Below are 115343 nucleotides of genomic sequence, written 5' to 3' on the forward strand. Positions count from 1 at the left end.
TGAACGGCTGGTCGAGGTGGTATTGCGCTTCGAGCTGCGCAATGGCCTCGGGGGTGACGGATCGGCCCTGCGTGAGGAACGACAGCGGCGAGCCGGGTGCCAGGTAGAGCGCACCGAAGACCACGAAGCTGGCGAGCAGCATGGTGCCGAGCAGGCCTCCAATGCGGCGGGCGAGGAAGACGAGGGCGGGCCCCCAGGGGGCCCGGCGGGCGGCGCGGGCTGTGTCGTTCGGCGCGGCACCGGTCGTGCGGCGCGTGGCGATGGCGCGCGTCGATGAGGTGTCTGTCATGTCTCTCCGTTGAGTGGTGTGCTCGGAATCTGGTGAATCGAGGGGCGGATCAGCCCGGGGGCTCAGCTCGCGGGGTCTTCGCTGTGCGTGCTGTCGGATCGCGTCTCGGCCTCTGCGGTGTGACCGCCGAGAGCGCCGGGGGCGAGGCCGAGCTCGCGCTCGGTGGTGGCGTAGACGACGGGCGCAACGAGCGGGGTTGCGTCGCTGCGCTCCTCGTTGGCGTAGGCGGTGAGGGAGTCGACGAGGATGAGGATGAGGATCACGCTGCGTTCGATGTCGTCGCAGCGGAACTCACCAGCTTCGACGCCTTCGGAGACGAGCGCCATGAGGCGGCGGCGGTTCGCCGTCTCTTGTGCGGTGAGCGCCTGGCGCAGCGCACCGTTGTAGCGACTGAGGTTTCGGGCGTTCAACCAGAGACGGCTGAGTTCGGCGCTTTCGGGCGAGAAGGCGCGGGCGAGGAAACCCGCCAGTCGCTCGACGGGTGCTCGTGTTTCGTCGTGCACGAAGAGCGCATCGCTCTCGTCGTCGGTTGCGTGCACGAAGGCTGTGGCGACGAGACCTTCTGCCTCGGGGTAGTAGTGGCTGATGAGGCCGGGGCGCACGCCCACGGACTCGGCAACGCGGCGCAGGGTGATTCGTTCGAGGCCTTCCTCGATGCCGATGCGCGCGGCGGCATCCGCGATCTCGGCGCGGCGCTCGGCCGCCGAAAGATAGCTGCGGGTCGTCTTTGACTGGGTCATGCGGATGATCGTAACCACATTTTGGTCATTTGACCAAAAATGGGTCAGTATTGTCACCAAGCCGTAACGGAGAGGCGGAGACCCGCCTCGCATCGCGCATCGTCAACGCGACGAGAAAGTGGGGAACTGTGACATACGCCGACACGATTCTGAGCGGAGGCGTCGTCGTGAATCCCGGCGAGCTGCCCTCGCAGACTCCCCGCACCCACGTCGCGATCACCGACGGGCGCATCAGCGCCATCGGCGGCGCAGAACTGCTCGATACCTGGGGCGGCCCCAACACCGAGGTGCACGACCACGGCCCCCGAGCCGCAATCCTCCCCGGCCTCGTCGACACTCACACCCACCCCGTCTGGGGCTCCGAAAGCCAGGGGGGCAGCCTCGGCTTCGGAGGTGCCACCTCACTCGACGATGTTCGCGCCCAGCTCGCGCCCGCCGTCGCAGCAGCCGAGCACGGTGCCTGGATCACCGGCTACGACCTCGACGTCAACGCCTTCCCCGGCGAACCAGAAGGCCGCATCTTCGAAGAGTGGTTCCCCGGTGTCAAGATCTCGATCATGACCCGCGACGCCCACGCGCTCGTGGTCAGCCCAGCCGTGGTCGCCGCAATCGGGCTCACCGGCGACGAGACCTTCGCCGACGCCTCGACCATCGTCGTCGACGCCGAAGGCCCCACTGGCTGGGTTATCGAGCTGCAAGCAATGGACCTCGTCATCCGCAATTACCCCCAAGAACCCGCCGAAGTGCTCGCCGGCTACCTGCTCGACTCCCTGCGCGCATTCGCCTCCCAGGGGCTCACCGCCGTGCACGCCCTCGACTTCCACGATCCCTCCGCAGAGCTCTTCCCCCTGCTCGAAGCCGAGCACGAACTGCCCGTGCGTGTGCGCTGCTCACCGCTGGTGTCCGCAGACTCAGAGCCCGTCGAATGGGAGCGCATCGCCGCACTCATCGGCACCGGCGGCAAGCGCTGGCGCGTCGAGGGAGTGAAGTTCATGCTCGACGGCACCGCCGACAACGGCACCGCCTGGTTCGAGCAGCCCGACACCCACGGCGAGAACCACGACGCCCTCTGGACCAGCACCGACGCCTACCGCGAAGCCGTGCGCTTCTTCACCTCGCGCGATATCCCCACCATCACGCACGCCATCGGCGACCAGGCCGTGCGCTTCGTGCTCGACACCGTCGCCGAGGTCGGCCACGCCCCCAGCGCGCCCCACCGCATCGAACACATCGAATCGATCCCCGACTCACTGCTCGACCGCTTCGCTGAACTCGGCGTTGTCGCCGGCCTGCAGCCCACCCACGCCACCCGACTCACCAGCCCCGACCAGAGCGACGGCTGGTCGCAGCGCATCGGGCCGGAGCGCGTGGCCGCCGGCTGGCGCATCCGCGATCTCATCAGCCACGACGCCGTGGTCACCCTGAGCTCGGACTGGCCCATCGGCGTCGGCGATCCGCGCATCTCACTCGCCGACGCGCAGCTGCGCCGCCCCGTTGACATGCCCGAGCACGCCGGCAACCAGCCGCAGCAGCGCATCACCCCCGCCGAGGCCTACCGCGCGATGACCCTCGCCCCGGCCATCGCCGAAGGCACCCAGGATCACTTCGGGCGCATCGCTCAGGGCCTCACCGCCGACCTCACCGTGTTCGCCGAGAACCCCCTGGCACTCGACCCCGAGCAGCAGGCCGATAACGCCGTGCTCGCCACCTACATCGACGGGCGCCGCGTAGCAGCAGCCCCCGCCCTCTCGACACAGGAGACCCCGTGACCGAACCCCTCATCCCCCGCCCCGAGCAGCGCCCGCACATCACCGTCGACGCCGCCACCCCGCGTGAGCGCGGCGAGCAGCGCGGGCGCGCCCTCGCCGACTCCGTACGGGGCGGCATCGAGCGCTACGACAAGCTCTTCACAGCCGGCGGCCTCGACGAGGCCACCGTGCGCCGCGACGCCGAGACCGCGCTCGACGCCATCGGCGAGCACCTGCCGGCCATGCTCGAAGAAATCGAGGGCATCGCCGCGGGCAGCGGCACCCCGCTGTGGCGCATCGGTGCCCTCAACGCCCGCACCGAGATCCTCGCGCGCAGCACCACAGCGCCGCCCGGCGAGTGCTCCACGATTCTGCGCGTGCCCGCCGCCGACCCCAGCAGCGACGCCGCCCCGCGCCACGTCACGGGCATCCAGACCTGGGACTGGCACGTCGAGCTCAGCTCCTACTGGCACACCCTCGAAGCCCGCGGCGGCACGTACGACGTGGTCGGGGTCACCGAACACGGCATCCTCGGCAAGATCGGCGTCAACTCGGCCGGCCTCGCACTGCACTACAACGTGCTCGGGCACATCGCCGACAAGGCCGGCGGCATCCCCATGCACGTGCTCGCCTTCGCGGTGCTCAGCGAAACAGCGAGCGTCGCGGAGGCGCTGCAGCTGATCCGCAGCGTTCCCATCGAATCGTCCGGCTCGTTCTCCCTCTTCGATGCCACCGGCGACGCTGTCATCCTCGATCTCAGCCCCGTCGGCGTCTTCGAGCACCGCACCGACAGCGGGTACCTACTGCGCACCAACCACTTCCTCGCCCCCGAGCTCACTCCCGACGAGAAGACGTGGAACTATCAGCCCGGCTCAGGGGCACGCTTCGCCCTGCTCACCGGGCGCCTCAGCAGTCTCATGACAGCCGGCGAAATGCCAGAGGTCTCCGCAGGGCTGCTGCCCTGCATGGCAACCGCCCCAGGCGAGGCGCCTGTCACCCGCCTGCCCGACCCTGCCGAACCCTTCGGCAAGCGGTGGGCCAGCCTGGCACTCGTGATCCTCGACCCCGCCACTCGCGAGGCCCGCGTGCTCGACGGCACCCCCGTCGACGCGCAGACGGCCACCCCGGAGCAGTGGCGGCAGCTGCGAGCCTGACCACGCGCGTCTCGCCATCCGCTCACGCCTACACTGGAGGGGTGGTGCAGAGATGGCGAGACGTGGCCCGGGCGAGCGGCCTCGCCTCCCCCGACGGCTCGGCCAGACCCACCATCTTCGCCGAGATGACCGCGCTCGCGCAGCGCACCGGTGCCGCCAACCTCGGTCAGGGCTTCCCCGACAGCGACGGGCCCGCCTGGGTGCGCGACATCGCCGCCGCCGCGATCCGCAACGGCGTCAATCAGTATCCGCCCGGGCGCGGCACCCCTGAGCTGCGCCACGCCATCGCAGCCCACCAGCTGCGTCACTACGGCATCGAACTCGACCCCGAGCGCGAAGTGCTCGTCACCGCCGGAGCCACCGAGGCCATCGCCGCCGCGGTGCTCGCCCTCGCCGGCCCCGGCGACGAAGTCGTCACACTCGAACCCTTCTACGACTCCCACGCCGCGGCCATCGCCATGGCAGGCGCCACCCACGTCACCGTGCCGCTCACCCCCGACCCCGACGGCTTCCGCCTCGACACCGCGGCCCTCGACACCGCAGTCTCCCCGCGCACCAGCATCATCATCGTCAACACACCCCACAACCCCACGGGCACCGTGCTGTCACCGCGCGAACTGCAGCTCATCGCGGCGGCCGCGCAGCGAGCCAACGCGCTCATCATCACCGACGAGGTCTACGAACACCTCACTTTCGACGGCGTCGCCCACACCCCGATAGCCACGCTTCCCGGCATGGCTGCACGCACGCTCACGGTATCGTCGGCGGGCAAAACCTTCTCGCTGACAGGTTGGAAGATCGGCTGGATCACCGGGCCCGCCGAACTCATCGAGGCCGTCACCGCGATCAAGCAGTTTCTCACCTACAGCGGCGGCGCACCCTTCCAACCCGCCATCGCACGCGCGCTCATCGACGGCGACGCCGATATCGCCGCGCTACGAGACTCGCTCTCCGCCCGCCGCGACCTCCTCGCAGCAGGCCTCCGCAACGCAGGCTTCGACCTCATCATGCCGGCAGGCACCTACTTCGTCTGCGCAGATGCGAGGCCGTTCCTCAGCGACGGCGACGACGGTGCCGCCTTCGCCCGCGCACTCCCCGAGCGCGTCGGCGTGGCCGCCGTGCCCGTCAGCGCATTCTGCCGCGAAGCAAGCACCGCATCGCAGGCGCTCGCGCCCTGGGTGCGTTTCACCTTCGTCAAAGACGAACGAACCCTCCGCACCGCCGTCGAACGGCTGCGCGGGCTAGAACGAACGAGAGGAGCAGTGCAGCGATGAGTCGTGTCGTCGCCGTTGTTGGAGGAGTGCTCGCGCTCTGGATGGCAGCAGGCCGCTGGATGTTCGGGATCGGCGGATCACTGACGTGGTGGTACCTGCCCACCATCGGGCTCCTGTTCATCGCCCTGAACCTCTGGCTCTCGCGCCGTCTCAGCATCACGCGTCACCGCGGCCGCCGCACCAGCCGCAGCACCATCGTGTCGCTCGCGCTCTCCTGGGCCTGCGCCATCGGTTTCGGCCTGACAGTGCCAGACCTTTCCGGCGGCGACCTCGTCTCAGTGCTCAGCCTCGCCGCAGGGTCGTCGTTCTCCAGCGAAATGTCGATCGCGCTCTGCAACCCGCTCGGCATCCTCGCCTTCGCCCTCCTCGTCGCCTCTGTCGCATTCGCCTACGGCGACGCCCGCGACCCGAAACCCGAAGAAGACGAGGAGCCAGGCGAGGGCGGCATGGTGCCGCACCCGCTGGGCTGATCCGCACACCAAGTTCGCGTTTCGACCGCGTCGCCCCAAACATCCCCGAAAGATGCCACCATGGGAACATGGGGTTCCTCACATACGGCGGCACGCAGGAGTTCGAATTCGACGACCGCACGCTCGCGCACCTCAAAGTCGCGATCACCATCAAACTGCGCCGGCAAGAGAGCTTCCTGATGAGCTGGACTGTGCCCGTGGAGCGCGGCGGCGGGCGCGTATCGATCTGGCTCACACCGTCGATACCGCTCGCGTTCCGCTTCGCAGGCAGCCGCGCACCACAACTCGACAAGCACTGGCTGGCAGTGCTGAACGACCTGTCAAACACGCCGAGGGGGCTCGTCGTCGTCTCCCAACAAGAGGCGCAACAGCACCTGGCAGAACAGAACTAGGAGCACACATGGGCCACCTGAACTACGGCAACGGCGCAAAATTCGCTTTCAACGACCGCCTGCTCACACACCTGCGCACCGTCATCCTCGCGAAGCTCAACCTGCAGGAGAGCCTCGTCTTCACCTGGAGCGACGACCAGCAGCAGCACAGCATCTGGCTCCACCCCTCTGTGCCCGTGCACTTCGAGTTCGATGAACGCTCAACCGACGAACTCAACCCGGCATGGATCGAACAGCTGCTCGCCTTCGCCAACTCCCAAGGCGGGCTCCGAATCGTCGAAGAACCTCCTCAGCCGGCCTGATCTGGAAGCGGTGTGCACGGAGGCGGATCCGCCGCTCTGCAGCCCCCTCTTTTCGGTGCGACACAACGATTGCCGTTTACCTCAATATGAATGTGCTGCGCAAGCCCCTGCGAGCATCTTTGCGGCAGGAGTAACGTCGAAGGCACGGGCGGTCCTGCTCTCAGGCGGGCCCGCATCATGGAAAGGAGCAGGACATGGGTTTCATTGCTTTTCTCGTGCTCGGCCTGATCGCCGGAGCGATTGCCAAGGCGATTCTGCCGGGTCGGCAGGGCGGCGGCTGGTTCGTGACGCTGCTTCTCGGCGTCGTCGGCGCAATGCTGGGCGGCTGGTTGGGTTCGGTGATCTTCGGAGCAAGCCTGCAGGACTTCTGGTCGCTGCAGACGTGGCTGCTCGCCATCGGCGGCTCCGTTGTCGTGCTGCTGATCTGGGGCCTCATCGTCGGTCGCAGAGGCGCCGCGGACTAACCCCGCAACGACCGCACGAGGCCCCGCACCGGCACGAGCCGGTGCGGGGCCTCGTGGTGTGTGTGGCACTAGGCATGGTACAGGCCCAGGAGGCGTGTCGCTCTGCAATTGCGGCCACTCGGACGAATACAGAAAGCCCGGCCAGAATCACATTCTGACCGGGCTTTCACCGCGGAGGGTAGGGGATTTGAACCCCTGATGCAGGGTTACTGCATGCTTGTTTTCAAGACAAGTTCCTTCGGCCGCTCGGACAACCCTCCGCGCACGAGCTTAGCAAAACTGCGGGGCCGGGTTGGGCCACTACCCCAGCAGCTCGGGAAAACGGTCTCGCAGCGCCGCGAGCAATCCGCCCTCTTCGACGGTGCCCGTCACTCGCACCGCCGCCGCGCGCACCTCGGGCACGGCCTGACCCATCGCCACGGAGTCGCCCGATCGCCCCGCCCATCGCAGCATGTCGATGTCGTTGCGTCCGTCGCCCGCGGCGAACACCCGCGAACGGTCGATGCCGAGTCGCGCCGCCACCACTTCGAGCGCGCTCGCCTTCGTCACCCCGTCGGGGGCGATGTCGAGCCACGAAGTGCTGCCCACCGCATACGAAACGTGCGTGAGCCCCAGCGTCTCGACAGCATCGAGGAACTCTTCCAGCCTGTGATCGGGCGACACCACGACCACGCGCGAAGCCTGCACGCCGAGCAACTGCTCGAACGGCACCATGCGCTGTTCGGAGGGCAGGGTGCCCGTGGGGATCGGCGCGGTGTACAGGAAGCCACCGTCGGCGAGTTCGACTGCGAAGCTCGCCGTAACAAGCGCGGTGCGGATCTTCTTCAGGGCGTCGCTCGGGTCGAACGCTTCGACATACTCGCGCCGGTAGGCGCGGGGGGCGAGCGGATCGCGGTGCAGCGTCACCGCGCCATTGGCCGCAATCACCCAGTCGGGGCGGATCCGCAACCGCTCCACAATCGGAAGCGTCGCATCAACCGAACGCCCCGTCGCAATGATGACCTCGTGCCCGGCCTCGTGGAGCGTGCGAATCGCCTCGGCGAGGTCGTCGTCGATGCGACCGCCGCTGGGGTCGTCGCCGGCGCCGTGGAAGTCGTGATTGAGCACGGTGCCATCGAGGTCGAGTGCAACAATGTGCCGTTCATCGGCGGAGACAACGCCCCGGGTCGATGCGGCGGATCCCGCGCCCATCTCAGGCACCGGCCACCGGGGTGAGCACCTCGAGCCCACCCAGGTACGGGCGCAGAGCCTCAGGCACGATCACACTGCCATCGGCCTGCTGATGCGTTTCGAGAATCGCAACGAGCCAGCGCGTCGTCGCAAGGGTGCCGTTGAGCGTCGCAACGGGTGAAGTCTTGCCGTTCTCGCCACGGAAACGAGTGGCGAGCCTGCGCGACTGGTAGGTGGTGCAGTTCGAGGTCGAGGTGAGCTCGCGGTACGCGCCCTGCGTGGGCACCCAAGCCTCGATATCGAATTTGCGCGCCGCACTCGAGCCGAGATCGCCGGCCGCGACATCGATGACGCGGTAGTGCAGACCGAGCGCCTGCAGCATGTCTTCCTGCCAGCCCACCAGGCGATCGTGCTCCGCCTCAGCCTCGGCCGGGTCGGCGTACACGAACATCTCAAGCTTGTTGAACTGGTGCACCCGCAGAATGCCGCGGGTGTCCTTACCGTGCGAGCCGGCCTCGCTGCGGTAGCAGGTCGACCAGCCGGCGTAGCGCAGCGGCCCCTGCGACAGATCGACGATCTCGTCGGCGTGGTAACCCGCAAGCGCCACCTCACTCGTGCCCGTGAGGAACAGATCCTGCTCAGGCAGGTGGTACACCTCGCTGGCGTGCTCCCCCAGGAAGCCCGTGCCACCCATGATCTCGGGCTTCACCAGCGTGGGCGTGATGAGCGGCGTGAACCCGTGCGACAGCGCCTTGTCGAGCGCCATATTCATCAGTGCCAGCTCGAGCCGCGCACCCACCCCCCGCAGGAAGTAGAAACGCGCGCCCGAAACCTTCGCGCCACGCTCCATGTCGATCGCGCCGAGCATCTCGCCCAGCTCAAGATGGTCGCGGGGCTCGAAATCGAACTCGGCGCGCTCACCGACCTCGCGCAGGGTGACGAAGTTGCTCTCGCCACCCTCGGGCACACCCTCGATGACCACATTCTCGATGCTCATCGCAAGCGCCTCGAACTGCGCCTCGGCTTCCTTTGCGCGTGCCTCCGCTGCCTTCACGCCGGCCGCGAGCTGCTGAGCCTCCGCTATGAGCGCGGGCTTGTCTTCCTTCGACGCGGTCTTCACCCGCCCGCCGAACTCCTTCTGCTGAGCGCGCAGACTCTCGAACTCGGTGAGCGCAGCCCGGCGAGCCGCGTCGGCGGCGAGCGCCTGATCCACCACCGCCTCATCATTTCCTCGCGCGCGCTGCGAGCGCTTAACGGCCTCAGGATCGGTGCGGAGCAAGACTGGATCGATCACGCACCCAGCTTACCCGTGTCGCAAGCGGTGGCGGCAGCCGCGGCGGCCACTCCCCCACTACGCTGTATCCATGCCAGAGACCCACCGTCTGCCCGTCGCCGCAGTGGTCTACCAGCCGTTCAAAACAGACCTCGCCGCGCTACGCAGAGCGGTGTCGCTGCACGAGCAGCAGTCAGGCTGGGCGACGACGCGCTGGTACGAAACCGAAGCCGAAGACGCCGGTGTGGCTGTCGCCCGACGCGCCGTCGCCGAGGGGGCAAACCTCGTGCTCGCCAGCGGCGGCGACGGCACCGTGCGGGCAGTGGCCGAAGCCTTGCGCGGCACCGGAGTTCCGCTCGCGGTGGTGCCGCAGGGCACCGGCAACCTGCTCGCCCGCAACCTGGGCATGCCGCTCGGCAAGCCAGAAGAAGCCGTGCGCGCGGCGTTCTACGGCCGCAACCGCCCCATCGACCTCGGCGTGCTGAGCATTGTGCGTGAAGACGACAGCGAAGACGAGCACGTCTTCCTCGTGCTCGCCGGCATGGGGCTCGACGCCCGCGCGATCTCAGCCACCCGCGCCACCCTGAAGAAGCGCCTCGGCTGGCTCGCCTACGTCGACGCCGGCGTGCGCACCATGCTCAAGGACCGGCCGCTGCAGATCCACTACTCCGTCGACCGCTCCCCCCTGAAGTCACTGTCGGTCTACACCGTGATGATCGGCAACTGCGGGCTGATGCCAGGCGGCGTGCTGCTGATCCCCGACGCAAAACTCGACGACGGCAAGCTCGACGTGGTCGCACTGCGGCCCCTCGGCCCGTTCTCGTGGCTGCGCATCTGGAACAAGATCGGCTGGGAGAACGGCGTGCTGCGCAAAACGCAGGCGGGCAGACGCATCATCGACCTCGTCAACGACACCAAGAGCGTCAACTACCTGCGAGCCACCCGCTACGCACTGTCGGTGCCGCGACCCGAACCGGTGCAGCTCGACGGCGACGATTTCGGCCTCGCGCTCGCGGTGAGCGGAACGGTGGATCCCGGCGCGCTGACGGTGCGAGTGCTGCCGGAATGGAACGCGCAGAGCTGACCCTGCGCGGAACGGGCCGGCACCGGCGGCAGGGCAATGCCGGGCTCTGGCACGGGGCCTGACCTGTGCCAGCCAGGGCTGGGCGTCAGGCGGCGCCTGGCGCGCCCTCGATCACCTCGCGCAACCAGTCGCGGGCGTCGCGGAAGGCGTCATCATCGTAGGAGTCGCGGATGCTCGCGGCAACGCGATCCGCCCTCGGATACGACCCCAGGAACACCACGTTCGGGCTGAACCGCTTCACGCCCAGCAGCGCGTCGGCCACACGCTCGTCCTTGATATGCCCCTCTGCGTCGATCACGAAACGGTAGCGGCCCATGCGGTCGCCCACGGGGCGGGAGGCGAGCAGCGTGAGGTTCACGCCGCGGGTGGCGAACTGCTCCAGCAGTTCGAGGAGCGCACCGGCGCGGTCCTCGGGCAGTTCGGCGATGAGGGAGGTCTTGTCGGCACCGGTGGGCTCTCCGACGGCGGCGGTGCGGCTGACGAGCACGAAGCGGGTCACGGCGTCAGGGTTTTCGGCGATGCCCTCAGCGAGCACCTCAAGGTCGTAGTGCTCCTCGATGCCTGGCGGCGCGATGGCGGCGTTGATGCCCTTTTCGGCGTCAAAGAGATCGCGGGCGGCCTGCACATTCGAGGTCGCTGGGAGGTGCCGGTGGCGGGGCACCTGATCGTCGAGCCAGGCCCTGCACTGGCCGTAGGCCACCGGGTGCCCCGAAACTACCGCAATGTCTTCGAGCCGGGTACCCGGACGGGCCACGAGCACGAAACTCACCGGCACGAGGTATTCACCGACGATGCGCAGGCCGGGGATCGTGGCGAGGGCGTCCTGCGCGACGGTCACGCCGCCGTCGATCGAGTTCTCGATCGCGATCATGGCGGCGTCGCTGAAACCCGTCACCACATCGTTCAGTGCCTCGCCGAGATTCGCGACGGGGTTCCACTCCTGCCCCACGGCCTCAGGCACCTGCTTCAGAGCCGCCTCGGTAAACGTGCCCGCCGGCCCCAGGTAGGAGTAGCGGCGGGTCGTCTCAGCAGGCTCTGGCATGCGAACCAGCGTACCGCGTTCGTGGGCGGGCCCAGCGGATCCGCGGCCGGGTACGGGTGCGCCAGGGAAGCGGCGCAGACCCGAGCCCCGCAAGCCTCAGCCGAGCACGCGGCCGACGAGCGCCTGCGCAGCCTGCTGCACAAGCGCGAGGTGCTCGGGCCCCCGGAACGACTCGGCGTAGATCTTCATGACGTCTTCGGTGCCCGAGGGGCGCGCGGCGAACCAAGCATGCTCGGTCTGCACTTTGAGCCCGCCGATGGGGGCGCCGTTGCCGGGCGCGCGGGTGAGGATCGCCGTGATCGGGTCACCTGCAAGCTCGGTGTCGGTGACGTCGTCGGGCGAGAGCGCCCCGAGGCGCTGCTTCTGCTCGGGTGTGGCCGCGGCGTCGATGCGGGCGTAGGCGGGCTCACCGAAGCGCTCGGTGAGCTGCCGGTAGCGTTCCGAGGGCGACTGGCCGGTGACGGCCTGAATCTCAGCGGCGAGCAGCGCCAGCAGAATGCCGTCTTTGTCAGTGCTCCACGCACTGCCGTCGAAGCGCTGGAACGATGCGCCCGCGCTCTCCTCGCCACCGAAGACGAGCTCGCCCGTCGAGAGGCCTGGCACGAACCATTTGAAGCCCACAGGCACTTCGAGCAGTTCGCGGCCGTGCGCGGCGACGACCCTGTCGATGAGCGCCGACGAGACGAGCGTCTTGCCGACCTTCGCGGTCGTGGGCCAGTCAGGCCGGTGCGTTAGCAGGTAGTCGATGGCCACTGCGAGGTAGTGGTTCGGGTTCATGAGCCCGCCATCGCGGGTGACGATGCCGTGGCGGTCGGCGTCTGCGTCGTTGCCGGTCACGATGTCGTAGAGCGGCTGGGAGTCGGCAACCGTCGACATGACGTGCCGCGAGGAAGGATCCATGCGGATCTTGCCATCCCAGTCGAGGTGCATGAAGCCCCACTGCGGGTCGACGCCGGGGCCGAGCACGGTGAGGTCAAGGTTGTAGCGGTCGCGGATCGCCGCCCAGTAGGCGACGCTCGCCCCACCGAGGGGGTGGGCCGCCAGGCGCACCCCGGCCTCGCGGATCGCGGCGACGTCGATGACGTCACCGAGCGCCTCGACATACTCGCCGAGGAAATCGTAGCGACCCACCGGCACACCGCCGATCCCGTCCTCGCTGGACCGGCGCACGCTGTCGATGCCGCGCTCCAGGATCTCGTTGGCACGGGCGGCGATCGCGTTCGTCGCGTCGGTATCTGCGGGCCCACCGTGCGGCGGGTTGTACTTGAAGCCGCCGTCTGCCGGCGGATTGTGGCTGGGGGTGACGACGATGCCGTCGGCGCGGGCCGGGTCGTCGACGGCGCGGTCGCGGTTGTGGGTGAGGATCGCGTGGCTCACGGCCGGGGTGGGCACGAACACCTCGTCACCGCTGCCCGCCTTCGCGAGCACGTGCACGCCAGCGGCAGACAGCACCTCGCGCGCCGTGTGCTCGGCCGGCGCCGACAGCGGGTGGGTGTCGGATCCGATGAAGAGCGGCCCGGTGATGCCCTGAGCGGCGCGGTATTCGGCGATGGCGGCGCTGATCGCGACGATGTGGGCTTCGTTGAAGGAGCCCTTCAGTGAGGATCCGCGGTGGCCCGAGGTGCCGAACACGACCCGCTGGGTGGGGTCGGCGGGATCGGGGACGACCTCGGAATAGGCGGCGATCAGCGCCGCGACGTCGACGAGATCCTGCGGCTGCGCCGGCTGTCCTGCTCTCTCATGCATGCTTCCAGTGTGCCAGCCCACCCGTTCGCACGCCCGCGAAACTCTGTCTCTTCATCGTTTCGCGCCCCTCCTCAGGCACCGATTCACGTTCGAGCATCCCGATCGGCGGGGTTCGGGGTGCGCGAACGTGGATCGGTGCAGCAGGCTGCAGCAGCCAGCGCGCTCGGATCCGCCACAAAACCCGCGATACCGCCCGTTCACCGTACGCGGTTACTCTGGAGACATGGATGACACCGTGATCCCCTCCCGTCGCGACGAAATCGAGTGCTGGCTCACCGACATGGATGGCGTGCTCGTGCACGAGGAGCGCGCGATCCCCGGTGCCGCCGAGCTGATCCGGCACTGGCGCGAGAACGAGATCCCCTACCTCGTACTCACCAACAACTCGATCTTCACCGCCCGCGACCTCAGCGCCCGCCTCGCGGCCTCAGGCATCGAAGTGCCTGAGGATCGAATCTGGACGAGCGCGCTCGCCACCGCCGCGTTCCTCAAGCAGCAGAAGCCCGGCGGTTCGGCGTTCGTGATCGGCGAGGCCGGCATTCTCACCGCGCTGCACGACGCGGGCTATGTGATGACCGAGTCGAACCCCGACTTCGTGGTGGTGGGCGAAACCCGCAACTACTCCTTCGAGGCGATCACGAAGGCGGTGCGGCTCATCATGGGCGGGGCGCGGTTCATCTCGACGAACCCAGACGCGACCGGCCCGAGCGCTGACGGCCCACTGCCCGCGACGGGCGCCATCAACGCACTCATCACGAAGGTGACGGGCAAGGTGCCTTACATTGTGGGCAAGCCGAATCCGATGATGTTCCGTTCGGCGCTCAACCAGATCGGCGCGCACTCCCACAACACGGGCATGATCGGCGACCGCATGGACACCGACGTGGTTGCGGGCATGGAGGCCGGGTTGCACACGGTGCTCGTGATGACGGGCATCTCGGATCGCCGCGAGATCGAGAAGTTCCCGTTCCGGCCTGACGAAATTCTCTCTTCGGTGGCGGATCTGCTCTAGCCCGCCGCGCCGCTACACGCCCGCAAGGTAATCGTCGACCGAGCTCACGGCCGCGAAGCCGTCAGCAAGTGCCGCGATGAAAGCCGTGTGCACCGCGGCACCGGGGACGCGCTGCCCGCCGAACTCAAGATCGGGAGCGGCGCAGGCGTCGTGCAGCACCCGCACGGCGAAGCCGCGCTCGGCGGCGGCGCGCACCGTCGAATCGACGCACATGCTCGTCATCATGCCTGCGACGACCAGCTCGTCGGGTGTGAGCTGCGCGAGGCGCTCAGCGAGATCAGTGCCAAGGAACGCGTTGGGCTCGGCCTTCTGCAGCACCGGCTCCCCGTCGAGCGGCCGCACCGCCTCGTGAATCTCGACCCCCTCCGTGCCTGGCCGCATGAACACGGCGTCGGGGGCATCCCAGACGTGCTGCACGTGCAGCACCGCATCGCCGGCCTCGCGGAATGCCGCGATCGCTCGCGCGGCCGCCTCTGCGGCGGCGTCCGATCCGACGAGCGGGTAGGCCCCTCCCGCGAAGTAGTCGTTCTGGATGTCGATGATCAGCAGCACACGTGCCACGGGTACTCCTTCGGACGGCAAGCGGGGCACCAGCCTACTCGCTCACCGGCTCCGCCCAACAGCCTTCATTCGCGCCCGGTAGCCTCCCTGCAGACCTATTTCTTCTTGCCCTGGCGCAGCGTCTTGACGAGCATCTGCCCGAGGATGAAGGCCAGCAGCAGCGAGAACGCCACATTCGACCAGAGCGGCGGGATATGCGTGGCGATCACCGAGCCGAGCGGCGATAGCAGGCTCGCAGCAATGCCCAGCACAGCCGCAGACCTGATGTCGACGTTGCGCCGGCGCGCGTTGCCGAGGGTGCCCGAGATCGAGCCCGGGATGAGCATGATGAGCGAGGTGCCCTTCGCGATCAGGTCGCTCGCCCCGAAGAAGAACATGAGCACGGGCACCACAACAACGCCGCCGCCGACACCCAGCAGGCCGGAGAGCACACCGGTCACAAGGCCGGTCACCACGAGCAGCGCCCCCGTCAGCACGGTGATGTCGATCACGGCGTCGCGCTGCGGCACAACGAACCACAGGCTGATCACCACACCCAGCAGGAACGCCATGAACATCCAGCGCAGGAACCCCGTGGGGATCCGCGACAGCAGGTAGCTGCCGATCTGCGCCCCGACAACCACACCCGCCGCGAGCAGCACAGCAGCAAGCCAGTCGACATTGCCCTGCAGCGCGTAGCCGATACCGCCGACAATCGCCGCGGGCAGGATTGCAGCAACCGAGGTGCCCGCCGCAAGCCGCTGCTGGAAGCCCAGGATCATCACCAGCATCGGAACGAGCACCACGCCGCCCCCGATGCCGAAGAGGCCGGAGAGAAGGCCGGTGAGCGCCCCTAAGAGAGCGAGAACGATGATGCTGGGGCGAGGAGACTGAGTCATAGAGGTCGTTTCTGAGAGAGGTTGTCGAGCTGCGGATCAGGATTGCGGATCGCTTCAGCCAGAGGCAGGCACCACAATCGCAGAGCCATCGGAGCGCGGATCGCTCGCAGCGTCGTACCCCTCAGCGCTGACACGGATCAGATTCGAGTGTCCCAGATCTTCCGAGTACCTTGGCACCACCTTGAGCGGGAAGCCCGCCTCGGCGATCGCATCCCGAGCCTCCGCCGGCACGTCCTCCTCGATCGTCACCCGCACCACGCCGTCAGCGCCGGGCTCGTCGACAATCCACCGTGGGGCGTGCGTCGCCTCGTGCGGTGACGCCCCGGCGAGAGAGCGCAGCAGCAGTTGAGTGTGGATCTGCGGCTGCGCCGATCCGCCCATCGTCGCCGGCACCCACGCGAGCTCATCACCGCGAAGAATCAGCACAGGCATGAGCGTGTGCCGTGGGCGACGACCCGGGGCGAACGCATTGGGCGAGGCCGGATCGAGCGAGAACGACGTGCCCCGGTTCTGGAACAGAATGCCCGTCTCGGGGTCGAGCACCGCGGCACCGAACCCGAAATACACCGAGTTGATGAGCGAAATCGCCCAACCGTCTGCGCTCACGGCGCTCAGGCCGACGGTGTCACCGCTCGGCTTCGCCTCGCGCGGGGGCGCGTGCTCGGGGCGCGGCATCGCGATGAGTTCAGGGCCGGTGGGGCCGCCGGATGCCGGATCGGCGAGGTAAGCCGCACGCACCGCGTTGCCGCCCCGGAACGCGTTTGCGAGGGCACCGGCACCCGCACCGAGCGGGTCGTCGATGCCGGCCACGATGGCTTCGAGGGCACGCAGCAGGATGAAGCCCGACGTGTTCGGCGGGCCCGTGATGACGCGGTGACCCCCGTAGGAACCTTCAAGTGGTTCATCCCAGAACGCGGTGTAGGCGGCGGCGTCCTCGGGCGCGATCTTCGATCCCAGCGCCCGCAAGCCGGAGACCCAGCGCTGCGCGAGCTCCCCCGTGTAGAACTCATCGGGCCCGCCCGCGGCAAGGCGACGCAGCGAATCGGCGAGCGCGGGCTGCACGAACGGCTGCCCCTGCACGAGCGGCAGCCCGTCTGGGATGAACGCGTGGCGGCAACCTGGATCGAGTTCGAGCACCTCGCGCTCGTCGACGATCGCCGCCGCAACCGACTTCGCCGTCGGCACACCATCGGCGGCGTAGCGGATCGCGGCCTCCAGGTGCTGCTCCCAGCTGCGGGTCGCCCCGAAGTTGTGCAGCTCACCCCAGCCGCGCACCCCGCCAGGCACGGTCACCGTGTCGATGCCGCGCAGCGGCAGCAGTTCGCCGTACGTCTCGCGGAGGGCGTCGAGCGACTGCGCGGCAGGGGCCGTGCCCGTCGCGTTGAGAAAGCGCACCTCACCCTGCGGCGAGCGCACCAGGGCGACCAAGTCGCCGCCCAGCGCCACATTGTTCGGGTACACCACGCAGAGGGCGGCGGCGGCGGCGAGCGCCGCATCGATCGCATTGCCGCCCGCTTCGAGTGCGGCAGCACCCGCCTCCGTGGCGAGGTGGTGCGAAGTCGAAATGGCTCCGCGGGGGTGTGCGTCAGAGTGCGTCATCCCTGTGCTCCTTCGTCGTTCGCGCCCGTCGCGGCGAGGGCGATCTGCTTGCTGATGTCGAGCACATGGGCTCGGGCCTCTGCCTCGGCCGCCGTCGGGTCTCCGGCGGCGATCGCTTCGAAGATCCGGCGGTGCGCCGCACTCGACGCCTCGCGGCGCTCTTTGGTTTGATAGCGGCTGGAGCGGCTCGGGGCGATCTGTTGGGCGATCTGCTCGTTGATGAGTTCGAGCAGCGGATTGTGGGCGTACTGCGCGATGGCCTGGTGGAAGGCGCGATCCAGCTCCGCGTAGCGCTCCTTGGTGACGCCGGCCTCCATCGCCTCCACCAGCTCGCGCAGCTGAGCGATATCGCGGGGGGTGGCGCGCGTCGCCGTGATCCCCGCGATCGGCGGCTCGACAATGGCGCGCAACTCCATGATGTCGCGGATCTCGGGGTGCACCGCCGACACCGCACTCGAGATGCGGTCGGCGATCCCCGACCGCTCGCCCGGGCTCAGCACGATCGTGCCGCGCCCAGGCTTGCGGTCGATGAGGCCGCGGTTCTCAAGCTCCCGCAGCGCCTCCCTGATCGAGACTCGGGAAACGCCGAGGTGCTGGGCCAGCTCGCGCTCAGCCGGAAGCTTCTCGCCCGGGGCGAGGTCGCCCTCGAGAATCAGCCGTTCAAGATCGACCGAAAGCCTGTCGGGCACCGAGAGGGTCGTCCCTCTGTTGATCGAGTCCCAATCCATTGCGCACTTCCATTTCTCACTTCGATAGCCTCACCGCGGGGACGCCAGTTCGCACTCGTCCGCTCCGGGCGCCGTCACGTATCCGCGCTCTTGCCGAAGTAGGCCTCGTGCAACCGCTCGTCCTCGAGCATCGCCGCCGCCTCGCCACCTCCCGAGATCTTCCCCGTCTCCATGAGGTACCCCCTATCCGCGATCGACAGCGCCATCCTGGCGTTCTGCTCGATCAGCAGCACGCTGGTGCCCGAACGGTTGATCTCTTCGATCACCTCGAACATCTGCGCGACCACTTTTGGGGCGAGACCCATAGATGGCTCATCCAGCATAAGCAATTTCGGGCGCCTGATGAGCGCACGAGAGAGCGCAAGCATCTGCTGCTCGCCTCCCGAGAGGGTCGCAGCGGTCTGCTGCCGACGCTCTTGGAGCCGTGGGAAGAGCGAGAACACGGTCGCGATCTCCTCCGAGAAATCTGTGGAGGCACCCCAGTGGGCGATCTGCAGATTCTCGAACACCGACATCCGTCCGAAAATGTGCCTCCCCTCAGGCACGAGCGACAATCCGGCCCGCACCCGCTGCTCGGCGCGGCGAGACGATATCTCCTTCTCGAGAAACGCGATCCGCCCCCTGCTCTTATTGAGTCCGGCAACCGAACGCAACAGGCTGCTCTTACCCGCCCCGTTCGCACCGACCACGACAACAAGCTCACCCTCATCGACGTGCATATCGACATCGGTGACCGCCCTGACCACGCCGTACCGCACGTTCAGGCCTTCGACTTCGAGCACTCTCACTTCGCATCACTCCCCAGGTAGGCCTCGAGCACTTCAGGATTGACGCGGATCTCGGCAGGAGTGCCATCCGCGATGATCACGCCGTGATCGAGCACGATGATCCTGTCGGAAACTCCCATGAGCAGATCCATGTCGTGTTCGATGAGAATCACATCGATGCCGCGCTCCCTGATCCGCTTGATCAGTCGGGCGAGATCCCGGGTCTCGCTCTCATTCAGGCCCGCAGCCGGTTCGTCGAGCAACAGCACATTGGGGCGGGTCATGAGGGCTCGCGCGATCTCGACCCGGCGCTGTTGGTAGGCATCGAGCGAGGAGGCCCGCTTGTCGCGGCTGTCCCACACGTCCATGAAGGCCAGCACCTCCTCGGCCTCTTCGACGGTGGCCCGCTCGGGGGCGCGCACGAATGGGAAAGGTGACAGAAATTTCGGCGCGAAGCCGGCGAGGCGCGAATGGCCGCCAACGAGCAGATTCTCGAGCACCGTCATATCCCAGAAGAGGCGCACTGTCTGGAAGGTTCTCGCAATGCCGCGCATCGACACGGCGCTCGATTCGAGATTCTGCGTTTGCTCGCCGTGCAGTTCGATCGTGCCCGAGGTCGCCCGGGTGACCCCGGAGATGGCGTTGAGCAGCGTCGATTTGCCGGCACCGTTCGGCCCCATGAGACCGAGCACCTCGCCGTGCCTGAGTTCGAAGGTTACCGCTTCGAGCGCGACCAGCCCGCCGAACACCTGCTTCACGTTCTCGGCCTTCAGCACGGGCTCCCCCGCAGCCACGGGGGTGTCGCGCTCGTTCGCGATGAGTGCACCCTCCGGTGCCTCCTTCCCGCCGCGTGCGCGGGTGAGCTCAAGCCGTTTCGAGATGATGCCACCGGGACGCAGGATCATGAGCACCACGACGATAAGCGCGAGGAACCCGGTGCGGAACTCGGGGTGGGCCTGAATGAGCGGGATATCTTTCGCGATCGCCTGGAAGAAGATCCACAGCACCGCACCGGTGATGGGGCCCCAGAGGGTGCCGGCACCGCCAAGAATCACCAGACTCAACACGATGAAGTTGTCTTCGAGCGTGAAACTGTCGGGGTTCACGAACTGGTTCATGTGGGCGAAGAACACGCCGATCACACCCGCAGTCGAAGCTCCGACCACGTAGGCCAGCAGCTTGTACCGTCGGGTGCGGATCCCCATCGATGAGGCGACGAGTTCGTCTTCACGGATGGCAACCCAGGCGCGCCCCACCGGTGAGGCGATGAGCGAGGCGAGCGCCACCACGAGAATGACCACGACGAGAAAGACGATGTAGTAGGTGGTCAACGGTGGCACGATCTCACCGGTGAAGGTGAGCGCGGGAATGTTGCGGATACCCACCGCACCGCCCGTGAAGTCGGTCCAGTTGATGGAGACGATGCGCACGATCTCGCCGAACGCGAGCGTCATGATGGCCAGGTAGTCGCCGCGGGCACGCAGCGTCGGATACCCGATGATCGACCCCGCTATGCCCGCGAGCACGATTGCCGCCACGATACTGAGTGGCAGCACCCACCCGAGTGCGGCCGGATTCTCCGCCAGGTTGATGCCGAAGGTTCTCGTGCAGAATATGGCCGTCGTGTAGGCGCCGACGATGAAGAAGGCGATGAATCCGAGGTCGAGCAGGCCGGTGATCCCGACGAGAATATTCAGACCGGAAGCGAGCGCCACGTAGATGAGCGCGAGGGCTGCAACGCGAATCCACTTGTCACCGGGCAGCACCAGGGGTGCGAGCAGGCCGATGATCAGGAAGATCGAGGGCCAGATCCAGCGCTTGAGGCCGTGATCCTGCCTGAGGATGACGATGGGGGCGGTGTACGTGTTGGACATCGTTAGACCTTCTGTACCTCTCGGCGGCCGAGCAGCCCCTGCGGGCGGAGCCACAGGATGATGACCAGGATCCCGAACGCGATAACGTCGCGGTACGCGGATCCCTGCGGAACGTAGGACGCGGCGAGCTCCTCGCTTACGCCCAGCACGAGGCCTCCGACGAAGGCGCCGGGGATGCTGCCGATACCGCCGAGCACGGCGGCGACCAGCGCTTTCAGTCCGGGAAGGAACCCCATGGTGGCGGCAGCAAAGCCGTAGCGCTGCGAGTACAGCAGACCTGCGACCGCTGCGAGGGCCGAACCGAGCACGAATGTCGTCGAGATGACTCTGTCAACGCCGATACCCATGAGCCTCGCGGCATCTTTGTTTTCGGCAGTTGCGCGGATCGCGCGGCCGATGGGCGTGAAGCGGATCACCGCCCAGAAGGCAAGGGTCACCGCCACAGCCACCGCGAGCACGATGACATCGATGCGCTGCACTCGGGCACCGAAAATGTTGAGGGCCTCACCCAGTTCAGGGCGGGGCACCGGCAGCTGCGCGGCACCGAAGAGGAACGTCGCCACGGCGCGCAGCAGCATCGATACCGCGATGGCAGTGATGAGCATGGAGAGGATCGGGGCGTTGCGCAGCGGCCGGTACGCGATCCTCTCGATGAGCCAGCCGATGAGCGAACCGACAATGAGCCCGAACATGATTGCGGCCCACGCCGGCAGAGCCGGGCCGTCGATGCTCGCGTCCGCGATGAGGATGTTGGTCTGGCCGGCGACGAGGGCGCCGACTGCGCCGAACATGAAGATCTCTCCGAAGGCGAAGTTCACCATGCCGAGGACGCCGTAAACGACGCTGAATGCGACGGCGAGCAGCCCATAGATGCCGCCGACGGCGAGACCGTTGATGATTTCCTGCATTACCTAATCTCCGTAGCCTGCTGGGGGAACCGGATGAGGATCCCGGTGGGCGCCGAGGTCGGCGCCCACCGGGCGGTTGCTACTCCTTGATGACCACGAAGGCGCCGTCTTCGATGCGTTGGAAGGTGAGGTTGCCCACACGGTTCCCCTGATCATCGAAGCTGATCTCGCCGGAGACGCCGGGGAACCCCTTCGTCGCCGCGATTGCCTTGGTCACAGCGGCACGATCGGTCGATCCCGCCGTCTCCATCGCCTGCGCTGCGATGTACGTGGCGTCGTAGGCGAGCGCCGCCCAGGAGCTCGGCTCCTTGTCGTACTTCTTCGTGAAGGCTTCCACGAATGCGGCGGCCTCTGGGCTGTCGTCACTTGCGGAGAAGGCCGAGTACACCTCGACGCCCTCGGCGTTGGCACCGGCCAGCTCGATGAAGAGCGGGCTCGCAGCCCCGTCCGAGGCGAAGATCGGCACATCGGATCCCGCATCGCGCACCTGGTTCACGATCTTGCCGGCCTCGGTGTAGAAGCCACCGATGAAGACCGCGTCCGGGTCGTCCTTGAGCGCCGTATCGACGGTGCTCGCGAAGTTCACCGTGCCCAACTGGTAGGCCTGCGAGCTGGTGACGGTGCCGCCTGCCTTCTCGATGCCCTCGCTGAAGGCGTCAGCGACGCCCTTGCCGTAGTCGTCCTGCTGGTACAGCACGGCGACCTTCTTCACGCCCCGGTTCTCGGAGATGAACTTCGCCGCTTCGGCGCCCTGGTAGGCGTCGGTGAACACGGTACGGAAGAAGATGTCGCTCGCGCCGCTCAGCTCGGGTGAGGTCACTGCCGATGCGATGATCGGCAAACCGCACTGCGTGTAGATGGGCAGGCCCGACAGTGCGACGCTCGAGAAGCTGAACCCGAGAACAACAGGAATCTCGGCGTTGTCGCAGAACTCCTGCGCGATCACGGGGCCGTTGGCGGGCTTGCCTTCGTCGTCGACTCCTTCAAGGGTCAGGTCACGGTCCAGCACGCCGCCGTCGGCGTTGATCTCCTCGATGGCGAGGTCGATGCCCTCGCGCATTTCGAGACCGTAGCTCGCGAAGTCGCCCGAGAGGGTGGCCGTGTATCCGAGCGGGATCGCGCCTTCGGCGCCTCCCCCGTCGCCGTTGCCCCCCGATCCGCCCGAAGAGCACGCGCTCAACGCGAGGAGGGCCACGCCCGTCACGACCGCCAGCTTGGCTGTTCTCTTGCTCAACATTCTCATCACACCCGTCGGTTCGGAGGTCAGTCGACCGTCTCGATCGTCATCCAGTTTTCGAAGCAGTGGTTCGCAGCGAGCGACGTGACGCCGATCGTTGCCCGGCCGCCGAGGCCGTTCTCCTCGCCGAACACATCGCGGAAGAGATCCGTGGCGCCGCACGACACCAGGTTCACGTCGACGAAGTCAGGTGCCGCGACGACGAAGTTCAGCGAGTTGACGAGGCACTTCACGCGATCGAGCGAGCCGAGCGCGAGACGCATCGTGCCGAGGCAGTTCAGCGCGGTCTGGCGGGCTTCGGCGTAGCCCTGCTCGACGGTGACCTCGGCACCGAGCTTGCCTGCGTGGGTCGGCTGGCCATTGTGGCCCACGATGTCGGCGACGTGACCCGAGAGGAACAGCAGGTTCCCGGTCTTGTGGAACGCCTTCATCGTGCCGTAGTAGGTGCCGTGGTATCCGCCGTTGCTGTAGTCGGGGATCTCCAGGCCGAGCTCCGCCACGCGCGCTTCGTATGAGACAGACACTATATTTCTCCTTCTTCTCGTCATTGAGGCGTCGGGTCAATCAGGACTATTGGTCTGACCGAATGACCGACTGTCCATGACGTTATCTGAGACGCGCAGAAAGGGGAAGACCCACGGCAAGATTTTTCTCGACCGTGATCAAGTCGTCACACACCACCTCGCCAGAATGATCCCGAGCTTGGTGCCCTGAAGACCCGCCGAGTGGCGGATTTTGCGGGTGGCGGGGGCAAAAATGCCGAAAAATTCGCCTCCCGGCGAGGGTCGAACGGGGGCAAGGGTCAGGGGGCAGGCGCGCAAGCACCACCCGCCCCCGCACGCAGAAGAGGGGCTCCGCGATGGCATCGCGGAGCCCCTCTGAGGCGGTCAAACGGTCGACTACTGCGGCAACAGCCCCAGATCATCGAGGCCGATCGCGTAGCGGTACTCGTAACCGGCCGCCTCGATACGCTCCTTGGCAGGCGCCTGACGATCCACCACCACTGCCACCGCAGCGATCTCGGCACCCACCTTCTGCAGCGCCTCGATGGCTTTCAGCGGCGAGCCACCCGTGGTGGAGGTATCTTCAACCACCACGACCCGCTTGCCCGCGAGGTCAGGCCCCTCGACCTGGCGGCCACGACCGTGATCCTTCGGCTCCTTGCGCACCACGAAGGAGTCGTACACCTTGCCGCGCGCAACGCCCTGGTGCATGATCGCGGAGGCGATCGGGTCGGCACCCATCGTGAGGCCGCCCACCGCCACCACGCCGTCGATGTCGTCGATGAGGTCGAGCATCACCTGGCCGATGAGCGGAGCCGCACGATGGTCGAGGCTCAGCTTGCGCAGATCAATGTAATAGGTGGCCTTCTTGCCGCTCGTGAGCGTGAAGTCGCCGTGAAACACGGCCTCGTTCGTAATGAGGTCGATGAGCTGTTCGCGCGCAGTCGTCATAGCCTCGATTCTACGCGCCCCCCGCCCCGTTTCTGGCGACGGGAGACGCGCTGCGGCGCGTAGGATCGTCTCGCATCACCCCGCAGATCACCACCCCGTCGCCGACGACCGGGCCGGGCCAGCACCCCGGCGCCGCACCTGCCGCGCCGAGTGGGAGTTCTCCACCCCGACACGAAAGCCGGCGAGCCATGCACGACTCCCCCGCAGCACTGCCAACCCCAGCAGCACTGCCAGCCTCCTCAGCCGAGCGCCGAGCGCACGGCAAGCAGCAGCGCCGCAGCCTCCCGCGGCGCTCGCTCGCAACGCTCGGCAGTGCACCGCGCGATCCGCTCGCGATTATCGACGCGCAGAATGCCACCCGACTCCCCGAACTCATCCCCCTGCGCACCGAACGCATGAGCGCAAGCCCGTTCGCGTTCTACCGCGGCACCGCGGCGATCATGGCCGCCGACCTCGCAGACGAACCGCACACCGGCATCCTCGTGCCGTCGTGCGGCGACGCCCACGTGGCGAACTTCGGTTTCTACGCGTCTCCGCAGCGCACGCTCGTCTTCGATCTCAACGACTTCGACGAGGCCGCGTGGGCGCCGTGGGAGTGGGATCTCAAGCGGCTCATCGCGAGCATCGTCATCGCCGGTGCGAGCAGCGGTCGCGCGGCGGAGGTCGTGAGAGACGCCGCGGTCACCGCAACTCGTTCGTATGCGCTGGCGATGCGCACCGCCGCGAAGGCCTCGCCTCTGCGGCGCTACTACGCGCACTTCGAAGCCTCGGCAGGCACCGGTGAGATGCATCCAGAGTCCCGGCGGGTGCTCGACCGCGCCATCGCGCAGGCGAAGAAGCGCACGGGCGAGCGCGCCTCACGCAAGCTCACCAAAGCCGACGAGCACGGCAGGCTGCGTTTCATCGAGCAGCCGCCAACGATGCGCGCTCTCGAACCCACACGCCAGGCGCTCCAGGCGGAATACCTCGAACGCTACCTTCGCAGCGCCAGCGCAGACATCCGACTGCAGCTTCGCCACTACACCGCGGTCGATGCGATCCGGCGTGTTGTCGGTGTGGGCAGCGTGGGCACGCGCTGCGCGCTCTCGCTCTTCCAAGACGGCGACGGCAACACCCTCATTCTGCAGTCGAAGCAGGCCGGGCAGAGCGTGCTCGCAGAGTACGGCGGCATTGCGCAGCCCGCCGAACTCGCCGAACTCACCGCGGAGCAGGGCGAGGGCGGGCGGGTCGTTGCGATGCAGCGGATTCTGCAGGCCTTGAGCGATCCGTTCCTCGGCTCGCTGCGCCACGCGAGCGAGGAGTTCGGTGAGGTGGATCTCTACGTTCGTCAGTTCCACGACATGAAGGGCGGTATCGAGATCGAGGAGATCGAAGATGAGCCCTTCGTCACCTACTCGCGTGCCTGCGCTGTGACCCTCGCGAGAGCGCACGCGCAGTCACCGCGCGCGGCGGAAGTGAGCGGGTATCTCGGTGACGGTTCCAAGGTCGGTGAAGCGCTGCACCAGTGGGGTCTCGCCTACGCCGATCGCTCCCTGGCTGACTACACAGCCTTCATCGCACGCGCTGAGGAGTAAGCCGCGGGCGAGCCGCAGACCCAGCCTGATGCCCTAGGTTCGGAGAGGAGGGGGAATGATGACATCACCGCAGGCCGATGCGTCGCAGAACATCGCGGCGCTGACCGCACTGTTCGAACCCGGCCCCGTGGCCGTGCTCACTGGCGCGGGCATCAGCACGGATTCGGGCATTCCCGACTACCGCGGTGCCGGTACGCCGCCGCGCACGCCGATGAGCATTGCGCAGTTCATGAACGATGAGGCCTACCGGCGGCGGTTCTGGGCGGGCGCGCGAATCGGCTCCCTGCGGTCGCGCGGTGTCGCGCCCAATGCCGGCCACTTCGCCCTCGCGAGATTGGAGGCGGCGGGCCGCATCGGCGGGGTCATCACGCAGAACGTCGACGGTCTGCACCGCCGCGCCGGCTCTCGCACCGTTGTCGAGCTGCACGGCAACGGCAGTGTGATTCGCTGCCTGCAGTGCGGCAGCCGGTGGAGTCGCGAAGAGGTGCTGGGCTGGTTCGACGAACTCAACCCCGGTTTCGTCGACAGCCAAAGGTCTGCTGAGCTGGCCCCGGACGGTGACGCGCGGGTCTCGGGCGCTGATGGGGTGGTCGTTCCGTCGTGCCCGGGGCGCGGGGCACCCTGCGGCGGGCTGCTGCGCCCCGACGTGGTCTACTTCGGCGAGACCGTGCCGCCTGCGGTGTTCGCCTCAGCCGAGGCGCTGCTGGCCGAAGCCGAAGCCCTGATGCTCGTGGGCACGTCGCTCGCCGTGAACACGGGCCTGCGGCTGGTGCATCGCGCCGAACGCCGCGGCATCCCCGTTGCGGTGATCAATCGCGGCCCCACCTCGGTTGATGATCGAGATGCTGTGCGGGTGCGGATCGAGGGAGGCACGAGCGAAACTCTCACCGCCCTCGCCGCGGCACTCGGCGCGGCGGATCCGCACCCCGCAGCCGGTCTACCAAGCTCACCGAGCAGCGACGGCCGCTGACCCGCGCGGCCTCACACCGCGCGGGTCATCCGCGACTACTGCACGCTCTCCAGGAAGTTGCGCGTGCGCTGACGCTGCGGATTGTCAAGCACCTCCTGCGGCGGGCCCGCCTCGACGACGACACCTCCGTCCATGAAGACAACCTGATCCGCCACGCCACGAGCGAAGCCGATCTCGTGCGTGACCACGATCATCGTCATGCCCTCCCGCGCCAACTCACGCATCACATCGAGCACATCACCGACGAGTTCGGGGTCGAGTGCCGAGGTGGGCTCGTCGAAGAGCATCAGCTTCGGTTCCATGGCGAGCGCACGAGCAATCGCGATCCGCTGCTGCTGACCACCGGAAAGCTGCGCGGGATAGTGACCCGCGAAATCTGCGAGGCCGACCCGATCGAGCAGTTCCAGCGCGCGGCTCTTCGCCATCGCACGCGGGCGACCGGCGACGCCGACAGGCGCCTCCATGATGTTCTCCAGCGCGGTCATGTGCGGGAACAGGTTGAAGCGCTGGAACACCATCCCGATGCCTTGCCGCTGCTTCGCGATCTGCCGCGGGCTCATCTCGTGGGTCTTGTGGCCCGCCTGCCGGTAGCCGATGAGCTCGCCGTCGACGATGATCCGCCCACCGTCGATGGTTTCGAGGTGGTTCACGCAGCGCAGCAGCGTCGACTTGCCCGAACCCGACGGGCCGAGGAGCACCGTCACCGTGCCGGCCGGCACGGAGAGGGAGATGTCTCGCAGCACCTCGTGCGCTCCGAAGCTCTTGCGTACCCGGCGAATCTGAACGAGGGCCTCGGAGTGCCGCGCCTCGGGCTCGGCAACGGTCTGGGTCATGCTCATGTTCATGTTCATGCTCCGATCACCTCGACGGCGTTCGTGGGAGGTGCGGGCGCGGGGCCCGGCTTGCGGCTCTGCAACGCCTTGCGCAGACGCTGGATGGGGGTGGGCGGCAAGTTGCGGGTGCTGCCGCGCCCGAAGCGACGCTCGAGGTAGTACTGCGGCACGGAGAGCACGCTCGTCATGAACAGGTACCAAATGCTCACCACGATGAGCAGCTCGACCTGCTTGAGGTTGGTCGAGGAGATCACGGAGGCCTGAGTGTAGAGCTCCATCACCGCGATCACCGAGAGCAGCGAGGTGTTCTTGAGCATTGAGATGAGCTCGTTGCCCATCGGCGGAATGATGACCCGCATCGCCTGCGGCAGCAGTACCCGGCGGAAGGTGTACAGCGGCGACATGCCGAGCGAGTACGCGGCCTCCCGTTGCCCCTCGTCAACCGACATCATGCCGGCGCGCACGATCTCCGATGAGTACGCGGCCTGGTTGAGCGTGAGCGCGAGCAGGCCGGCCACGAAGGGGGTGACGAGGGCGTTCGTGTCCATCGACCAGAAGACGACATCGGTGAGCGGGATGCCCAGGCGGATCTGGTCGAAGAGCAGACCGAGGTAGCCCCAGAGCACGATCTGCACCAGCACCGGCGTGCCGCGGAAGGCCCACACGTAGAACCAGGCGACGCTGAGCAGCACCGGGTTCGAGGAGAGGCGCATGGCCGCGATGACGATGGCGAGGATCGTCGACACCGCCATCGAGATGACGGTGATGAGGATCGTCAGCCAGACTCCCTCGAGGATGCGGGGGTCGAAGAGGAAGAGGCCGACGGTCGCGAAATCGAGGTTGGGGTTCGTTGCGATGACGCTCACGAACCAGGCGAGGAGGGCGAGCACGACGACCGCGCTGATCCAGCGCCAGGGGCGTCGCAGCGGGATCGCTTCGACGTCGTCGTCGGTGGCGAAGCCGGGGTCGGTCTCGGCTGCACCGCGGGGCAGGGTGGCTGAGGTCATGATGCTGCCTTGCCCTGGTTGACCTCGGCCGTCTCGACGGCGTAGGCACCGATGTTGTTGCGGTCGAGCACCTGCTGGTAGGTGCCCTCCTCGATGAGCGCCTGCAACGCTGCGCGCACGGCCTCGATGAGCTCGGTGTCGCCCTTGAGGATGCCGATGCCGCTGTAGACCGGGTTGAAGCCGGCGGGGTTCTCGGGGTCGCGCACGATCTCGAAGGCGTTCCCGTCGTCGGTGGTTGCGACGACGTACTCGGCAACGACGGCGTCGGCGGTGTACGCCTGGCTCTTGCCCGCGCGGAGCGCGGTCTGCGCGTCAAGGTCGGAGGGAAGTTCCATCACGTTGATGCCGCAGTCCATGGCGCGCAGCAGATCGCCTTGCACCGTGGCCTTCTGCACCGACACGGTAAGACCGCAGAGGTCGCGCTGAGTGGTGATCCCCTCGGGGTTGCCCTTCTTCACGGCGATGGCGAAGCCGCCGTGGGTGTAGTCGACGAAGCTCAGGGTCTCCTGGCGCTCGGGGGTGTCGTTCATGCCCGACATGATGATGTCGTTCTTGCCCGCCTGCAGCGACGGGATCACCGAGTCGAAGGCCTGCTTGTTCAGCGACACGTCGATGCCGAGCTTCTGGCCGATGAGGCGGCCGAGCTCGGGGTCGAATCCGATGGCGCGGTTCGAATCGTCGTACATCGCCATCGGGGGGAAGGGGATGTCGACGGCGACATCGATGCGCCCCTTCTTGACGATGTCATCGGGCAGCAGCTCGGTGAGCGCGGCGTCGGTTGTGGTGGTGATCTCGTCGCCGGCGGGCAGGCTGTCGCTGCTGCCCGATGCTTCGGCGCCTGAGGTGGCGGCATTCGAGCAGCCGGTGACGGCCAGGGTGAGTGCGGCGGCAGCCGCGAGCAGGGTGAGAGATGTCTTCTTCATGGGGTTCCTTCGTCGTTGGAGGAGGTTCAGGGTTGGTGAGGCGGATCGCCCGGCCCCGGCCTTAGCCGAGTTCGCTGAGCAGCGGCTCGTGCAGGCGCAGCAGGTCGTCGTAGGTTTCACGGCGGGTGACGAGGCGGGCCTCGCCGTCGCGCACGAACACAATGGCCGGCTTGAGCGCTCCGTTGTAGTTGTTGGCAAGGGTGTAGTTGTAGGCGCCGGTGCCCGGCATGACGACGAGGTCGCCGGGGCGGGCGGGCGGCATCGGGGCGCCGTCGATGAACAGGTCGCCGGATTCGCACTGGCGACCGACGAGCTGCACGGTTTCGGTCCACGGTTCGTCGATGCGGTCGGCGAGCAGGGCCTCGTAGCGCTGCTCGGTGAGCGCGATGTCGAGGTTGTCTGCGAGGCCGCCGTCGATTGCCACGAAGATTTCGCCGGTGTGCTTTACGGTGACCACCCGGTACAGGGTGACGCCGGCACGGGCGACGACGGAGCGGCCCGGCTCGATCATGATGCGGGCGTCGGCCGGCAGGTTCTCGCGGGCGGCTGCCACGATCGCGTCGAGGTATTCGTCAACGCTGGGGGGCGTTTCGTCGTAGGTGTACTGCACGCCGAGGCCGCCGCCGACGTCGTAGGTGCCGAAGGTGCCGACTGTCGAGATGTTCGCGACCGCTTCGGCGAACTGCCTGGTGTTGAGAATCTGCGAGCCGATGTGCAGGTGCACGCCTTCGAAGTGCATGAGGGGGTGCGCCTGCATGCGGGCGATGGCGCGCTTGGCCTGGTCCATGGGCAGGCCGAACTTCGACTTCGCACCGCCCGTGGCCTGGGAGGCGTGGGTTTCGGCTTCGACGCCGGGGATCACGCGGAGCAGCAGCGCCTGCGGCCGTTCGAGCAGCCGTTCGAGGCGATCAATTTCGTCGTCGTTGTCAACGATGATCGCGCCAACGCCGGCGTCGAGGGCCATGCGCAGTTCGGCGTCGGTTTTCGCGTTACCGTGAAAGTGCAGCTTCTCGGGTCGCACGCCGGCCGCGAGCGCGAGCTGCAGTTCGCCGCCGCCGGCGACGTCGACGGAGAGGCCTTCTTCGTGGGCGATCCGGTACATGCCGGGCACCGGCAGCGACTTCGAGGCAAAGAGCACTTCCGAGTTGGGCCAGCGCTCGGCGAGGCCGTCGATGAAGCGGCGGATCTGGCGGCGCAGACCGGTCTCGTCCATGATGTGCAGCGGGGTGCCGTAGGTTTCGGCGAGTTCAGTGACGCCGACACCGCCGATGGCGAGTTCTCCGCCGCGGGGGCCTTCGATGCGCGCGGATTCCTCGGGGAGGATGTTCCAGAGTTCGCCGAGCCTGGTGCCCTCGGGGGCGGTGCGGGCAAGGTGCTGTGCGTGGGTCACTGGATCTCCGTTCACGTCGTTGTCTCCCCCACTTTAGGCACCGAAACGCGCCAAATTTTTGTACTTTTCTTATATATTTGGGCAATGACCCCACCGATTTCCACAGACATGTCCGTCGGGGCGCTGCGCCTCGACGCGCTCGTCGCTGAACTCGGCCCGCAGACGGCAACGCTGCTCGGTGCCGCGCCAGGGGCCCGAACCGTGCGCACCACCGAGTTTCACGACGTGCTCGAAGACCTTCCCGATGAGCCTGACACGCTGCTGCTCGTGCCCTCCGCCGCGCCTGCAGCCGGCCCCGAGTTCACAGCCCTCACCAACACCGCCGCGCAACTCGGCTACGCGGCGATCGCACTGAAGTGCCGCGATGCCGACACCGGCACCATCTCAGCGGCCTCCGCCGCCGCCGGGATCCCCATCATTCGCGTTGGCGAGCGGATCAGCTGGCGCCTCTTCGACGCACTCCTCGCGCAGCTACTCGGCGAGCACCGTTCCAGCGAAGATACGCACCGCGACCGCGGCGCAGAACCCCTGTTCGCCCTCACCAACGAGCTGGCCGAGTTCTTCGGGGGATCCGTCGCGATCGAAGACCTCGGCCGTCGCATCATCGCCTACTCTTCGGTGCCCGGCCAGCTCATCGACCGCCTCCGCACCCAGGGCATCCTCACCAGAAAAGTGCCCGACTCCCCCTTCAACGACGATCAGTATCGCACCGTGCTCCGCTCAGAGGTGCCGATCAAGTACCCACGGCTCGAAGATGAGGAGCCGCGCGTCGCCTTCGCGATCCACGCCGGCACCCTGCCCCTCGGCACCATCTGGGCCATCGATGCCAGCGGCCTGCCGCAGCTCACTGCCGATCAAGAAGAACGCATGCGCTCAGCCGCAGCGCTGGCCGCCTCGCACATGCTCGACGATCTGCGCGTGCGCCGGGCCACGCAGCAGCCCCGCGAAGACCGCCTGCGCACCCTGCTCGACGGAAATGACGTCGGTGGCTCCGAGTTCGCCGAACTCGGCATCTCCGAAGAGCACGGCGCCGTGCTCCTCGCTTTCTCCCCCGAACGGCGCGAGCACTCACCGCTGCCGGCCCAGCTGCGCTCGCTGGTGCAGCGGCACCTCGCACTGCAGCGGCCCGAAGCGGTCACCGCGATGCGGGGCGGCCGCGTCTACGCCCTCGTCGAGCACGCCGGTTCACGCTCGCCGCGCGACCTCGTCGAGCCCGTGCTGCCCGTCATCGACCGCCTGCTCGGTCCCGGCGTGCGGGTCGCCCTGCCGGGGGTCGCAGCCCGCCCGGGCGATGTGGCACAGCTCAGAGATCTCGCGACGCGCCTCTTCGACGTCGCGCCAGCAAGCACCGCGGCTCAGACAGGCCCGGCAGGCAGCCCGGTGGGCCCCGACGAACGCCTGCTCACCGTCGAAGCGTTGCGGCCCGCCCTCGTCTTCGACCGCGCCGCAGCGCTCTTCGCCGAAGCCCCCGAACTGCGCTCACCCGCGATCGAGCAGCTGATCGATGCCGACCCGCTCGTAGCCGAGACGCTCTTCGCCTGGTGCGGTGCCTTCGGCAATGTGGCGCGCACCGCCCGCGAACTCGGTATCCACGAGAACACCGTGCGCTACCGCCTCAAACGCGCCGACGAGCACTACGGGGTCGATCTGTACGACCCCGACACGCTGCTGGCGGCCTGGCTGCAACTGCGCAGCGGATCCGGATCCGTCCTCAGCTGAGCATCGCAACGGGCCGCCGTGCCGGCCGAGCAGCGAGGCACGACGAGCGCTGCGTCACTCCCCGCGCGAAACGCGGGTCATCTCCTCGCGAGACACCACCTTGATGCGGGTGCGCCCCACCTGCTCGCCGAGACCGAGCTCGTGCTCGTCGAGCCGGTGCCAGCCCTCGATCGTGGTGTACGGCACCTCGCGCGCGTGCAGCAGCTCGGGGATCGTCTCGGCCTCGGGCGCCTCGGGCTGCCACCAGCTCGCACGATCTTCGAGCAGGCACTCGAGGGTCTCCATCGCGTCGCTCTTGGTGTGACCGATGAGGCCGACCGGGCCGCGCTTGATCCAGCCCGTCGCATAGACGCCGGGGATCTGCCCGCCCTCAAGATCGTGCACGCGACCCTGCACGTTCGGGATCACACCCTTCGCATCATCGAAGGGGATCTCGTCGAGCGGCGAACCGAAGTAGCCAACGGCGCGGTACAGCGACTGCATGGGGATGATCTCGAACTCGCCGGTGCCGATCGCACCACCCTGACCGTCGGGTGCGGTGCGCTCGATCTTGAGCCCCGCCACGCGGCCGTCTTCGACGACCACCTCGACGGGCTTCGACCAGAAGTGCAGGTGCAGACGGCGCGACGAGGGGGCGATTTCGCCGGCCTCACGCTGCCGCTGCTCGGCCCTCCACTTGTCCATGATGCGGGTCATCACCACGACCTGCTTGTTCTTCGCAAGCGTCTCGTCGGCGTAGGCGTCGTCGCGGTCGAAGTCGCGCTCGTCCACCACCATGTCGACGTCGCGCACCTCGCCCAGCTCGCGCAGCTCCAGCGGCGTGAACTTCACGTACTTCGGGCCGCGGCGGCCGAAAAGGTGCAGCTCCTCGATGGGGTTCTGCTTGAGCCCGGCGTAGACGTTGTCGGGAATCTCAGTGGGCAGAAGATCATCGGCGTGCTTGATCAGCATGCGCGAGATATCGAGGGCCACGTTGCCGTTGCCGATCACACCCACCTGGCGGGCTTCGAGCGGCCAGGTGCGGGGCACATCGGGGTGCCCGTCGAACCAGCTCACGAAGTCTGCGGCGCCGTAGGAGCCTGCAGCGTCGATGCCGGGAATGTCGAGTGAGACATCGCGGATCGCGCCCGTGGCGAAGATCACGGCGTTGTAGTGCCGCTTGAGGTCTGCGAGCGTGATGTCGGTGCCGTAGCGCACATTGCCGAAGTAGCGGATCGCGCCGCTGTCGAGCACCTCGCGCAGCGCCGTGATGATGCCTTTGATGCGGGGATGGTCGGGAGAGACGCCGTAGCGCACGAGACCGTACGGGGCAGGCAGCTGCTCGAACAGGTCGATCTCGACCTCGAAATCGCGCTCCGCCTTCAGCAGCAGATCAGCCGCGTAGATGCCCGCCGGGCCTGCTCCGACAATCGCCAGTCGCATCTTGCTCATTCTCAGCCTTCCCTGTTCACGATCGAATCCGCCATGCGCTCGAGTGCGCGCCGCACCGACGATTTCGGCAGCACTTCAAGCATCGCCTTCGCGTCCTCAGCCCAGCGGTGCGCCGTGGCCTCGGTTTCACGGGTCACCTCGTGCGCGCGCAACTCTTCGACCTCGGGATCGAGCAGCCCAGGATCGGCGCCCTCACTGATCGCCTCGACGCCGGCTTCGATACGGCCCAGCAGCTCCGCATCGGCGGCATCGCCGGCGGCGGCTCGCTGCTGCAGCAGCAGCGTGGGCAGCGTGGCAACGCCCGCCCGCAGATCGGTGCCGGCGCGCTTGCCCGTCTGTTCTTTCTTCGGGGAGAGGTCGATCACGTCGTCGATCAGCTGGAAGGCCACGCCGATGCGCTCGCCGTACTCCATCACCGGGTCGGCGTACTCGGCCGGGGCACCACCGAACATGACGCCCATGCGGGCGGCCGTCGCGATCAGCGCGCCAGTCTTGTCTGCGAGCACCTGAATGTAGTGCGCGATCGGCTCTTCGCCCTCCTGCGGGCCCACGGTCTCGTGCAGCTGCCCCAGGCACAGACGCTCGAAGGTGCGGGCCTGCAGCAGGATCGCCTCCTCGCCCATGCCCGACACCAGCGTTGAGGCGCGCGCGAAGAGCAGGTCGCCGGCGAGGATCGCCACCGAGTTCGACCACACCGTCTGCGCCGCGGGCACGCCCCGGCGCAGCTTCGCATCGTCCATCACATCGTCGTGGTACAGCGAGGCGAGGTGCGTCATCTCGATCGCCTGCGCGGCGCGGCGCACCTGCTCATTCGGGCCGTCGCCAAGCTCACTCGTGAGCAGCGTCAGCATGGGGCGGATCCGCTTCCCCCCGGCCTCCATCAAATACCGGGCGGGTGCATCAGCCACCGGCGACGCGAAGCGCAGGTGCTCGGTCAGCTCGGCCTCAATGAGTTCGAGCTGCTGCTGCAACTGCTTCGCGTGGCGGCGATCCTGCCCGCCGCGGAACAGGCGCATGGGCAACGCCTGGGTCGCCGTGTCTTCGGCCATGGAACGGCTCACTGGCTGGCTCCGCCCTTTGAGGTGTCGGTAGAGTGATCGGTCGCGCCCTTCGACACGAAGCCGCGGTGCAGCGCAACGATGCCGAAGGTGAGATTGCGGTAGGCGACGCGCTCAAGCCCGGCGCCGCGCATCCACCGGCACAGCTCGGCTTGATCAGGCCACGCCTCGATCGAATCGTTGAGGTAGCGATAGGCTTCGGCGGCTTCGCGGTTGATGAGGCCGGCAACGCGCGGCAGCACGTGGCGGCCGTAGAGCTGGTAGGGGCGGCGGATCAGCGCCGACGGTGGCTCCGAGAACTCGGCGATGACCACACGGCCGCCCGGCTTCACTACGCGCCGCATCTCAGCGAGCGCCTTGCGCGGATCGCTCACATTGCGCAGACCGTAGGAGATGGTGGCCGCGTCGAAGGTGTCGTCTTCGAAGGGCAGCTGCGTGGCATCGGCCCACACGAAGTCGATGAGGTCATTGCCCGCGTGGCGCTTGCGCCCCTCCGCGAGCATGCCCTCCGAGAAGTCGGCGGCGGTGACGTGCGCGCCGTGCGCGGCGAGCGCCGCCGAGGAGGTGCCGGTGCCTGCGGCGAGGTCGAGGATGCGCATGCCCTTGCGGGGAGCAACCGCTCGCGTCGTGGCGATGCGCCAGAGTCTGTCGTTGCCGACGGTGAGCACATCGTTGATCAGATCGTAGCGAGGGGACACCTCGTCGAACATGGCTGAAACATCGGCCGCATGCTTGGTCTCGGTGTCGGGTCGGGTCACCCCCCTATGCTATCCGTTCATTCCTCGGAGCCTCCCAGGCCCACGAAGCGGCATCGCCCAGGCCGAGCCGGTAGATTGGTGAGGGTGACGAGCGAACCTGAGGTGCCCCGGCTGCGCGCAGTGACGCGAAGTCTTGAGCGGCTCCCCGACCTGCTCTCACTGCCAGACCCGCAGCGGCCCATGCTCTGGCATCGCGACGACCGCGGCAGCGTCGGCCTCGGCGAAACGCTGCGACTCAGCTTCCGCGGCCCCAACCGCTTCCGCGATGCCGCAGAGCAGTGGCGCCGCATCGCAGCAGTGGCCGAGATCGATGATCCGGTGCGCCTGCCGGGTACGGGCCTCGTCGCACTCGGCACCTTCGCCTTCGACGATCACAGCACCGCCGAAAGCGTGCTCATCGTGCCGCGCCTCATGATCGCCAGGCACCGCGACGCCGCGTGGATCACCGAGATCTCACTCACCTCAGAAGCCTCGACACCTGCCGCGACGCCCGAGGTGCCAGAGGTGCCAGAGGTGCCAGAGGTGCCAGCCGCGGCAGCCCCCGGCCCGTGGCCGGGCACCGTCTTCGCACCGCGCGTGCTCCCCTCGCGCGCCGACCGTGACGCCGGCCGCGACTCGATCGACGCCTACATCGCTGGTGTGCGCGAAGCCGTCGACCGCATCACGAACGGCGAGGTCGAGAAGATCGTGCTCGCCCGCCAAATCGAAGGGCGGGTGTCGGCAGGCGCCGACCTGCGGGTGCCGCTGCGGCGGCTCGCCGAACACTACCTCGACTGCTGGACCTTCGCGGTCGACGGCCTGGTGGGTGCCAGCCCGGAAACCCTGATCCGCTCAACCGGCGGTGCCGTGTCGGCGCGCGTGCTCGCAGGCACCCGCGCGCGCCACCACGACGATCCGCAGCGCGACGCCCGCGCCCGTGCGCAGCTGCTTACCAGCGCGAAGGAGCAACACGAGCACGCCTTCGCGGTGCAGAGCGTGGTCACGGCACTGTCACCGCATGTGCGCGAGCTGCGCACGAGCGAGGAAGCATTCCCGCTGCGCCTGCCGAACGTCTGGCATCTCGCGACCGACCTCGGTGCGACCCTCGACGAACGCAGCTCAGCCATCGAACTCGTGGGCGCCCTGCACCCCACCGCCGCGGTGGCGGGCACCCCCACTGCCGCGGCCGTCGAGGCGATCGCCGAGCTCGAACCCTTCGATAGAGGGCGCTATTCGGGGGCCGTCGGCTGGATCGACGCGGCCGGCGACGGCGAATGGGTGATCGCGCTGCGCTGCGCCCAGCTCTCAGAGCCCGCCATAGACGGGTCGCTGACGGTGGTGGCGAGCGCCGGCGGCGGCATCCTCGCCGGCTCCGATCCGCAGCACGAACTCACCGAGACCGTCGCGAAACTGAGCCCCATCACCGAAGCTTTCGCCGAGTAGTCGGCACCGCCCTGCGGCGCCGCGCCGCGTCAGCTGGGCCAGCGCATGTCGGCGGTGCGGGCAAGGCGGGCCCGCTCGGATGCGACATCGAAGTCGGCCTGCGGCCACCGCGGGTCGATCCGCTGCAGCTCGGAGATCACAATGCGCTGCACGGCAGCCCGCGCATACCACTTCGCGTTCGCCGGCACTACGTACCAGGGCGCCTGTTCGGTCGCGGTGCGCTCAATCGCAATGCCGAAGGCGTCCATGTACTCAGGCCAGAGCTCGCGCTCGTCGATGTCGCCCGCGTTGTACTTCCAGTGCTTCTCCGGGTCATCGAGGCGGGACTGCAGGCGCGCAGCTTGCTCCTCAGGCGAAATGTGCAGCATGATCTTCACGATCCGCACCCCGTCAGCGACAAGCCCCCGCTCGAAATCGACGATCGCCCCGTAGCGCCGTTCGATCTCTTCCGGCGGCGCGAAGCCGCGCACGCGCTGAATCAGCACATCCTCGTAGTGCGAACGGTCGAACACGCCGATCAGTCCAGGCCCCGGCACACGCGGCGCGATCCGCCACAAAAAATCGTGAGCGCGCTCCTCCTCAGTGGGTGCCTTGAACGCGGCGAGCGCAAGCCCGTACGGCTCGACCAGGCTGAACACGTGATTCACAATGCCACCCTTGCCCGCAGCGTCCATCGCTTGCAGCACCACGAGCAGCCGATCACGCGCACCGAGCCGGCTCTGCGCGAACAGCTTCTCCTGCAGCCCGCGCAACTCCTGCGCCGAACGGGCCAGCTCGGCGATACCGTCTTGTTTGCGTGCCTCAGTGCCCGGCGTCGCATCGGGATCCACCCTGCGCAAATCGAAATCGGGCCCCACCCGCAGCAGCCGCGTCACATCATCGGTCCAGAATTCGTCGGCCATGCCGTCCCCCTCCGTCGGTGTGCCCTCCACTGTATGCCCGCTTCGCGGATCCGCACCTGCACCGCGAGCGCTGCGTCACCGACCAACCGCTGCACAGCGCAGCACAGCCCGCCGGGCTACGGCGCGAGCGGGATCTCGACGAGGCTCGGCCCCGTCACCGGCTCCGTGAGCAACTTCTCGATCTCACCCCGGGTCTCCACACGCCGATACTCCCAGCCGTAAGCCCGAGCGAGCGACGCAAGATCGGCTTGCTGCGGCGTGCGCATCACCCTGCTGAACAGCTCGGGATCGGCGGATCCGGCAACTTCCAGCCCATCGAAGATCGTCCCGCCGCCGTCATTGCCCACGAACAGCTGCATGCGCGGGGCAGGCTCACCCTCGGGCAGCAACAGAGAACCGGCGTCGTGCAGCAGCGCAAGGTCGCCGATGATGACGCGCGTCGTGCCCGCAGCCTTCGCCGGGTCGGGGTCGCCCTGGCTCGCTGCGGCGACGCCGAGCGCCGTCGCGACCGTGCCGTCAATGCCGGCCAGGCCGCGATTCGCGTGCACGGCCACCCTGCGGGCCGGGGCGAGGCCATCGAGCACGCGCACCAGGCGCGAAGCGGCAAGCACCAGCCGGTCATGCGGCCAGGTCGCCCGCCACACGCTCTCCACCAGCAGCTCGCGCGAAATCGGCTCGCGCATCACGGCAACCTCGGTGCGAGCGTAGGCGTTGCGCTCCTTGTAGCCCGTGGCGAGCGCCGCTTCGAGGTCGGGTTCGTGCACGGTGCTGCGCTCGCGCAGTAGCTCCCTGTCGGCGGTCACCCAGGCACCGAGCCAGCGACGCAGCGCGCGCGGCTCGTGGTCTGCGGCGACGCGGGCGGATCGCACCACGCGGGCTGCGCGCGACGGGTCGTAATGCTCGGCGCGGGGGTGCGGATCGACGACGACCACCTCGACATCGTCACGGCGCAACAGGGCCGGTACGGCACGGGTAAGCGTGGGGTGACCGAACACGATCGCCTGCTCCACAAGCTCCCCGAGAGGCGGGCCATCGGCGCGCTGCGCCGTGAGCAGGGCAGCGTAGCCCGCAATCGCCTCGCGGCCGAAGCGGGCGCCGCTCACCACCTCGGCAAGCAGCGGCAGCCCCGCGGCGTGCGCGAAAGCCTCGGCTTCGAGGCCCGCGCCCTCCCCCGCGATCACCACGGCGAGGGCGTCACCCCGGTGCAGGTACGGATCGGGATCGGCGGCGGGATCCGCCACCTGCAACGCCGCGCGCTCCTCAGCAGCGGCCTCGAACCCGCGCGCGATCATGCCGTCGAAGCCCTGCGTTCCCGACAGCGGCTCGCGGAAGGCAATGTTGAGCTGCACCGGGCCAGCCGGCGCAGCACCCGGCGCCCCGAGCGCGGCCTGCAGCACGACCCGGGCGAGCGACCCAGGATCGCGATCAGCGCCCCGCACGAGATCGCCGTCATCACCGAAACTCGGAGCCGGCACATCGAGCGACAGCCTGGCAACAGGGCCGAAGAACCCCGCCTGCCGCGTGGTCTGATTGCTGCGCATCCCGCGCAGCTCAACTGGGCGATCCGCAGTCATCAGCAGCAGCGGCACCCGTGCCTCGTGAGCCTCAAGCACCGCCGGCGCCAGATTGGCAACCGCCGTGCCGCTCGTCACGATCACCGGGGCCGGCATCCCTGTTTCACGTGCAACGCCCAGCGCGAAAAACGCCGCCGAGCGCTCATCGAGGCGCACATGCAGCCTGATCGCGCCGACCTGTTCGGCAGCAGCCGCAGCGAGAGCGAGAGCCTGCGAGCGCGATCCCGGGCACACCACAACATCGCTCACACCGCGCCGGATCAGCTCACCGAGCAGCTCAACCGCGAACACCGAGGCCGCAGCGAGGCCGCCGTTCTGATCAGAGCTGTGCGACGCGTCGGTCACTTCTGGGCCGTGTCGTCGTCGGGCCCGGGCTGCTCCTCGCCCCGCGATTCACCCTCGGAGGCAGGCCGCTCATCTTCACCGGGAAACGTCTCGGCATCGAGATCGCGCAACCGCTGCTCAAGATCGCGCATATGCGAATCGAGATCAGCCGAAGACATCCGAGTGCCAGTGAATCGCGGATCGTCGTCTGGCGGCGTGGGCCGCTGCGCAGGGGGCGCCCCCTTGCCGATCATGAACCAGAGCACACCACCGATCACCGGCAGCAGCACCACCAAGACCACCCACACTGGCTTCGACACGCCCCGCGCACGCGATCCGTCAGTCATCGCCGCATCGACAAGCGCATACAGCGTGAACGCCACGGCAATGACGATTCCGATAATCACGAATCGCACCATACACCCATGCTACCGACCCCGACTGTGCCGAACGTGACCGCTGAGCATCTCGGTTGCGGCGGTGCAGCAGACGGCTACTCTGCTGCTGCGCGTGCAGATGGCGGATCGCGGGGCGCAGCCGGGGCCCACGAACACGGCCTGTCAGGGTTCCGGCCCTCGGAGTTCGGCGTCGGCTCAGCATGCCTCGCTACACTCGTGCCCGTGAAGAACCCCCGCTCCGCCTGGATCACCTACACCGCACTGCGTCTGCTCTTCTTCGCAGTGCCGTTCGCCCTCCTCTACGTACTGGGGCTCTCGCTGCAGTTCTCGATGATGGTGTCCGCGCTCATCGCGGCGGTGCTGGCGGCGCTCATCAGCGTGTCCCTGTCGGTGCTGCTGCTCTCGAAATCGCGCGAGACCGCGTCGGAGAGCATCTACGAGTGGCGCAACCGCGACCGCACAGCCGACGACATCATCGAAGACGACGCGATGGATGCGGCGGAGGCGGCTGAGGGCGCTGGCGCGGCGGCATCGGGTGAAGCTGCCTCGGCCGAGCCGAGGCGCGAGGCCGACGCGGACCCCGCACACTCCGACCGCCCCTGAGCGCGCGGCGGCCACCGGGTACGGCCGCGGCCGAGTCGGCCACCGGGCGCAGATCGTAGAGCGGCTCAGGCCGGCGGCAGTGTCGGTGGTGCGCAGTAGCGTGGACGTGTGACTGAGACGAGCACGCCGCAACAGCAGCCCCGGTGGAGCCTGCTGGGTCGCGGCAGCGACGGCGCGGTGAGCGTCGTCGACGTGCGCGCCGACGGCAGCCGAGGCGAGCCCGTGTGCCTCGCAGCCGAAGCACTGCCGCAGTTCGTCGCCGAGCGGGAGCGCGGCAGCACAGCCACGCGCTGGGTGTGGAGCGACGCGCCGAGCTGGTATCCGCAGCTGCTTGCCGCCGGCGTGCGCGTGGAGCGCTGCCACGATCTGCGGCTCTCCCACACGATTCTGCGGCAGAGCGAATTGGTCAGCGACCGCGCAGCGCTGCTCGCGGCTCACGAGTGGAACGCCGCACCAGGCATCGACGCCGATACTCCCTCCGACGAATCGACGCTCTTCGAGCTCGACGCGGGCGGCACTGGGCCGCCGACGGTGCCGCACGACCCGGAGTCAGCAAGTGCAGAGTTCGAACGGCAGCTCGCCGCGATCTCATCATCCTCTGACCCGAACCGTATTCGGCTGCTGCTCGCCGCAGAGTCGGCCGGCGCGCTCGTGGCCGTCGAGATGCGCAGCGCCGGCGTGCCCTGGGATGCCGCCGAGCACGACCGCTTGCTGAGCGAAGCACTCGGGCCGCGACCCGTCGCCGGCGCCAAGCCCGCGCGCATGGTGGCGCTCGCCGATGAGGTGAGGGCAGCACTCGGCGATCCGGCGGCGAGCCTCGACTCACCGCCCAAACTGCTGAGCGCGCTGCGACGGGCAGGCATCGACGTCGCCTCGACGTCACGCTGGGAGCTGATGGAGAGCGAGCACCCGGCGATCGAACCGCTGCTGCGATACAAAAAGCTCTCCCGGCTACTCACTGCCAACGGCTGGGCCTGGATCGATGAGTGGGTGCGCGACGGCAGATACCGGCCGGTCTACGTGCCCGGCGGTGTGGTCACCGGCCGCTGGGCGTCGAGCGGCGGGGGTGCCCTGCAATTGCCCCGCGCCCTGCGCCCCTCGCTGCGCGCCGATCCCGGATGGATGCTGGTAACTGCCGATGTCGCGCAACTCGAACCGCGCGTGCTGGCAGCCATGTCGGGCGACCGGGCGATGGCGGCGGCGGGATCGGGCAAGGATCTCTACTCCGGCATCGTCGAGAGCGGTATTGTCGCGAGCCGGCAAGAGGCCAAGATCGCCGTGCTCGGTGCCATGTACGGCGCGACCACTGGCGACAGCGGCAGGCTGGTGCCACGGCTGCGACGCAGCTTCCCCGCTGCGATGCGACTCGTGGATCGCGCCGCCGAGACCGGCGAGCAGGGCGGCGTCGTATCGACCTGGCTCGGCCGATCTTCGCCGCCGCCAGGCCCCCACTGGGCAGAGCTGCAGGCGCTCGCGAGCCTGCCATCGGCCACGCCGCGCGACGAGGCGCGGGCCCGCCGCACTGCGCGCGACTTCGGGCGGTTCACCCGCAACTTCGTGGTGCAGGGCACGGCTGCAGAGTGGGCGCTCGCCTGGCTCGCTGAACTGCGGCTGCGGCTCGCGGCCATGCCCGCCGTCGACGATGTGCCGCCCGCGCCCGCGTCGGGCCCCGTCTTCGAACACCGCCCGCACCTCGTGTTCTTTCTGCACGACGAAGTGATCGTGCACACTCCGGCTGCGCAGGCCGACGCCGTCGCTGAGGCAGTGCAGGCCTCGGCCGAGGCCGCGGGGCGGCTACTCTTCGGTGCAGCTCCCGTCGACTTTCCGCTCGACGTGCGAGTGGCCGAGCGGGCCACAAAGGAGTGACCCGCTGCGGCAACGCTAGAACGCGAAGGCGATGCCCACAAGCACACCATAGGCGAGCGCAGCGAGGCTGGTGAGCTGCAGCACGAGGATCAGCTCGCGTGGCGTCTTCGCCGTGATCACGATGAGCACGCAGGGGGCCACGATCAGCAGCACGAACCACACCAGCACCATGCCTGGGTTCACGAAGCCGTAGAGCGCGGGCACCGCGAACGGCAGCAGCACGCACGCGATGTAGAGGGCTCGCGAGGCGCGATCCCCCATGCGCACGGCCAGGGTCTTCTTGCCCGCAAGCCTGTCTGTGGGAATATCGCGCAGATTGTTCACCACCAGCACGGCCACCGCGAACAGGCCAACGGCGGCACCCGTGATCCACGCCTCCTGCGTCTGCACATCGGTCTGAAGGTAGACCGTGCCGACGGTCGCCACGATGCCGAAGAAGATGAACACCATCACCTCGCCCAGCCCGGCGTAGCCGTAGGGTCGCTTGCCGCCCGTGTAGAACCAGGCCGCGAGGATCGCGACCACGCCCAGCGCCAAGAACCACCAGCGGCCGCTCAGCACCACGGCAACGAGGCCCGCAACGGCGGCGAGCGCGAAGAACACGAGCGCCGCCGCGAGCACGCGCTTCGGGTTGACGAGGCCCGAGCCCGTGAGCCGGGCTGGGCCGACCCGGTACGCGTCGGTGCCGCGGATGCCGTCGGAATAGTCGTTGGCGTAGTTCACGCCGATCTGCAGAAACACGGCGACGGCGAGCGCGAGCAGCGCGAGCGGCAGCGAGAAACCCTGCACCATGTGCGCCACGCCCGATCCCGCAGCCACCGGGGCGACCGCGAGAGGCAAGGTGCGCAGCCGCGCGCCGCCCACCCAGTTGCGCCAGGTGATGCGCGGTGCCTCCCCCGAGCTCACCTGCCGTTCAGCGGCGGCCCGCACCGCCGGATTGCCCGACTTGCGCCGATCCTTCGCGTTCACTCCTGCTCCTCCCCTGCTGCGGCCCGCGTCTCGCGGAAACTCGCGCGCAGCTGCTCCAGCCACTGCTCGATCGCCCGCAGATCGGGTTTCCCTCCCGCGAGGCGCGGCAGCTCATCAGTCTCAGTCGCCCACACCGGGGTGGCCGCGACACCGAGGCGATCCCGGATCGCGGCCCGCACCTCGTCGAACGTGGCCCGCGGCGGCGCGGCCTCAGTGCCCTCGACGTCGGCCTCTGCCTTGCCAGTCTCGACCACCAGGCTCACCCGCTCACCCCACTCGGGGTGCGGGGTAGACACCGCAACCGCGCTCGCCCAGCCCGAGAACTCGCGAAGCACCCGCTCCACCTCATCGAGCGACACATTGACGCCGCCCGAGATAGCCACCCTGTCGAGCCGCCCCGTCACGGTGAGCATGCCGCCCAGCAGCTCGCCGGCATCGCCGGTGCGGTACCAACGGCGCACTGAACCGTCGCGATCCCGATCCTCCACGAAACGCTCGGCGGTGAGCGCCGCGTCGCCGACGTAGCCCAGCGCCAACGACGGGCCGGCGAGCTGCACTTCACCCTCACGGATCCGCACCCGCGCATCGCCGATCTCGACCCCGTCGTACACACAACCGCCCGCCGTCTCGGTCATGCCGTAGCTGCGCTTCAGCGCAACGCCGAGCTCATGCGCGCGCCGACGCATCTCCAACGACACCGCCTGCCCACCCACGAGCACCGCATCGAAGCGGCGCAGGGCATCCGCTGCGGCGGGATCACGCTCAGCGAGAACGAGCAGCCGTGAGAACTGCAGCGGCACCAGCGAAACGTAGCGTCGCTTCCCATCGAGGCCTTCAGCGCTGTCGAGCAGCGCTGCCGGGTCGAAGCCGCCGATCGCATCAAAGAAGCGCGGTGGAATCCCCGAAACCTCGCTGCGCACCAGCATCTGCAACCCCGAGATCAGATGCGCAGGCAGTGCGACCAGCCACTGCCCGTCGCCACCGAGACGCTCATGCGTGGCCTCGGCGCCGGCGCGCAGAGCACCCGCCGACAGCGCAACCGCTTTCGGCACCCCGCTCGACCCCGAGGTGCGCACCACAACCGCGGTGCCCTCGGGCAGTTCGGCGTGCTGTAGCGCCGCGATAGCCTCGGCGTCAACGCCTTCGTCGGCGACCGGGAGGATCGGCGCACCGCCGCTCAGCGCATCGCCGAGCGCGGCCATAAGCCAGGCGCGATCCCCTGTCGGGATGGTGCGGAGTCCGTTGGGCGCAGTCACCGTTCCAGGCTACTCGGTGGCGGCGGGCAACGCAGGGCGAGGCTCCGGGCTGCCCCCGCGCGGAATGAGCAGGGTGAGCACCGTGGCCACCGCAGCCGCGGCGAGCGCGATCCAGAAACAGGTTGCGAAAGCCTCAGGGGTGGGCACGGAACGCCCCTCATGCTCGACACTCATCGCAGCGAGCACGCCGCCCATCACGGCCGATGCGCTCGACGTTCCGATGGAGCGGAACAGCGCGTTCAGACCGTTCGAAACCCCGGTCTCGTGAGCGGGCACCGCGCCCATGATGATCATCGGCATCGCCGCGAACGAGAACGCGATCCCCACGCCGATCATGGCGTTCGCCACCACCACGTGCCACACCTCGCTCGCCCACAGCAGGATAAAGATGTGGGCGACGACGATCGAAGAGGTGCCGATCGTGAACAGCGGTCGCGCACCGAACACCCGCTCAAGCTTGCCGGACAGCGGCGATAGCACCATCATGATGAGGCCCGACGGCATGATGCAGATGGCCGCCTCGATCATGGTGAGGCCGAAACCCGCACCGGTTTCTCGCGGCATTTCGAGCAACTGCGGGAACGTCACGCTCGATCCGAACAGCGAAAACCCCATACCGATTGCGGCGAGGTTCGTCAGCAGCACCGTCGGCCGGGCCGCCACCCGGAGATCGACGAGCGGATCTCGCGCCCGCAACTGGTAGGCACCCCAGATCAGCAACACCACCACACCCGCTCCGACCGAGCCGAGCGCAAGCGGTGAGCCCCAGCCCCAGACAGAGCCGCGCGACACAAATAGCAGCAGGCCTGTCAAGCCCACAGCCAAGCCGAACGCCCCAATCACGTCGAGACGCCCGCCGGTGATAAGGGTGTCTTCCGGCACAGCGAACCGCACCGCCACGATCCCCAACGCCCCCAGAGCGGCCGACATCCAGAACAGCGTGTGCCAGTCGGCGGTCTCGGCGATCAGTGCTGCGAGCGGCATGCCGACGGCGCCGCCCACGCCCATCGTCGCGCTCATGAGGGCCACCGCGGTGCCGAGGCGGGCGGGCGGCAGCACGTCGCGCATGATCGCGATCCCGAGCGGGATCACCCCCGTCGTGAGGCCCTGCAGGCCGCGCCCCACGATCACCCCGATGATCGACGACGACAGCGCCGCGACGAACGACCCAACGATCAGCGCCACGAGCAGCACAAAGATCACACGACGTTTGCCGTACATGTCACCGAGCCGGCCCGAGATGGGGGTCGCGACAGCGGCCACGAGCAGGGTGATCGTCACCACCCAGGAGGTGTCTTCGCGGGAGGCCTGCAGCAGCTCGGGCAGCTCGGCCTGCAGCGGCACCACCAGCGTGAACATGAAGGCCGAGATCAGGCCGACGAAGGCGAGAGCAGCGACCGTCGCCCAGCCCGGTGGTCGCTGGCTGGGTTTCGTCATCCCTGCCAGGCTACACCTGCGGTTTGCTCCCCGCGCGCGCCCCCGCGCCCGCACCGCAAGCGCAGCCGCGGCACCCCCCTAGTAGTGGTAAGGGAATGGCGACCAGTCGGGCTCGCGCTTCTCGAGGAAGGAGTCGCGGCCCTCGACGGCCTCGTCGGTGCCGTAGGCGAGGCGCGTGGTCTCGCCGGCGAAGAGCTGCTGGCCCACGATCCCGTCATCCACAGCGTTCATTGCATACTTCAGCATGCGGATCGCAGTGGGCGACTTGCCGAGGATGGTGCGGGCCCACTCGATGCCGGTGCGCTCCAGGTCTGCGTGCGCCACAACCTCATTGACGGCGCCGATCTCGCGGGCGCGATCCGCATCGTATTCGCGGGCGAGGAAGAAGATCTCGCGCGCGTTCTTCTGCCCCACCTGGCGTGCGAAATAGGCGCTGCCGTAGCCGGCGTCGAACGATCCCACATCTGCGTCGGTCTGCTTGAACTTGGCGTGCTCGCGGCTCGCGATCGTAAGGTCGCACACCACATTGAGCGAGTGCCCGCCCCCCGCCGCCCAACCGGGCACCAGCGCGATGACGACCTTTGGCATGAATCGGATCAGCCGCTGCACTTCGAGGATGTGCAGGCGACCGGCCCGCGCGGTAGCTTCGGGGCCGACGCTCGTCTCAGAGTCGCTGTACTTGTAGCCGTCACGGCCGCGGATGCGCTGGTCGCCGCCCGAGCAGAACGCCCAGCCGCCGTCGCGCGGCGAGGGCCCGTTGCCGGTGAGCAGCACCACGCCCACGCGCGGGTTCACCCGCACCCGTTCGAGGGCGTCGTAGAGCTCGTCGACGGTGTGCGGGCGGAAGGCGTTGCGCACCTCCGGCCTGTCGAAGGCGATGCGCGCGATGCGGCCGTCGAGGCTGAGGTGCGCGGTGATGTCGGTGTAGCGTTCGGCGCCGGGCGCGGTTTCCCACTCGGCTGGGTCGAACAGATCGGAGACCCGCTCGGGCTGCGGGGTCTGCGGTGCGGGGTGCGGATCGCGCTGCGTCATACCCCCAGCCTACTTGTGCGGCTTCTTCGGTTTCGGGGCGGGGAGCGCCGCCGCGGTGAGGTCGATGAGGGCGGTGAGCCATTCGCGGTCTTCCCAGCGGTCGCCGCTCACCCGGAAGTAGAGCTTCGAGCCGGGGTAGGCGGGGGCCTCATCGGGTGTGCCGAGGTATGCGCGGCCGGCGTCGGTGGGTTTCACGAAGAGTTCGTCGTCGCACACGAACGCGACGGGCTTGTCGTCGCAGTACAGGCAGTATTCGCCGAACATTTTGCGGCTGCGGATCGTCGGCAGGGCGCTCAGCTGGTCGGTGAGGAATTCGATGGTGTCGGCCCTGGTGCTCATGCCGCCAGCGTAGCCCCGCGTTCGCGCCGCGCACCACCCGTACGGGCACGAGTTCGAGAGGACCGTGGCAGGATCGGAGCATGAGTGATGCCCGGGCCGCCCTTCCTCCGCTCGACGAAGTGCTCGCGGTGATGCGCGTGGTCGCGATCCCCACCAGCACGCGGTTTCGCGGCATCTCGGTGCGGGAGGCGGCGATCTTCGATGCGCCGCTGGGGGCGAGCGAGTTCTCACCGTTTCTCGAGTACGGTGATGCCGAGTCGGCGGCGTGGCTGGCGGCCGCCCTCGATTTCGGCTGGTGTGAGCAGCCGGTCACCCTGCGTGACCGGGTCGAGGTGAACGCAACAGTGCCAGCGGTGGCGGCGGATCGGGTGCCGGAGATCCTCGCCCGCTTTCCCGGCTGCCGCACCGCGAAGGTGAAGGTGGCCGAGCGGGGCCAGACGCTCGCCGACGATGTGGCACGGGTGCGTGCGGTGCGCGAAGCGATGGGGCCCGACGCGCTGGTGCGCGTGGACGCGAATGCCGGTTGGGGGGTTGAGGAGGCGGTGACGGCGCTGCGAGCGCTCGCCGAGTTCGACCTCGACTACGCCGAGCAGCCGTGCGTCGGCGTCGATGAGCTCGCCGAGGTGCGTCGGCGACTGGGCGCAGCATCAGCGGTTTCGAGCCCGCTGCGCGGCAACGACCCTGCGACCTTCGGATTAGAAGTTCGCACCTCCCCACTCGTGCGCATCGCCGCAGACGAGAGCGTGCGCAAGGCTGCCGACCCGCTCGCGGTGGCGCGGGCCGGCGCGGCGGATCTGTTGATCGTGAAGGCGCAGCCGCTGGGCGGAATCCGGCGCACGCTCAGCATCGTGGCCGAGGCAGGCCTGCCCGTAGTCGTGTCGAGCGCGCTGGACACCTCAGTGGGCATCGCGATGGGCTTGCATCTCGCCGCGGCACTGCCCCTCGCCGCCAGCGAGGGCGAGCATGGCTCGCAGCCCGGCTCGCAGCGAAGACCCCCCGGCGAACCGGGATCCGCACCCCCCAGCGTCACCGCACCCGGTGCCGTGCTTGCCGGGGCGTGCGGCCTCGGTACGGCCGCATTGTTGGAGGGAGACGTGACCGTCGATCCGCTGCTGCCGAACGGCGGCGAGATCGAGGTACGCCGCCCCCCGCTCGACCCCGCGCAGCTCACCCGCTTCGCGGCCCCGGCCGAACGCGCACAGTGGTGGCGCGAGCGCGTCACCCGCTGCCACGCGCTGCTCAGCGCGGCCGCGCAGTGAGCGGTGCTGCTCGCCGAGCGGCACCGCAACCGCGCCGAGTGCGACCCCTCAGCCCTTGAGTCCGGGAAAATCCTCTTCGCGCCACTCTGAGGCGATCCGCTCACCCGCGCGATGCGCGGCGATCTCACGCTCACGCAGCTCGACACGGCGGATCTTGCCCGACGAGGTCTTGGGCAGTTCGAAGAACTCCACCCGGCGCACCCTCATGTAGGGTGGCAGCGCGGTGCGGGCGTGAGCGAGAATCGCGCGAGCCGTATCGGCGTCGCCTGACGTGCCTGCAGCGAGCGCGACATACGCCTTCGTCACGTTGAGGCGGGTATTGTCAGGGGCGCCGACCACGGCAGCCTCAGCGACGAACTCGTGCTCGATGAGCGCGCTCTCCACCTCGAACGGCGACACCTTGTAGTCGCTCGACTTGAAGATGTCATCGGTGCGCCCCACGAAGGTGAGCACGCCTGTCTCGCTGTCGCGCTCGGCGACGTCGCCAGTGTGGAAGAGCCCGCCAGCGGTGGCCTTCGCGGTGGCCTCAGGGTTGCCGAAGTAGCCGGTCATGAGGTTCACGGGCTGGCTCGGAGCGAGCCGCAGGCAGATCTCCCCCTCAGCGGCTTCCACGCCGGTGAGCGGATCGACGAGCACCGCGTCAACCCCGGGCAACGGAATACCCATCGCACCGGGCACGATGGGGTCGCCTGGCATGTTGCCGATGAGGGCGGTGGTTTCGGTCTGGCCGTAGCCGTCACGGATCTCGAGCCCCCACCACTCCTTGATGCGGGCGATCACTTCGGGGTTGAGCGGCTCCCCGGCCGAGAGCAGTTCGCGCAGCGCGCGCGGTTTGTGCTCCAAACGGTGCTGGATGAGCATGCGCCACACCGTGGGCGGCGCGCAGAACGTGTTGACGCCCGCACGGTCGAGCTCTGACACGAAATGTTCAGCGTCGAAGCGGGCGTAGCTCAGCACGAAAATCGTGGCGCCCACGTTCCAGGGCGAGAAGAAACTCGACCAGGCGTGCTTGCCCCAGCCGGGCGCGCTCACCACTGAGTGCACGTCGCCGGGGCGCACCCCGATCCAGGCGGTGGTGGTGAGGTGACCCAGCGGGTAGCTGGTGTGCGAGTGCTCCACGATCTTGGGGAGGCTCGTGGTGCCGGAGGTGAAGTAGATGAGCGAGGGATCGGTGCTCGCGGTCGTGCGCGGGATCGGGGCGAGCGACGCGGCGCTTGACTCTTCGTAGCGGTGCCAGTCGAAGAGGGCGGCGCGCTGGTCCTGGCTCGCCTGCTCGAAGCCGACACCGACACGGTTATAGCTGCCGGGCACCTCGGCGAACTTCAGGGCGTCACTCGCGGCGGCGAACACCCAGCGCACGCGCCCCCTGTCGATACGGTCGCTCAGTTCGTGCGCGCCGAGCACCGTCGAGGTCGGCAGGATCACTACGCCGAGCTTGAGCGCGGCAAGCATGATCTCCCACAGCTCGATCCGGTTGTCGAGCATGAGCATCGCAACATCGCCCTTGCGTGCACCAATGCCGCGCATCCAGTTGGCGACCTGATCGGAGCGCTGCCGCATCTGTGCGAAGCTGCGCTTCTGCTCGCGGCCGTCGGCTTCGACGATCCACAGCGCCGTGTCATCGTTGCCCTCCGCGATCGCGTCGAACACGTCGTGGGCCCAGTTGAAGCTCGGCCCCACGTCGGGCCAGCGGAACTCGGCACGGGCGCGAGCCGGATCACCGGCGAGTTCGAGCAGCTGGTCGCGGGCCGCGAAGAACGCGCGCGTGGCATCGGTGTGGGTCATGTGACTATTCTGCCTCGCTGCCGGGGGATGGCGCGCAGCGCCGGGTGTTGCGCGCCTCTCGGGGGCGGTGCCGCGGCGGCTTCAGCTGTGGAAGACCGTGTGCAGCTGCGGGTCGCGGATCGCCTCCCGGCCACCCAGACCGTCGATCTCGAAGAGCACCGCGGTACCCGCCACTTCGTAGTCGAGCTCGCGCAGCAGCTGATGCGCGGCTGCGAGCGTGCCGCCCGTGGCGAGCACGTCGTCGATGACGAGCACTCGCGAACCGCGGGGGAAGTCTGCGTGAGCTTCAACCTCGGCGATGCCGTACTCGAGGGCGTAGCTGACGTTCGCCGCCGGCCGGGGCAGCTTGCCCGCCTTGCGGATCGGCATCAGGCCTGCACCCGTGGCGTATGCGGCGGCGCTCGCGAGCAGGAAGCCGCGCGCTTCAAGCCCTGCGACGACGTCGAAGGTGCCGCGGAACGGGGCGATGAGCGCGTCGACAGTGGCGCGGAACGCCGTGCCATCGGCGAGCAACGGGGTGATGTCGCGGAAGAGGATGCCAGCGCTCGGGTAGTCGGGAATCTCGAGGATCAAGGATTCTGCGCGCGCAAGTTCGGCGCTCGACTCGGGAAAGCTGGGCATGTCGAGGGGCTCGTTCGTGGTCTCCGTCACTCGACCCAGGGTACCGGGAGTCTCGGCGGGCCGGAGGTGGTGGAGCAGCAGAGCGCGAGGTGCGCGAGCAAGCCAGACCCGCCGACAGCTGGGACCGCGCGCCAGAGGTCTTCGCCTCCTCCCGGGTCCGCCACCGCACGCCGCCTCTCCCCCTCCCGCGACACGCCCGCGCAACGCCGCAGCGGCCTCGATTTGAAGAGGTCCCCCGAGTCGTGTAATGTTCTTCTGGTTGGTGAAACCAACATGCGCCCCTAGCTCAGCTGGATAGAGCATCTGACTACGGATCAGAAGGTCGGGGGTTCGAATCCCTCGGGGCGCACCAATCATCCGAAACCCCCGTCGCATCAGCGGCGGGGGTTTTCTCGTCCACGGACTCTTCTGACTTGAGCATTCCGGGACGGGTAGGGTCATCTGTCTCACCCGCAATAAACGCAACAGTACTGTCAAGAATCTCCGCGACACGTCGAGTCTCCGCGAGGGACCACGTATCCCCGTGCATGCGCCGAGTCACACCGGCGGGCGAGAAGCCCAGTGCGCGGGCGAGGGCCGCCTGAGACATCTTCCGCATGAAGAGCAAGACTCCAATGCGATCGGCGGTGCTGTAACCACCTTCGTCGATTATCAATTGCAGCGTCATATCCACAGAGTAACACTCCGTTGCGCATTTTGATACGACACGCGCACAATTCGCATTGCGTTTTTCGAAACAATACTGCTAGCGTTTCGACTATCGAAACGATTTGGAGGTGAAAATGCCGATTACGAACTCTGCAGCAGCCCAGGAACTCAAGGATCTGATTCACGATCAAAGGTTGACAAGTAAGACCGTGGCCAACTACATGGGGGTCACCGAGTCTTGGCTTAGCCGGCGGTTAAGTACAGCCGTGAAGATGCATATCGATGACTACAACGCGATCAAAGAGGCTGTGCTCGAAGCCTCGGCATCCCTGACCCGCTAAACGCCGAGCCCCCGGAGCGGCAACTCCAGGGGCTCAGTGACATCCCCGAAAGGAACATCAGTTCGTGTCTCACAATATTGACACGGTCTCGCGCGCAGTGGAACAGCTTGCCAGCACCTCCACAGTGCCCGAGGTCGTCAATTCTCCCACGTCTGCCCTAGTGACCGATGGGCCTGGCCACGCGACCGTAGACCAATTCACGTCGACTTCGACCAAGCTGCTGACCATTCACGCACGCTACGAACCCGACGGCGCCGGAGTCACGGGCGACGGCGACCTCTTCGCCCACGCAGGCATGAGGGCGAGAGGTTCGCATTCATGACCTTCTTCAGCGCCGAGGCTCCTGACCTGCCCGATTTCGGCTCGCCGAACGTCGTCACCTTGTCCAACATCCTTCTCTTTGTAGTCGCCACTGCTGGTGTTGTGCACTTCGTGTTCGGGATGTATTGCGCGTTCATGGCCACGTACACCCGAGAACGATTCAGGTATGCCACTTCACTCGCCGAGCTTGAGGAGTTGGTAGAGAAGCACTTGGCGTACCTGCGGTGCTTCAAAGCAAGTATTGTTCTCGGTCCTGTTCTCGTTGTCGGGGCTGTTGTGATGTCTGTCGTTAGGTCGCTGCCATGAGCGATCTGCAAATCGTCCGCCCGCGTCTCGCGTTCGAGCGCGAGTTTGGACAGCACCGCAACTGGTGGGTGCGCGACTCCCGACTGGCCGGCACCCCGGTCAGCATCCTCCTGTACCTGCTTTCGCATGACCCTTCCCGGATGCCAACGCAGACCGACTCTCGCCGAGAGCTCGGCCTTGGGAAAGACGCCTGGCAGAGCGGGAAGCGTCGATTGCTGGAGGCAGGATTCCTGGTCGAGATCCGTGACCGCTACCCCCGCGGTTTCGTCGACGCTGATGGCCGCCAGCGGGGCGGTCAGCGCCGGTTCCGGCTGTTCCTCCAGGATCCCGAACCCGGCTTCTCGATTCGCGAAGCGGACGCCGTGATCGTGCTCGATGAGCCGTACGAAGAGTACATCGCAGCGCAGCCTGAAGACCAGTGCGGAAAATCCGCACTGGTGAGCAAAACCCCAGGTCAGCAGGACGGCGGAAAATCCGCACTGGCTGAATCCCCGTATGCGGATATTCCGCACACGGCGGAAAATCCGCAGTCCTTTATAGGAAGAGAAGACCAAAACCAGGTTGGTTTGGTTGGTTCTAATACTTCTTCGGACCAACCAACCCACCAGGCCGTAAGCGCGCGCGAAGCCGAGATCGACGCGGCGCTGTCCGCACTACACCCGGATCTTCGCTTGACGGCTGCACAGCTCGCTCGAGAGGTGAACGGACGCGTGGATCTCACGCAGATCGACATCGTGCGGGCTGTCGAGGCGACGGTGATCCGTGCGGCGTTGCGTGGCGAGCGGGTGGCGAACCCGGCCGCGTATGCGGCGGCGGTCATCGTTCGGAGCCCTGAGCAGTGGGCGCTCGGTGCCGAGCAGCCCAGGGCGTTCGAACCGCTGGGGCAGCGCCCCGACGGAACCGAGTGGGAGCCGGCGGTGCCCTGCGTGCGCCGCGGGCACTGGTGGGGTTCCGACAGGCTGCCCGAGGTCGAGCGCGGCCACTGCGTCGATTGCGGGATCCCGCGTCGCGCCGTGGATGCCGCCTACGCCGAGCTCGAAGACGAGCTGCTGACTGTTGGGGGTGGTTTCTGATGGGGCGGGTGTGGCGTCGCGAAGTCGTCGCGATCCGCTGCGAGCTTCGTAGCTGTGCGGCTACGGTCCGGCTCATCCCGGCCGTTGCGCATGAGACGAGCTGGCATGACCACGTTGAACTGTTATCGACAATGGTGAGCTCCGGCTGGGCGGTCGTGATCACGAACAAGTTCCGAACCTACTGCCCCAATCACGCTGAGCAGGCTTGGGCCTGCACATGCCGCACTAACCCGACACGGCGCCACCTCTGTGTGGTCCACACCGCCGAGGTTGCCTCTCTGGTTTGGGATGCCGCCCAGACCCCGATTGTAGTTTCCGAGATCTTGAAGGTTGCATCATGAAACACGCCATCCTCCCCGACAACGTGACGATTCGCCCTGCTGAACTCGACGTGCAGGCAATCATCGTTCGCGAGCGGCAGCGCGCGGTCGCAGACGATCATGTCGAGCTGCTGCAAGCCTCCATCGCTCAGACCGGGAAGCAGATCGTCCCGATCGCGGTGTCTGAGCGTCCGGGCGGCAAGCTCGTGCTCATCGACGGCGCTCACCGCCTCGAGGCCGCAAAGCGCGACGGTCGGACAACGATCCGGGCAGAGGTCTACACGGGGCTCGACGAGGAACACGAGAACGTACTCGAGTTCGTCACCAACCGCGCCCGCCGGGATCTTTCCCCCGCGGAGATCCACGCAGCATGGGAAACATTCGAGCTGCCGCTCTACGAGCTGAAGGCTCGAGAGAAGCAGTCACTTGGTGGTCACATGACGGCGGTTGCGACGGGCAAAGTCGAAGATTCCATGCTTATTCCCGCCGGGAATAAGCATGAATCAGCGACGGCTGTTTCGATTCGTTCGGCTGCAATCGAGAAGACGGGGCACAAGCCGGAGTGGTTGGACAAAGTGCGGAGGATCAGGGATTTGGCGGCGAGTGAAGAGGCGCCGGCTCCGGTTCGGGAGGCGGCTCAGCGTGGCTGGGAGAAGCTGCACGACTCGAAGGCAAAGGTGGAGCCGGTGTTCAAGCAGGTGCAGAAGATCCACGAGGCGGTGCTGCACGAGCAGGAGGATCCCGTGGAGCGCAAGCGCCGTGCCGCTGAGAAGCGGCTGGATGAGGTCGTGCGTGACACCACCTTGCTCCAGGAGCGCCTGGAGGGAGATCTCCGCGACGTTCTCATGTTCGCCGCCCGTCAAGGTCAGATGGGCCGGGACATGCTGCGAGCAGCCCGCGTAGCACTCGTGCACGCGCTCACGCAGATCGTGGTAGTCGAGTGCGAGGTGGACGGGAACCCCACGGTGAACCTCCGCACCATCGGCAGCGAGGTGACGAACCTGCTCTCGCAGCAGTCGATGCGGGCTCTCGGCCTGAGCAAGGAAGGGACGACTCGTGACTAGTGTTCCGAGGTTCGATATCTGGCGGCAGCGAACCGCGCTCACAGATCTTGCGGAGGACGGTGCAGAGTTTCTGCGAGAGCCCGAGGGGCTGGCGTTCATCGAGCAGATGTATGAGTTCCTCGCACCGAATCTCGTGGGCGTCGCGCGCAAGAAGTTCGGGTATGCCCTGGATCGGGACGAGGGGGTGAACCTCATCATCGAGCAGCTGCTCGCGTCGCGTCGTCTCGACGATAAGGGGGCGGTGCGGAAGGCCGCGGCGGCGGAGAACCCGTGGGCGTATCTGCGGGGGTGCGCGATGGACTGGATGCGCCAGCAGTGGGGCGTGCGCGGGGCCTCGCTCGAGGCAGTGGGCGATATGGCCGTGAGCTCGTTCGAGGAAGTCGCCCACGAGAACCCGCACACGCCGATCCATGACGTGGTCAGGCTGACGTTCGGCGTGGTGTCCGAGGTGATCCCGGCCGTTCATCACGACGCGGTGTTCGAGTTGCTGACGTGGGCCGCGGTGAACCCGCCCCAGCGGCTGTCGTACGAGACCGATGATCGGGTGGCCGCGCACAGGCATTGCCCATCGCTGACGATCGACCAAGTGATCGCGGTGATGAAGATCGCCCGCGGCTCGCGCCAGAATACGGCGGCGACGAGTCTGATGGGCCAGTTCCTCCTGAACCGCGACTTCCGCGTCTCCGACTCGGGCACGCACGCGCGGGCGCTGATGCATTTCAAGAACGCATTCCGGGCCGGCGAGGGCGGCTCGAAGATGCTGATCGATTGGACTTCCCGATGAATGAGTACGAGACCGAGCCCATCCTGATGTGGATGCTCACCATCGCGGTTGCGGGCGTGGTGCTCCTGGGGGCGCTGGTGCCGCTGTGCGCGGCGCTGCTTCCTGAGAACGTGGAGGTGGCGAAGTGAATGAGCTCTACCTCGAGGGCGCCGGCCGGATTGTCTATTGCCTCCTCGCAAGCTTCGGCATGTGCGCTCTCATCGCACTAATCTTCTTCATCCTTAGAAATGACTAGGCGATTGGCTACCGGCAAAGTGATTCATCTCGATTGGGAGGTTCTGTGATGGCTAAGAAGCCGAGTCGGACGTGGGGGTTCGTGGGCGGGATGAGCCCGTTCTTGCTGATCGTGGCTGTCGGGTCGATGGCGGTTTCGTTCCCGACGCTGACGGACGTGGCAGCACTGGCCGGGCTCCCGTTCCCGTTCGCGTATCCATTTATCGTCGACGGCGGCATGCTCGTGGGTGCGGTGGGTGCTGCGAATAAACGCTTGCGGGGGTTGCCGGTGCGTCGCACATACCTCGGGTTCGCGGTGCTCGCTGTGGTGTCGGTGGTGGCGAACGCCGTGCATTCCACGGTCGAGGCCGATCCGATCGTCCCTATCTGGGCGGCTGCGGTGCTGGGTGCGGTGCCGCCTGCGACCCTGTTGTGGGCGACTCATGAGGTGATGGATCTCGTGCCGGATGAGAAGGAACGGGCGAAGCTGGTTTCGCTTCGTGAAAAGTCCGATGCGCGCGCGGTCCCGCGTCCTGTAGACGCAGACGCATTGCAAAATGCGCGCGCGCCCGAGCAGAGCGCCAGTGCGGTCGACCTCGCTACGCCGCGGGTAGCTGCATTGGCGGCGGAACCTCGCGGTGCAGAGGTTCGATCTCCCTTGAAGCTCGTCTCCCAGCCTGCATCGGCAGATAAGAGCGAAGTTCGCCGCCAGGTGCTGGAGTTTCTAGGCAAGGAAGGAACTCGGCCTACGGGGAAGCTTGTCGGTGAGTGGCTTGGCGGGAAGACCCCGAAGACGGGGCAGCGGTTCCTCGCTGCGATGGAGGAAGACGGGGCGTTTGCCTCCGATGAAACTCGTGACAAGTTGTCTACTGGCTCGTAGCCGCCGGGCTCGAACGGAGTTCTTCGAGTGGTGCGCCCACCGGTCTTCGCTGGCGCGGATTGTCCGTCCAGCACGAAGAGATGAGGTGATCTCGACAGTCCCGGTAGAACTCGTCACCGAAGAACTCGCGCGTCTTTTCAAGATTCTCTGGCCTTGGCTTCGATCTCACCCCATCATGCGGCAGCCATCGTTTGAAATATCGGCGATCCGCCTGCTCAAGCCCCTCATGCTCTGGAACGCGAGGATACTCGTGAGGCTCGGGCAGGCGGATACCGGCAAGAGTGCGAGGCACACTCGTGTCGAACTCAGCGAAGAACGCAGCAGGTTTGAAGGGCCGGCTCGGATCGTAAGTCAGTTGCAGCGCCTCACACAGTCCACGGTATGTGCCCGCGTCCAGCTTGTCGGCGATCCAATAACAGCCCCGCCGGCCATCCCACCGCAGTTCAAGAGAAAACGCGAACTGTCCGCCCTTCAACCCGAAAAGCAACTTCTTTCTCGGGCGATCGCACAGCAGCACGACGCGGAATACGGCACGGCCGTGGTTGTGCTCGAACAATGCTCGGTGCGTCGAAGACTGCTCCATCTCTCCGACGAGCCTGGTCAACCCCCAACAATCAGTCACAGGAGAAGCATATGAACTGGTCCCGCGGGAACGAAATCCCAATGCTTGACCTCGCTCCCGGAATCGACGCTGGGTTCTGGGGAGAAATCCATCTGGCTTGCCCGCATGAAGGGTGCGCTTGGACGCTCCCGCTCTACTGCGTCGGCGTGCTGGGGAACTCATGGGTTTGGGTGGCACCCGGCTCCGATACGGATGTCCTGGGCATTGTGTTGCCCGGGTGGGTATCGGAATCCGGGTACTACCAAATTTCGGAGTTGCTTCTCCACGAAGATCACCCGCATTCGATCAGCACGCCGGGACGGAAGGGTTCGCCAGGTTGGTTCTCAGCGCCCGGGTCAACAGATTTCGACACGGTTGCCGTTTCCGCTCTCGTCGAGCAGAGCTTCGGCTGGATCAATGACCGATGGTGCTCGATTTACATCGATCGGACTCGGGGTGAATCGTCCTGGTTTGACTCCGGCGAATGGGATACCTCGGTACTGCGCTGTCTCGCGAAGGAGGAAGTGATGGGGGTAATCATGGCGGAAGACCGGCTTGAACCATCCCCCGTTTCCGTTCTCCGCGCGCTACGGGAATGTCTACGTCTGGATCGCCCGGACGTATAGCGAGGGGATCGTGTCGAGCTGCGCGCCTGCTGTCTTCGGATAGTGGGCGCGCAGCTCGTTCTTCTATCCAGGGGCTGCTCGCTTGCCTAGGCAACTGGATGATGAAGGGATCCAATGATCTTGGATACGACACGAAAAACGAAGCGTCGAGCCGGGTATGCCCGGTCGCGCGTTGGGAGGAAGCTCGCGGCGCTTGCGCTTGCGGGGCTGATGGTCGCGGGGGTTGCTGATGCGGCTTCTGCGAACTCGGGCGGTGGCGGGGTGCCGGGCTCCGGTCACGGCAGCAGCGGCGCCTGGCAGCTCTACCACATGACCTTCGACGCGTTCGTTGAGGGTAGCTCCACTGGCTACCAGGGGGTTATGGGCGCCTCGACGGAGTGGTTCATTAACAACTACGCCGGCCCGAATTCGGGCGGGACTCCGACCGACGGGTACGGTGCGCAAGACTCGATTCGAGCAGCGTGTTCGAGTGCGTTGGCGAAGGCTGAAGCGCGTGGCGGCAACCAGGGCCGTTCGCGTGTGGTCGGGATCATGTGGGCGGGGTCGGCGACGAGCGCTTGGGCCAGCTACAGCTCTGCCTCGTCGGCGTTCTACCAGCAGCGATGGGATCAGGCCGTCGTCGGCGCGGGCTACCCGGGCATCTACACGCAGGCGGCCCCGTACATGGCGCAGCGGTGGTCCGAGGGCCTGTCCGAGGGGGGCTCGACGCCGGCGGCAGTGTGCCTCGCGCTGAACCAGAACGAGCCCCCGCAGACCTACGCATTGTCGGTGACGACGGATCAGCAGGGTGGTGGGGCGATCGCTGGCACCGCCCAGCCGGTGCATGATCTCGTGCACACTTCCGCGGGCGCGTCGACGATCCGTGAGAACGTGACCGCCCGCGTCGTCCTGAACTGGGACGGTGTGGAGACCGGGCCGCGCTCGGTCGCGAAGGATGTCCCCGTTCCGAACGTCGGCACCACGCGCACACCGGATTTCACGCCTGCTGATTTCGGTTGGCAGGCATGGCCGCAGGGCGGGTACTGGTTCGATGTGCAGGTGGGCCAGCAGGGCATGATGGCGGCCCCAGTGGATACCCCGGACCGGGATCCCCGTGAGTCGTGGACTGCACCCCCGGTCCTCCCGGCGAAGGCGCTGCTCACGAGTGATGGGTCGCGCGAGCTCGCGGCCGACGAAGTGCTCGTGGCCGGCCAGTCCTACATCGCCCGCGTGCGCGCGTTCACGAACGGCTACGAGTCGTCGATGACGATCTCGGACATCGTGCACTCCCGCAGCGTGTGGTTCGGTGGCGTCGACGCCGACAACCTCGCCGCGGGCTACGTGCTCAATGACGGCGGTCAGCGGGTGCCGGCCGAGTTCGCGGTGTCGCGCACCGGGTCCGGGGCGAGCGCCCGCTCCACCGTGACGGCCACGATCCGCAACGTCAGCCCGGGCGCGTACTTCACGATGTACATGCCCACGTTCATGCAGCCCACCGGGGCTGACTACTCGGTGCCGGATGACTCGCGCGCCTGCTACACCGCCTCGCAGATCGGCTGCATCAACGGCAACAGTGAGGTCACCCGCAAGGTCTCCCCGAAGCCCGACAAAGTGTGGGTGCTCGACGAGGACGGCGCGCTCATCGCCGCCGACCCCGATCACACCGACAAAGTTGCTGCCGACGGCAAGGTCTTCCTTCCGGGAGACGCCGTGACGGCCGTGGTGAACGGGCGCATCCCCGCACATGTGGTCGATCCGTACTCGTACTATCGCCTCGGCGATGTCTGGACCAAGGCAGCGCAGTACGTCGACTTCTCCGACGTGTCGAAGGCGAAGGTGTTCGTGCAGGACAACCCGCTCTTGCAGTGGGTGGACCGGAGCGCTCAGTTCGACTTCGAGGTCGTCGGCACGGTGACAACCGCGACCGCCCGCGCTCCGTTCCCCGCGACTACCGCGGGGCTGGAGCATGACCGGAAGGTGAAGCTGGTCATCTCCGGCAACTTCCGCACCGACTACGACACCGACGGCGCCACCGTCGCGCTCTACAACGAAGGCTGGGAGGAATGGAACAACGAGAGGGTGCCCACGAACACTCCGCCGGTCTTCACCTGGACCCCGGACCCGTCGAAGCAGGTCATCGGCTCCGCCGAGGAGTCCGGCGACAAGACCCACGACAACATCGACGGCCTCGTCGTGTTCCCAGGCCAGAAGGTCGAGTACTCAATCGGAGTTGACCTCCGCATCCCAGGAAACACGGCGCGCGGCGTGAAGTCGCTCGTCGTAAAGGACAAGCACGACCCGCAGTTGCGCCCCGATCGTGAGTCGGTGCAGTTCTGGGACTCCCGGGATCCGCTGAGCCCGCGCCCCGTGCCGCGTTCCGCGTACAAGCTCGCGTTCCAGGACAAGGAGCACAGCTTCACCGTCACGTTCACGCAGGCGTGGCTCGATGCCAACGTGAACGTGGAGGGTGCGAACTCCGAGTGGGTGAATCGTCCGGGCTGGCTCACGATGCGGTTCACGGGCACCGTGCTCGACACCGCCCCGCCCGGCTCAGCGGTACGCAACCAGGCGTTCCAGATCATCAACGGTGTGAGCATGGCGACGGAGATCCCCGAGGTCACGATTCCCTCGATCGAGCCCGACAAGGTGGTGTTGTCCACCGACGGTGACGACATCGACGGCAAGGTGCTGATGAAAGGCGACAAGGTCATCTACCGGCTCACCCTCGACGGCGGGCCGGCCCGCTCCGAACTCGCCTACAACGTCCATAAGTTGGGCATCGTCGACGACTACGACGAGCGATACCTCGATGTGGAATCCGTCACCTACGCCAGCCAGCGCACGGGTGTAGAGGTGCCCACCGAGTTCAACCAGCAGGTCGCAAGCGGCAAGGTGGCGGTGTTTGCCAAAACCGTTGACCACACCAACGCGTACGGTGAGCTGATTCCGGGTGATCCTCAGCCGGAGGATCTGTTCGCGTACGACCGTGAACCGATCAAGCCGCACTCCTCGCCCATCATCAACCAGGACCTTTTGGGCGACGACTACTGGATCATCATTACCGCCGTCGTGACCAAGGAAGTGGAGGGCGATGTGATCAAGAATCAGGCGGTGCAGAACATCCAGAACACGCACCATCAGACGCGGATCGTGTCGAACCCGCTTGCGAAGATCAACCCCGAGAAGGATGTCGTGGTCGACGCCGGCGGTGCCGACTCGATCAACGGGCAGGAGATCCCACTGCACTCCCTGTTCAACTACCGTCTGAACTCGTCCACGATCCCCGCGAACCGCGCCTACGGTGCGAAAGAGTGGGCGGTCACGGACAAGTTCAACCGGGAGTTCGACGCTCACACGGGGCAGTGGGCGATCTACGCTCAGACTGACCTCTACGACGGCGAGAAGCGCGTCGCACGGAAGGGCGACCCTCTCCAGGATGCGGACTCCGAGAAGAAGGGCGACACCGTGTACTTCGACGTCGTCTTCGATGAGGAGACCTACACGATGACCGCGACAGCGACGCCCGCTTACCTCGAGCTGGTGAACTCCAGGGGCGACCTGGCGCAAGCGTGGTCGTTGTACGTACAGATGGAGCGGATCAAGGCCGGCGAGCGCATCGAGAACACGTTCGTCGAGCGTTACAACGGCAAGGACCGCCCTTCCAACGTCGTGCACACCTTCACCCTGGAGCCGGTGATCCCCGCCGAGCCGGCGCCGCCGCTCGCGAAGACCGGCGGCGCCGGCGCACTCGGCCTCGCAGGCGGCGCCGTGCTACTGCTCGGCGGCGGTGTCCTCGCCGTCGTGCTCGCGCGCCGCAGCAAGACGCGGGCCGCGGTCTCCGAGGAGGTGCCCGTGACCTCGTAGCGCGCTCAGCCGGCACAGAAGAAGCCGCCCCGAACCGTAATGGTTCGGGGCGGCCTTTTGGTGTGAGGCGAGGTGCTAGACGTAGCAGTCGATTCCCGGAGGGCAACCCCCGATGGAGCCAGGCGGGGGCGGGGGCGCGTAGCCACCGCCACCCCCGCCACTACCGGGAGCGGGCGCCGGCGCCGGCGCACTGTACCCGCCACCGCCGCCGTACTGCGGGGCCGGGGCGCTCCACTGCTGCTGTGCCCACTGGGCGGCAGCCGCGGCTTCTGCTTCGGCCTGTGCCTGCGCGGCCGCAGCAGCGGCAGCTTCGGCTTCCTCGCGCTGCACGGTCTCGACGTGCGCCTTGCCGGCGGCGGCCGCGGCGTCGAGGTAGGCCTTCACCTTGCGATGCGTGAGCACCGCCTGCAACGGCTCAGAGATCTCGACGGGATCCGCCTTGTCGTCTGCTGCGGGCACCACCGCACCCGACTCGTCCCGCGCGTAGCTGTCGGCCGTCGCGAAGTCGGCGGCGGCCTGCGCGGCCGCGGTCACCGCGCCGTTCGCGGCGTCGCCGGCCTTCGGCGCGGCAGCGACGACCGCCTTCGCCGCGTCCGGCAGGCTCTCGGCCGCGGCCGAGAGCGCCGGCAACACCTTGGCGACCGCGCCCTCGACGTCGTCGACCACGGCGGCAGCCGCGTCGAGCCGAACTTGGGCCGCCTCGTGCGCGACCCGTGCCTCGCCGAGCTGCTGCTCAGCCTCGGCGACGTCGTCGCCGGTCACCTCCGCGGCCGGGATGGGCTTCTGGGTGGTGGGCTCCTCGAGCGTGCTCGGCACGGCCTTCAGCAGCTCGTCCGGGGAAGCGCCGATCCAGGAGGGTGGGAACCCGGCTCCCTGCGCATCCTTCTGCGCCGCGCTGATGGCGGCCGCGGTGTCCTGCTGTTCGGTCGTCGCCTCCGGCAGCGCGTCCGCGAGGGAGGTGGCGGCCTTCCCGAGCTGCGTCGCGTGCTCGGCCGCAAGCGCCGGCGGTGGGGTCTTCGCGAACCCGGCGAGCTGTCCCTGCAAGGCGTGGGCCTGCGACAGCTGCATCGCAGCGAGCCGTTCGGTCGCGTCGGCCTCCACGATGAGCTGGTGGCTCGCGGCCTGCAGCGTCCCGGTCTCGGTGATGGCTGCCTCGTAGGCGGACACACGGGTCGCGTGCACCACGCTCGGCGTCGCGACCGCGCCCCCGATGACGAGGGCCGCGGCAACCGCGCCGCCGATGAGGAGCGCCTTCTTCGGTCGCCGCGGCGACCGCGCAGCAGGCGGGGTCGGGTCCGGGGTTGCCGGAGCGGCAGGGGTGATGGTGTCGGTCATGACTTACCTTTCAGTAGTAGCTGAAATCTTAGTGATGGGGTCGGACATTGCTGTGGGTCAGAAGATGAGGGCGTGGGCGGTGGCCGTCACGGCGCCGGAACCGTGGAAGAGGTCATCGACGTCGTCGACGCCGGCCTGGTAGCCGAGGGCGGCGAGCACCCACCGGGTCCATGCGTCGGGTTTCGCGCCCGCGAAGCCGCGCTGCACGCTGATGCCGGCGTGCAGAACGTCGTCGACGGCGAGGCCGGTGCCGTGCCCGCGGCGGCCGGGCGGGATCTTCACGAGCACGATCTCGTACGTCGACCGGAGCCGCGCCCCGGACGGGATCGCGTTCCCGCGGTGCCAGATCATCCGCTGCACGTCTCGCGGGAGTGCAGGTGTGAGGTCGCGCTCGTAGTCGGGTGCGGCCGCGTACGCCCACCCGTCGTATTCCGCATCGAGACGGCGCAGCAGCTCAAGGTGGGTGTCGAGCTGGTCCCAATTGGCGGCGTCGGGGTGCTCGTCGGCGCGGCCGTGCCCTCCCTGGTGGCCGCGCCCGGTGCCGTACCAGCGGTTCGCGCGGCCGAGGTAGGGCGGATCCGCGATCGCGAGCTTCATAGTTCGGCGCTCCCCGTGGGGACGAACACCATGGTGAGCGCGGCTTGCAGGGCTGCTCGCTCCACGGATTGTTCGTGTCCGGCGACATCTACCGTCTGGTGCTTGAATGCGGGGACGAGCAGCCACCCGCACGTGCCGCAGATCTCTCCGTACTCCCAGATGTCTTTGCCGTCGCCGAAACCCTCGATGTCGCGAACGAGGTGCTGCTCGCGCACGGCCTGTGCTGCTTCGACGGCTCCGTCGAGCTGCTCGGTGGTGAGAGCGCCGATGAGCTGCACGAACTCCTCTCGGCGTTCCAGGGCGGTAGTGGGCTCTCCCGCAAGGATCGCTTGTGCGATCCCGTCGCGGAGCTGATCCATCCAGCTTTCACTCATATGGCCGTACTTCCGCAGGTGTTTCCACCCGAACATTCGGTCAATGACGTTGCGGGCGCGTTCGATCTGTTCAGATCTCGGCGCTCCTGTGGGTGTGGTCATGGTGTGCTCCTTCCGCCTTACGATGAGTCCCGGCGCGCTGTCCTGGTTCCTCCGGTTTCGCTCCAGAGGGGTGGGTGCGGGGCCGTTCGGCCCCGCACGAGGGGTCTAGGTTGTGGGGGCGGCGAAGTCGTATCCGCCGAAGGGCGACCGTCCGGGGACGTGACGGGAGCCGAAACCTCGGCGTTCGGTGATGATCGGGTAGCCGGGGTGCTGCCAGGCGGGCGGGTAGTGCTCTTCGACCCAGGTCTGCAGCTTCGCGAGCTTCTTCCGTTCGTGTCCGTGCTCAGCGAGCTTCATCGGGACGACGGGCAGGTCGCGCCAGCCGGGCAGCACGTGGTCGTGCCAGGCTTCCACGGCCGCGTTCTCCCGGTCGTTGATGGTGTGCCAGCGGAACGGCTCGCAGATGATCTGGTACATCAGTTCGTCCGGCAGTTCGCCTGGTGCGTGCACGTGATCGTTGTCGCCGAAGCGGCCCCCGCAGCGGGTGTCGGCGGAGAAGATCGCGTGCTGGTGGCCGCCGATCTCGGGGTCGGCGGTGAAGCCGTGCCCGTACCGGTGCCACATGTGGCTGTAGGGGGTGATGCCGAAGCGGCCGTGCTCCATCTCCCAGCGCGCCCAGGCGGCGTCGAGTTCGGCCGGGGTGCGGTACTCCTCGTGGTAGCCGAGGGGTGCCCCGTCCCAGGCGGGGAGCGCGGCGACCATGTCTGCGTGCATCATCGCGTCGATATCGAAGGCGAGCTGGGTGGTGGTCACTTGCCGGCTCCTTTCTTGAGTGCGGGGCGATCCAGTAGCGGTAGGCGGCGATCGCCCAGAGCGCTGGGATAAGGATCAGGGCGAGTTCGGGTGAGATCTGCTCATGCATGGCGGCTCCTGTCAGATGGTGGTGGTGTACGCGGCCCAGGCCTCGTCGACGTCGCAGCCGTCGGGGATGCCGTTGTCGCGCATGTGCGTGTAGCAGTCGGCGGTGCAGGCGTGATCGCCACGGTCAGAGGCGATCCGCACGGTGAGCTTGTAGACGCCGCAGTAGTGGGTGCCGAGGCTCGTGGTGACCTTCGCGCTACTGCCCGGCATGGGCACGGCCGCGATGCGCTCGAGCACGGCGGGCACGCCCCGGAAGTTGTGCACCTGGTCGCCTGCTTTCAGGATGTTGCCGGCCTCGTCGGTGACGACGAACTCACGGCCACCGATCCCGGGAACTGTGTGCTTCTCCATCGGGTTACCTCCTTGGTGTTGTTCTCCCTCCCTCATTTCTTTTGCCGGGGAGGCGAGAATCGCCGACAGCGGTGCGGAGCTGGAGCGGAAGCTGGAGTGGTCGCCCTGCACGGCCGAGCGGAGCGAGAGACGGGCGAGGCGGCTGCGGTCGGGGGGTCTGTGGAGCTTGCGGAGCAGATTCTCCGACGGGCTTCCGTGGAGGCGCAGCGGCGCTACCCTGTCGCTTGCTTCCCGGCAAATGAATGCAGGCTTCGCCTGCTGAGTCACCCGCTTGCGGGTGTCAGAGATCCCCGGCCTCTGTGGCGGGGTCCGGCCCCGGATGGGGACGGCGGGGGTGTGCGAGGGGGCTGGTCCCTTCGCGCGCGGCCCCGTCGCGCCCCGGCCCGCCGGGAGCCCCTTGCGGGGCCCCGGGTCGGTTAGGTCCAGTCCTCATCCCAGCCGTCAGGCAGGCTCACCGGGTGGGTGTCGTGCAGGTAGTAGAGCGTTTCCCCGAACGTCCCGAGGTCATGCGCGCCGAATGTGGCGCGCCGGTGCTGGAGTGCCCAGTCGGTGTCGAGCGATTCGGCGGGGCTCTGCCGGTCGCAGGTGTCGACGGCGTAGAGATCGTCGGCGTCGACGAGGCTGTCGCACCTCGGGCAGCGGATCGCGGTGTAGGTCTCGCCGTCGTCGGTGACTTCTTCCACCTGGAGGGCGGGGAACGGGTGGTCGCGTAGGCTCTGCTGCAGCTTCGCGATCTGCACGATCAGATCGTCGCCGGCGTCTCGGGTGATGCTCATCGTCCCAGCTCCGTCTCGATCTGGTCGAGCATGGGGCCGATGAAGCGATCCCAGATGTCGTCCTGCTCGCCGTCACGGATCGCCCGGGCGGCGCGGTGCACAGGCTCCGCATGCACCGCCCAGCCTGCGTAGTCGTTCTCGGCCCGCTCGTCGAGCGCTTTCGCGATGAGTTCGTAGAGGTCTCGCTGTTCGCGGTCGGTGGTGAGGGCGTAGGTGATCATCTCCGAGATGTCACTGCTGGTGTGGGCGCATTCGTCGGGCCGGTCACCGCAGTAGCGCTTGAGAGTGGCGGCCGCGATCTCATCGGCGGTCTTCGTGGTCATGGTGTGCTGTCCTTCCTCCTCCTCGTTTCTTTTGCCGGGGAGGCGAGAATCGCCGACAGCGGCGCGGAGCGGAGCCTGGTGGTCGAGGGGTGCCCCGCGCGCGGCGTGAGACGCGGGAGGGCGCACCGTCAAGGGCGGTGAGGAACGAGCTGGCCGGCGACTACCGGGCGGAGTGCAGTGTCGCTACCCTGTCGCTTGCTTCCCGGCAATAGAGCGCGGGCGTAGCCCGGGTGAGTCACCCGCTTGCGGGTGTCAGAGATCCCCGGCCTCCGTGTCGGGGGTCCGGACCCGGATGGGGGCGGTGAAGCGGTGACGCTGCTGGGGGTGGGCCGCGGTGCGGCCCCAGTGTTGCTGTGCCGGCCGTCCACACTGTGTGCAGGCGAGCCCCTGCCTGAGCTGGGCTGTGCACATTGTGGTCGGGTGGCCCGAAATGTCGGTGTCCATAGGTTCCCGCGCGCTCCGTCGGGCGGGAGCCTGTGCGTCACCGACACCGGCGCGCTCGGCGCGGCGTCGACTGCGCGGATATCGGGTTCGTGGGGGTATGAGGAATTCGTCACCCATGAAGTCGTCTCCGCGGGCGCGCAGCTCGCGTGTTCCCGTCGCGCTCGCGCGGTTGTGGCCGCTGTCCGTTCTGCAGGCGAAGCGGGAGAAGCCGCTTCCTGCGCAGTTCCCCGCGAAGTTGGTGTGGCGTGGGGGTGAGTTGCAGGTGCAGTGCGATCGGTTGCGGAGGGTGATCCGTGACCGGGTGAACTGGGCGACGGTCTCGATCAGCGGGTCGCCGCGGCGCTCGTGGCCGACGAAGTCGGGCACCCACGCCGTGCTCGAGCTGTATGGAGCCGTGCGCGAGTTCGAGGTGGATCTCGCTGAGGCCGGGCTCGGCGGGGCTGACCTGTTCGTGCCGCCGGAGATGGCGGAGCGGTGGCTGGAGCTGCGCGATCGCGCGCTCGATGTTCTGGATGAGGAGGCGATGGTTCGTGCGTGATCGGGGTCTGGTGAAGAACGTGCGCCGCGGGCGGCGCGCGGTGCGGTGGGCGGCGTCGGTGCTGTCTGCGGTGGTGCTCGCGTCGACGCTGCAGGTGACGGCCGGGGCGAGCAGCGCGTCGGCGGTGGTGTTGCCGGCGCCGGCTGCGGCGTCGGCTGCCGGGCTTGAGGCGTGCACGCCTGCCGAAATCAGGGCGACGAAACGCTACTGGTACTTCGGCAGCAAGGCCGGCCTCGATTTTGGGGCCGACGGCAACTGGCAGGCACCCTTCACCCCGATCAGCTCGAACGGGACCGCGGGTGAGGGTACGACGGTGGTCACCGACACCACAGGCGCGCTGCGGTTCTGGTCGAACGGCCGGGAAGTGTACGACCGGACGGGCGCGATCATGAAGAACTCGGCGGGCGGGCTCGGTAAGAACAGCGCCGCACAGACGGTGGTGGCGATGCCGGCACTGGGAAGCCCAGGCCGATACTTCGTCGTGACGACGGGGTACGAGGCGGAAATGGGAGTCGCGGGCGCGCCGCTCTACTACTCCGTGGTCGACATGAACAGGAACAATGGCCTGGGCGAGATGATCCAGAAGAACGTCCGCCTCGGATGGGATGGTGTCGCCGGTGAGGGGCTGGCGGCGACGATCAACGCGACCGGCGACGGGTACTGGGTGTACTCGCTCGGAAATGGGAGCCGTCAGCTGCACCGCTGGGAGTTCAAGGCCGCCGGCCCCACCAGCACGACCCCGCAATCGCAGACCCTCTCCGAGACCTTCACCGCGTTCTCGTCGATCTTCGTCGACAACACAGCCGGGAGCACGCAGGTGGCCATCACCGCCGCGGAGCAGCGCCGCGTCATCATGGCGACGGTGAACCGCGCGACAGGTGCGGTCACCGAGCGCACCGCGTTCAACACGGGCCTGAACGCGCCGCTCTACGGGGCCGCGTTCACCGACACGGGCCGGCACCTGTACGTGTCGAGCCTTGAGTACACGCCAGGACAGCATGGCGAGCTCATCCGGTTCGACGTGAAGGATCGCACCGAATCGCAGATCTGGGCGTCGCGAAAGTGGATCGCGAACTCCCCGGTGGCGGCGGTTGCGGGCTACGCGGTCGGCTCCGGCGGGGCGCTGAAGCTGGGACCGAACGGGGTCATCTTCTGGTCGCCCGGTTCGCTCCAGGGCACCCTCTCCGGCGTGTGGGGACCTGATCTCGCAGCGCCTTCCTTCGGGAACGGGGTCGCCCTGGCCAATGGCACCTCGACGATCTTCGGCCTGCCCGACATGGTGACCGGGTGCGAACGGAAAACCCCGGGCCTCACCGCGACGGCCACGGTCTCGAAGCCGGGCTACAGCATCGGCGACGATCTCGAGTACCGGGTCGTACTCCGCAACACCGGCAACGTGCCCCTCTCAAGCGTCGGCGCCGAGGGTGCGCCGAGCAGCGGCGCGGGCGCGGGCCTGTCGTGCCCGCGGTCGACGCTCGCGCTCGATGAGTCGATGACGTGCACCGCAGCTCTCACCACCACGCAGGCGCATATCGATGTCGCTGCGCTCGACTACCAGGTGCAGGCGAGCGGGCGCGGCGCGACCAGTGGCACCACGACCGGCACGATCACCGCTGAGGCGTCCGTGCGGGCGGTGCCGCAGCGCGTCGACCAGCTCGCTGTGAGCGCGGCGCCGGCGTCGACGAGCTACGCGAACGTCGGGGATGCCGTGAGCTTCGATTTCACGGTCACCAACACGGGCAACACCACGGCGAATGGCGTGGGCGTTGCGGCCGAGGGGTTCACGGGTGCGGGTTCGCTCTCGGGGATCTCGTGCCCGCAGACGGTACTCGCACCGTCGGCGTCGATGACGTGCACGGCGCAGACGACCGCGACGCAGGCCGACATCGACCGCGGCCAGGTCGCGCTCGGCGGCACCGCCACGGCAACGCCCGCGGGCCTCACCGAGCCGATCAGTGCGCGCGCGGCCGCCGCAGTAGTGCCGGCGGTGCAGATGCAGCAGCTCACACTCGCGAAGGCCGCAGCGGCGACGTCGATCGACACCGCCGGCACCGAGGTTGACTACACCTTCACGGTCACGAACGCAGGCAACACCACGCTGAGCGCTATCGCGGTCGACGAGGGAGGGTTCGCCGGCGCCGGGACGGCACCGGAGGTGTCGTGCCCGGGCACGGTGCTCGCCCCGACCGCGTCGATGACGTGCACGGCGACCTACACGTCGGTGCAGGCCGATGTGGAGCGCGGCAGCATCCTGAACACCGCGACCGCATCGGCGTCGACGCCGGCGGGTGCGACGATCCAGGCGGGCGCGAGCTCGGCGTCGGTGACTGCTGAGCAGCGGCCCGCGCTCAAGCTGCGCGGCGCCGCGGCGCAGACCGAGTACGCGGCCGTCGGCGACACCATCGACTACCAGTACACGCTCACCAACACCGGAAACCTCGGAGTCAGCAGCCTCGCCGTGACGAGCGACGAGTTCACCGGCGCCGCGACGCCTGAGGTCGGGTGCGACACCGACGTGCTCGCACCGACCGCGTCGACGACGTGCACGGCGTCGTATGTCGTCACCCAGGACGACATCGACCGGGGCGACATCCTCAGCACCGTCGAGGCGCACGGCGCCGCGGCGTCGGGGCCGGTCGCGTCGGGCGCCGAGGGCGTCACGGTGCCCGCGGTGCAGCAGCCGGCCGTCGCGCTCCTCACGGGCGTCTCCACGTCCAGGTTCGCGGCCGGACAGGCGCTCAAGTTCACGTTCGATGTCGAGAACATCGGCAACGTGAGCCTTGCGAATCTCGCCGTCGACGCTGAGTTCACTGGCGACGGGGAGCTTGGCGACATCGCCTGCGACAGCACCGCGCTGCGCCCGGGCGAGGAGCTGCACTGCGCTGCCGGCTATGTCGCGACGCAGGCGGATGTGGACCGTGGCATGCTCGACACCACCGCGACCGTGCTCGGGATCTCGCCCCGGCACGTCTCGGTGTCGTCGTCGCCGTCACAGGCGGTCGCCGACTCCCCCGCAGAGCCCGAGCTCACGCTCACCCACACCGTGTCCACCCCCGACGTGCTCGTCGGCGACACCGTGACGTACACCGCCGAGGTCACCAACGCCGGCACCGTCACCGTCGAAGGCGTCGCCCTCGCGGTCGACGAGTTCACCGGTCTCGGGGCCGCACCCGTGTTCGCCTGCGCGGATGCCGCTGCGGTGCTGCCGCCCGGCGTGAGCGTGCAGTGCACCGCCGCGTACACGGTCATCGACGGCGACGCCGGACAGGGCGCGGTCGACCACGCCGTGCGCGCAGCCGCAACCACCGCCGTGCACGGCGTACCCGTCACGTCGGAGCCCGCAGCCGCCACGGTGAAGGCAACCGCACCGCCCGTGCCGTGCGCCACAGGCGGCGAGCCCGGCTGCCCCGCACCGGATGTCAGGATCGCAACCACCGGCGTGGCCGGGAGCGATGAGACGGTGCTGTGGGCGTTCTTCCTGCTCGTCGCCGGCGCCGCCGCCCTCGGCATCCGTCGCCTCATGGCCCGTCGCACGCGCAGTGCGGCGTGACTGCGCGGCCTCCGGCATCCCCTAGATATGACTCACAACACCACCACCCATTCCAGAATCGAGCGCTCCATGCAGCGACGTGCCGAGACGATCAAGGACCGCGAGGCTACCGAGCAGGCGATCCTCGAACACGCTGAACAGATGAACCGGCTCATCCGGCTCGACAACGAGTTGCGCCGCCTGGGCGGGTTCCGCGTGAAGCGCGGCAAAGATCTGATCGAGATCTCCCGCGTTGACGACCGTCTGACCTTGTGGTTCCTCGGAGCCTTGGCGGTGTGTGCTGCAGCAGCCCTTTGGATTCTGAACGGAGAGATAAGTGGCGCTGCTGTAATCACGTTGCTGATCGGTCTTGCCTTCCTGACGATCGCGAGTTGCAGGTCCCGGCGCCTCAGTCGCGTGACCCTGCGCTGCGAAAATGCCAATCTTCGCCATATTCATGTTCCACATTTCGAGTTCGAGCGGTGGCGGGCGCGTGACGCGGTGTGGGGCGACTTTGTTCGCATCGGTGAAGTGGAGCACGAAAAGCTGCCGTCGGTCGCAAGGCAGCTGGTGGCCGCGGTGCGCCGCCGGCGGTCGCGTTCTACCGGTCTGAGCGCGGCGGATTCGATGGTGGCGCAGCTGCAGGATCGTCGTGCGCAGCGGATGAGGGAGCGCCGTGATGCGTGAGCGGGGAGAGCGGCCGAAGGAGTCGTTGGCGCCGTCTGCGGGTCCTGCGAAGCCGGGCTATGAGCCTCCGATCAACTGGTGGCGGCTGGACGCGGAAGAGCGCACCGAAATCTTGGAAGTGTTGGTTTCGTGGGTGCCCGAGTTATGTCGCCGGTATGGGCTCACGGATGCGATCATTCCTCCCTGCTGGTACCGCCACGAACCGTTGATTCAGGAGCTGCTGGCGTTCTACCAGTACCGAAACCAGATGCAGTTCCTGGAGTCAGCGCCGCCGAACGCGCCGTTGGATGTGCACTACCAGTTGCAACTATTGCTTGGTCGGCTCCGGTCGTGGGTTTCGCAGTCGGGCTGCAACGCTGCGGAGCACATGGATACGCCGGTGCAGCCGTGGGTGGCCGAAGACGACGCTCGAGCAGCAACGTGGGAAGTCGAAGCGTTCCAGTACCTGGAGAAGGCTCTAGAGATGTGGACGAAGGAAGAGGCGGAGTGATGGTGAAGAGCTGGTGGATGTCGATGCCTGCGGGTCGTCGACGCTTGGTGATGGTGGTTGCGGCGCTGCTGGTGATTATCTCGGTTGCCGCGTCGATCAGTTGGGTGACGTCTTTCGGCGGTGACGATCAAGCGCGCGTGGAATCGGAGGCAGGGAAACCGGGGCAGCCGTCGTCTGCACTGCCAGGGACGGGTGCCCAGCCTGGAGGTGAAGAGTCGGAGGATGCTGGCTTCGAGTTCGACGTCGAGCTGGATGAGAACGGTATGGCGCTTATGCCGGTCACCACGGACCCGGCGGAGGCCGCGGCGGGGGCGGCTGCGGTGGCGTTCTCGGTGGAGTTTTCGAAGCTCACCCGGCAGGAGTTCCTCGATACGGCGATCGCGCGCATGACGCAGCCGTCGCCGGATTACATCGGGCCGGAAGGTCAGATCCACACCCTTATTGAGTCGCAGCCGTTCGAGGAGACGCAGCGCTACTACTGGCCGCCTTCGCAGGTGATGCAGCAGCAGGTTGCTGCGTGGGCGATGCAGGACAACCCAGAGCGGTACACGTGGTGGTATCTGGCGAATGGGGGCGTGTACGACAACTTCACTTTGCTCCCGGATCACTACTGGAAGGCGCAGCCGAAGCATGTGGTGGGCGAAGCTGAGATGGCTGAGATTGATCCGTCGGTGCTGCCGATGTTCAAGGACGCGACGGACATGCAGCCGGATACGCCGGGGGCGACACTCACCCACTGGTGGGTGCTGTCTGATGTGGAGAACTCTCAGGTGGGTACCGCGTCTGCGAGCCCGCTGCATCCGGCCCATTTCGCGGTCTGGTGCGATGCGCCGGCGGACGGTGGGGTGTGCGGGGTGGCGTACACGCTCGACAGCGATTTCCCGGTGACATGGCCGCGCCGCTGATTGCGAAGGCTCTCGCGGCGAAGGCGTCTCGCCGTGCGGTGATGCGCTCTGCCGGTGTGGGGGTTGTGGGTGCGTTGTTCGCGATCGCGGGAACCGGTGCCGCCACGGCGACGCTCGCGGCCGTCCTGGGCGGGGGCGATGATCTGGAGCTCGGCCCGCCGTCGGCGGATGATGGGCCGGTCGGGGCGAACGGGTGGGCGTGGCCGTCGGCTCAGCGCGGGATCGCGCAGGGCTTTCACGACGGGTTCAGCATCGACCTGGTCACAGCTGACGGTGGCCCCTTGTACGCGCCCTTCGCGGGCGTGGTCGTGAAGGCCGGCGGCGATGGTGGGCCGGTGCCTGGAGTGTGCCGGGTGATTCCGTCGTGGTGGCGGGGTGAGAACTCCACGGTCATCATCCAGCACAACTACAACGGGCGTACGCTCTACAGCTCGCACAACCACATCCGGCCGGGGTCTCCTGCGTCGCTCGGAATCATGGAGGGGGTCGCGGTCCGTGCGGGGCAGACGGTGGCGCTGTCGGGGATGAGTGGGTGCACGAGCGGCCCGCACACGCATTTCACGCTCGCGTCAACGAATCGGAACTACAACCCGGATGTGAACCCGTTCCTGTTCATCGGGAATCCCTGAACTCTCTGCGTCCGCATCTGAGGGCGGGGTCGACCCATCGGGTCGACCCCGCCCTTTCTGATTGTCGGGTGCGCGGGGTGTGCCTTCGTGCAGGTGACAGAACGTCACCTCATGAAAGGACTTCACACCATGCCTGATATCAGTCCCGATTTTTCGGCACCAGGAACGGCCGGCCTCACCCAGATCCTGTCCTGGGTACTGGGAATCTCGCTGATGGTCACGTTCCTCGCGCTGGTCTTCTGCTTCGTGGCCCTGGCCTTCAAGGGGTTCGGAAACCAGGGCATCCAGAATGCCGCGTCGAAGTCGGTGCTGTGGGTTGCCGCGGGGGTGACCGCGCTGGGCGGCATCTCGGGGATCTTCCAGTTCCTCGTGGGCTTCGACTGGGGGATCTAAGCGATGATTCTCCGGGCTGAAGACAAGCTCGTCGACTTCAAATGCTCGTTCGGGGATCTGCTCTGCGCCTCGTACGAACAGCAGGCGAACTGGGCGGCCGACGCCACCAACTGGCTTGCCGGTGTGGCGCTCGGCGGGCAGGGCTTCAGCCCGGAAAGCAGCCTGTGGACGGCCGCGACTGGTGAGGCCGGTCAGTGGCTGGGCATGGCGATCATCGTCATGGCGATCACCTTCACCGTGGGGATTGCCGGCGGATCGTTGATGCAACGCCCCGACACGATCAAACGCACCCTTCTCGCGACATTCGCATCACTGCCCGCGTTCTACTTCTCGTACTTCTTCATCGGCGAAGGCCTCAAAGCCATTGACGACTTCTCAGACGGGATCCTGGCCCGTCTGACCGGTGCCGAGGGTTTCGGGCAGATGATCGAATCGCTGTTCCAGGCCGAGGCTTCCTATGGTTCAGGGATGGCTCTGGTGGCGCCGCCGATTGGCCGGATGCTGGTGACGATCGTCATCATGGCGATCGCGATGCTCTTCATCGCCGTCGCTATGGCATTCCGCGATTTCGTGCTGATGATCCTGATTGCGTTCGGCCCGCTCGCATTTGCCCTGATGCCGGCGCGTGGCGCGAAAGACGAGTGGTTCAGGCGCTGGTTGAGTGCAGTGGCTGCGATGGCGCTCGCCCGCCCGCTGATTCTCGGCACGGTCGCCTTGGTCATGGCCGGGTTCCGCGACACGGAGACGATCTGGTCGAGTGCCGGTCTGTCGTTGGCGATTGGGTTCGTGATTAGTGCATTCATGCCGGTGCTCGCATACGGGTTCTTCCAGTGGATGGGCGCCGGCGGCGGTGGCGATGATATTGGTCAGCGTGCGGCAGGCCAGTCGTCTCAGAAAACGCAGCAGGTCATCTCCTCGGTGACTCGCCGCATCCCGAAGGGTGGCGGTGGTGGTCGGGGCGCAGCCCCCAGCGCCGCTCCCCGGCAGTCGGCCAACTCGAATGGGTCGTCCAAGACTCCGAAGGGGGACGGTGGCGGCGGGAAGTCGGCCCAGTCTCGACCTGGTGAAGGCCCCGCTTCGACGGGTCGCCTGGAGGGGGGGAAGCCTGGGAAGACTGGGAAGCCGTCCACTCCGTCTCAGGGCACGCGTGAGGCGCCGGCGACGCCGAAGCCGTCATCGACGCCGAAGCCGCCGCCGCGGCCGAGTGAGCGGCCGGCACCGCAGGTTCCGCGGGAGCCGCGACGATGACCTCCACGGTGAAGTTCTCCCGCCTCCCCACGCAGGGCGTGGTGAACGGGATCGACGGGGCGGGCTTTGTCGCGTTGGCGGTTGCCGTGCTGATCGGTGCGGTCTCCGTGATCGGCGAGGGACTGTTGGGGCTGCTGAGCACTATCGCGCTGTGGGCGCCGCTGGCCGCGTTGGGGCTGCTGCGCCGGCATGGGCAGTCACTGATCACACATGTACTTCGAGAGGTGGGAGGAATCTTGCGCAAGATGATGGGCGCTACGACGTATCGGGCTCGCCCCGAGAAGAAGAAGATCACGCCGACATCGGCGATGGATTTGCCGGGCCGGGAGGGACGCATCCACCTGTACGAGACTGAGCGTGGCGAGGTCGTGGTGTGGGACGCGAGCAAGGCGACAGCGACCGTGTGTTGCGTGGTCGCGACCTATGGGCTCGGGATGCCTCAGTCAGACGCCCCGTCGACCCTGTCGGAGGAAGACCGTGAGGGGCTGATCTATGACTGGTCGAAGGTGCTGGGCAGTTTCACGCAGAAGGAGCACATCACCCGGATCGCGCTGCTGGAACAGGTGCGGCCGGGAACGATTGCCCTGGAGCGCAAGTATTTCGAGGAGCGGTCGCGGAATCTGATTGGTGGCGTGAGCGAGTCCTACCAGGAGGCGTTGGAGCTCGCGGATGAGTCGGTCGTGCGGCACACCTCGGTGATCTCGATCACGTTCAAGCTGACGGGTGAGGTGAAAGCGCTCGTGAAGAGCGAGCGCAGCGAGAAGGCGGGCATGTTGAAGGTTGCCGAGTTGGAGATCGCGACGACCACTGATGCGCTCTACAACGCCGCCTTCACCCGCACCGTGTGGATGAACGCACGCGAGTGGGCGGCGTGGGGGCGGTCTCTGATCGACCCGGTGTCGCAAGCCGGTGTGGATGCTCGCATCGGCGGCATGTGGGAGGGGGTGGACCCGCAATCGGCTGCGCCGATGCTGATCGACGAGCATCGCACCGTGGTGGAGACCGATTCGGCCTGGCATCGTACGTATTGGATTCAGGAGTGGCCCCGGTATGAGACGTACCCGGGGTTCATGTCTCGCCTGATCCAATCACGCCAGCAGTCCGGGAAGCCGGTGCGGCAGACGTTCATGCTCGTCGGTGAGCCGGTCCAGATCGGTGCCGCGATGAAGAAGATCGACGAGCAGAAGCGCACCTGGATCACGAACGATGGGATCCGGCAGAAATCAGGCCGGCCTACCTCGAAGAGTGACGAGGCTGACTGGGTGGCGCTGGAGCAGCAGGAAGCGGACCTGGTTGCCGGTCAAGGCGAATTGCGGTTCTCCGCCTATCTCACGGTTACGGCAACTTCGCCGGACACGCTCGAGCAGGAGGCCGCGTCGATCCGTAACGCGTGTTCCGCGACGGGGTTGGAGCCGCGGTCGATGCCGTGGCAGCAGGCGGAAGCGCTGATGAACGTCGCGTACCCGTGCGGTCTGGGAATGCAGTAAGGCCGAGGGGGAATCACCGTGGCGAAGAAACTGCTCACGCTCGAAGAGTCCGGGCTGAGCCGCAAAGAACGCAGGGCGCTGCAGAGGATCTATTCTGGGGCGCTGCGCGAAGACGAGCAGCAGGCGAAAGAGGAGATCGAGAAGCTTCCGGTGCTGAGCCCGATGCAGTACCGGCCGGGGTTCTGGTCGTTCCCGATTCGGCGGCCGTGGCATCGTGCGACTGGGCATCAGATCGCCGCGGCGAACACGTTCTCGGCCGCCGACGTGCATGATGCGGCTGGCCCGATCATCGGGATCGACAGGAACAGTGGGCGCCCGTTCACGTTCGACCCGTACGAGCTGTACCTGCTCGGACTCGTGGCGTCCCCGAACCTGCTCATCCAAGGGTCGCTTCGTCAGGGGAAGTCGTTCTTCATCAAGCGCCTGCTGGCGCTGCTGGTGGAGTTCGGCCGGTACGCGATCAACACGTCTGACTCGAAGGGTGAGCACGGTGTGGTCGCGGAAGCGATCGGCGGGCACGTGTTCAAGATGGGCGTGTTCGGGTCGGAGATTCGACTGAACCCACTCGAAGCACCCGAACGGCGTGCCGGTGAACTGGAGCGGGACTATCTGGCCCGGGTGCGTGCGGCGCGGGTTTCAGTTCTGCAGCAGATTGCGAGCCTTCTCACTCCCGGGGGCCGGGCGCTCATCGCACGTGAGATGACGATCCTCGAATGGGCGCTTGAGGAAGTCGAAAAGACCAGCGGGGGCCGGCCCACGGTGCGCGCCGTGTGGGAGACGATCGCTTCCCCCGCGCTGCTGACCGCGCAGGACGGGTACTTCCAGCCCACCGATGCGAACGATCTGCGGGACGGGTTGCGGCGCCTGGTGCACGGCGATCTGGGCGGCATGTTCGACATGGACTCCTCGATCGCACTCGACCCGGACTCCCCGTACACGGTGATCGACACTTTCGCGATCGGGCAGCGCGGCGACCAGGCTCTCGCGGTCACGCAAGCAGTTACGAACGCGTGGGTGTTCAACACGATCTCCAACAAGCAGGCGCACCGTCAGTACCTCCTCATCCGTGAGGAGGGGTGGGCGGACATGCGAACCCGGCCGGCGCTGGAGGCGCAGCTCAGGCAGTTGAAGCTGTCGGGCGAGTACGGCGTCCTGATGGTGCTGATCGTCCATGAGGGTGGCGACTTCGACGCGGTCGGGCCGGAAGGCTCCCAGGAGCGTGAGCTCGCGAAGAGCCTGCTCCGCGGGTACGCGAACCGGATCTCGTTCTGGCAGAACGAGGAAACACTCGACGACGCGATCGCCCGGAAGATGTTCACGAAAGCTGAGGCGGCCGCGATCGGTGGTCTGAGCCGTGGGCAGTTCCTCGTGAAGATGAAGTCCGGTTCGTATGTCGTCGACGGAAATCCGACGTCGACGCAGTGGGAAAAAGCCTTGTTCGACACGGACAAGCAGATGCGTGAGCGCGAGCGTGAGCTCGCGGAGGAGATGAGTGCGGCATGAGCGGAATCAGAGACCTGTACCGGGACTTCCGGCACGGTTTGAACACCACGCCGGGGCCTGAGGATCCCGCGTTCTCGGAGCTGTGGAAGCTGTACATGGATGTGACCGGTCTCGTCAGCGTGCGGCTCACCGAACCCGGTATGGGGAGCGAGTTCGGCGGCGCTGACCGGGTGCAGGTGTACCTCGCGTGGTCCGAGCAGACGACGAAACTCTGCGAGGAGATGCCGCTGCGTGTCCCCTCGCCCGCGGTGCGGGCGGTGAAGGCAGCCGGCCGATACCTCGAGCGCACCCCGCATGTGGAGGAACTGGGCGAGTTCCTCAGCCTGAGCGCACCCATTGCCGCGGATCTCGGAGAATACGCCGCGCACGGGCTGGGTCGCCACGCGCGCCCCGTCGTCGACGAGCTGTCGTTCGTCGCTCGGGCCGGCACTCTCATGTACGAGTCGATCGCACGGGCAGTTCCGGGCGTGGAGGTGATGGTCTGATGGTGCCGAAGCTGAAATGGTCGACCTTGCCGTGGCAGGCCGCCCTCGCTGCGATCCTCATCGCAGCCGGCGGCCTGGTAGCACTCCCGCAGTTGTTCGCTATCGCGTTCACCAACCCGGCTGAGTTCTCAGACCGTTCGATCTCGATGCCCGAACTCGTGGGGTTGTGGGGGCAGCCTGACCCCACAGTGGTGACGGGCGCGAGCGTGCCCGGGTTCATCCACTGGGCGCTGGTTGGACTGTTCCTCCTGGCCGCCGCCGCCCTGGGCATCCTTGTCGGGGTCGTGGTCCACCGGCACCGGAAGGATCCGCAGCGGAAGGAAGGGCTCGCCCCGCTGACCGATGTGAACCGTGAGCTCAGCGAGAAGCAGCTCGTGAAGGTGCGCGGCCCGAACCTGCGCCCCATGATCGACCGGAACCACCTGCGACCCTCTGACTGCGGGTACCGGGTGGGGTCGTTCTGGGGCATCGACCTGTGGCTCAGGGTGGAGGATCCCACGATCGTGATCGGCCCGTCCCGGTCGGGCAAGGGCTGGTTCCTGATCCTGAACTGGATCCTGTCGGCGCCGGGCGCGCTCATCACGACGTCGTCGAAGATGGACAACGCGCAGATGACGATGCTCGAACGCGAACGCATGGGATCGAAGTGCTGGGTGCTCGCCCCGGGCATCGAAGGCGGGGAAGATCTCGGCCGCGTGATCCGCTGGGATCCGGTCGCCGGCTGCGTCGACGAGAGCGTGTTGATCCGCCGAGTCCGTTCCCTGATCCCTTCAGACTCGTTCTCCGGGTCGACGTCGAACGGCGGCCACTGGGACACCCTCGGTCAGCAGCTCGCCGCGCACCTGTTCCACGCAGCCGCCTGCATGGAGGTGGGTGTGGACAAGATCTGGGATTGGGTGTCGAACCCGCAGCGCGCCCTGGAAGCGGTGCGCGCGATCCGTGAGCACCCGGACGGACTGTTGGAGCACGCCCGACATCTGGAGTCGGTCATCAATACGCCGCCTGAGCAGCGCACGAGCCAGTGGGGTGTGCTCCCCACGGTGCTCGCGTTCCTCGAGTCGCGCTCCGCCCGGAAGTGGCTGATGCCCGAGACGGGTAAGGGGTTTGATCCGGTGGCTTTCGTGCTCGAGAAGCAGACGCTCTACATGGTGGGCGATAAGCAGACCACGGGCGGGTACACCCGCATCATCGACGGCCTGCTGGCAGAACTCGACTACGTCACGAAAGGCCTCGCGGACGCCTCCCCCGGTGGCCGGGTCGACCCGCCGGTGAGCTACATCCTCGACGAGCTCGGCAACTTCGAGTACCAGGGCCTCTACGAGATCGTCACCGCCGGCGGAGGCCGCGGCCGCGTCGTGGTGGCGGTGTTCCAGTCGAAGGAGCAGCTGGCCCAGTGGGGTGCTGAGAACGCGAAAACGATGTGGGATGCGGCGGTCGCGAAGATCGTCCTCCCCGGTGGCAGCGACGAGGAAGAGCTGCGGAAGCTCTCGAACCTCATCGGTGAACTCTGGACGCGCCGCGAGTCCCATTCCTGGGGTGGCGGGCCGGCCTCGATTCAGGTCAGTGAGGAGAAGCGATCGATCCTGGAACCGAGCGAGATCCGTGAGATGGTTGGCGGGTACGCGCTGCTGTTCTACCGCAACCTGAAACCGGTGATCCCGAAGCTCTCCCCGTTCAACGAGAACCCCGCATTCGCGCGCTGCAACGAGGACAAGGTGACGCTCGCGAACCGGATGCGGGAAGCTTCACCATTCGCGGAGCGACTCAGCGCCGTCACCCATCCGGATGTCAACGCTGAGCGCCGGAAAGCGCGACGCGGGGTCCGGGATCATGCGTGAGCTGAGTCCCTGGGCGATCCGCTCCGGCCGGAGGGACGCCTGGCGGGCGTTCTACGACGGATACATGAAGTCCCCCGAGTGGTTCCGCCGGCGGGAGGCGTGGGCGCTGGAGGAGGCCGCACGGCTCCGCACTGACAGCCTGTGGTGCGCGGGCGGGTGCGGGACGGAGTGGACAGTGCGCTGCGGCGATCTCCACCACAACACCTACGTGCGCCTCGGAGAAGAGGCGCACGAGGATCTATGGGCGTTGTGCCGGCAGTGCCACGACCGGTTACACGAGCTGATCGAATCATCCCGGTCATGGCGGCGTCTCCCCCGCGAGCTCGCGAACCACCACGCCCTGGCCGTGGTGCGGGCAGAGCACGCCGGACCGGCGCCGACTCGGCGTGCTCGGTCGCTGCGCGACTACCTCTGACCGGTAGCGGGTGCGCGCGATCCCACTTCGAGTGGTGAGAGGCTGAGCGGTTCGGCCTCCTACAGAAAGAAGGCTGAATCATGACCCGATTGAACGCAGACCTGGTCAAGGACTTCAAGTTCCTGGAGGAGTGCCGAGCAGGGCTCGAAGCGATCCCGGAACAGCTCGGGCGCGACACCTACCTCGAGCTCCACGACCACCTGGTGAAGACCGGTGTAGAGAGTGCCAAGTTCCGTTCGTTGATGGAACGAGAGGAACCGAACGGTTTCGAGCCCGAGGACTTCGCGATCCCGCTCTACCTCGACAAGGTATACGAGACGGGATGGGACAGGTTGAACGCCTCCGATGATGATGGCACCCAGCCGTGGAACCAGCATTGGACGGATGCACTCGAAAGAGGTAGGGATGATGCCGCAGACTTCGCTCGCCTCACTGACCTCGCGAAGGAGCGAGGGATCTCACCGACCGCAACGTTCACCAACAGCTATCAGCTCGCGGGTCAGCGCTTGAAGGAGATGATGCACGACCGTGCACACGAGGTGCTGAATAACATCGACGCGCAGCAGGTGAACTACATCATGAGAGACCATTCTGATGATCCGATCAAGGTCCGCAGTGAGGTGGAATCCGTTCTGGCTGGGTCCGGCGCGTCGGAGGCAGATCAGGCGTATCTGCTCAGCGTCGTGAACGAGTACGACGCCCCTGGCAGTGCCCTGACTCGTGAACAGGCCAACGCTGAGTACCCGGCCCCGGCATGGCCGCAGGCTCAGACGCCCCACCTGGATGCCTCACACCAAGCGCCGTCGATGTCGATGTAGCCCTCTGAGGCTGAGCGAAGCGGGGCCGCACCCGGTTGGGTGCGGCCCCGCTTTCGTGTGTGAGGTGCGCGGGGGTGGTGTTCGTGGGGTGAGGTGGACGAAGTGGTCGCCCGCCCGAGATGGAACGGAGCATCATCATGGAACTGATCAAGGCGAACCTGGGCAAAATGGCGGAAGGCCGCTACTTCGAGGCCACCGATGACAAGCAGCAGGCGTTCTACGTCGACGTCGTCGACCAGAAGCGTGTGCAGGATCCCGGAACCGGCCAGTGGAGCGATGGCAAGGCTATCTGGTACCAGGCGAAGTTCTCCGGTCGTGATGCGGACTGGGTGCGTGACACGCTGCAGAACGGCGACCCGCTGCTGCTGTGGGGCACGACTCGGAATCGGACCAAAGAGGTCGACGGGAAGAAGTACGACTCGATCGACCTGTTCGTCGACGCGGTCTCGGTCAACCCGCGCAAGCGGGAGTTCACGATCGACCGCACTCCGCGCGCGAGCCGCGACGTGCAGCAGACCGCCACCCAGGAGGCGTCGCAGGATGTCGATGCGGAGGCCGACCTGGAGCGGGCCGCGCAGTACCGACAGATGTTCGGTACTCGGCTGGGTGAGGTGTTCGAGCAGCGCCACATCGACGAGCAGACCGGGAACATGCTGCTGGCGGTCTGGGACGACACCAACACGCCGCCGGAGGACAAGCCGGGCCAGGTGCGCGAGATCGTCGCCGAGTACGGTGCGGCGCCGGCTGTGGGCCTGTACCTCACGAGCGTGATCGACGAGCACGCCGGAACCGGACGGGCGCTCTCGCGGAACGAGGCCGCGACGCAGGCCGCACCCGCGCCGGTGCCGGATCAGGCGCAGGTGCCGCAGGATCCATGGGCGGCGGTGCAGCAGGCGCGCCACGAGGTGGCGCAGCCGGCGGCCGCGGCGCCGGCGATGTGAGGGCCGACGCATGAGCGAACAGGCGCAGCGGACGCTTCCCGAACAGCTCGACTACCTCGAATTCACCGATCGCACGGAGGAGCTGGTGAAGGCAGGGCGACTGGACCGTGAAGCGGTGCGCACCCTCGCGGCGATGGCTGACGAGTCCCGCTCACAGGAAGAGTTCCTGGCGCGGCTTCGCACCGGCGGCCCGCGCATGATGGGCGCGACCGAGTACCGATACCTGGTGACCACGCTCGTAACGCCGGAGGGGCAACGCCCCGACACATGGGAGGAATCCGCGGTGTACGTCCGGGCGTTCGGAGCGGACCCGTACGCGACGCTCACCATCGAACGGCAGCAGCAGATGGAGCAGGACCGGCAGCTGCTCGCGGCGCCGTCGTACAGCTGACGGTCGCCGCACACAGCGGGGTCGCGCCTTCGGGTGCGGCCCCGTTTTCGTGTGCGTGGGGTGCGCGGCGGCCGGCTTCGTGGGGGTATCGGTCTGCGAAATGTCGGAGGGGGAAGCCAGAATGGCCAGGAGAAAGCAGCGCGTGCCGGACACGCAGATGGAGTTCGATCTGTGGGGCATGTTCGAGACGGTAGGAACGGAAGGGAACGATGATGATCGAACAGGAGCAGCTCGCGACGTTGCAGGAGTCGTGGCCGGTGACGGAGAGCTATTTGGAGCGGGTTGGGCAGGTGAACAACGACCTGATGGTGCTGCGGGAGCTGGCGGCGAGGGACGAGTACGAGGCGTCGCTGACGTGGCTGGATCAGCTGGGCGTTGGGGTGGAGGATCTGACCGAGATGCCCTCAGCGGTGATGGTGCTGTGGTTCCTGCACCGGAACGAGATCCGGGTGCAGAGCGCGGCGACGGTGCCGGCGTTCCGGGAGATCGACGCGGAGCACGTGGCCCGCTTCGAGGACGGGACGGAGACGTCCCCGGACGTGCTGAGCGAGGGTCCGTTCGATCTTCCGAGGGCGGACGATCAGGCGCTGTGGGCGTTGCCGGAGCTGCAGAAGAAGCTGACGGCGTGGGCGGACGAGACCGCGACGAGGCACGGCTACTCGCAGACGCCGGTGTCGTTGGCGCAGGCGGCGATCCTGCTGAACGTGTGCCGGTTCTTGGACGAGGAGCCGGAGGCGTCTCCCGGGTGGGCGGCGGAGTGTCTGCGGTCCGCACTCTCCAGCGAGTTCTTCGTGAAGGCCGCGCACCCTCAGAAGTAGAGCTTGACGAGCTGCGCCGGTTCCCTGGCTGGGGTGCGACGCCTGAGCTGTTCGATCCGCGCTCGTCGAAGTACGAGGCGGATCGTGCAGCGCTGCAGGAGCTGTGGGGTGAGGAGGAGTGGACGGCGGCCCGCCGTACGATCCTGAACGCCCACTACACGCACCCGGACTACGTCTCAGCGATGTGGGAGGCCGCTGACCGACTCGGGGTCCCCGCCACGGCGCGGGTGCTTGAGCCGGGGTGCGGGACGGGCAACTTCATCGGGCAGGCCCGCGCCGGCCATGAGGTGACGGGCATCGAGCTGGACCCGACGACGGCCGGCGTCGCCCGCCTCCTGAACCCGGGCGCGAACATCGTGAACGAGTCGTTCGGTGACACGTTCCTCCCCCATGACGGCTACGATCTCGCGATCGGCAACGTGCCGTTCGGGCAGACCAGGCTCTACGATCCGGCCTACAACGAGGCGCGCTTGTCGCTGCACAACCACTTCATCGTGAAGTCGTTGCGGCAGGTGAAGCCGGGCGGGATCGTGATGGTGATGTCGTCGCGGTGGACGATGGATGGGAAGAGCGAGCGGTCTCGCCGCGAGATCGCGAAGCACGGCGAGCTGCTGGGTGCGGTGCGGATGCCGCGCGGCGCGCACGGCGAGATCGCCGGCACCGACGCCACGATCGACGTGCTCGTGTTCCGCCGGCACCTCGGAGACGCGCCTGAGGGTGAGCCGTCGTGGCTGCGCACGGTCGACGTCGACGGCGCCGCCGGCACGGCCGCGATCAACTCCTACTTCGAGGACCACCCCGACATGGTGCTCGGAGATCTCGACACCCGTGTCGGCCAGTTCGGCCCCGAACTGTCGGTGACGGCCGCCGATCCGTCCGCCGTGGCGATCGCGCCGGCACTGGATCGGGCGCTGGGCCGCATCGTCGACGACGCGATCGCGCGCGGCCGCGTCTGGCAGGCCGAAGGACAGACGGTCACCGACCGGCCGGTCGCACGCGTGGTGCAGGATCCCGAACTGGTGATCGGGCACCTCAGCTTCGACGATGAGACGGGGCTACTCACCCAGGTGGGTGCGGACGGGCTTGAGCCGGTGAACGTGCCGAAGAACGCTGTGCGGGAGCTCATGCACCTGGTGCGGATGCGCGACGCCGCGGTGAAGCTGCTGGAAGCCGAAGCCGCGACTCGGGACGACACCCCGGCGATCGCCGAGCTGCGCCAGGCGCTCGGCACCGTGTACGACGAGTACGTCGCGAAGTACGGGCCGGTGAACCGCGTGTCGGTGACGGTGCGGGAGCGTGCGGGGAAGGATCCGAGCATCATCCGCCGCTACCCGGCCGCGGTGCGCGCGCTGCGGCAGGATCCGCACTTCGCGACCGTGGTCGCGCTCGAGCGTTACAACGAGGACACCGGTGAGGCACGCAAGGCGACGATCTTCACCGAGCGCGTCGTCGGGGCGACCTCGGAGGTGTACCAGGTCGACTCCCCCGAGGACGCGATCCGGGTATCGCTCGACCGTGTCGGCCGCGTCGACGTGCCGCTCGTTGCCGAGCTGCTCGACGTTGACGAGGCGTCCGTGCCGGACCTTCTGGGCGACCTCGTGTTCCTCGACCCCGACGATCAGGAGACGTACATTCCCGCGGCCGAGTTCCTATCGGGGAACGTGCGCCAGAAGCGGAAGGTGGTGCGTGAGCTCACGGCGGCCGACGCGACCTTCCAGCGTCACCTCGACGCGATCGAGCAGGTCATCCCCGAAGAGGTGGGGCCGGCGGAGATCGACGTGAAATTCGGTGCCGGCTGGGTGCCCGTCGACGACGTGTCGATGTTCATCGAGCACGAGCTGAAGAACGAAGTGAATGCGATCGAACGCATCGACGGGGAATGGCGGTTCCGCCTCGCCCGCGGTCCCGTAGACTCCGCCGAGGGCAAGTGGGGTGTGGAGGGCGATCACAAGTCGTTGCGCGCCACCGAGGTGTTCGACCGGGTGATGAACGGACGTTCTCTGGAGGTCACCTACCGCCCCGACAAGGACGGTCCATCGTTCGTCGACCAGGTCGCCACCGAGACGCTGCAGGAGCGTGCGGGCGAACTGCACGAGGCGTTCCAGGACTGGTTGTGGTCCGACGCGGAGCGGGTGGTGCGCCTGCAGGAGCGCTACAACGATCTCTACAACGGGATCACGCTGCGCTCCTACGATGGGGTGCAGCTGTCGTTCCCGGGGAAGGCGGCCACCTTCACGCCGCGCCCGCATCAGCACGCCGCGGTCGCACGGATGCTCGCAGAGCCGGCGACCGGCCTGTTCCACGAAGTCGGGGCAGGGAAGACCGCCGAGATGGTGCTGGGGGTGATGGAGTTGCGGCGCCTGGGCATGGTGCAGAAGCCCGCGATCATCGTCCCGAACCAGATGCTGGAGCAGTTCACTCGCGAGTTCAAGCAGATCTACCCGCGCGCGAAGGTGCTCGCCGCCGGCAGCGACGATATCGCCACGACCGCATCGAGGAACGGGCGGAAGCTGTTCGTCGCGCGCGCTCGGACGGGCGACTGGGACGCGGTGATCCTCACCCATTCAGCGTTCGAGCGCATCGGACTCGGTGCGTCCAAGAGCGTGTTCGCGCAGCAGCGGCTGGACGAGATGGAGGAGGTGTTGCGGGCGAAGCTCGACTCAGCGCTCTCTGAGAAGTCGGTGAAGCGGCTGGAGAGCCAGATCGCGACGCAGCAGGAGCGACTGAAGGAGATGATCGATCTCCCCCAGGATGAAGGGGTGTCGTGGGAGGAGACCGGGATCGACTATCTGTGCGTCGACGAGGCGCACAAGTACAAGAACCTCACGGTCATCACGAAGGTGTCGGACCTTGCGAAGAGCAAGGGCGCGAACCGTGCGACCGATCTCGATATGAAGCTCTGGTACTACCGCGAGCACCTGGGCCAGTCGCGGGTGGTGACGCTTGCGACGGCGACACCGCTGCCGAACTCGATGATCGAGATGTACGTGATGATGCGCTACCTGCGCCCGGATCTGCTGCGCGACGCGCAGGTGTACGCGGCCGACGACTGGGCGCAGCAGTTCACCGAGCAGGCGACCGCGGTGGAGGCGAAGCCGAACGGTGGTGGGTTCCAGGTGAAGACCCGCACGACGAAGTTCCGCAACGTGCCCGAGCTGCTGCGCATGTGGCATGTGCCTGGCGATGTGAAGACGCAGGCCGATCTCGCGCTTCCCGTCCCCGGGCAGGCGCTGAACAGCGATGGTAGGCCGGCGCCGGAGCTGGTGGTGGTCGCCCCGACGGAAGCGCAAGCGGCCGGCATGGCCGATCTCATCCAGCGTGGCGAAGACGTGCGTGACGGGCGGGTGGACCCCACCGAAGACAACATGCTCAAGATCACGTCGAACGGGCGTGCGCTCGCATTGGACGCTCGCCTGATGGATGAGGCCGGCCCTGCCGAACACGAACGCACGAAGATCGACGTCGTCGCAGAGCACGTGTACCGGGTCTGGGACGAGAACCACGACCGTGAGTACCTCGACGAATGGGGCGAGCTCTCCCCCAACCGGGGGGCGTTGCAGATCGTGTTCTCCGACCTTGGCACCCCCGCTGAGGGGCGTTGGGATGCCTACACGGAGCTCCGTTCGCAGCTCATTGCCCGTGGCGTGCCGGCTTCACAGGTGCGCTTCGTCCACGAAGCGAGCAACGACCAGGCGAAGGCCGAATTGTTCCAGCAGTGCCGTGACGGCCGCGTGCAGGTGCTCCTCGGGTCGACGGAGAAGATGGGCGTCGGCACGAACGTGCAAGCGCGCGCGATCGCGCTGCACCACGTCGACGCTCCGTGGCGGCCCGCCGATGTCACCCAGCGGGAGGGGCGCATCATCCGGCAGGGCAACCAGAACGACCAGGTGCGGTTGTTCCGGTACGCCACGGAAGGCTCGTTCGATTCGTACATGTGGGGCACGCTCGCACGGAAGGCGCAGTTCATCGAGCAGGTGCTCACGGGCCGGCTCGACGTGCGCGAGGTGGACAACTCGACGGAGATGGCGTTGCAGTTCGCGGAGATGCAGGCGATCGCTGCCGGCGACATGCGAATCCTCGAGGTCGCGGACCTCCGCAACGAGACGTTGAAGCTATCCCGTCAGCAGCGTGGCCACCAGCGCAAGATCGGGTCGATCGAAGCGCGCCGCGCGATGATCGAGCAGCAGTCGAAGGTGCTGGAACACGACGTGAAGGTCGTCGAAACGCTCGCGTCGAAGGTAGTCGACACACGAGGTGACGCGTTCGAGGGGCGGGTGACCCCGTCGAGCTGGGCGGAAGCGCCCCGCTATCGGGAGAGGAAGGAGTTCGGGCAGGCGTTCCGCACCCAGCTCGTACGCGCTCGCGAGCAGTTGCAGTATTTCGGCCCGCACTGCGCCGGCTACCCGGCCCCGTTGAAGTTCACCGTGGCGATCGCGGGCCTCGAATGGGACGCACAGCTCAAGTGGAACGCCAACGACAAGACCGATCCGCTCGTCGTGTTCCAGGCCGGCAGGACGATCAACGCGATGAAGTACCAGATGCTCTGGTCGCGTGCGCTCGAGGGCGAGTTGTCGATGCTGTCGCAGGGGTTCGAGTCGCGGGCACGGGCATTGCCTGACGAGCTCGCGGATCTCCGGCAGCAGCTCGCCACGTCGCAGAGTGAGGTGGTGGAGCTGCGGGAGCTGGAGTCGGAGCCGTGGCCGAAGAAGGCGGAACTCGCCGAGAAGGTACAGCGGCTTGCTGCGCTGGTGGGCGAGCTTGAAGCAGAAGCCGCGGCCGTAGCGCCGCAGCCGGAAGCAGAGCCTGCCGCCGCCCTCCACCACACCGCCGAGCAGCAGACGGTGAACGCGCCCACGATGTGAGCTGACGCAACGGCCCGGGCGGGGGCTGCGGGGGGAACCTGCCGCCCCCGTCCTCGTTCTGTTACGGGACGGTGACATGCGGGCTGGCAACATGGAGGTACCGACGACGCCGTAAGGAACCCCTGACGCATGAGCACTCCCCCACGCCCCACCGCGACCGATGCGGACGTCGACGCGCTCGTAGACCGATACTACGGCACGCGCGGAGCAGTCGGCTACGCCGACGCGCTGCCGCTCAACCCTGCCGACACCGCGCTCGTCGTCGTCGACGCGCAGCAGCACCTCACCACTCGAGCGATCCGCGACTCCCTCGTGCTAGCCGGCCTCTACGACGAGACCGTCGAACCGGTGCTCGAGGTGATGGACGCGCACCTCCAAGCCGCCCTCGACAACGTCAGCGCGGTGCTGGCCACCTGCCGGGGGCTCGGAGTCCGAGTGGTGCACGTCGGCATCCAAGCGATGCTGCCCGGCGCCGAAGACACTGGTGCGCTGCACAAGGCGGCCGGGATGCTCTACCCGCCCGGGTCACCCGACTCGGCGTTCCTCCCCGAAGCGACCCCAGTGGCAGGCGAGATCGTTCTCACGAAGACGTGCTCCGGGGTCCACGTGGGAACCCAGATCGACCAGGTGCTCAGAAACCTCGGCGTCGACAAGGTCTTCATGGCCGGCTTCTACACTGACCAGTGCATCAGCACGTCCGTGCGAGATCTCGCCGACCTCGGGTACCGGGTCAGCCTCATCGACGACGCGATGGCGGCGATGAGCCCGGCACGTCACCAGAACGCGCTGCAGAGCATCCGGAAGCTCTACGCGAACTCGGAGAGCACAGCCGACTTCGTGGCGCGCGCCGAGGCCCTGTCGAGCAAGCGCCGCGGCGGCTGGTTCACCGGCCGACACCGCCAGGCGTAGATCAGCCGGCGCGCCGGCACCAACATGCTCTGAACGCCGCATGACAGCCTCACACTGCAGTGAACACTCGTGTACACTAGTGTTATGAAGAGGGTGAGCGCATTCGCGAAAGAGAAGGGCATCAGCCGCGGGCGAGCCTACGCGCTCGTGCGCTCGGGAGCGATCCCAGCGGAGGTGCTTGACGGCGGGGCAATCATGCTCGACGACATGGCGATGGCTTGGCAGCCGCGTGCCGCCCGCCCCTTGTCCGAACGTATGGCGTGGTTTCTCCTCGCAGCACTCGAAGGCCGGCGGGCGGAAGGTGCACGAGACGCTGAGCGGGCTCGGATCAGGAAGCACCTGGCGGAGTTGCAGGCTGCTCCTGAGTCGGCGCGGTTGCTGGCGGGCAAGGTTGCTGCACGCGCCGCACTGCGTGAGTTCTCCGCACACAAGGCCGATGTCGCGGATCTGCGCGCGGATCCGCGCCTCCGCTTGTCCGGTGTGGGTGCGCCGGGATCCGGGATGGTCGCTGACGACGTCGTCGAGGGGTATGTCTGCGCGGACGTGCTCGACGGACTCGTGAACGACTATCTCTTGCAGGAAGGGCGCGGCAACAATGTGCGCCTGCGCGTAGATACCGATCATGAGGTAGGGAAGGCGGCCCTTGCCGCCGACCTCGCCGATTGGGGGCGAGCCCGCGAGCTGCGCGAAGCCAATCGGATCCTCCACGAGCTACTGCAGGAGCTGCGATGAAACACCTCGACCTGACCACACTGGACCACGAAGCAGAAGCCGCATTGCATGGCGTGCCCGGTCTCACAGAGGTCTGGCCCGCCACCCAGACGACCCAACCCCCTGAGGGTCCCGGCCACGGCTACGGCCACGGCCACGGCCACTCGATGTAGGCCGTGACCGTGGCCGCCTCCTTCGCAACGTGAGGGTGGGGGTGCTGCGCTGGGCCTGTTTACCGGCCCGCATGGGCGCCCCCTGCGGTACGAGCGCACTGCAGCCTGATCGAGCGGAGCCCGAATAAGCCGACGCCCACAGAACCACCGGCCATTCCGCGCGCAGCCGCGGCGTCCGTTCAAATGGATCCCGCGACTCGCTACTCGCGCAGGATGACGAATCGCTAAGGAGCGCCGAGGTATCCTGCGCTCCCCCGTCGCGAACTACTGAGCCTCGAAGAGGGCCGTGCGCAACGCGCTGCCAAGTCCGGGGTCGACGTTCGTCCAGTACTGGATCGCGCGCTCCCGGATCTCGTCGCTCTGCACGGCGCCGACGGCCCCAGTGATCGTCGCGAGGAACCGCTCCTTAGCCGCGTCGTCGAAGACCTCCCGATAGAGAGTGCCGGCCTGGCTGAAGTCGTCGTCCTCGGCGTGCAGAGTGATCGCTGACCGGATCAGCTCGCCGTCCGACTCCCAGGAGCCTGTGCCCGCCAGCTGCGAGTCGGCCACCGGCCCGCCCGTCGAGTTCGGCGCATAGACCGGGGCGTCGGCCGGCGTGAAGCCGTGCCGGCCCGCGCCGTCCTGCGAGTATGTGTGCACTGGGGCGACCGGGGAGTTAACGGGCAGCTCGTTGTAGTTGGTGCCGACCCGGTAGCGCTGCGCGTCGGGGTAAGAGAACACGCGCGCCTGCAGCATTTTGTCGGGGCTGATGTCGATCCCGGGCACGGTGTTGGCAGGCGAGAACGCGGCCTGCTCGATCTGCGCGAAGAAGTTCTCGGGGTTGCGGTTCAGGGTGTGCACGCCCACCTCGATCAGCGGATAGTCGGCGTGCGGCCAGACCTTCGTGAGGTCAAAGGGGTTGAAGCGGTACGTCTTGGCGTCTTCGTAGGGCATGACCTGCACCTGCAGCTTCCATGCGGGGTGGTCACCGCGCTCGATGGCTTCGTAGAGATCGCGCCGGTAGTAGTCGGCGTCGCCTCCGGCGATCGCTTCAGCCTCCGCACCGTCTATCTCCTCGTTACCCTCCAGCGCGGTGAAGTGGTACTTCACCCAGAAGCGCTCGCCGTCGGCGTTGATCCACTGGTAGGTGTGGGATCCGAAACCGGGCATGTGCCGCCAAGAACGCGGCAGGCCGCGGTCGCCCATCAGGTAGGTGACCTGGTGCGCGGACTCGGGCGAGAGGGTCCAGAAGTCCCACTGCATGTCGGCGTCGCGGAGCCCGGAGCCGGGGAGCCTCTTCTGCGAGTGGATGAAGTCGGGGAACTTGATGCCGTCCCGTATGAAGAACACCGGGGTGTTGTTCCCCACGATGTCGTAGTTGCCCTCGCTCGTGTAGAACTTCACTGAGAAGCCGCGCACGTCGCGCCAGGTGTCGGGCGATCCCTGCTCGCCGGCGACGGACGAGAAGCGCTGCAGCGTGCCGGTGACGGCACTGGGCTGGAATACGGCGGCCCGCGTGAACGCGGAGACGTCCCCGGTGACAACGAACTCGCCGAACGCCCCGCCGCCCTTCGCATGCACGATGCGTTCGGGGATGCGCTCGCGGTTGAACTGTGCGAGCTTTTCGACCAGATAGCGGTCGTGCAACGCGATGCTGCCGTCCTGCCCCGCGCTTAGGGAGTGGGCATCGCTCGCGATCGGCGTCCCCGTCTGGGTGGTGGTGGGAGGGATGCTGGACATGGTTCTCCTTCGGTTTTCGGGTAAGACGAATCACGCCCCCGGTTCGGCGGCGTTGCGGCGGCGTCGTCTATGCGGCCGACTGCTGGCAGTCGGAGCAGAGGCCGAAGAACGTGACCTCGGCCGCCTGTATGGTGAAGCCCGTCGTCGAGGACGGATCGAGACACGGCGCGTGTCCGACGACGCAGTCCACGTCGGCCACTGCCCCGCACCCGGAGCAGACGACGTGGTGGTGGTTGTCTTCGATGCGCCGCTCGTAGAGCGCCGCGGATCCTGCCGGTTCGATCCGGCGGATGAGGCCCGCCGCCGTCAGATCCGCGAGGATGTTGTGCACCGACTGGATCGAAGTCGTCGGCAACTCGCGAGCGACCACTCGGAACACTCGTTCGGCGTCCGAGTGGGGCATGGAAGCCAGCGCCTCGAGCACGGCGACCCGGCCAGCGGTCGCCCGCAAGCCGGCTGCGCGCAGCGTCGAGTCGATTCCGGTTTCCATGCTGCAACCTTAACCCTTATTTTGATTAATTCAAAATAAGGCGCGAGGCGTTCACCGAAAGGCGGCACTCCGCGCGCCGTCGCAGACCTACGCCGCCGGTGGTGGCGATAGCTTGCTAGCTGCGTGCCGCTCGGCCCTTGTCCGGACGAATGGCGTGGTTCGTCCGCGCGCGCTCGAAGGCCGGCGGGCGGAGGATGCACGCGATACTGAGCGGACTCAAGTCAAGAAGCGCCTGGAGGAGTTGCAAGCGGTCCCCGAACCGGCCCGCCGCTAGCCGGAAACGTTGCTGCTCGCGCCGCACTGCGTGAGTTCTTGGCTCGGGGCGGCGCGCTATCGAGCAAGCGTCACGGTGGCTGGTTCATCGGCCGATACCGGCAGGCGTAAGTCACACCGTGGTCTCCGATACGCCGACGCCCATCATGGAATGAGCACTATGAGTCGCGTTGCCGACCGGGCACGGGTCGCACGACACTGCATTGTTCCCCCATCCCTCCCACCGTGCGCGTTTGCTACGTAGAATGGAGCTATGACGGGTACGACGTTGACGCGAGAGGCGGAGCTCAGCTTGCAGCTCCACAGCGCGGCGCTGCCCTTTCTGCGTCAGGACTGGCCCACCGCGCGACGCCTAATGCGCTCGAATCTCGCTCTCCTCAAGCGGCGCCGACGTGCACCGCTTGCCGAGGGCTGGGTACGGGAGTGGGAGACGGCCGTGGAGGCCGGCCCTGAGGCTGTTGCCGCTGTCGCCCTGACCGAAGGCGAACGCGGTATTGATCTTCGACAGGTGAGCCCCCTCGCAGGTGTCCTGCCCCAACATGTGCGGTTGCAGGTGCTCAAGCAGGTGCGCGGTCATGCAGCGCACTGACCTCGAACACATCATCCGTGCAGCCTGTCGGGTGGCTGAGCAAGACCAGGTGCTCGTCATCGGATCCCAGTCAGTGCTGGGCACGTACAGCGAGCTCGAGCTGCCCGAGGAATCTACCTTCTCGGAGAAAGCCGACGTGTTCCCGCTGTTTGATGACGCGGACGGGACCAAGTCGACGCAGATTGACGGCACGATTGGTGAACTGAGCCAGTTCCACCAGACATTCGGCTACTACGCTCAGGGCGTCGACCGCCGTACCGCCACACTCCCAGCGGGGTGGGCAGAGCGGTTGGTGCCGATCCGAAACGAGAACACCGACTACTACACGGGCTGGTGCCTGGACGTGCACGATTTGTGCAGTGCGAAGCTGGTCGCAAATCGGGATAAGGATCGTGCGTTCGTGACGGCGCTGATTCATGATGATCTGGTGTTGGTTTCCACCATCCGTGAGCGACTTGAACTGACCGAGGTTGACGCGCAGCGAAAGCGGGTCGCACTCGATTGGCTGAGCATGTGGGACGACGTTCAGCCAAACTATCGGGCGCCCGAACTGCCGGCAGTGCCTGCAAATTGGCAAGGGCACCCGGCAGCGGTGATCGCCGAACAAGAAGCGCAGCAACCAGAGACTCCGTGGAACGGATCATGGCCGCACGCGCAAAGCGGCCAGGATCTTCACGGTCCTGGCCGCAGTCCCAGCCCCGGCTACTAAGACGCTCCAGCTTGCGCTCAGTATGAGGGTGCAGCCTGCTTTTCCGGGGACAGGGGCTGGGCGGCGGCGAAAGCGTGGGGAACCGGCATCTGCGAATCTGTCGTGAGCCGGAGGGCCGCAGCGGCAAGGTGCCGGTCGCGTTCGCGGTTGCGTGCGTGGGCGTGTTCGCGGCCGAGCGCTTCGTCGCTGTCGACGCCGTAGAGGTCGCGGTAGCAGGCGATGGTGACTGCGCGCCGGCGCCAGGCTGCCTCGTCCCCGGGGAGGCGTTCTCCGAGCTCTTGCAGCCAGGGGGCGTCTTCTGCGATCGCGCGGTCGACGAGGAGTTCCGCACGGAGCTGGATTGCGGTTTCGCGATCGCGCAGCGCCAGGGTGAAGTCGGGGTCGCCGAAGTCGGGCGCGGTTTCGATGATGCCGGCGATGAAGTCTCGCGGCGCGGCCGCGCGCAGCGCTTCCGCGTCGAGCTCGTCAGGGGCGATGCGGTACTGGGTGCGGAGCAGGTGAGCGAGCCGTGCGGTGACATCGCGGGTACTCCCCCGGTCCATGCGCTCGAGCGCGCCGCGCAGGACGTCTTCGAGCGGGGCATCGGCTGCGTGTTCGAGCGCGGTGAGGATTCGGCCGAGCTTGAGGTCGGAACGCGACTCGGTGCTGTCGATGCCGAAGTTGTGCAGCAGGGGCGTGTAGCGGTCGTAGGCGCCGAGCTCGCGCAGGTCTTCCAGGTGCGTGGAGAGGCGGTAGTGGAGCACGGCGAGCACGTCGCGGGCGCCGTCGAGATCTCGACTGGCGAGCAGCTCGTGGATAGTGGCCGGGACGTCGCGGCCTCGGGTCTCCAGGCGGCGGAGGTTCGCGAGCACCGGGCCGAGGTACGGGGAGTCCGGTGCGTCGGCGTCGACGAGGCCGAGGCGTGCGAGCACGGGCAGGTATTCGCGTTCGAGCTGGTCGGCGCTGAGGGTCTGGTATTCGGCTGCGAGCTGCCGGATCGACCCGATGCGCTCGGCTTCGTCCTGGAGGGTTTCGTGGGCGGAGATGTCGCCGCCCTTCTTTATGACGACATGGTCGAGCGTTTCCCGCCATGTGCGCGTCATCCCCGTCGCAGCGGGGTCGCCCTTGTCGCCGGCCTCGTCGTCGATGACGTATGCGCGGTTGGAGAGCTTGCCGCGGGTCATCGCGACGTAGAACGTCTCCCGTGTCGCGCTGGCGTCGACGATGGTGTGCGCGGTGTGCACGGTGCGCCCCTGGGAGCGGTGCGCGGTAGTCGCGTAGGCGAGCTGGACGTGGTCGCGGCAGTAGTCGGCCGGCAGAGTGACGTACTCCTCCCCCGCGACGGCGACGATGTCGCCGGTGTCGGGGTTGATGCCGGCGACTACCCACTCGTCGTTGTTCTTCACCCACCGGTCGTGGTCGGTGCGCAGCCGGCGGGCGTTCTGCCGGGTCACGATCCGGTCGCCGGGCGAGGCGACACCGGATGCGATGACAGCCTCATGGGTCTTGTCGACGTGGCCCTGCTGGATGCGCCACTCGCGGGCGATCGTATTGAGGCGTTCCACCATGTCGTTGGTGGGTGCAATCAGGAGCGATACGAGCATCCCCTCCCCTTCAGGTTCGGGGGTCATCTCGTCGTGCTTCCACGCTTCGACGGCGGCCGCGACGATGTTCTCGTCGAGGCCGTGCTCGATGCGGCCGTGCTCGAGGTAGGGGTCGAGGCCGGCGGTCTTCCCGAGCCGGAGGAGCTTGGATGCGTCGGCTTCCCACTCGGCTTTGAAGCGGTGCAGGTTGACGAGCTCGGCGACGTCGGCACGGTCTGCGGCGAGGAGTCCGAACGCGCCGCCGGCGTCGACGGCGGCCAGCTGCGCCCAGTCACCGACGAGGAGGAGCTTCGCGCCGGCCGCATGGACCTGGGCGCGGATCTTGTCGAGCGCGAGCGTGCCCCCGATCGAGGCCTCGTCGACGATCATCAGCTCGCCCGGGCGCAGCTGGTAGTCGATGCCGTCGCGGGTGTCAGTACCTTGGGCGGTCTCGTGGAGCCACTTCGCGGTGTTCTCGGTCTGGATCCCGAGCGATTCCGCGAGCACTTCGGCCGCGCGCGCGGTTGGGGCGAGCCCGCGCACGGTGCCGGCACCGTGGTGCTGCTCCCAGATCTCGCGGAGCTTCTCGAGCGAGGTGGTCTTGCCGGCGCCGGCGGGGCCGACGAGCACGTCGACTTCGCGGCCGGACGTGAGAATGTTCTCGACCGCGGCCGCCTGGTCCTCTGACAGCACCCGCTGCTCACTCCCGGTCGGCATCGCGATGAGGTCGTCGACGAGCGCCTGGTCGACGCGGGCGCCGTCGGTCCCGCGCCCCGCCGTCAGCAGTCGTTCCTCGGCATCCCACACTTCCCGCGTGGAGTAGAGGTCGCGCGCTTCGGGCTGGAACATGTCCTCGCCGTCCGCGGTGCGGAACCGGTGCGGGGTGTGGAGATGATTCTTCGGGGTGAGCGGGATCGCCTGCGAGAGCACGAGGTCGACGACGCGCTGCACCGCAAGGTCGCGGTCTTCCGGGGACCGGAACCGCCAGCCCGCGATCGCACGAAGGGCCGCGGTCTCCGCGTTGCGTCTCCCCCAGGTCGCGCGCGCCGTGGCGAGGGTGTGGAGCACATACTCGGCGGCATCCCGGGCCGCTTCGTCGTCGACGTCGTCATGGCGGAACGACCACAGCGGCAGATCGTCCTTCCGTGCGGCGCCGACGTCGCGGACCCGGTCAGCGAACAGGAACGAGTCACCCACGTGCGGGCGCGCACGGTGACGCCAGCTCTGCGTGAGGTCGCGCAGCGAGCGGTGCTTTTTCGCGGTGCGGGTGGCGAGGGTGGCCTGCTGTCGCATCTTGATGATGGTGCGATCGCTCGGGCGTCGGCCGTGCTTCTCCACGTACTTCGCGATCTCCCGGTCGACGTGCTCGTTCAGCCGCTTCGACCTGGTGGAGTACTCGTCGACGAGCGACTTCGGTACGCCGTCGATCTGCCACTTCACCGAGCCCGGGTTCGTGCCCGACGAGATCGCGAACTGGTGCTTCGCAGCAGGCGTGTCCGGCCGTTCGTTATCGGCCAGCCAGTCGCGGTACTGCTCGGGGCGGGCCAGCACCTCCTCCACGGTCCACTCGATGCCGAACCGGGATGAGAGCTCATCCATGAGCACGCCGTCGTAGTAGGCGCCGGCGGTCGCGACGGCCGGCATCAGCGACCATCGGGAGTCGATCGTGCGCCAGCGACCGTCCTCCCCCTGGACACGGTTGGAGACGAGCATGTGCGTGTGGAGCTGCGGGTCACCGTCCCGGGAGTCCCAGTGGTCGAACATGGCGGCCGAGATCCCGAGCACGTGCGCCTGAGCGACACCGTCGGCGCCGGTGCGGGTGCGGATGATGTCGGTTTCGAGTTTCTCGATCGTCGACTGAATCGCCGCGTGATGCGCCTGCCGGATCTGGTCCTTCAACTCGGGGTCAGCGAGTGCCCACCACGACGACACGCTCTTCGGCGGCGAGAACACGAACTCGAAACCCGCCACCGACTGTTTCACCGGCGCCTCGGCCTCTTCTACCCGGATCTGGTCTCCGAGCGCTTCGAACTCCGCCGGCGTGAGCTCGTGGTTCGCGGGGTCCGCCGCTGCGGCCTGGATCCGCTGCTGGATACGTTTTTCCAGCGGGAGGACCGTGTTGTATCTCCGGCCGAGCTTCGCACCCGTGACGGGGTGTACGCCCTCTCCGAACAGGGCGAGGAACTCACTCTGCTGAACGGCCTCGCGTGGGTTCAGGCCAAGGGCCGCGAGCCCGCTGCCCGCCCATGAGCCCGGCGGGGTGCCGTTCGCCATGTAGTAGGCGGCGCGCCCCTCAGCACGGTCGATGGTGTGCTCCTCGGCGACGGTGTTCATCAGGTACCCCCACGCATCGCGGGAGGCTCCGATCAGGGCGACAGTGAGCATGGTCTACTTCTCGTTTCTCGATTGGGCGCGCTGCGCGCGCTTCCTGCAGGTCGCGTCGCAGAACCGCCGGCGGCGCGACTTCGTCTGCGGCAAAGGGCGCTGGCACCAGTCGCAGAACAGGGCCGACAGGTCGCTCGCGCTGCGGTGAGCGCGCTTCCGGCAGCGCGGCGAGCAGTACGCGTGTTCAGGGTTCCTCGGTTCCGGTAGGAACACGTTGGTGCAGCGCGGTGCAGCGCACGTGTACAGCAACATCCCGGTGAGCACTTCGACGCGATGCTCGCGCGCCCCCTCTACTTCGCGGCGGCACGCGATGCTGCAGTACTTCCGCTGCCTGGTGGGGGTGATGAACGTGCGTCCGCACCCATCGCGCGCGCACCGCGTCTCCCAGCCGCCCCCGCCGGTACGGGTTGCGGCTGGGTGCGCGAGTCCACGAGACTGGCGGATGCGAGCTTCGAACTCACGTTGGGATCGGGTCTTCAACTCCTGACCTGTCCTCACTGCATTCTGGGGAGAGCGAAGGCAGTGCCTTCTTGCCGGATGGTTGGCCAGAAGTCGCCCTCAGCCACGAGGACACCCTCCGCTTCAAGCCGATCGACACAGGCTGCGAAGTATTCGAGTACGATCCGCGCGTTTGGCGAGTGGTAGTTCTCTGGTGCGGAAGGGGTGAGCTTGGTGAAATGCATCTCGACCGACGCGCTTTCGAGAATCGAGAAAGGCACCTCAATCGTCACGGTCGGTTCGGCGTTGATTTCCTCCTGGCTGAATGACCGAGCCACAGCTTGCTGAGGCTGTGCAGTCTTGTCGTGATCTGTTTGCACGGCGGCCTCCCTTGTTCGATCTGGATGAGGGCTGGATTCTGTTCTCACCCGTACATCCATTCCGACGCCCAGGCCACGCTCTGCGAGGGTTTCGGAGATCACGGCTTGACCTCCCCAGTGGTGGCAGCGTTCGGGCGATCCGCGCCGGGCCAGTCGCAGGACACGAGTCTCGGGTCCGCCCTGCTCACGCTCGTCCAGTGCAGGCAGATGACGGTGGTGCCGTCCGAGAGGGTCACCGATTCTTCTCTGATGTCGTACCCATCGGTTTCGACTACTTCCGGCGTGTACTTCGGCGGTTCCGGGGCGCTGCCTCCTTTGTCGAAGTTTGTTGACTGCGCTATGTACCACGAGGCCGTCAACCCGGCCAGCACGAAGACGGTCGCGACAACACGGTGCTTGAGCTGCATGGTGTTCTCCATTTCCAGGCGGGCGGTGCACCCGCTCACTGGATAGATGTGCGGTCGCGCGCACCTCGTGTCACGGAACGTGGGACGCGGTAACCCTCGAATGCCAGTGGTGTAAGGAGAAAGTCCGGCGAAACGGAGTGAAGCCGGGCAGGGCAGCAGCAGAGCTGATGCAGGAAAGCAGGGCGAGCGAAGCGCTGCGCGATGAGATCAGTGAGGGAGAGTGTGCGGAGAGCAGGATGCGGCTTAGGTGGTTGGACGGGGGCTGTTGCTCCCTCGCTCCGAGGCACCCGTGCCAGGTGCGCGCCTCCCCTCTTCGTGGGGCATGAGCGATTCGACAACCCCGGCGCCCGGAGCGCCGGAAGCGCAAGCGGTGACGTGCCCCTTCTGCTGCCTCCCTCAGTTCGTGACGAGGGGCGATGAGCTGTGCCGCAGCTGCGGCCTCGACATGCAGCGGCTGTTGGGGCACACGCCCCGCACGGTGGCCGAGACCCTGGATCCCCGTCCGGTCGCGGTCGCGCCGCCGGCAGCCGGCGGCAAGAAGCGCCGGAAGCGGCGCGCCTCGAAGCGGGCCGCCGCCGCGGCCCCGCACTGGGTCGATGGCACGCCAGCGAGCAACGCCGCCGTGAGCGCACTGACGGCACTCCCGGTGGCCCAGCAGCCGGCAGTGGCGCCGCCGGTCGTCGTCGCGCCGCCCGCGGTCGCGACACCGCAGGTGGTGGACGTCGCCGACGAGCTGGACGAAGCGACGCTGTTCCGGCGGCCGGCCGAGGTGGACATCGTGAACGACGCGACGATCGTCGCTGCGGCGTGGGTGCTCGAATTCCCCGACGGCGCGACAGTGTCGCTGCCGTCCCCGCACGTCGTCGTCGGGCGTCGCCCGCAGGCGACCGAAGACGCGACATTGGTGTCGCTCCCGGATCCGTCGCGGTCGCTGTCGCGCACGCACGCACGGCTGCGACGCGACATGGCGACCGACACGTGGACGATCGAGGATCTCGGTTCGAGCAACGGAGTCGCGACGGTGAGCGACACGGGCGAGGCGACTTGGCTCACGAGCGGTGTCCCCGCCGCGGCGACCGAGTACCTCCTCCTCGGCGACGTTCAGGCCCGCCTCACCAAAGTCGCGACCCGCGACACAGCACGGGCGCTCAGCACCGCGACACCGGTCGCGGTGACTGCGTCTCCCGATGGTGTTGAGTGAGGCGACACAGCGCCGGCGCGCACGCCGTGGCGACATGGCGCGCGACGCGCTCCCCTCCCCCTCCAGGCGACACGGGAGGCGACGCCAGACCGGAACGGCTGGCGACAGCACCCGGTGCTCGGCCGCGAGAGATGACGGCAAGTGCCAACACCAAGAATCCACGACATCGCAACATGCACACCGCAGCACGACCCTGAACCGGAGGAACCATGAGCATCCCGACGACATACGACATCGAGCACAAGTGCGGCCACGAGGAGACGCGCGACCTCAGCGACGTCCCCGCCGGGCAGCGTGCCGGCAAAGTCGAGTGGCTGAAGACCCGACCCTGTTTCGAATGCTTCCGTGCCAGCGGTAAGCGGAAGGTCTCGAAGCAACTGAAATCCGAATGGGACCAGCAGCACCAGGAAGCGATCGCGGATCAGGAGCGCCCGGGGCTCCCCCTCCTCCGAGGCAGCGACAAGCAGGTGAAGTGGGCGATCGACTGCCGCTACAAGCTGCTCCGCGACGGCTACGACGCTCTCGTGCAGGAAGGCGAGCTCGACGACGCCGACTTCGACGCGCAGGTGCTTGAGCCTGCGCGACGCATCGACCTCGCGAAGTGGTGGATCGACAACCGCGAATCGACAACGGCTTGCTCATCGAGCTGCTCGCGGATCCGGGCGTCGAAGCCGGTACAAACGAGAACCCCTACTGATCCGCACCGGCCGCTCCAGGGCACCCTCACCGCTTCCTGCAGCGGCGCGGGCACCCCTTCTAATTCAGCCCTCATTCGCTCCGTCGGAGCTCTGGAGGCATTGCGTTCGTCCTGGCTGATGAGGGGCCAAGGAACCCGAAGGAAGGGGCCGCAGTCAGGTGGCCCGGAGGGGGATAGTTCATGGCACTGCTCACGGCGATCTTCATCGCCATCATCAAGGTTGTTGCGGGGTGGAATCAGATTCCGCTTACGACTTCTACGCTCGGCTGAAAGAACTCTCGGATCTGGTCGGCTCTCTGCTCACGGTCTTACGGAGCGTTGCCGTTCTGGTGTCGAGCCTGATCGCGCTTCGTGCTCGGAGCCGGCCGGGTCGAAGGCGCCACCGCCCTGAGTAGAGGCGCGTCCGCCGTGACTCGGCTCGCTTCCTGGCGGGCGATGGAGGCCCGTATGGAGTTCACTACCCCGACAGGATGAGCCCGCCTCGCTCCTCACGGAGCGGCGGGGGCGTAAGACTGGCCAGCTCGCGTGGTGTGGAGCCGAGGTGTTCGGTTGGATCCAGTTGCGTTCCGAGAGGGCGAGGCCCCGTCAGAACTGCCGCATCTATCGAAATTCAGAGCTGGTCGGTGTAGTCAGGCAGCCATACCGTGCGGGACCATCGCACGGACCCGCGATGGATCTCTTTCGTTCCCCTTAGTGCATGCAGGGCGGTCTTGACAGCCGGACGGTCCTCCTCCGGCAGCAAGCCCACCTTCTTCGCCGACGCCATGAGGCACACCTCGTAGCTGATGCGGTATTTATTGGTGAGGTCGCCCGGGTAGAGCTTTCCTTGACCGCCGACGAGGAGCGCCTGGTTGATAGCGTCGACGACCACAACGCGCTCGCCTACAATCTTCGGGCTTTCGTCAGGCAGGGGCCGATCAGCATAAAAACCGGGGCAGGACATCGACCTGAGGGCGTCCGCACTTTGTCTGTAACATGCCTGAGGTGAAGCCCCAGAGAGTGCTGCTGCGATCGACTACGCTCATGCGAGAGACCCGTTGCCACTCGACATAGCGCTCGGGGGACGAGAGCCGATTCTCACAGGTACGGCCGATATCGAGCGAACCACATGCTCCACGTAAGTGTTTTTGCCAACTGGTACTTAACCATTGGCCCAACGATACTGACTAGGGCAACCACCACGAAGCGCCAACGCTTGCATCAGTACTATTAACTCAGACGCGGGAACATTGGACACGGTATTTGCCTCGACGGCCAAACCCATCTTGGTCTTTTTCAAGCTTACCGTTCCCGGGTGACGGATCCTTCTCCCCCATCCGATCAGTCACCCGGTTTAAATGCCCCGTGTCGGGGCGGCGCCCCCCGCGCTGCCGCCGGCGGTGCGCGATAGTCCGAATAGAGCGGGTATCGCGCACTGCCTTTACTGTCCTTGCGGAAACGAGCGCCGTATGCGACTGATCCCGAGCCTGGCATCATCTCCACAAATACCAAGACGCTCCCGCTTTCGGGCGGTCACCAGAGGCCCGGGTGCCGGATTTCGCGGGACCATCAGGGCCATGAGCGAAGCACATCTCACTTACCCCGCCAATGAAAGGATGCACGCGACATGAGCGATTTCCTGTCGAGGATCTCCTGCCAGCATGAGTTGGAAGATCTTTTTGATCGAGCACTTGAGAACCGCGATATCTGGCCTGCTCTTCAACCAATCGTGTGCTTGAACACTGGGACGATCGAGGGTTACGAGGTCCTCGCTCGTTGGACTGCTCCAAGCGGAATCGACATTTCGCCAGCACGCTTCATTCCGAAGCTCAAAGAAGCCGGACTCCTCGATAAGCTCGCGATCGACCTTCTAGACATCGCTTGCCGGGCCTCAGTTCAGCGCCCAGGGGATTTCTACTTGTCATTTAACTTGGCCCCAACCCAGCTCTCCCAGCCGGACCTGGCGGACAGACTTCTTCGGACCGTGGACAGGACACGGTTCAGCACCACTCGGGTTCATTTCGAGTTGACTGAGCAAATGGCCATTCCAAATGAAAGCGTCGCATACTCCACGTTCACGCAGTTGATGGAGCGTGGGGTCAAATTGGCAATCGATGACTTCGGGGTTGACCACTCAAACTTTGTGCGCCTGGATAGCCTCCCCTTCCAGATCCTCAAGATCGATGCACAGCTCGTGAACGGCATGAGCAGCAGCTCGATGAAGCGCTCGATGGTACGCGTGATACTTGACCTCTGCAAAGATCTCCATTTGACCTCCGTGGGGGAAGGCGTCGAATCAAGCGAAGATGCCGAAGCCCTTCGCGAACTCGGCTGCGATCTCGCGCAAGGGTTTCACTTTGGGCGACCCCGTTCGATGTCAGATACTGAGTTTGAGAAGCCCACTCTCGTTTCAATCGGGTAGTCAGAACCAGATCACCGAGATGAGTAGTATTGCTAGCTTGTCTCGTAGAGGCTCTTCATGGGAGCTGGAATCGTGAAATCATGTCACGATTCCAGCTCTCTTCTACGGTCACTGATGTACTTCCCATTCGCTGACCACCCACGGCAGATTCCAGGGGTCGTGGCAACACGGTTGATCCTGAGGACAAAAGAAATGGCCCCGCTCAACAAATCTTGGTGGTCCGGGCCATTCGTCGTTGATGACAATGTTTGAGTGCTGCCGATTACCGCACTAAGGAGTGCGGCGTTGACGAAGTGGTTTGCCTGACTTGCATAGGGGAAGTACTGAGAGACTTGGCGCGGGGGCTCAAGGTCTTGCGTGGGCGGGTTTTGAGCTTTCCGGCATCCTGAAGTTCGTCTAGCGTGTGGACCGAGATGTAGGGCAAGTCGGGAAGTACTGACACAGGAGGCTTTCAAGCTCTCGTTCGATCCATCCGGTCATGAGATTTGATATTAAGAAGCACCGATCATTGAGCCGAAAGGTCAGTTGAGAAATGGGGACGAGGAATATACGAAAAGACAAAGGCTCAATCGCATACCGAGGCTCGGTCTACATCAAGAGCAAGACCTCCTGGCCGCCGTCCCACTACACATCGCTAATGTATCGGCTCTGCGGTCGATGTACCTGGGGGCACATCGGCTCGAGAGCGACGAGTGCGCTGGATGAGCCAGCTCACCACAAGAACGATACCCCAGACTATAAAGGCACCGCCGATGAGCGGGAGAACCAGCGCTGATGCTGGGCTCTGTCGCAGAACGGAGATCGTACCAATCCAGGGCAACGCATACCAGACACGTCCGCGGATCTGCTCAGGAATGACGGGAGCGGGATCCGCTACAGCGTTGTTGTCCCCCATCGTGGTAAAGGAGAGGCCGCCGTCCGTGCTGCGTGCCACAGCGACGACCCGATGGGTGATGACTGTCTGCTCACCTGCGGCGACCTGGTAGGTAATGGCGTCGCCAATGCGCAGTTCTTCCGGGTCCACGGGGCGAACTACGACCAAGCTGCCAGGCGGGTACGCCGGTTCCATCGACTGGGTCAGAATAGTGTAGGTGTGCGACCCGGTAACAAAAGGAACAACGATTGCGAGCGCGGCGATCAACACCACCAGGCTCAGCAGTCCAGCGGTGATCCCCACGCCGAGCGCGCGCGTAAACTCACCCAAGCTACGGCGGCTCCGACGGGCTCGAAAGGCCTCCCTTGCCGGGGGGGAGCCCTCCGTCGAGAGGACGGGCGAGGGACCGGTCACGTGTCCTGCTCCTGACGTCGTCGACGGCGAGCACTGATGAGCGTAGTCCCCGCCGTGAGCAGCCCGACGGCGAGGGCAAGGGCAAGGATCGGGGCGGCCGCGCCAGTGACGCCGAGTTGCGGGGGGCGCGGGTCCGATATCTGCGGCAGACCCGGAGACGGCGCGGGGACTGCGCTCGCAGCGCACCCGCTAGCGGTGGAACCGATAGCCTCAGAGGTGATGACGAATCGGAGCTGGAAGCTCACGGACTCTCCCTGACCATCAATGCCGTCAAGGTCGCCGAGGACAAGCCCCGCGGTCAGCGGGACGGTCGAGTGCGCTGCTAGCGGGATCGCCGACAAGAGTTCGACGCAGGGATCGGCGGCGGAGAAGAGCGCGGAGCCAATGCCGTTGCCCGGCGCCTGCAATTCGGCGGAGAGCGATTGCTCGAGTAGGGGGTCTGAGACGTCAATCCCGGTCAGGCCCACATGCAAATAGCCGTCCTCCGCGCCGGCGTTGCGAACAAAGAAGGACTCCTGGGAGTGCCCTTGCGGAACGAGGACCGTTCCCGCAAGTAGCCCACTGAAGGTATGGGTGAAGACGACGCCGTCCGGCGACACCTCTAGCACGTCACCTCCCGCGGCCACGGCCGAGGTCGGGGCCAGAGCGGCGGTCGTCAGCGCCGCGGCCGCCGCGATCCCCGCGAGCCTTGCTGACCTGGAAATCAGCGCTGTTCTACTAAGTGCGCGCCGGATCACGGGGATACCCACATGGTGCTGAAGAACCGGTTGCTGCTTCCGCAGGGTGCAGTCGAGAAAGTGCCACCGGATGCTGCGGGAGCCTGAGCACAGAGGCCTGTTGCGACGTTGACAAACTGCCGTCCTGAGTATCCTCCGGAGAGCGGTCCAGATTGCGGGATCCAGAGCTGATGTAGCTCTTCAACATTGCCGACCTGCGACTCGATCAATGTTCCATCAGGAGTAGCCTGCAGGTACCCGTACGCGGGGTTGGTGGAATTGGCTCTAATTTGAACAGCGGACTTTCCGGGAACTCTGATTTGGAAAAACTGTTCGTTGCGAGTCGGCGCAGCGCCGTTCGCGCAGTTGGGGTTTGCGAAGGCGATGAGATCTAGGCCCGGCTGCGAGGTATTCCCACCGTAGGCTATATTCCAGCAGGAAGCAGCGGGGGCTACGTTTCTGAGGTAAACATTCTGACTGGTGGTGAAAAAGTTGAAAATCCTGGACGTGCTGATCGTGGCGGCTCCGCTCGCCGGGGCCTGCGCGTTGAAGTTGCCAAGGCTGATCCGCCCGGTGAACGTAGGAGCGAAGCTCTTGCTCCCCGTTGACGAGACAGCCGCCGCGACCCCAAGCCGAGCAGCAACGACCGCGCGATTCTGCTGGACTGCCGGCGCGGAGGGCGACGGGGTCGAGTCGGTGGGGTATCCGCGCACGCAAAATAGGGCTTCGCCGTGGGGGGGGGTTTCGACTGGGACTGAGGATATCCCCTCGCTCCAGGCTGCGCTCATATAGCCCGGAGCCGGCTCACTCATACTGTCGCAATCTCCCGGAGCAGTGACGGGCCAGACGGCGACAGACATCACCGCACCGAGTCCGGCGTCTGTCGAGGGTTCGACGACCAGGGTAACCGATGATGTTCCTGTGAAGCCGGATGATGCCTGCTGCTCATTGAGCACTCGCGCAAAATGAGTGGTCTGATAGCTGTCGTTCGTGATCGTCTCCTTCACCCCGGTCACTGTGGCGCTGGTCGAGAGGGACCCCGCTGCGACCTCTCCGCCTGCGGCCAGTCCCTTCTCCCAGTGCGCTATCGCGCCGGGCACACCTATCAAGCTGCCACCGACGGCGATAGCAGAAACGAGGACCACACCGGCCCCTGTAATAGTTCGTTGGTGTTTCATCGTGAGGACATTCCAATCAAGTCAATCTCGTACGCACCGACGCTCTGATTCTGAAGGCTAGGGGAAACCGTTTCGAGAAGTGTTATCCGCAGACAGAAGGAGGCGTTGGTGGCGGGAGGGATTGGGTCTCCCACTCGCACCGGAACAGCCGAGAGCGGGGTCCCGGGCGGCAGGGCTGCCGTGCAGGCGCCAGGAGATAGGTCAAACCCCAGATAGGCATTCTCCGCTGCTGCACTGATGGCGAGATCTACGTTGCCGGTGTTGCGAATTGTGAATGCTTCGCCACGGCTCTCGCCAGGCAGCATCCCCGAGAGGGAAGGGAGCGCAACCGTAGTCGCTGTCGTCGGCACCGTCTGCCCCGAGGCGATCGCCGCATCGAGCGTGCCCGATGAGATGGCCCCGGCGTCGACGGTATCTGCGTCGTTCCACAGCGCCAGACTGTAAGGAGCTGTGCTCACCGTCGCGGTCACGACGGCGGCGACGGCGATTGCCCAGACCCGCATTCGAGTCGACAACGGTTGCGCGGCATGGTGTCCTGAGCCGCGCCTGCGACCAGCAGATCGTCTTCCTGCCACGCCTATCCCCTTCCCCTTCTTATTTGATCAGACGGTCTGCTGGGTGAGCGCGAACGCCAGGCCGCCCAGGTCCACACTCTGGTTCTGCGCGTCGAGACCGGTCACCGAGGCCTCGGGGAAATCGACGGTCACAGTTACCGGCACCGTGAGCACCGTCTCCACCAACGGAGTCGAGGACGTGACTGTGTACTTGTTGGGCTGACCGGGAACCGGGGTCACCGTTCCGCCGCTGACGGCGCCCACTGCCAGTTGCACGTCCAGGGCGTCGAGAAGCTCCGGGTCACCGGTGATCGAATCCGGGTCGATCTCGAGCTGAGTGGTCAGGTTGTCGCCCGCGAGCGTGATGGATACCTCGGTGGTGTAGGTAGAGGTGTCTCCGGGAACCCACAGCCCGGTGTCCTGCGACCAGGTTCCGTCTTCCGCCGAGATGCTCATCACACCGGAGCTGATGCCACCCGCATCGACGCTCGCCGAGCCGTTCCAGAGCGCGAGCGATCCTGCTCCGCCGACGAGAAGCACCAGACCGGCTGCTCCGACAAGCAGGCCTTTGCGCATTTTATTCATAATCTCTCCTAAGGGTTCGAAGCTCACAACATGGTTTTGCGCCGCTGTCCATATCGCTGGATTTGACGCAATGAAGACCGAGGCGCATGCAAGTCGGCGCCTTGGCCATTCAAACGCTATGTCGACACATCTCGCCGCTTGCGTTTGCCGGCGAGAATCAGAACCCCTCAGATCACGGGGCGCCAAGATTACGTAGACAGGCCTCAGGGCTACGCATATTGCTCCTCGCATACGTATGCGCCTTCCCGGATGTATGCTCGCTCGCCTCTCCCGTCCGAAACGCTGCGTATCTCACCCGTCGACTGTTGTCGCGTGCTCGGGGATGAGCTGTAATCAGCGGGTTGCACGTGCGCGGTAGCACACGTACCGCCTCGGAGTTCATAATGTAGAAGGAGACGCCTTGAGTAAGAGCAGAAAGCGGGAGATCGATATGATCGGACGCAAGCAAGAACTCGCACTCGCCATTGAACTCATCACCTCGGGACTGAGCGTGGATCTCGTCGGTACCCGGAACAGTGGCAGGAGCGCCTTCCTCCGCCAGCTGCGCCGACGATTCGAGGATCTGGAGTGGAGGGTACTCACGGTTCGCGGCGTTGCGTCGCTGCGCCCCTATCCACTTGCGGCGTTGCACATGGCTGGGCTTGGATCACCGTCCTCCCGGGGCAACGCGACGAGCCTTCGAGAGACCACCGTCGAGCTCATCGACCAGGTGCGGGAGGCCCGATCGGTACTGCTGATCGATGACTGGGACGACCTCGACGAGTCCTCCTGGGGCGTGGTCGAGACTGTACGGCGCGCGACCGGTGTCCCGACGGTGAGCGCCCGACTACAGGGGATGCGGGCCCGGCACACTCCGAGCGGTCTCGCCGCGTCTACCTTCGAGCCGAGCTACGTCATCGAACTCGCACCGCTCAGTTTCGAAGACATGGAGCAGGTCGTGGTCGAGTTCCTCGGCGGCCCGATAGACATCAGCACAATGACCAGCGTCTTCGTACGCTCGGGCGGGAACACCGGCCTCGCGCTCACACTGCTCGAAATCTGCCGCAGAGAGGACCGTATCGTCCAACAAGACAACGGGGAGTGGATCGGCACGGCCGAACTGTGGAGCCCCCGGCTGCGGGCCGTCATGGAAGCCTACCTGGAGCTCCTCGACGACGAGTTGCGCGATGCGATCGAGATGATCTCACTCGTGGGGCTCTCCGATGTCGAGACGGTGCGCAAGCTGGTGCCCTGGGAGGCGCTCGAGGTATTGGAAGAGCAGAGCCTCATCACGACCGTCACATCGAGCGGGCACCAGCTCGTCGCGGTAGTACCCCAGCTGCTCGCCGAGTTCCTCCGGCACGAACCGGTCGGCGCCCGGCGCCTGCGATTGACGGCGACGATCTCCGAGCGACTGGACTCCGCGGAGAGCCGCAGCATCCAGCACATGATTCCTACGGTCTTTCCCGACCCTCTTCAGCAGGACGCGCTCTTCATCAGGCTCCTGCAGGAGCAGTCGCAGACCAGGGTCGCCGTGGCGGCCACGGAGTGGGAACGGGATCGTGATCCTCACTCCGCAGTGCGCTACATCCGCGCACTCAGCCAAGTCCACGCGGATACCGGCGTGATCGACAAGGTACTCGAGCAGACAGAGGAGGCAGGGGCCTCCCACGCGGATCGGGCACATCTCGCAAGCTATCGGGCGAAATGGATGGCCTACGTGCACCGAGATATCGACGGGATGCGCGATTACATCGAGAAATGCAAGCAGGAACTCGGAGACTATGGGCGACTGCTCGACGCGACCGAGGTGCGGGTGTTGTGCAACGTGCAGGGGATTCCCGCCGACTTCGCGGCGCGTCTCGAACTCACGCCGAATCTCCCCCGAGCATCGCAGACCGCTCTGCTCCATACTCAGCTCATGGTACTGACCAGCCTAGGCCGATTCGAAGACGCCCTCCGCGTGTACGGCGAACTCGAGTCGATCGACCGCGGCACCAGCGAGGAATACACGCACCACTCCTTCAAGAGCCTCGCGCTCATCGGCATCGGGCAGTTCGACGATGCTCTGCGCGATCTCGCACGGGGCCTCGACGAAGCGCGTGGAGACCTCGAGCTCGAGGCCGCCTACACATTCGGCACCGGTGTGGCGCTGTGCCACCTGCTCTCAGGCGACTACGATCCGATCGACGCGATCCTCGATACCTTCGCTGCGACCGGCGATCCTCTGCCGTTCGTGCCGGGTGTCAGCCTGATGCTCGCGAATATCGGCGCGGTAGTCGCGGTACGTCGGGGCCACATCGAACTCGGCCATCACTACGTCGACACTCTCGAGTCCCGCGGTCTCCCCGACGGCGCCTTTCCCGGCCAGTCGCTCTCGTGGGCGAAGGCTCAGATCCAGGCGTTCAACGGGGATCTTGTCGGCGCACAGGCTACGCTGTGGGACTCGGCCGAGCAGCTGTGGCGGAGGGGCTCGCGATTCGCCGCCGCCATCGGATTCCTCGGCGCGATCGAGTTGCGACCCGAGCGCGAGCTCCTCGAGCTGGTGCGGGAGAGGCTCGCCGAAATCGACGGGGCCTACGTCCCCGCTTATCAGTGCTATGTGGAGGCGTTGATCGAGGAGGATCCCGAACTTATGATGACGTCGTACGAGCGCACCCGAGCAGTCGGGCTCGACGGTATCGCAGTCAGTTCGCTGCGCTCCGCATCGACCTGGTTCAGACACCGGTCCGCGATCGAAAGGGCTGAGCAGGCGGAGCGTCTCGAGCAGGAGTTCACGGCCACGGCCGGGCGGTCATCGCTCGATACAGTGCGCTTCGGCGCGACGGCTATTTCCCTCACCGACCGGGAACGCGAGGTTGCAGCACTGGCCACCAAGGGCCTGAGTAACCAGGAGATTGCGACTCAGCTTGTTCTGAGCGTGCGCACTGTTGAGACCCACATGCACCGCATCATGCGAAAAATCGGCGTCACCACGCGTCAAGCGCTAGGCCGATACATCAAGTGAACTCACGCGCCTCATTCTCGAGGGATAACCGGAACGCCAGTACCAGATCGCGATGAGTGCGAGCGCCACCGCCGCGGTCACCACCCACCAGGGGAAGTGCGGCACGTCGGGTCTGGCACCCGCCAATTCGAGCAGATCCTCCGGGACCGGAACAACGCGTTCTCCGGTCACTAGAATTCGGTGGGTGTTGATGCCCAGCGGAGTGCAGGTGACCAGAGTCACCAGATCCTGCCCGGCCACCGGTGCGATCTTCTTCGTGTCGTCCGGAGCAACAACGACCGTATCGGTCACTCGGTAGGCGAAGACCTCGCCGAGCACCTCGATACTGAAGAGATCGCCCTTCCGCACCTGATCGAGATGGGTGAAGAGCGCGGCCGTTGCGAGCCCTCGATGGCCGGTGAGCACGGACCGGGTGCCCACTCCGCCCACGGGGAGCGCCGTCCCCTCGAGGTGTCCGACGCCCTTGAGCAGTGTCTGGTCACTTGTGCCGTGAAAGACGGGCAGGTCCAAATCGATCGATGGGACCCTGAGCCGCGCCATGATTCCGGTCGGATCCCCGCGCAGCATGCTCCTGTAGTCGTCTCCGTCCCCGCGTGGGTGGCTAGCCTCAGCGATGTTGGCACCGGCATCGAGCTGAGCGCCGCCGCTCAGATTCCGGTTGTACTCCTTCGCGAGAGCGAGCCTCTCAGCAGCGTCGGCACGACCATTCGCCGTATCGATCTGAGTCTGTGTGTAGAGGATGTTCGACTGGTTGTACTGGCTCACCCATTGAGATGCCTCCGGGTAGAGCAGCACACCCGCCCCGGCGAGCAAGAGGACTGCGATCACGAGGTTTAGAGCGCTAAAGCTCCAGCGTCTTCGTGCGGAAGTGGAGGTTCTGCCATGTGCGGTCAAGATGTCCCTCGTATCGGTACTGCGGCGCAGAAGTTAGCCGGAGTGTGGCGCGGAGAACTGGCCCCGGAGAAGCGAGTCGGAATAGAGATTCGCGAAGGAGGGTTCGAGGAGCAGCGCCCCCCGAACCCTCCTTCGGGCGTGGATCCTTCGAGTCTCAGCTCACGCTGAAAGCGTCGGTGATCGCACGGTTACAGAGATGCCGCGCTGCGCTTCCGGCGCATGAGCAGCAGACCTCCGGCAACCGAGAGCAGCGCAACGCCTCCCGCAACCATCAGCACCTGACCGGCGGCACCGGTGATCGGAAGCGCGGGCAGGTCGCCCGTGTCCGTTCCCACCTGATTGTTGACGAGCTTCAACTCGGCGCCGTTCGCCGTCACCGTCCACTTCGTGACCGGGGCGGACTTGTACCCGACCGGAATCACGGTCTCGTAGACGCAGTAGTCGCCCTGGGCAAGCACGACGTTCGCGGTAAGACCGTTCACGCCGGACTTGAACTCCTCATCGACCTTGTACAGGTTGGGATCGTTGACGGCGTCCACCGCGGTGGCGGGGCAGCTCGCGATGGTCGCGCCGTTCTTCTGGGTGTAAAGCTCGAACTCAGCGCCGGCGAGAGGGGTGGTGCTCGCGGCGCCGCGGTTCTGTGCGTGCTTCAGGATGTGCGCGTCCTTGTAGACGTTCTCGGGCTCGGGGTCCGTGATATCGGATCCTCCGCCGTTAATGGTGACCTTCGCCGTGTTAGCGGAGGTGCCATCGGCAATAGCCTCCGCGCCGATCGTCAGGACGAGCTTGCCGCCATGGTTAGCGTCGAGCTTCGCGAGACCGGGGGTAAGGAGGGTGAGCGTGACCTTCTGGCCCGACACTCCCAGCGTGTAGTCGGTGCTCTGGGTCAGCGACACCTCGACATCCGACGCGTTCCGCAGCTTGACGCTCGTCGTCTTCGGGTTCAGAGTGGCCGAGAGCGTATCTTCGATCTTGAATTCGGTGTACTTAAGCTCCTGATTGTTGGCATCCTTCCCGAGACTGTTGATCGGGACGACCACGTCGTATGAGATCTCGTTACCGATGATGACGCCGTTCTTGGCCGCACCGGAACCGACCAGCACGTTCTTCGGGTAGATGTGGGGGCTATAGTTCCACCCGGGCGCTGCATCGGTTCCGGGGTAGGGCACCGACAGGATCGTGGGCTTCGTGACCGAGTCCGTCGTGGCGTTGCTCGGAGGAGTCGACTCGTAGACGACATAGGCGCGATCGGCGTTCAGCATACTCAGCGACGCGGCGCCATCGGCGCCCGTCTTCACCTCGGCACCGCAGGAAATAGTCAGCGCGGAGCCTCCCTCGGAGACGACCGGGGCCTGGCCGGCAGCCGACTGCGTCGCAGTGAGCTTCTCGAGTCGCAGCCAGTCCGGGCTCTTGCTGAGGTCGATGCCCTGGATCCAGCAGGCTTTGAAGCCGACGTTCGCCAACGGCTTCGCTGAGCCGGGGACGTTCAGCTCACGACCGTCTGCCTTGCCGAAGTCACTTCCGTCAGCGGGCTTCTCGTACTTGTGCACGGTGATCGATCCCATGCCTCCCATGCCTGGATCGGCCTGTGCCGGAAGCACGGTCACCATGGCCATCAGGCAGGCGATCGCCGTGCCGCCGAGCAGATGCCCTACTCTGCGGGCTGTCGTGGGTGGTGTCATCGGGGGTGTTCCTTTCATTTGATGGACAAGATCGTGGCTCGGGGTGTCGCCGACGCTGACAGCGCGAGAGCCATCCGCGAGGCGACGATTAGGCGGCGTATCGGCGGATCAGACGTCGGCGGGTGAGGTGCAGCCCAAGCGCCGCAACGAGGATTCCGGAGCCCGCAACAACGAAGAGATATGTACCGAGCCCTCCGGTCACAGGAATAATCGGGAGGTCGTAGGAACCCGAGATCCTGAAGACGTAATGCTTACCCTGTGCGATGGCGAAGCCACTCTTCACCTGACTATCCGACACGGTGACCCAGCAACTCTTCGGTGCAGAAGTCGGATCATTCGCGTGGCTTGCGCAGGTTGCCAGGTTGAGCTGCTCAATCTCCAAGAACGCGAAGTCGCTGGGGATGCTCGCTCGGAGGGTGTAGCTTCCCGGACGCGCAAAACTCGCGGTGATCTGGCCGGTGAGATCCAGGTCGTAGGCGCTGTCGGCGTGATCGAAGCCGAGCTTCAATCCGCCCGTGTTCCGGAGGTTCGCGGTATAGAGGGAAACCTGGGCGCTCTGGTTGGTGATGGTGCAGGCGATCTGCCCAGAGCTGGCCTGGGGTGCGAGCGTGCCGTCCGCGCTGTTGAACACGCTGCTGCC

106 protein-coding genes, 2 tRNA genes and 1 pseudogene (2 of these 109 running past the window's edge) are annotated in these 115343 nt (G+C 66.7%); 52 read left to right on the top strand and 57 right to left on the bottom strand.

The features are described from left to right. Both WFI54_RS11410 and WFI54_RS11415 read right to left on the bottom strand, forming a co-directional pair. Window positions 1–289, bottom strand: partial view of an ABC transporter permease gene (locus tag WFI54_RS11410; RefSeq protein ID WP_336652917.1) — the 5' portion only. It extends 761 nt beyond the left edge of the window; only the first 289 of its 1050 coding nucleotides appear in the window; it begins with the start codon at window positions 287–289; its stop codon lies off the left edge, out of view. Window positions 290–351: 62 nt separating this feature from the next. Beyond that, entirely contained in the window at window positions 352–1029 is a 678-nt protein-coding gene (locus WFI54_RS11415; RefSeq protein ID WP_336652918.1) for a TetR/AcrR family transcriptional regulator, read from the bottom strand. 128 nt (window positions 1030–1157) lie between these two features. Between WFI54_RS11415 and WFI54_RS11420 the strand changes: the two genes are divergently transcribed. From WFI54_RS11420 to WFI54_RS11450, 7 genes are all read left to right on the top strand, one after another. Next, window positions 1158–2798: an amidohydrolase gene (locus tag WFI54_RS11420; protein WP_336652919.1), complete on the top strand. Its 1641-nt coding sequence runs from the start codon at window positions 1158–1160 to the stop codon at window positions 2796–2798. After that, window positions 2795–3931: a C45 family peptidase gene (locus WFI54_RS11425; RefSeq protein WP_336652920.1), complete on the top strand. Its 1137-nt coding sequence runs from the start codon at window positions 2795–2797 to the stop codon at window positions 3929–3931. Before WFI54_RS11420 ends, WFI54_RS11425 begins: the two co-directional genes overlap by 4 nt. 41 nt (window positions 3932–3972) lie before the next feature. Continuing rightward, window positions 3973–5205, top strand: coding sequence for a pyridoxal phosphate-dependent aminotransferase (locus WFI54_RS11430; RefSeq protein WP_336652921.1), 1233 nt, complete (start codon window positions 3973–3975; stop codon window positions 5203–5205). Continuing rightward, complete coding sequence (locus WFI54_RS11435) at window positions 5202–5675, top strand: hypothetical protein (RefSeq protein WP_336652922.1); 474 nt, start codon at window positions 5202–5204, stop codon at window positions 5673–5675. The genes WFI54_RS11430 and WFI54_RS11435 overlap by 4 nt, the downstream gene beginning before the upstream one ends. A 68-nt stretch (window positions 5676–5743) precedes the next feature. Beyond that, window positions 5744–6067 (top strand): DUF7882 family protein, encoded by a 324-nt coding sequence (locus tag WFI54_RS11440; protein WP_336652923.1) that lies wholly within the window; start codon window positions 5744–5746, stop codon window positions 6065–6067. An 8-nt stretch (window positions 6068–6075) separates the two neighbouring features. Next, window positions 6076–6369, top strand: a complete 294-nt coding sequence (locus WFI54_RS11445; protein WP_336652924.1) for a DUF7882 family protein — start codon at window positions 6076–6078, stop codon at window positions 6367–6369. 194 nt (window positions 6370–6563) lie between these two features. Beyond that, the gene (locus tag WFI54_RS11450; protein ID WP_336652925.1) at window positions 6564–6833 is read left to right on the top strand and encodes a GlsB/YeaQ/YmgE family stress response membrane protein; all 270 of its coding nucleotides are present in this window, start codon (window positions 6564–6566) and stop codon (window positions 6831–6833) included. A 172-nt stretch (window positions 6834–7005) separates the two neighbouring features. On the opposite strand, the gene WFI54_RS11455 is transcribed toward WFI54_RS11450, so the two are convergent. The 3 genes from WFI54_RS11455 to serS form a co-directional block, all read right to left on the bottom strand. Continuing rightward, a tRNA-Ser gene (locus WFI54_RS11455) sits at window positions 7006–7093 on the bottom strand. Between the two features lie 40 nt (window positions 7094–7133). Continuing rightward, window positions 7134–8024 (bottom strand): HAD family hydrolase, encoded by an 891-nt coding sequence (locus WFI54_RS11460; protein WP_336652926.1) that lies wholly within the window; start codon window positions 8022–8024, stop codon window positions 7134–7136. 1 nt (window position 8025) lies between these two features. Beyond that, complete coding sequence (serS, locus tag WFI54_RS11465; protein WP_336652927.1) at window positions 8026–9297, bottom strand: serine--tRNA ligase; 1272 nt, start codon at window positions 9295–9297, stop codon at window positions 8026–8028. A gap of 70 nt (window positions 9298–9367) precedes the next feature. Between serS and WFI54_RS11470 the strand changes: the two genes are divergently transcribed. Next, window positions 9368–10360 (top strand): diacylglycerol/lipid kinase family protein, encoded by a 993-nt coding sequence (locus WFI54_RS11470; protein ID WP_336652928.1) that lies wholly within the window; start codon window positions 9368–9370, stop codon window positions 10358–10360. An 85-nt stretch (window positions 10361–10445) separates the two neighbouring features. Here the strand turns inward: WFI54_RS11470 and pheA are convergent, their stop codons facing one another. Further along, window positions 10446–11402, bottom strand: coding sequence for a prephenate dehydratase (gene pheA / locus WFI54_RS11475; RefSeq protein ID WP_336652929.1), 957 nt, complete (start codon window positions 11400–11402; stop codon window positions 10446–10448). Window positions 11403–11498: 96 nt separating this feature from the next. Next, window positions 11499–13148: a phosphoglucomutase (alpha-D-glucose-1,6-bisphosphate-dependent) gene (gene pgm, locus WFI54_RS11480; protein ID WP_336652930.1), complete on the bottom strand. Its 1650-nt coding sequence runs from the start codon at window positions 13146–13148 to the stop codon at window positions 11499–11501. Between the two features lie 223 nt (window positions 13149–13371). Here pgm and WFI54_RS11485 point away from each other — a divergent pair, with 223 nt between their 5' ends. Then, the gene (locus WFI54_RS11485; RefSeq protein ID WP_336652931.1) at window positions 13372–14160 is read left to right on the top strand and encodes an HAD-IIA family hydrolase; all 789 of its coding nucleotides are present in this window, start codon (window positions 13372–13374) and stop codon (window positions 14158–14160) included. Between the two features lie 12 nt (window positions 14161–14172). On the opposite strand, the gene WFI54_RS11490 is transcribed toward WFI54_RS11485, so the two are convergent. The 10 genes from WFI54_RS11490 to pyrE all read right to left on the bottom strand — a co-directional run bounded on the left by WFI54_RS11490 (window position 14173) and on the right by pyrE (window position 24166). After that, window positions 14173–14721, bottom strand: coding sequence for a cysteine hydrolase family protein (locus WFI54_RS11490; RefSeq protein ID WP_336652932.1), 549 nt, complete (start codon window positions 14719–14721; stop codon window positions 14173–14175). 95 nt (window positions 14722–14816) lie between these two features. Beyond that, window positions 14817–15599 carry a sulfite exporter TauE/SafE family protein gene (locus WFI54_RS11495; RefSeq protein WP_336652933.1) on the bottom strand — a complete coding sequence of 261 codons (783 nt, stop codon included), beginning with the start codon at window positions 15597–15599 and terminating at the stop codon, window positions 14817–14819. A 54-nt stretch (window positions 15600–15653) separates the two neighbouring features. Continuing rightward, entirely contained in the window at window positions 15654–17198 is a 1545-nt protein-coding gene (locus tag WFI54_RS11500; RefSeq protein ID WP_336652934.1) for a gamma-glutamyltransferase family protein, read from the bottom strand. Then, on the bottom strand, window positions 17195–17926 hold the full coding sequence (locus tag WFI54_RS11505; RefSeq protein ID WP_336652935.1) for a FadR/GntR family transcriptional regulator: 732 nt from the start codon (window positions 17924–17926) through the stop codon (window positions 17195–17197). The genes WFI54_RS11500 and WFI54_RS11505 overlap by 4 nt, the downstream gene beginning before the upstream one ends. 74 nt (window positions 17927–18000) lie before the next feature. Then, entirely contained in the window at window positions 18001–18714 is a 714-nt protein-coding gene (locus WFI54_RS11510) for an ABC transporter ATP-binding protein (RefSeq protein WP_336652936.1), read from the bottom strand. Beyond that, window positions 18711–20567, bottom strand: a complete 1857-nt coding sequence (locus WFI54_RS11515; RefSeq protein WP_336652937.1) for a branched-chain amino acid ABC transporter ATP-binding protein/permease — start codon at window positions 20565–20567, stop codon at window positions 18711–18713. Before WFI54_RS11515 ends, WFI54_RS11510 begins: the two co-directional genes overlap by 4 nt. A 2-nt stretch (window positions 20568–20569) precedes the next feature. Then, window positions 20570–21475 carry a branched-chain amino acid ABC transporter permease gene (locus tag WFI54_RS11520; RefSeq protein ID WP_336652938.1) on the bottom strand — a complete coding sequence of 302 codons (906 nt, stop codon included), beginning with the start codon at window positions 21473–21475 and terminating at the stop codon, window positions 20570–20572. 79 nt (window positions 21476–21554) lie between these two features. Continuing rightward, window positions 21555–22709, bottom strand: coding sequence for an ABC transporter substrate-binding protein (locus WFI54_RS11525; RefSeq protein ID WP_336652939.1), 1155 nt, complete (start codon window positions 22707–22709; stop codon window positions 21555–21557). A gap of 29 nt (window positions 22710–22738) precedes the next feature. Beyond that, the gene (locus WFI54_RS11530) at window positions 22739–23236 is read right to left on the bottom strand and encodes a RidA family protein (RefSeq protein WP_336652940.1); all 498 of its coding nucleotides are present in this window, start codon (window positions 23234–23236) and stop codon (window positions 22739–22741) included. 375 nt (window positions 23237–23611) lie between these two features. After that, window positions 23612–24166, bottom strand: coding sequence for an orotate phosphoribosyltransferase (gene pyrE / locus WFI54_RS11535; RefSeq protein ID WP_336652941.1), 555 nt, complete (start codon window positions 24164–24166; stop codon window positions 23612–23614). Window positions 24167–24354: 188 nt separating this feature from the next. Here pyrE and WFI54_RS11540 point away from each other — a divergent pair, with 188 nt between their 5' ends. Together WFI54_RS11540 and WFI54_RS11545 are read left to right on the top strand one after the other, a co-directional pair. Continuing rightward, window positions 24355–25740, top strand: coding sequence for a DUF2252 domain-containing protein (locus tag WFI54_RS11540; RefSeq protein WP_336652942.1), 1386 nt, complete (start codon window positions 24355–24357; stop codon window positions 25738–25740). 58 nt (window positions 25741–25798) lie between these two features. Further along, window positions 25799–26710 carry a Sir2 family NAD-dependent protein deacetylase gene (locus WFI54_RS11545; RefSeq protein ID WP_336652943.1) on the top strand — a complete coding sequence of 304 codons (912 nt, stop codon included), beginning with the start codon at window positions 25799–25801 and terminating at the stop codon, window positions 26708–26710. A 35-nt stretch (window positions 26711–26745) separates the two neighbouring features. Here WFI54_RS11545 and WFI54_RS11550 read toward each other — a convergent pair whose 3' ends face one another. The 4 genes from WFI54_RS11550 to lysA all read right to left on the bottom strand — a co-directional run bounded on the left by WFI54_RS11550 (window position 26746) and on the right by lysA (window position 30863). After that, on the bottom strand, window positions 26746–27555 hold the full coding sequence (locus WFI54_RS11550; RefSeq protein ID WP_336653097.1) for an amino acid ABC transporter ATP-binding protein: 810 nt from the start codon (window positions 27553–27555) through the stop codon (window positions 26746–26748). Window positions 27556–27557: 2 nt separating this feature from the next. Next, the gene (locus WFI54_RS11555; RefSeq protein ID WP_336652944.1) at window positions 27558–28550 is read right to left on the bottom strand and encodes an amino acid ABC transporter permease; all 993 of its coding nucleotides are present in this window, start codon (window positions 28548–28550) and stop codon (window positions 27558–27560) included. Next, window positions 28547–29473 carry an ABC transporter substrate-binding protein gene (locus WFI54_RS11560; protein WP_336652945.1) on the bottom strand — a complete coding sequence of 309 codons (927 nt, stop codon included), beginning with the start codon at window positions 29471–29473 and terminating at the stop codon, window positions 28547–28549. The genes WFI54_RS11555 and WFI54_RS11560 overlap by 4 nt, the downstream gene beginning before the upstream one ends. Before the next feature lie 61 nt (window positions 29474–29534). Then, on the bottom strand, window positions 29535–30863 hold the full coding sequence (lysA, locus tag WFI54_RS11565) for a diaminopimelate decarboxylase (RefSeq protein WP_336652946.1): 1329 nt from the start codon (window positions 30861–30863) through the stop codon (window positions 29535–29537). Window positions 30864–30947: 84 nt separating this feature from the next. On the opposite strand from lysA, the gene WFI54_RS11570 reads away from it, so the two are divergent. Further along, window positions 30948–32582, top strand: a complete 1635-nt coding sequence (locus WFI54_RS11570) for a PucR family transcriptional regulator (protein ID WP_336652947.1) — start codon at window positions 30948–30950, stop codon at window positions 32580–32582. Window positions 32583–32636: 54 nt separating this feature from the next. Here the strand turns inward: WFI54_RS11570 and WFI54_RS11575 are convergent, their stop codons facing one another. Genes WFI54_RS11575 through WFI54_RS11585 form a run of 3 tightly spaced genes read right to left on the bottom strand, consistent with a single transcriptional unit; the run spans window position 32637 to window position 35829 of the window. Beyond that, window positions 32637–34013, bottom strand: coding sequence for an FAD-dependent oxidoreductase (locus WFI54_RS11575; protein ID WP_336652948.1), 1377 nt, complete (start codon window positions 34011–34013; stop codon window positions 32637–32639). 2 nt (window positions 34014–34015) lie between these two features. Beyond that, window positions 34016–35062 (bottom strand): polyprenyl synthetase family protein, encoded by a 1047-nt coding sequence (locus tag WFI54_RS11580; protein ID WP_336652949.1) that lies wholly within the window; start codon window positions 35060–35062, stop codon window positions 34016–34018. 8 nt (window positions 35063–35070) lie between these two features. After that, a complete protein-coding gene (locus WFI54_RS11585; protein WP_336652950.1) occupies window positions 35071–35829 on the bottom strand; it encodes a class I SAM-dependent methyltransferase in 759 nt (252 codons plus the stop codon). A gap of 84 nt (window positions 35830–35913) precedes the next feature. Here WFI54_RS11585 and WFI54_RS11590 point away from each other — a divergent pair, with 84 nt between their 5' ends. After that, complete coding sequence (locus WFI54_RS11590; RefSeq protein WP_336652951.1) at window positions 35914–37251, top strand: isochorismate synthase; 1338 nt, start codon at window positions 35914–35916, stop codon at window positions 37249–37251. 29 nt (window positions 37252–37280) lie between these two features. Here WFI54_RS11590 and WFI54_RS11595 read toward each other — a convergent pair whose 3' ends face one another. From WFI54_RS11595 to WFI54_RS11605, 3 genes are all read right to left on the bottom strand, one after another. After that, window positions 37281–38153, bottom strand: a complete 873-nt coding sequence (locus tag WFI54_RS11595; RefSeq protein WP_336652952.1) for a PPK2 family polyphosphate kinase — start codon at window positions 38151–38153, stop codon at window positions 37281–37283. Window positions 38154–38269: 116 nt separating this feature from the next. After that, window positions 38270–40072, bottom strand: coding sequence for a 2-succinyl-5-enolpyruvyl-6-hydroxy-3-cyclohexene-1-carboxylic-acid synthase (gene menD, locus WFI54_RS11600; protein ID WP_336652953.1), 1803 nt, complete (start codon window positions 40070–40072; stop codon window positions 38270–38272). Further along, window positions 40069–40470 (bottom strand): PLDc N-terminal domain-containing protein, encoded by a 402-nt coding sequence (locus WFI54_RS11605; protein ID WP_336652954.1) that lies wholly within the window; start codon window positions 40468–40470, stop codon window positions 40069–40071. Before WFI54_RS11605 ends, menD begins: the two co-directional genes overlap by 4 nt. 6 nt (window positions 40471–40476) lie before the next feature. On the opposite strand from WFI54_RS11605, the gene WFI54_RS11610 reads away from it, so the two are divergent. Together WFI54_RS11610 and WFI54_RS11615 are read left to right on the top strand one after the other, a co-directional pair. Next, complete coding sequence (locus tag WFI54_RS11610; protein ID WP_336652955.1) at window positions 40477–41052, top strand: DUF4229 domain-containing protein; 576 nt, start codon at window positions 40477–40479, stop codon at window positions 41050–41052. 108 nt (window positions 41053–41160) lie between these two features. Continuing rightward, window positions 41161–42918, top strand: a complete 1758-nt coding sequence (locus WFI54_RS11615; RefSeq protein WP_336652956.1) for a bifunctional 3'-5' exonuclease/DNA polymerase — start codon at window positions 41161–41163, stop codon at window positions 42916–42918. A gap of 15 nt (window positions 42919–42933) precedes the next feature. Here WFI54_RS11615 and WFI54_RS11620 read toward each other — a convergent pair whose 3' ends face one another. The 5 genes from WFI54_RS11620 to WFI54_RS11640 all read right to left on the bottom strand — a co-directional run bounded on the left by WFI54_RS11620 (window position 42934) and on the right by WFI54_RS11640 (window position 47951). Further along, a complete protein-coding gene (locus WFI54_RS11620) occupies window positions 42934–43887 on the bottom strand; it encodes a 1,4-dihydroxy-2-naphthoate polyprenyltransferase (RefSeq protein ID WP_336652957.1) in 954 nt (317 codons plus the stop codon). Continuing rightward, window positions 43884–45143, bottom strand: coding sequence for an AMP-binding protein (locus WFI54_RS11625; protein ID WP_336652958.1), 1260 nt, complete (start codon window positions 45141–45143; stop codon window positions 43884–43886). Before WFI54_RS11625 ends, WFI54_RS11620 begins: the two co-directional genes overlap by 4 nt. Window positions 45144–45152: 9 nt before the next feature. Next, entirely contained in the window at window positions 45153–46580 is a 1428-nt protein-coding gene (locus WFI54_RS11630; RefSeq protein WP_336652959.1) for an MFS transporter, read from the bottom strand. Window positions 46581–46658: 78 nt separating this feature from the next. Beyond that, a complete protein-coding gene (locus WFI54_RS11635) occupies window positions 46659–47612 on the bottom strand; it encodes a 1,4-dihydroxy-2-naphthoyl-CoA synthase (protein ID WP_336652960.1) in 954 nt (317 codons plus the stop codon). Window positions 47613–47621: 9 nt separating this feature from the next. After that, window positions 47622–47951, bottom strand: coding sequence for a TfoX/Sxy family protein (locus WFI54_RS11640; protein WP_336652961.1), 330 nt, complete (start codon window positions 47949–47951; stop codon window positions 47622–47624). An 80-nt stretch (window positions 47952–48031) separates the two neighbouring features. On the opposite strand from WFI54_RS11640, the gene WFI54_RS11645 reads away from it, so the two are divergent. After that, window positions 48032–49210 carry an o-succinylbenzoate synthase gene (locus WFI54_RS11645; RefSeq protein WP_336652962.1) on the top strand — a complete coding sequence of 393 codons (1179 nt, stop codon included), beginning with the start codon at window positions 48032–48034 and terminating at the stop codon, window positions 49208–49210. Window positions 49211–49258: 48 nt separating this feature from the next. Here WFI54_RS11645 and WFI54_RS11650 read toward each other — a convergent pair whose 3' ends face one another. Further along, window positions 49259–50995 (bottom strand): AMP-binding protein, encoded by a 1737-nt coding sequence (locus WFI54_RS11650; protein ID WP_336652963.1) that lies wholly within the window; start codon window positions 50993–50995, stop codon window positions 49259–49261. An 81-nt stretch (window positions 50996–51076) separates the two neighbouring features. Continuing rightward, on the bottom strand, window positions 51077–51646 hold the full coding sequence (locus WFI54_RS11655; protein WP_336652964.1) for an adenine phosphoribosyltransferase: 570 nt from the start codon (window positions 51644–51646) through the stop codon (window positions 51077–51079). Window positions 51647–51891: 245 nt separating this feature from the next. Here WFI54_RS11655 and WFI54_RS11660 point away from each other — a divergent pair. The 9 genes from WFI54_RS11660 (at window position 51892) to WFI54_RS11700 (ending at window position 57566) form a co-directional block, all read left to right on the top strand. Next, a tRNA-Arg gene (locus WFI54_RS11660) sits at window positions 51892–51968 on the top strand. A gap of 490 nt (window positions 51969–52458) precedes the next feature. After that, window positions 52459–52605, top strand: coding sequence for a hypothetical protein (locus WFI54_RS11665; protein WP_336652965.1), 147 nt, complete (start codon window positions 52459–52461; stop codon window positions 52603–52605). Between the two features lie 64 nt (window positions 52606–52669). Beyond that, window positions 52670–52927, top strand: coding sequence for a hypothetical protein (locus tag WFI54_RS11670; RefSeq protein ID WP_336652966.1), 258 nt, complete (start codon window positions 52670–52672; stop codon window positions 52925–52927). Continuing rightward, window positions 52924–53232 carry a hypothetical protein gene (locus tag WFI54_RS11675; protein WP_336652967.1) on the top strand — a complete coding sequence of 103 codons (309 nt, stop codon included), beginning with the start codon at window positions 52924–52926 and terminating at the stop codon, window positions 53230–53232. Before WFI54_RS11670 ends, WFI54_RS11675 begins: the two co-directional genes overlap by 4 nt. Next, complete coding sequence (locus tag WFI54_RS11680) at window positions 53229–54305, top strand: hypothetical protein (protein ID WP_336652968.1); 1077 nt, start codon at window positions 53229–53231, stop codon at window positions 54303–54305. The genes WFI54_RS11675 and WFI54_RS11680 overlap by 4 nt, the downstream gene beginning before the upstream one ends. A gap of 337 nt (window positions 54306–54642) precedes the next feature. Beyond that, a complete protein-coding gene (locus tag WFI54_RS11685) occupies window positions 54643–55689 on the top strand; it encodes a ParB/RepB/Spo0J family partition protein (RefSeq protein ID WP_336652969.1) in 1047 nt (348 codons plus the stop codon). Between the two features lie 133 nt (window positions 55690–55822). Continuing rightward, complete coding sequence (locus WFI54_RS11690) at window positions 55823–56473, top strand: hypothetical protein (protein ID WP_336652970.1); 651 nt, start codon at window positions 55823–55825, stop codon at window positions 56471–56473. After that, window positions 56470–56601, top strand: a complete 132-nt coding sequence (locus tag WFI54_RS11695; protein WP_336652971.1) for a hypothetical protein — start codon at window positions 56470–56472, stop codon at window positions 56599–56601. The genes WFI54_RS11690 and WFI54_RS11695 overlap by 4 nt, the downstream gene beginning before the upstream one ends. Before the next feature lie 218 nt (window positions 56602–56819). After that, on the top strand, window positions 56820–57566 hold the full coding sequence (locus tag WFI54_RS11700) for a DUF2637 domain-containing protein (RefSeq protein WP_336653098.1): 747 nt from the start codon (window positions 56820–56822) through the stop codon (window positions 57564–57566). Here the strand turns inward: WFI54_RS11700 and WFI54_RS11705 are convergent. Further along, the gene (locus WFI54_RS11705; protein WP_336652972.1) at window positions 57553–58350 is read right to left on the bottom strand and encodes a DUF6037 family protein; all 798 of its coding nucleotides are present in this window, start codon (window positions 58348–58350) and stop codon (window positions 57553–57555) included. The genes WFI54_RS11700 and WFI54_RS11705 overlap by 14 nt on opposite strands. A gap of 557 nt (window positions 58351–58907) precedes the next feature. On the opposite strand from WFI54_RS11705, the gene WFI54_RS11710 reads away from it, so the two are divergent. Beyond that, window positions 58908–62636 (top strand): LPXTG cell wall anchor domain-containing protein, encoded by a 3729-nt coding sequence (locus tag WFI54_RS11710; RefSeq protein WP_336652973.1) that lies wholly within the window; start codon window positions 58908–58910, stop codon window positions 62634–62636. Between the two features lie 75 nt (window positions 62637–62711). Here WFI54_RS11710 and WFI54_RS11715 read toward each other — a convergent pair whose 3' ends face one another. The 7 genes from WFI54_RS11715 to WFI54_RS11745 form a co-directional block, all read right to left on the bottom strand. Further along, window positions 62712–63971 carry a hypothetical protein gene (locus tag WFI54_RS11715; RefSeq protein ID WP_336652974.1) on the bottom strand — a complete coding sequence of 420 codons (1260 nt, stop codon included), beginning with the start codon at window positions 63969–63971 and terminating at the stop codon, window positions 62712–62714. A 57-nt stretch (window positions 63972–64028) separates the two neighbouring features. Beyond that, window positions 64029–64568 (bottom strand): hypothetical protein, encoded by a 540-nt coding sequence (locus WFI54_RS11720; protein WP_336652975.1) that lies wholly within the window; start codon window positions 64566–64568, stop codon window positions 64029–64031. Further along, a complete protein-coding gene (locus WFI54_RS11725; protein ID WP_336652976.1) occupies window positions 64565–65044 on the bottom strand; it encodes a hypothetical protein in 480 nt (159 codons plus the stop codon). Before WFI54_RS11725 ends, WFI54_RS11720 begins: the two co-directional genes overlap by 4 nt. A gap of 105 nt (window positions 65045–65149) precedes the next feature. After that, window positions 65150–65797 carry a DUF6349 family protein gene (locus WFI54_RS11730; RefSeq protein ID WP_336652977.1) on the bottom strand — a complete coding sequence of 216 codons (648 nt, stop codon included), beginning with the start codon at window positions 65795–65797 and terminating at the stop codon, window positions 65150–65152. A gap of 120 nt (window positions 65798–65917) precedes the next feature. Continuing rightward, window positions 65918–66256 (bottom strand): hypothetical protein, encoded by a 339-nt coding sequence (locus WFI54_RS11735; protein ID WP_336652978.1) that lies wholly within the window; start codon window positions 66254–66256, stop codon window positions 65918–65920. 416 nt (window positions 66257–66672) lie between these two features. Further along, entirely contained in the window at window positions 66673–67032 is a 360-nt protein-coding gene (locus tag WFI54_RS11740) for a hypothetical protein (protein WP_336652979.1), read from the bottom strand. Next, window positions 67029–67355 carry a hypothetical protein gene (locus WFI54_RS11745; RefSeq protein ID WP_336652980.1) on the bottom strand — a complete coding sequence of 109 codons (327 nt, stop codon included), beginning with the start codon at window positions 67353–67355 and terminating at the stop codon, window positions 67029–67031. The genes WFI54_RS11740 and WFI54_RS11745 overlap by 4 nt, the downstream gene beginning before the upstream one ends. A 559-nt stretch (window positions 67356–67914) precedes the next feature. Here WFI54_RS11745 and WFI54_RS11750 point away from each other — a divergent pair. The 20 genes from WFI54_RS11750 (at window position 67915) to WFI54_RS11845 (ending at window position 91417) form a co-directional block, all read left to right on the top strand. Further along, window positions 67915–68337: a hypothetical protein gene (locus tag WFI54_RS11750; protein WP_336652981.1), complete on the top strand. Its 423-nt coding sequence runs from the start codon at window positions 67915–67917 to the stop codon at window positions 68335–68337. After that, window positions 68330–71887: a DUF7507 domain-containing protein gene (locus WFI54_RS11755; RefSeq protein ID WP_336652982.1), complete on the top strand. Its 3558-nt coding sequence runs from the start codon at window positions 68330–68332 to the stop codon at window positions 71885–71887. The genes WFI54_RS11750 and WFI54_RS11755 overlap by 8 nt, the downstream gene beginning before the upstream one ends. Window positions 71888–71914: 27 nt before the next feature. Further along, window positions 71915–72553: a hypothetical protein gene (locus WFI54_RS11760; RefSeq protein WP_336652983.1), complete on the top strand. Its 639-nt coding sequence runs from the start codon at window positions 71915–71917 to the stop codon at window positions 72551–72553. Further along, window positions 72546–73043, top strand: a complete 498-nt coding sequence (locus WFI54_RS11765; protein WP_336652984.1) for a hypothetical protein — start codon at window positions 72546–72548, stop codon at window positions 73041–73043. The genes WFI54_RS11760 and WFI54_RS11765 overlap by 8 nt, the downstream gene beginning before the upstream one ends. Next, a complete protein-coding gene (locus WFI54_RS11770; RefSeq protein WP_336652985.1) occupies window positions 73043–73948 on the top strand; it encodes a hypothetical protein in 906 nt (301 codons plus the stop codon). Before WFI54_RS11765 ends, WFI54_RS11770 begins: the two co-directional genes overlap by 1 nt. Further along, complete coding sequence (locus WFI54_RS11775) at window positions 73933–74577, top strand: M23 family metallopeptidase (protein ID WP_336652986.1); 645 nt, start codon at window positions 73933–73935, stop codon at window positions 74575–74577. Before WFI54_RS11770 ends, WFI54_RS11775 begins: the two co-directional genes overlap by 16 nt. A gap of 129 nt (window positions 74578–74706) precedes the next feature. After that, on the top strand, window positions 74707–74970 hold the full coding sequence (locus WFI54_RS11780) for a hypothetical protein (protein WP_336652987.1): 264 nt from the start codon (window positions 74707–74709) through the stop codon (window positions 74968–74970). 3 nt (window positions 74971–74973) lie between these two features. Next, the gene (locus WFI54_RS11785; RefSeq protein ID WP_336652988.1) at window positions 74974–76218 is read left to right on the top strand and encodes a hypothetical protein; all 1245 of its coding nucleotides are present in this window, start codon (window positions 74974–74976) and stop codon (window positions 76216–76218) included. Continuing rightward, window positions 76215–77705: an SCO6880 family protein gene (locus WFI54_RS11790; protein ID WP_336652989.1), complete on the top strand. Its 1491-nt coding sequence runs from the start codon at window positions 76215–76217 to the stop codon at window positions 77703–77705. Before WFI54_RS11785 ends, WFI54_RS11790 begins: the two co-directional genes overlap by 4 nt. Before the next feature lie 18 nt (window positions 77706–77723). Further along, window positions 77724–79208, top strand: coding sequence for a hypothetical protein (locus tag WFI54_RS11795; RefSeq protein WP_336652990.1), 1485 nt, complete (start codon window positions 77724–77726; stop codon window positions 79206–79208). Beyond that, window positions 79205–79693 carry a hypothetical protein gene (locus tag WFI54_RS11800; protein ID WP_336652991.1) on the top strand — a complete coding sequence of 163 codons (489 nt, stop codon included), beginning with the start codon at window positions 79205–79207 and terminating at the stop codon, window positions 79691–79693. Before WFI54_RS11795 ends, WFI54_RS11800 begins: the two co-directional genes overlap by 4 nt. Further along, window positions 79693–81531 (top strand): type IV secretory system conjugative DNA transfer family protein, encoded by a 1839-nt coding sequence (locus tag WFI54_RS11805; protein ID WP_336652992.1) that lies wholly within the window; start codon window positions 79693–79695, stop codon window positions 81529–81531. The genes WFI54_RS11800 and WFI54_RS11805 overlap by 1 nt, the downstream gene beginning before the upstream one ends. Further along, the gene (locus tag WFI54_RS11810) at window positions 81524–81946 is read left to right on the top strand and encodes a hypothetical protein (RefSeq protein WP_336652993.1); all 423 of its coding nucleotides are present in this window, start codon (window positions 81524–81526) and stop codon (window positions 81944–81946) included. Before WFI54_RS11805 ends, WFI54_RS11810 begins: the two co-directional genes overlap by 8 nt. A gap of 80 nt (window positions 81947–82026) precedes the next feature. Beyond that, window positions 82027–82764: a hypothetical protein gene (locus tag WFI54_RS11815; protein WP_336652994.1), complete on the top strand. Its 738-nt coding sequence runs from the start codon at window positions 82027–82029 to the stop codon at window positions 82762–82764. Window positions 82765–82901: 137 nt separating this feature from the next. Further along, a complete protein-coding gene (locus tag WFI54_RS11820; RefSeq protein WP_336652995.1) occupies window positions 82902–83705 on the top strand; it encodes a hypothetical protein in 804 nt (267 codons plus the stop codon). Between the two features lie 10 nt (window positions 83706–83715). Continuing rightward, window positions 83716–84096, top strand: a complete 381-nt coding sequence (locus WFI54_RS11825; protein WP_336652996.1) for a hypothetical protein — start codon at window positions 83716–83718, stop codon at window positions 84094–84096. 212 nt (window positions 84097–84308) lie between these two features. Beyond that, window positions 84309–84914, top strand: coding sequence for a hypothetical protein (locus tag WFI54_RS11830; protein WP_336652997.1), 606 nt, complete (start codon window positions 84309–84311; stop codon window positions 84912–84914). Continuing rightward, window positions 84854–89776: a helicase-related protein gene (locus WFI54_RS11835; RefSeq protein WP_336652998.1), complete on the top strand. Its 4923-nt coding sequence runs from the start codon at window positions 84854–84856 to the stop codon at window positions 89774–89776. The genes WFI54_RS11830 and WFI54_RS11835 overlap by 61 nt, the downstream gene beginning before the upstream one ends. Window positions 89777–89905: 129 nt before the next feature. Continuing rightward, complete coding sequence (locus WFI54_RS11840) at window positions 89906–90685, top strand: cysteine hydrolase family protein (protein ID WP_336652999.1); 780 nt, start codon at window positions 89906–89908, stop codon at window positions 90683–90685. Window positions 90686–90769: 84 nt separating this feature from the next. Beyond that, the gene (locus tag WFI54_RS11845; RefSeq protein ID WP_336653000.1) at window positions 90770–91417 is read left to right on the top strand and encodes a hypothetical protein; all 648 of its coding nucleotides are present in this window, start codon (window positions 90770–90772) and stop codon (window positions 91415–91417) included. 416 nt (window positions 91418–91833) lie between these two features. Here the strand turns inward: WFI54_RS11845 and WFI54_RS11850 are convergent, their stop codons facing one another. After that, window positions 91834–93288, bottom strand: a complete 1455-nt coding sequence (locus WFI54_RS11850) for a catalase (RefSeq protein ID WP_336653001.1) — start codon at window positions 93286–93288, stop codon at window positions 91834–91836. A gap of 67 nt (window positions 93289–93355) precedes the next feature. Beyond that, window positions 93356–93778 (bottom strand): Fur family transcriptional regulator, encoded by a 423-nt coding sequence (locus tag WFI54_RS11855; RefSeq protein WP_336653002.1) that lies wholly within the window; start codon window positions 93776–93778, stop codon window positions 93356–93358. Window positions 93779–94304: 526 nt separating this feature from the next. On the opposite strand from WFI54_RS11855, the gene WFI54_RS11860 reads away from it, so the two are divergent. Together WFI54_RS11860 and WFI54_RS11865 are read left to right on the top strand one after the other, a co-directional pair. Beyond that, a complete protein-coding gene (locus tag WFI54_RS11860) occupies window positions 94305–94640 on the top strand; it encodes a hypothetical protein (RefSeq protein ID WP_336653003.1) in 336 nt (111 codons plus the stop codon). Further along, window positions 94627–95349, top strand: coding sequence for a DUF6036 family nucleotidyltransferase (locus WFI54_RS11865; protein WP_336653004.1), 723 nt, complete (start codon window positions 94627–94629; stop codon window positions 95347–95349). Before WFI54_RS11860 ends, WFI54_RS11865 begins: the two co-directional genes overlap by 14 nt. Window positions 95350–95366: 17 nt before the next feature. On the opposite strand, the gene mobF is transcribed toward WFI54_RS11865, so the two are convergent. After that, window positions 95367–99296, bottom strand: a complete 3930-nt coding sequence (mobF, locus tag WFI54_RS11870) for a MobF family relaxase (protein WP_336653005.1) — start codon at window positions 99294–99296, stop codon at window positions 95367–95369. Here mobF and WFI54_RS11875 point away from each other — a divergent pair. Then, a complete protein-coding gene (locus WFI54_RS11875; protein ID WP_336653006.1) occupies window positions 99295–99444 on the top strand; it encodes a hypothetical protein in 150 nt (49 codons plus the stop codon). The genes mobF and WFI54_RS11875 overlap by 2 nt on opposite strands. A gap of 38 nt (window positions 99445–99482) precedes the next feature. Here WFI54_RS11875 and WFI54_RS12760 read toward each other — a convergent pair. The 3 genes and pseudogenes from WFI54_RS12760 to WFI54_RS11885 all read right to left on the bottom strand — a co-directional run. Beyond that, window positions 99483–99548 (bottom strand): annotated as a pseudogene (locus WFI54_RS12760) (hypothetical protein); the annotation flags it as partial. A gap of 242 nt (window positions 99549–99790) precedes the next feature. Then, window positions 99791–100216, bottom strand: a complete 426-nt coding sequence (locus WFI54_RS11880) for a hypothetical protein (protein WP_336653007.1) — start codon at window positions 100214–100216, stop codon at window positions 99791–99793. Next, window positions 100213–100521 carry a hypothetical protein gene (locus tag WFI54_RS11885; RefSeq protein WP_336653008.1) on the bottom strand — a complete coding sequence of 103 codons (309 nt, stop codon included), beginning with the start codon at window positions 100519–100521 and terminating at the stop codon, window positions 100213–100215. Before WFI54_RS11885 ends, WFI54_RS11880 begins: the two co-directional genes overlap by 4 nt. Before the next feature lie 403 nt (window positions 100522–100924). Between WFI54_RS11885 and WFI54_RS11890 the strand changes: the two genes are divergently transcribed. Next, window positions 100925–101722 carry an FHA domain-containing protein gene (locus tag WFI54_RS11890; RefSeq protein WP_336653009.1) on the top strand — a complete coding sequence of 266 codons (798 nt, stop codon included), beginning with the start codon at window positions 100925–100927 and terminating at the stop codon, window positions 101720–101722. A gap of 1307 nt (window positions 101723–103029) precedes the next feature. On the opposite strand, the gene WFI54_RS11895 is transcribed toward WFI54_RS11890, so the two are convergent. Beyond that, window positions 103030–103290 carry a hypothetical protein gene (locus tag WFI54_RS11895; RefSeq protein ID WP_336653010.1) on the bottom strand — a complete coding sequence of 87 codons (261 nt, stop codon included), beginning with the start codon at window positions 103288–103290 and terminating at the stop codon, window positions 103030–103032. Between the two features lie 735 nt (window positions 103291–104025). On the opposite strand from WFI54_RS11895, the gene WFI54_RS11900 reads away from it, so the two are divergent. Beyond that, the gene (locus WFI54_RS11900) at window positions 104026–104820 is read left to right on the top strand and encodes an EAL domain-containing protein (RefSeq protein ID WP_336653011.1); all 795 of its coding nucleotides are present in this window, start codon (window positions 104026–104028) and stop codon (window positions 104818–104820) included. Between the two features lie 634 nt (window positions 104821–105454). On the opposite strand, the gene WFI54_RS11905 is transcribed toward WFI54_RS11900, so the two are convergent. From WFI54_RS11905 to WFI54_RS11925, 5 genes are all read right to left on the bottom strand, one after another. Further along, window positions 105455–106024, bottom strand: a complete 570-nt coding sequence (locus tag WFI54_RS11905) for a signal peptidase I (RefSeq protein ID WP_336653012.1) — start codon at window positions 106022–106024, stop codon at window positions 105455–105457. Between the two features lie 80 nt (window positions 106025–106104). Beyond that, the gene (locus tag WFI54_RS11910; RefSeq protein ID WP_336653013.1) at window positions 106105–106845 is read right to left on the bottom strand and encodes a hypothetical protein; all 741 of its coding nucleotides are present in this window, start codon (window positions 106843–106845) and stop codon (window positions 106105–106107) included. Next, on the bottom strand, window positions 106842–107831 hold the full coding sequence (locus tag WFI54_RS11915; RefSeq protein WP_336653014.1) for a hypothetical protein: 990 nt from the start codon (window positions 107829–107831) through the stop codon (window positions 106842–106844). Before WFI54_RS11915 ends, WFI54_RS11910 begins: the two co-directional genes overlap by 4 nt. A gap of 167 nt (window positions 107832–107998) precedes the next feature. Continuing rightward, window positions 107999–108505: a hypothetical protein gene (locus WFI54_RS11920; RefSeq protein ID WP_336653015.1), complete on the bottom strand. Its 507-nt coding sequence runs from the start codon at window positions 108503–108505 to the stop codon at window positions 107999–108001. Window positions 108506–108604: 99 nt separating this feature from the next. Further along, complete coding sequence (locus WFI54_RS11925) at window positions 108605–109141, bottom strand: alternate-type signal peptide domain-containing protein (protein WP_336653016.1); 537 nt, start codon at window positions 109139–109141, stop codon at window positions 108605–108607. Between the two features lie 400 nt (window positions 109142–109541). Here WFI54_RS11925 and WFI54_RS11930 point away from each other — a divergent pair, with 400 nt between their 5' ends. After that, window positions 109542–112127, top strand: a complete 2586-nt coding sequence (locus WFI54_RS11930; RefSeq protein WP_336653017.1) for a helix-turn-helix transcriptional regulator — start codon at window positions 109542–109544, stop codon at window positions 112125–112127. Here the strand turns inward: WFI54_RS11930 and WFI54_RS11935 are convergent. From WFI54_RS11935 to WFI54_RS11945, 3 genes are all read right to left on the bottom strand, one after another. After that, on the bottom strand, window positions 112107–112955 hold the full coding sequence (locus tag WFI54_RS11935; RefSeq protein WP_336653018.1) for a class C sortase: 849 nt from the start codon (window positions 112953–112955) through the stop codon (window positions 112107–112109). The two genes, WFI54_RS11930 and WFI54_RS11935, sit on opposite strands and share 21 nt — an antisense overlap. Before the next feature lie 254 nt (window positions 112956–113209). Next, on the bottom strand, window positions 113210–114703 hold the full coding sequence (locus WFI54_RS11940) for a SpaH/EbpB family LPXTG-anchored major pilin (protein ID WP_336653019.1): 1494 nt from the start codon (window positions 114701–114703) through the stop codon (window positions 113210–113212). Between the two features lie 88 nt (window positions 114704–114791). Continuing rightward, a protein-coding gene (locus tag WFI54_RS11945; protein ID WP_336653020.1) for a hypothetical protein crosses the window boundary here: on the bottom strand, window positions 114792–115343 show its end. The gene runs 2187 nt beyond the window's last position; the window shows 552 of its 2739 coding nt (coding positions 2188–2739); its start codon lies off the right edge, out of view; its stop codon occupies window positions 114792–114794.

It is taken from the genome of Leucobacter sp. MMO-125, from assembly GCF_037148395.1.
Taxonomy (GTDB): domain Bacteria; phylum Actinomycetota; class Actinomycetes; order Actinomycetales; family Microbacteriaceae; genus Leucobacter.

Excerpts from the sequence above, each read along its gene's own strand:
- WFI54_RS11415 (WP_336652918.1), bottom strand. The coding sequence starts at position 1,029 with ATGACCCAGTCAAAGACGACCCGCAGCTATCTTTCGGCGGCCGAGCGC.
- WFI54_RS11435 (WP_336652922.1), top strand. The coding sequence starts at position 5,202 with ATGAGTCGTGTCGTCGCCGTTGTTGGAGGAGTGCTCGCGCTCTGGATG.
- WFI54_RS11440 (WP_336652923.1), top strand. The coding sequence starts at position 5,744 with ATGGGGTTCCTCACATACGGCGGCACGCAGGAGTTCGAATTCGACGAC.
- WFI54_RS11445 (WP_336652924.1), top strand. The coding sequence starts at position 6,076 with ATGGGCCACCTGAACTACGGCAACGGCGCAAAATTCGCTTTCAACGAC.
- WFI54_RS11450 (WP_336652925.1), top strand. The coding sequence starts at position 6,564 with ATGGGTTTCATTGCTTTTCTCGTGCTCGGCCTGATCGCCGGAGCGATT.
- WFI54_RS11460 (WP_336652926.1), bottom strand. The coding sequence starts at position 8,024 with ATGGGCGCGGGATCCGCCGCATCGACCCGGGGCGTTGTCTCCGCCGAT.
- WFI54_RS11470 (WP_336652928.1), top strand. The coding sequence starts at position 9,368 with ATGCCAGAGACCCACCGTCTGCCCGTCGCCGCAGTGGTCTACCAGCCG.
- pheA (WP_336652929.1), bottom strand. The coding sequence starts at position 11,402 with ATGCCAGAGCCTGCTGAGACGACCCGCCGCTACTCCTACCTGGGGCCG.
- pgm (WP_336652930.1), bottom strand. The coding sequence starts at position 13,148 with ATGCATGAGAGAGCAGGACAGCCGGCGCAGCCGCAGGATCTCGTCGAC.
- WFI54_RS11485 (WP_336652931.1), top strand. The coding sequence starts at position 13,372 with ATGGATGACACCGTGATCCCCTCCCGTCGCGACGAAATCGAGTGCTGG.
- WFI54_RS11495 (WP_336652933.1), bottom strand. The coding sequence starts at position 15,599 with ATGACTCAGTCTCCTCGCCCCAGCATCATCGTTCTCGCTCTCTTAGGG.
- WFI54_RS11500 (WP_336652934.1), bottom strand. The coding sequence starts at position 17,198 with ATGACGCACTCTGACGCACACCCCCGCGGAGCCATTTCGACTTCGCAC.
- WFI54_RS11505 (WP_336652935.1), bottom strand. The coding sequence starts at position 17,926 with ATGGATTGGGACTCGATCAACAGAGGGACGACCCTCTCGGTGCCCGAC.
- WFI54_RS11515 (WP_336652937.1), bottom strand. The coding sequence starts at position 20,567 with ATGTCCAACACGTACACCGCCCCCATCGTCATCCTCAGGCAGGATCAC.
- WFI54_RS11520 (WP_336652938.1), bottom strand. The coding sequence starts at position 21,475 with ATGCAGGAAATCATCAACGGTCTCGCCGTCGGCGGCATCTATGGGCTG.
- pyrE (WP_336652941.1), bottom strand. The coding sequence starts at position 24,166 with ATGACGACTGCGCGCGAACAGCTCATCGACCTCATTACGAACGAGGCC.
- WFI54_RS11540 (WP_336652942.1), top strand. The coding sequence starts at position 24,355 with ATGCACGACTCCCCCGCAGCACTGCCAACCCCAGCAGCACTGCCAGCC.
- WFI54_RS11545 (WP_336652943.1), top strand. The coding sequence starts at position 25,799 with ATGACATCACCGCAGGCCGATGCGTCGCAGAACATCGCGGCGCTGACC.
- WFI54_RS11550 (WP_336653097.1), bottom strand. The coding sequence starts at position 27,555 with ATGAACATGAGCATGACCCAGACCGTTGCCGAGCCCGAGGCGCGGCAC.
- WFI54_RS11555 (WP_336652944.1), bottom strand. The coding sequence starts at position 28,550 with ATGACCTCAGCCACCCTGCCCCGCGGTGCAGCCGAGACCGACCCCGGC.
- WFI54_RS11560 (WP_336652945.1), bottom strand. The coding sequence starts at position 29,473 with ATGAAGAAGACATCTCTCACCCTGCTCGCGGCTGCCGCCGCACTCACC.
- WFI54_RS11570 (WP_336652947.1), top strand. The coding sequence starts at position 30,948 with ATGACCCCACCGATTTCCACAGACATGTCCGTCGGGGCGCTGCGCCTC.
- WFI54_RS11575 (WP_336652948.1), bottom strand. The coding sequence starts at position 34,013 with ATGAGCAAGATGCGACTGGCGATTGTCGGAGCAGGCCCGGCGGGCATC.
- WFI54_RS11580 (WP_336652949.1), bottom strand. The coding sequence starts at position 35,062 with ATGGCCGAAGACACGGCGACCCAGGCGTTGCCCATGCGCCTGTTCCGC.
- WFI54_RS11595 (WP_336652952.1), bottom strand. The coding sequence starts at position 38,153 with ATGGCCGACGAATTCTGGACCGATGATGTGACGCGGCTGCTGCGGGTG.
- WFI54_RS11605 (WP_336652954.1), bottom strand. The coding sequence starts at position 40,470 with ATGGTGCGATTCGTGATTATCGGAATCGTCATTGCCGTGGCGTTCACG.
- WFI54_RS11610 (WP_336652955.1), top strand. The coding sequence starts at position 40,477 with ATGCTACCGACCCCGACTGTGCCGAACGTGACCGCTGAGCATCTCGGT.
- WFI54_RS11630 (WP_336652959.1), bottom strand. The coding sequence starts at position 46,580 with ATGACGAAACCCAGCCAGCGACCACCGGGCTGGGCGACGGTCGCTGCT.
- WFI54_RS11635 (WP_336652960.1), bottom strand. The coding sequence starts at position 47,612 with ATGACGCAGCGCGATCCGCACCCCGCACCGCAGACCCCGCAGCCCGAG.
- WFI54_RS11640 (WP_336652961.1), bottom strand. The coding sequence starts at position 47,951 with ATGAGCACCAGGGCCGACACCATCGAATTCCTCACCGACCAGCTGAGC.
- WFI54_RS11645 (WP_336652962.1), top strand. The coding sequence starts at position 48,032 with ATGAGTGATGCCCGGGCCGCCCTTCCTCCGCTCGACGAAGTGCTCGCG.
- WFI54_RS11650 (WP_336652963.1), bottom strand. The coding sequence starts at position 50,995 with ATGACCCACACCGATGCCACGCGCGCGTTCTTCGCGGCCCGCGACCAG.
- WFI54_RS11675 (WP_336652967.1), top strand. The coding sequence starts at position 52,924 with ATGACCTTCTTCAGCGCCGAGGCTCCTGACCTGCCCGATTTCGGCTCG.
- WFI54_RS11680 (WP_336652968.1), top strand. The coding sequence starts at position 53,229 with ATGAGCGATCTGCAAATCGTCCGCCCGCGTCTCGCGTTCGAGCGCGAG.
- WFI54_RS11685 (WP_336652969.1), top strand. The coding sequence starts at position 54,643 with ATGAAACACGCCATCCTCCCCGACAACGTGACGATTCGCCCTGCTGAA.
- WFI54_RS11695 (WP_336652971.1), top strand. The coding sequence starts at position 56,470 with ATGAATGAGTACGAGACCGAGCCCATCCTGATGTGGATGCTCACCATC.
- WFI54_RS11705 (WP_336652972.1), bottom strand. The coding sequence starts at position 58,350 with ATGAGTTCCCCAGCACGCCGACGCAGTAGAGCGGGAGCGTCCAAGCGC.
- WFI54_RS11710 (WP_336652973.1), top strand. The coding sequence starts at position 58,908 with ATGATCTTGGATACGACACGAAAAACGAAGCGTCGAGCCGGGTATGCC.
- WFI54_RS11715 (WP_336652974.1), bottom strand. The coding sequence starts at position 63,971 with ATGACCGACACCATCACCCCTGCCGCTCCGGCAACCCCGGACCCGACC.
- WFI54_RS11720 (WP_336652975.1), bottom strand. The coding sequence starts at position 64,568 with ATGAAGCTCGCGATCGCGGATCCGCCCTACCTCGGCCGCGCGAACCGC.
- WFI54_RS11725 (WP_336652976.1), bottom strand. The coding sequence starts at position 65,044 with ATGACCACACCCACAGGAGCGCCGAGATCTGAACAGATCGAACGCGCC.
- WFI54_RS11735 (WP_336652978.1), bottom strand. The coding sequence starts at position 66,256 with ATGGAGAAGCACACAGTTCCCGGGATCGGTGGCCGTGAGTTCGTCGTC.
- WFI54_RS11740 (WP_336652979.1), bottom strand. The coding sequence starts at position 67,032 with ATGAGCATCACCCGAGACGCCGGCGACGATCTGATCGTGCAGATCGCG.
- WFI54_RS11745 (WP_336652980.1), bottom strand. The coding sequence starts at position 67,355 with ATGACCACGAAGACCGCCGATGAGATCGCGGCCGCCACTCTCAAGCGC.
- WFI54_RS11750 (WP_336652981.1), top strand. The coding sequence starts at position 67,915 with ATGAAGTCGTCTCCGCGGGCGCGCAGCTCGCGTGTTCCCGTCGCGCTC.
- WFI54_RS11760 (WP_336652983.1), top strand. The coding sequence starts at position 71,915 with ATGACTCACAACACCACCACCCATTCCAGAATCGAGCGCTCCATGCAG.
- WFI54_RS11765 (WP_336652984.1), top strand. The coding sequence starts at position 72,546 with ATGCGTGAGCGGGGAGAGCGGCCGAAGGAGTCGTTGGCGCCGTCTGCG.
- WFI54_RS11770 (WP_336652985.1), top strand. The coding sequence starts at position 73,043 with ATGGTGAAGAGCTGGTGGATGTCGATGCCTGCGGGTCGTCGACGCTTG.
- WFI54_RS11775 (WP_336652986.1), top strand. The coding sequence starts at position 73,933 with ATGGCCGCGCCGCTGATTGCGAAGGCTCTCGCGGCGAAGGCGTCTCGC.
- WFI54_RS11780 (WP_336652987.1), top strand. The coding sequence starts at position 74,707 with ATGCCTGATATCAGTCCCGATTTTTCGGCACCAGGAACGGCCGGCCTC.
- WFI54_RS11785 (WP_336652988.1), top strand. The coding sequence starts at position 74,974 with ATGATTCTCCGGGCTGAAGACAAGCTCGTCGACTTCAAATGCTCGTTC.
- WFI54_RS11790 (WP_336652989.1), top strand. The coding sequence starts at position 76,215 with ATGACCTCCACGGTGAAGTTCTCCCGCCTCCCCACGCAGGGCGTGGTG.
- WFI54_RS11800 (WP_336652991.1), top strand. The coding sequence starts at position 79,205 with ATGAGCGGAATCAGAGACCTGTACCGGGACTTCCGGCACGGTTTGAAC.
- WFI54_RS11805 (WP_336652992.1), top strand. The coding sequence starts at position 79,693 with ATGGTGCCGAAGCTGAAATGGTCGACCTTGCCGTGGCAGGCCGCCCTC.
- WFI54_RS11810 (WP_336652993.1), top strand. The coding sequence starts at position 81,524 with ATGCGTGAGCTGAGTCCCTGGGCGATCCGCTCCGGCCGGAGGGACGCC.
- WFI54_RS11815 (WP_336652994.1), top strand. The coding sequence starts at position 82,027 with ATGACCCGATTGAACGCAGACCTGGTCAAGGACTTCAAGTTCCTGGAG.
- WFI54_RS11820 (WP_336652995.1), top strand. The coding sequence starts at position 82,902 with ATGGAACTGATCAAGGCGAACCTGGGCAAAATGGCGGAAGGCCGCTAC.
- WFI54_RS11825 (WP_336652996.1), top strand. The coding sequence starts at position 83,716 with ATGAGCGAACAGGCGCAGCGGACGCTTCCCGAACAGCTCGACTACCTC.
- WFI54_RS11830 (WP_336652997.1), top strand. The coding sequence starts at position 84,309 with ATGATCGAACAGGAGCAGCTCGCGACGTTGCAGGAGTCGTGGCCGGTG.
- WFI54_RS11840 (WP_336652999.1), top strand. The coding sequence starts at position 89,906 with ATGAGCACTCCCCCACGCCCCACCGCGACCGATGCGGACGTCGACGCG.
- WFI54_RS11845 (WP_336653000.1), top strand. The coding sequence starts at position 90,770 with ATGAAGAGGGTGAGCGCATTCGCGAAAGAGAAGGGCATCAGCCGCGGG.
- WFI54_RS11850 (WP_336653001.1), bottom strand. The coding sequence starts at position 93,288 with ATGTCCAGCATCCCTCCCACCACCACCCAGACGGGGACGCCGATCGCG.
- WFI54_RS11855 (WP_336653002.1), bottom strand. The coding sequence starts at position 93,778 with ATGGAAACCGGAATCGACTCGACGCTGCGCGCAGCCGGCTTGCGGGCG.
- WFI54_RS11860 (WP_336653003.1), top strand. The coding sequence starts at position 94,305 with ATGACGGGTACGACGTTGACGCGAGAGGCGGAGCTCAGCTTGCAGCTC.
- WFI54_RS11865 (WP_336653004.1), top strand. The coding sequence starts at position 94,627 with ATGCAGCGCACTGACCTCGAACACATCATCCGTGCAGCCTGTCGGGTG.
- WFI54_RS11875 (WP_336653006.1), top strand. The coding sequence starts at position 99,295 with ATGGTCTACTTCTCGTTTCTCGATTGGGCGCGCTGCGCGCGCTTCCTG.
- mobF (WP_336653005.1), bottom strand. The coding sequence starts at position 99,296 with ATGCTCACTGTCGCCCTGATCGGAGCCTCCCGCGATGCGTGGGGGTAC.
- WFI54_RS11885 (WP_336653008.1), bottom strand. The coding sequence starts at position 100,521 with ATGCAGCTCAAGCACCGTGTTGTCGCGACCGTCTTCGTGCTGGCCGGG.
- WFI54_RS11900 (WP_336653011.1), top strand. The coding sequence starts at position 104,026 with ATGAGCGATTTCCTGTCGAGGATCTCCTGCCAGCATGAGTTGGAAGAT.
- WFI54_RS11920 (WP_336653015.1), bottom strand. The coding sequence starts at position 108,505 with ATGCGGGTCTGGGCAATCGCCGTCGCCGCCGTCGTGACCGCGACGGTG.
- WFI54_RS11925 (WP_336653016.1), bottom strand. The coding sequence starts at position 109,141 with ATGAATAAAATGCGCAAAGGCCTGCTTGTCGGAGCAGCCGGTCTGGTG.
- WFI54_RS11940 (WP_336653019.1), bottom strand. The coding sequence starts at position 114,703 with ATGACACCACCCACGACAGCCCGCAGAGTAGGGCATCTGCTCGGCGGC.